A 114473-nucleotide genomic window follows, 5' to 3' on the forward strand; every position below is an offset into this window, starting at 1 on the left:
CGCTGGCCGGCTATCTGACCTCGCCGCGGGCGCAGACGGCCCCGATGGTGGTGCTCGGGCAGCCCGGCGCCGGCAAGTCGGTGCTCACCAAGGTGCTGGCCGCCGGGCTGGTCGAGGGCGACTTCCTGCCGATCAGGGTGCCGTTGCGCGACGTCGACACCGCGCTCGACCTGCAGCGCCACATCGAGGAGGCGGTGCGGGTCAACACCACCGAGACGATCACCTGGCCCCGGCTGGCCGAGGCGGCGGACGGGCGGCTGCCGGTGATCCTGCTGGACGGCTTCGACGAGTTGTTGCAGGCGACCGCGACCAGCCAGAGCGACTACCTGTACAAGGTCGCCGACTTCCAGCAGCGGGAGCGGGATCTGGGCCGGGCCGTCGCGGTGCTGGCCACGACACGGACCAGCGTCGCGGACCGGGCCACCGCGCCACCCGACACCTTGCTGCTCAGGCTGGAACCGTTCGACGACACCCGGATATCCAGCTGGCTTGCCGTCTGGCGGGAGACCAACGGGGCACGGCTGGCCGAGCGCGGACTGCGTACCCTGCCGGCCGAGGTCGCGCTCCGCTTTCCGGACCTGGCCGGGCAGCCCTTGCTGTTGCTGATGCTCGCCCTCTACGACGCCGACGAGAACGGGCTGCAGCACACCGGCGAACTCTCGCCGGGCGAACTCTACGAGCGCCTGCTCACCACCTTCGCCCGGCGCGAGGTGCGCAAGGCCGGCCCGCACCTCTCCGACGAGGAGTGCCAGCCCAAGGTCGAGCAGGAGTTACGCCGCCTCTCGGTGGTCGCGTTCGCCATGCTGAACCGCTCCGCGCAGTGGGTCACCGAGGCGGACCTGGAACGCGACCTCGAGGCGATCTTCGGTGCCGCGCCCGGCGCCGACGGCGGGATAAATCCCGCCACCCTGCTTCTGGGCCGGTTCTTCTTCGTGCACCGGGCCCAGGCCGTCCGGGGACGGCAGACCCTTCAGACGTACGAGTTCCTGCACGCCACCTTCGGCGAATACCTCGTCGCGCGCTTCACCTGGCAGATGCTCGAAGAAGCCGTGGCCCGGGCGTCCGTCACCGCGTCACCCGGCTGGAACACCGACGACGGCCTGCTCGCCCGGCTGCTCTCGTTCGCACCCCTGGTGGTCCGGGCACCGATCGTCCGCTTCCTCGGCCAGATGGCGGCCCGGCTCGCCGAGAAGGGCCACCAGGACGACTGGCCCGGGACGCTCGCCCGCATTTACCGCCGTAGCCAGCACCTGAACTGGGGCTTGCAGGCCGGCGAGTACCGGCCGGTGACCATGCGGATGCCGGCGCGCTATGCCGCCTACACCGCCAACCTGATCCTGCTCGCCGTGATCGTCTCCGGCGAGCTGCGCTTCGGCACGCTTGCCGAGCCGGGACCGGCCGATCCGGCCCGGCAGTGGCACGACCAGGCGCTGCTCTGGCACTCCCAGCTCACCGACGAGGGCTGGGAAGGCATGATCGAGGCGCTGGAGATCAGTCCCTGCTGGGAGCCGGACGGCGTACGCGATCTGTGGCTCGCGGTCGGCCGCCACGAGCTCGGACTCCATCCCCCGGACCCGCGGTGGGTGTTCGAGGTGCCCGAGGGCGAGGCCGACTTCGTCGTGGGCGGGCAGATGCCGGCCACCTTTCGCCGCGCCATCGAGTTCGACGGCGGTGCCCGGAGTTACGCGTTGCTGCATGCCGTCGAGCCGCTGCTGCAGTCGCCGCTCGCCAACGGTCTCTGGCTGTTCGGTACCCCGGCGGGGGAGCCACGGTCGGTCGCCCGGAACCTGCTGACCGCGTTGTTGTCGGACGCCACCTGGAGCAACGCCGACGTGACCCGGCAGGCCTATCTTCAGTGTGCCGCCCTCGCCAGCGATTCGGTGCTGCCCGACGATGAGGCCGACGCACTCTGGAGGCTGCTCTGCAACGCCCTCCAGATCAACACGCGGCTTCCCCTCGCGGTCGTGCTCGAGGTGGTGAGTCAGCTGGATGAATGGCTGAGTGCCTGGGGCACGCCTCCCACGGATCGGCTGGTGCCGCTCCTGCACGCCGCCGGTGTGGTCCTGCTCGGCCGGGCACACACGGATCCGGACTCCGCCCAGCTGTTGGCGCGGATCTGCCGGCGACTGGTCAAGTCCGCTTCCGGGGAGCTGAGGGGCGCGGACAAATTCACCCGGACGGCGGTGGCCGCGATTGTCGCCGAGGTCGAGACACGCGGTGAGGCCGGTGGAATTTCGCTGTAGAAATTCTGTAGTAGTGGGACATGTGCGCGGCGACTAATGTCCGGTCCATGGGCGAAGATCGATCCGGCGGGCCGCCAGCCGAGCCGGCCGCGGTGCATTACGACGAGGAGGAGCGGCCGGCTCGTGAGCTTCCCGGCCGGGTCGGAGCGTTCGTCTCGATCGTCGCGTTCGGTGTCGCCCTGCTGGTGCTCTGGCAGGTGTTCCGGCCGCTCGCCCAGGGCAGCCAGTACTACCTGATCATCTTCTTGGCGGGGACACTGCCGCTGGTCTTTCTCGCGTACCGATCGGGGTTCGGTAACGGCCGGGAGCTGCCCGGCGTGAGCGACTGGGTGCTGGCCGCCGGGGCGCTGCTGGTCTGCCTCTATCCGCTGAACCCGTTCGACGGCGGCTACAACGCGTTCCTCGACCGGCAGGGTCTGCTGGAACCGATCGACGTGATCTTCGGCGCGGTGCTGCTGGTGCTGGTGATCGAGGCGTGCCGGCGGACCACCGGGTGGGCGCTGCCGATCGTCTGCCTGCTCTTCCTGGCGTACGGCTACTACGGCGGCCTGCTGCCTCAGCACCTGCCGGTGGCGCACGCCGGACTGGACTTCGCCCAGATCGTCGACGCCCTCTACAACTCGGGGAGCGGCTTCTACGGGACGCCGCTGGACGTCGCTGCCACGTACATCGTGCTGTTCACCATCTATGGCGCCGTGCTGGACCTGTCCGGCGGAAGCCGGTTCTTCGTCGATCTCTCGGTCGCCGCCTTCCGCAAGTCGCGCAGCGCGGCGGGACGCACCGCGGTGGCCGCGGGCTTCCTGCTGGGCACGGTCTCCGGATCCGGTACGGCCACCGCGGTCAGCGTCGGCGCGGTCACCTGGCCGATGCTGCGCAAGGCCGGCTACCCCCGGGAGCAGGCCGGCGGGATGCTGGCCGCGGCCGGTGTCGGCGCCATCCTCTCGCCGCCGACCCTGGGCGCGGCCGCGTTCATCGTCGCCGAGTACCTGAACGTCTCCTACCTGACCGTTCTCGGCTGGGCGATGATCCCGACCGTTCTCTACTACCTGGGCATCCTGCTCGCGGTGGAGATCGACGTGCGAAGGTTCGGGGTACGCGCGATCGACGCCCCGCAGACCAGCGCGTGGCGGCTGCTGGCCCGGTTCGGCTACCACTTCTCGTCGCTCGTGGTGATCGTCGTGCTCCTCGCGCTCGGCGAGACCGCCACCCGCGCGGTGGTCTACGCGACCATCCTGGCCGGCGCGCTGTCCTTCCTGGACCGCCGGCACTGGATGACCCCGCGACGGATCTTTGTGGCACTATCCGCGGGCGTACGCGGAGTCCTGCCGGTCGTCGCGGTCTGCGCCGCCGCCGGCATCATCACCGCGACCACCACCAAGACCGGCCTCGGCGCGCAACTCGCCTCGCTGCTGGTCAACGGCGCGCAGGCGATCACCGACAACCCGACCGCGGTGCTGGCGCTGACCGTGGTGCTGGCGGCGTTCGCGCTGGCCCTGCTCGGCCTGGCGGTGCCGGTCACCGCCAGCTTCATCATCGGCTGGGTGATCATCGGGCCGGCGCTGCTCACCCTCGGCGTCCCGGCGCCGGCCGCGGCGATGTTCGTCTTCTACTACTCGGTGCTCTCCGAGGTCACCCCGCCCACCGCCCTGGCGGCGGTGGGCGCGAGCGCGATCACCGGCGGCCGGGCGATCCCGACCATGTGGCAGGCGTTGAAGTACGCGCTTCCGGCCTTCCTCGCCCCGATCGCGTTCGTCCTGACCGACAACGGCGAGTACCTGCTCGCCCGCGGGCCGGTGACCGGCATCCTCTGGACCACCGCGGCGGCGGCCCTGGCCGTGGTCGGCCTGGCGATCGCGACCGGTGGCTGGGTGCCGGGCGTCGGTCCGGCCGGCCCGGTGAGCCGGGTCCTCGCCGGTGCGGCCGGGCTGCTGCTGCTCTACCTGGAGCCGGTCGCGATCGCCGCCGGTATCGCCGCGCTGATCGTGGCCGCTCTCGTCGCGGCCGTCCAGCGCGGCCGCGGCGCGGACGAGCCCGCCGCGCCCGAAGTGCCGGACGCCGTACCGAAACCCGAGTCGTCCCCCCACGGATGAGTTCGTAGCGCACCACTCGTTCCCCGGAGGAGAACATGAGACGCATAGTGAGCACCGCACTGGTCGGCGCGCTCGCGGTGACGACCGCGGCGTGCGGCGGCCGGCAGGACAGCGCCGCCAGCGACACCGGCGGCGACGTCACCTGCGAGGTCGAGCAGGCGACCCGGATCGGCATCGCGACCGGGAACGCCACCGGCGTCTACTTCGCGCTCGGTAACGCGTACGCCGAGCAGATCAACGCGGCCGGCGGCAACGTCCAGGCGACGGCCGCCGAGACCGGCGCCTCGGTGCAGAACATCCAGCAGCTGGTCGCCGGCACGTACGACGTCGCCTTCTCGCTGGCCGACACGGCGGCGAACGCGATCAACGGCACCGGCAGCTTCACCGAGAAGCAGCCGATCGCCGCGCTGGCCCGCATTCACACCAACTACACCCAGGTGATCGTCCGCAAGGCGTCCGGCATCAAGGACGTCGCCGGGATGAAGGGCAAGCGGGTCTCCACCGGCTCGCCCAAGTCGGGCACCGAGGTGATCGCCAACCGCATCCTGACCGCGGCCGGGCTGAAGCCGGAGACCGACGTCCAGGCGCAGAAGCTGGACCTCACCAAGACCGTCGACGGGATGAAGGACGGCACGATCGACGCGCTGTTCTGGTCCGGCGGCCTGCCCACGCCGGGTATCACCGACCTGCTCACCACGGCGAAGGACCAGGTCGAGTTCCTCGACATCACCCCGCTGCTGCCGGAGATGCAGAAGATCAACGAGGTCTATCAGGAGGGCAGCATCCCGGCCGCCGCGTACGGCACGGCCGCCGACGTGAAGACCATCGTGGTGCCGAACTTCCTGCTGGTCCGCGAGGACCTGGACCCGAACGTGGCGTGCGTGCTCACCAAGACGCTCTTCGACCGCAAGGCCCAGCTGGAACAGGCCAACGCGGCGGCCAAGGAGATCAACGTGCAGACCGCACGCCAGACCGCCCCGGTGCCGGTGCAGCGGGGCGCCACGAAGGCCCTGGACGACCTGGGCGCACCACAGTAGAGCAGCGGAGATCCGCCGCCGCCCGGCTGAACCGGGCGGCGGCACCCGCGGTACACCCTGACAACAGCACAGCAGGGGAGACCGGGATGACCGCCGTGACCCACCCACAGGTAATCACCGTCCGCCGCTCCGCCCTGGCCGCACGCGCCTCGATCGGGGTGTTCCTTCTCCTCAACCTCGTCGCCATCCAGCTGATGTTCCAGATCGCCGGCCCGCCGGCGCACAACCTGTTCGGTTCCATCGGCCGTCTCCTCGGCCTCCACCTGGCCTTCGCGATGGTCGTCCAGATCCTGCTGATCGCCCGCCTGCCGGTGCTGGACCGGGCGTTCGGCATGGACCGGCTCACCGGCTGGCACCGGTGGGTCGGCTTCACCATCTTCTGGCTCGCGATCCTGCACCCCTCGTTCGTGATCGTTGGCTTCGCCGTCTACGACAAGGTGTCGGTCCTCCGGACCGCGCTGACCCTGTCGAAGCAGCTGCCGGTGATCCTCGGCCTGATCGCGGTCGGCCTGATCGTGCTGGTCGTGGCCCTCTCCGTCCGGATCGCGCGGCGCCGCCTGTCCTACGAGACCTGGCACGCGGTCCACCTGCTGCTCTACGTCGTGGTCACGCTCGGCGTGATACACCAGCTCTACGAGGGCACCGCCTTCAGGATCAACATCTGGACCGAGGTGTACTGGTGGGGGCTGTGGGCGTTCGCCCTCGGTGCCCTGCTGACCGGCCGGCTGATCGTCCCGCTGATCCGCAACGCCCGGCACCGGCTGCGGGTCGCCGCGGTCGTCCCGGAGTCCGGCGACGTGGTGTCGGTGCACGTCACCGGCCGTGACCTGGACCGGTTGCCGGCCCGGGCCGGCCAGTTCTTCCTGTGGCGCTTCCCCGGGCACAACCGGTGGTGGCAGGTGAACCCGTTCTCCCTGTCCGCGGCGCCGAACGGCCGTTCGCTGCGGCTCACCGCCAAGGGCATCGGTACGACCAGCGCCGGGCTACGGGACCTGCCGATCGGCGCCCGCGTCTTCGCCGAGGGCCCGTACGGCGCGTTCACCCTGGCCCGGCGTACCCGGACGGCCACCCTGCTGATCGCCGGCGGGATCGGCATCACGCCGATCCGCTCGCTGCTCGAGGACCCGGAGATCGGCGGCGACGTGGTAGTCCTCTACCGGGTCCGCTCCACGGCCGAGGCGGTGCTGCTCGGTGAGCTGCGCAACCTGGCCCGCGTCCGCGGCGCCCGGCTGCACGTGATCACCGGGAAGACCGGCCCGGGAAACCAGCCGTTCCGCCCGGACAGCCTCCAGTCGCTGGTCCCGGACATCACCGACCGCGACGTGTACGTGTGCGGTCCGGCGGCGCTGACCGGCGCTGTCCTGAAGAGCCTCCGCGAGCTGCGGGTCCCGTCCCGCCAGGTGCACTTCGAGGCGTTCCGGCTGGCGGCCTAGACGTCGCGGACCTCGAGGACCCGGGTGGTGGGTGCGGCGTCGCCGATCTCGGCCCGCAGCGCCAGCCGTTCCGGGTCCACCATGAACGAGTCCAGACCGGACCGGGCGGCGAAGCGGATCACGTGCACCTCCGTGCCGCCGTCCTCGCGCAGCCGGCGTTCGAGTGTCCCGCCGTGCCGGCCGAGCAGCGCCAGCACGGCGTCCTCGTACCGCCGGCCGGTTTCGGCGTGCCCGCCGGCCATCTCCACCACCGCGACCAGAAGCAGTCCGTCGTTCGTCACGGCAGGCAGTATGGCGCACCGGTCAGCGGCGGGCCGCCAGCAGGCGGTGTTCGCCGGCGCCGAGCACGGTGTCGCTGAGCTTGCCGAGCAGGGCCAGCAGGATGATCGCCAGCAACATCACATCGGTACGCCCGGTGTTCTAGCTGTCGATCAGCAGGAAGCCCAGTCCCATCGACGAGGCGATCAGCTCCGCCGCGACCAGGAAGAGCCAGCCCTGCGCGAGGCCCAGCCGGAGTCCGGAGAGGATCGACGGGGTGGCGGCCGGGAACAGGACGGTGCCGAGCAGCGGGAGCCCGGATCGCCCGTACGCGCGGCCGACCTCGATCAGGTGCGGATCGATGTGCGCGAGGGCCGCCGACACCGTCGTGTAGACCGGGAAGAACGCACCGATCGCTACCAGCACGATTTTCGGTGTCTCGCCGATGCCGAGCCAGAGCAGCAGCAGGGGCACCCAGGCCAGCGACGGTACGGCCCGGATCGCCTGCACGGTCGGTGACAGCATCGCGCTCGCCGTACGGGAGAGGCCGACCAGCCCGCCGAGGGCCAGCCCGAGCACCGAGCCGGCGGCGAAGCCGATCAGCACGCGCTGCGTACTGATCGCCAGGTGGTGCCAGAGCTCCCCGCGGCGCAGCAGCTCACCCAGCGCGGTGACCACCTCGCTGGGCGGCGGCAGCTGCGCCGCCGAGTAGATCCCGGCCGACGCGGTCAGCTGCCACACCGCGAGAAGCAGCAGGGGCAGGACGACGCCGGCCGTACGGCGGTGGAGCAGGGTCACGAAGCGCTCGCGTACTTCGGCTCGAAGATCGAGTCGAGCGCGGTCCGGGCGGCCTCCTCGGTCTTGACGTTGGCGTCCGCGACCAGCACCGGCAGGATCTTCTCGAAGACCGTCTTCTGCGCGGCGCCGGGCACCGGGTCGATATCGAGGCGGGTCCGCTCGGTCAGCACCTTGGTCGCCACCGCCTCGGAGATCTTCGCCTCCTTGGCGTACAGCGTCACCGCCTGGTCCGGGTTGTCCTTGATCCACTGACGTGCCTTCTCGTATGCGTTCACCACGGCCTGCGCCAGCTCCGGATGCTCGCTCAGGAACGTCTCCCGGGCGTTGAGCACGCCGTACGAGTTGAAGCCCACGTTGCGGTAGATCAGCTTCGAGCCGGCCTCCAGTTCGGACGTCGCCATCAGCGGGTCGAGCCCGGCCCACGCGTCCACGTCACCGCGTTCGAGGGCGGTCCTGCCGTCGGCGTGCTGAAGGTTGGTGACGGTCACGTCGTCCGGCTTCAGTCCCGCCTCGGCCAGGGTCTGGAGCAGGAAGAAGTACGGGTCGGTGCCCTTGGTGGCGGCCACCTTCTTGCCCTTCAACCCGGCCACCGAGGTGATCGCCGAGCCCTTCGGCACCACGATCGCCGCCCACTCCGGCTGGCTGAACACGTTGATCGTCTTGATCGGCGCCCCGTTGGCGCGGGCCACCAGTGCCGCCACCCCGGCGGTCGAGCCGACGTCGATCGCCTCGGCCCGCAGCGCCTCGTTCGCCTTGTTGCTGCCGGCCGAGAGCTGCCAGGACACCGTGACGCCGTTGGCGCCCAGCTCGGTCTCCAGCCACTTCTGGTCGCGCAGCACCAGGCTGGCCGGGTTGTAGTACGCGTAGTCCAGCCGCAGCGTGACGGCGTCGCCACCGCCGCCCTTCTCGGCCGGCGCGTCCTCGCCCTGCACGCATCCGGCCAGCACGACGGTGGCGGCGGCCGCCGCGAGCACGGCCCGCATGATCCTCATATCGGGGTGTTTCCTTCCGGATCTCAGGTGGGGATGGGGGCGTGGGTGCGCACCCCGAGTTCAGCCAGGAGCGACACCCGCAGGGCGGCCAGGCCGGCGTCGCCACGGTCGCGCGGCCGCGGGCCCGGGACGTCGCGAACGAGCTGGACGCCGGCCGGCGTACCGCCGAGCAGCACCACCCGGTCGGCCAGGTGCAGCGCCTCGTCCACGTCGTGGGTCACCAGCAGCACCGTCGTACCGGCCTCCCGCTGTACCTCGGCGAGCAGGTCCTGCATGCGCAGCCGGGTCAGCGCGTCGAGTGCCGCGAACGGTTCGTCCAGCAGCAGCACGCCGGGCCGGCGGGCGAGGGCCCGGGCCAGGGCGGCGCGCTGGGCCATGCCACCGGAGACCTGCCGGGGCCGGTGCCGGGCGAAGTCGGCCAGGCCGACCACGGAGAGCCAGTGCCGCACCTCGTCGCGGGCCGTTTCACCGGTGGTCCCGCGGGGCAGCCCGTACGCGACGTTGCGCTCGATGGTCCGCCAGGGGAGCAGGCGCGGTTCCTGGAACACGACGGCACAGCGGGGTTCGATGCCGCGCACCTCGCGGCCGTCGACGCGTACCGAACCCGCGGTCGGGGTGTCCAGGCCGCCGGCCAGGCGCAGCAGCGTCGACTTGCCGCAGCCGGAGGGGCCGAGCAGGGCCACCACCTCGCCGGCGGCGACCTCCAGGTCGACGCCGGCCAGCACCTCGCGCCGGCGGCCGTTCGCGGTGAACGCCTTGCCGACGCCGGACAGTCGCAGGGGTACGGCGCTCATGGCGCGCAGCCTACCCATTATTCCTACATGTTCACTAGAGTGAGCATGCTTACTGGAGTCGATCTCGCCCGGATGGCCGGCGATCCGACAAACCCGTGGTCTCCGGCCGGCTTCCCGGGTGATGATCAACGGTATGAGCGGCAGGATGCGGGCGATCGCGCAGGAAACGGTCTCCATCGTGGAGCGCGGCGGTTACGGCCAGGTCCGCTTCGCCGGCGAGGTGGCGGCGGCCGTGGCCGGCACCCGGCTGCATCTGCCCGATGACGACCTGCCGGAACCCGCCGAGGTGGCCGGTGCACCGGTCGTCGAGGTCACCGGCGAGTCCACGCTCGCGGCCGCCCGGCGCCTCGGCGACGGCGCGGCCGCTCTCAACTTCGCGTCCGCGCGGAACCCGGGCGGTGGCTTCCTGAACGGGGCGCAGGCCCAGGAGGAGAGCCTCGCTCGCAGCTCCGCGCTCTATCCGTGCCTGCGGGCGGCGGGCGAGTTCTACGCGTACCACCGGGCGGATCGCGGGCTGCTCTACACCGACCGGGTCATCTACTCGCCGCGGGTGCCGGTGTTCCGGGACGATCGCGGGGCACTGCTGACGGAGGCGTACCCGGTCTCGTTCTTGACCTCGGCCGCGCCCAACCGCGCGATGATCGTGCGAGACCAGCCGGATCTGTTGCCTCAGGTGTCCGGGGTGCTCGCCCGCAGGGCGGCCCGGATCCTTCGGGTCGCGGCCGCGCACGGGCATCGTGACCTGGTGCTCGGCGCGTGGGGTTGCGGGGTCTTCGGCAACGACCCGGCCGAGGTCGCGCGGGTCTTCGCGGACGCGCTCCGGGACAGCCCGTGGTTCGAACGGGTGGTGTTCGCGATCGTCGACCGGCGCGACGGGACTCGCGAAGCGTTCCGCGCATGCTTCGCCGTTCCCTGAGCGAAGCGGCTCGGTAGGCTGATCGGAGACCTCACCGGCGGGGAGCCCTCATGACGACCAACGAGGACGTGCTGATCCGCCTCGGTCGCTGGGCGCTGGGAAAGGTCTGGTTCGGGGCCGTGCTCTCCGGCGGCTACGCGCTGGGCCGGCACTTCGACTGGCCGCGGGCGTTCCTCACGGCCGCCGCCGTTCTCGGGGCGGTGGGGCTGGCCCTGGCCTCGTCGTTCCTGCCGATCTGGACCAGGCAGCGGCCGAGCGGCATCCCGGTCGCCGACGTCGGCCTGCGCGTGATGGTGTGGGCCGGTCTGACCGGCTCGGTGGTGGCCCTGCTGATCGGGATGCCGGCGGTCGGCATGGTCGCGGCCGCGCTGCTGCTCCACACGGCCGCGCGTACCTTCGGCGACCCCTTCCTGCCGGTCCTGCGCCGGTTGCGGATCACCCCGCCGGTGCGGTACGTACCGGCCGGTCCGGGACGCCGCCGGGAGTCGGGCCCGGCGCCGTCGCGCCGGGCCGCCTGACCCGAGGTCAGTCCGCCTGGGAGCGGCGCCACTCCTGGACGGCGTCCCGCATCTTGTCGAAGATCGCTACCGGCGGGCCGGCGATCATGTTGACCACCGGGTTTTCGCCGGTCCCCGGATGCGGCTTGGTGGGCGAGACCGCCTCGGCCGCGCGCACCGCGCCGGCCATCCGGACCAGCCGCGCCGGGTCGGTCCTGGTACGCAGCAGCGGGAACTCCTCCTGCTCCTCGTGCAGCGCGTGGCTGAGCACGGCGGCCTCGAACGCGGTGAACCGGTCGTCGAACCCGGGCGCGCCGGTGCCCAGGTCGTAGAGCTCGGCGAGGGCCCGCTTGGCCTCGTTCTCCTCGGCCAGCCGGGAGTCGACGACCGCGTCGCCGGCGTCGTCGCGGGCGGCCGGGTGCACCACCTGCTCCTCGGCGCTCTCGTGCACGGCGAGCAGCCGTACGAGCTCCTGGAACGCCTGTTCCCGGGTCTCGCCCGTGGACTGCCGCACCCGCGTGAAAAGGGCCTTGATCTGCTGGTGCTGGGCAAGCAGCAGCTCGATCACATCCTGTTCCTGAACCGTCGTCATGCGTTCGCGTCTACCCGCCGGCGTCCGTTGCTAACGTCCCGCGAGCAAGTGGTGCGCCTGCACACCAATAACTCTGGCCTCACTCCCTCAGCAGGCACGTCATCCGTGCCGACGGGAGTAGTACGGGTGACGGTCGGCGGGGGCCGCGCAGGGTGTCGGAGGAGACACGACATGAGGCCGTGGGCCGATCTCAGCGTCAACGTCAAGATTTTGATCGCGATCTGCGTGGCCGCCGCCGTCGCGCTGCTGATCGGGATCCTGGGCCTTCGTTCCCTGAGCGACGCCAGCAACGCCGCACAGCAGATCTACCGGAGCAACGTGCTGGGAGTCGCCGCGCTGGGCGCCGTGCAGAACGGGATGACCCAGACCCAGCTCGACCTGTCGAACCACGCCCTCAACCGGGGCGCCACGGCGAAACGGGAGTACGCGGACCAGTACGCCGCCGACGTGGAAGCCGTCGACGCGGCCTGGGCCGACTACGACATCACCGGCCCGGTCCCGGAGAAGGCCATGGTCGAAGACGTGAAGGCCGACTGGCAGGCCCTCGTGAAGAGCGCGAACGAGCAGCTGCTCCCGGCCTCGGCACGTAACGACCTGGCGACCTGGACGGCGGTCCGCAACGGCGAGATGGCGTCGCTGGTCACCGAGATCACCGAACACGTCGCCGAGATGAAGCAGATCGAGCAGGCCGCGGCCGCGCAGGCCGCCGAGGACGCCAGATCCGGGTACGAGAGCAACCGCATCCAGTCGATCCTGCTGCTCGTCGGCGGCATCCTGGCGGCCCTGGCCCTCGGCGTCTTCGTGGCCCGCGGCATCGTACGTTCGCTCATCCGGGTCACCGTCGTCTGTGAAGGACTGGCCGACGGCGACCTGACCCGCGACACCGGACTCACCTCCCACGACGAGCCGGGCCGGATGGGACGGGCCCTGGACGCGGCGATCACCCGGCTGCGCGACACGATCAACACCATCGGCGGGTCCGCCGCCACCCTGGCCGGCGCCTCCGAGGAACTCTCCGCGGTCAGCGCCCAGCTGCAGACCGGCGCCGCCGACGTCGCGGACAAGGCCGGCTCGGCCAGCTCCGCCAGCGAAGAGGTCAACACCGGCGTCCAGTCCATCGCGGCCGGCGCCGAGCAGATGAGCGCCTCGATCGCCGAGATCGCCACGAACGCCTCCGACGCCGCCCGGGTCGCCCAGGAGGGCATGTCCGTCGCCGAGCGCACCAACAACCAGGTGGCCGAACTGGGCGCGGCCAGCGCCGAGATCGGCGACGTGGTCCGGCTGATCACCAGCATCGCCGAGCAGACCAACCTGCTCGCCCTCAACGCCACCATCGAGGCGGCCCGGGCCGGCGAACTCGGCAAGGGCTTCGCCGTGGTCGCCGGCGAGGTCAAGGAACTGGCCCAGCAGACCGCCAAGGCCACCGAGGAGATCACCGACCGGATCGGTGCCATCCAGGTGTCCAGCGACTCCGCGGCCGCGGCGATCGGCGAGATCACCCAGGTCATCCAGCGGATCGGCGACTACACCACGACGATCGCCTCGGCGGTGGAGGAGCAGACCGCGACCACCGGGGAGATGAGCCGCTCGGTCGCCGACGCGGCCACCAGCAGCGGCGAGGTCGCGCGTACCGTCTCCGGGGTCGCCGAGGTCGCGGCCGCGACCGCCGACGGCGCCCGGGCCACCCAGCAGGCCGCCGTCGACCTCACCCGGCTGGCCGGCGACCTGACGAACCTCGTCGGCGGATTCCGGAGCGTGTGATGATCGCCAGCTCGCCGTACGGCCTCAGCCGCCCCACCATGGACGACGCCCGCGCCGCCGTCCTGCGCGTGCACGCCGGTGACGGCCGCCGGATCTGGGACCAGCTCCTGCACGCCGCCGGGCTCACCGGACGCGAGACCGACGACTCCGCCCTGGACCGGCTGCTCACGCAGATGAGCACATCGGACGCCACCACCCGGCTCTGCGCGCTCGCCCTGCGGATCCGGGTCACCTCGCACACGCACCTCGCCGCCGCCGCGCAGAGCATCACCAGGAGCTGACGTGAACACCGAACTGTTCGACCGGCTCGGCGAACCCGCCCGGATGCGCGAACTCGCCGGATACGACCTGCTCAACCCGGACCTGCGGACCAGCCTCGACGCGGTCGCCCAGCGCAGCGCCACCCTGCTGGAAGCACCGGTGTCGCTGGTGTCGGTGATCCTCGAGAGCGCGCAGTTCATCCTCGGCTCGCACGGCGTCTCCGGCTGGGTGGCGGCGGCACAGGGCACCCCGGCCGAGTGGGCCATGTGCACCTACACGGTGCTGGCCGGCGAACCGTACTGCATCACCGACGGCCGCTCCGACCCGAGGCACTCCGGCAACCCGTTCCTGCAGCTGACCGGGCTGGTCAGCTATCTGGGCGTACCACTGCTCGGCGCGGGCGGGCACATCCTGGGCGCGCACTGCGTGATCGACGCCCGGCCGCGCATCTTCACCGATGTGGACCTGGCCGTGATCACCGACGGCGCGGAGAAGGTGATGCGGTTGCTGCACGCGTACCGGACCGGCTAGCCCTCCCGGGGCGCCGCGTACCAGCGCCACTCCCGCTGGCGCGGGCGGCCGGGCAGCTCGGCGCGGCCGGTGGCCCAGAGCAGAGCCGCCCACCCGTCGAGCGGTGCCTGCGGGAAGATCCGCCAGAGCACCCGGTCGCAGAGATCGTCCGGAGGGTTCCACGGCAGGCCGAGACCGGCGGCGACGTCGTGCGTGTGCGCGAGCACCTCGACGACACCCATCGCGGCGAAGCCCTCCGGATCGGCGACGCCCATCGGATGGAAGGCGCGCGCCTGGCGCGGCGCGACCTGCACCTGGGCGGCCAGCAGGCCGCCGGAGGCGTCCAGCACATCGAGCAGGCCCGCGACACCGGCATCGGGTTGCGCATAGACGGTCAGCGCCGGGCCGTCCGGGCGCCGGCGATAACCGAAGGGGACGTACGCCTTCAGCGCCGGACGCCGTGCCGCGACCTGCCCCGCGTATGCGAAGAGGTCGTCCGCGATGTGCTCCACCGTCTCCCAGACCGTCCAGGTCAGATCGCCGGCCGGCACCTGCCAGTCCCGGTCGGCGGCGGGCTCGAGGGCGGTGATCGCCAGATCGGTCGCCAGGCGTACGTCGGCTGAGGTGACCGGTCCGGGATTCGTCATGCGGGTACCGTAACGGGCCCTTTCCGCGGACGCACCGGAAAAATGTCATAGGCAGGCGGCATCATCGCGGCATGGGAGAACCAGCTACGCCGATCCGCCGCCGGCTCGAGCTCACGGTCGCCGAGGCGCGCCTGCGGTTTCAGCAACTCGTCCGGGTGACCGGGGTCACCGGCCAGGTGACGATCGTGGTTGATGGTGGGCGGCCGATCGCGGCCATCGTGCCGCCGGGCGATGTGCTCGGCGCCGGGCCGGCGCCGCCGGCTCAGCCACTGCCTCAGCCGCCGGCTCAGCCACTGCCTCAGCCACCGGCTCAGCCGCCGGCTTTGCCGCGCGCGGCGCCGGTGGCCGTGCCGGTCGCTGGGGAGAAGGCCGCGGCTGGTTGGCTGCGCCGGATCGAGCAGGTGCGGGAGGACGTCCGGCGGCAGCACGCCGGCCGGATCCGGGAGCTGTCCCAAGCCTTGGATGAGGCCTGGCGCCTGCTCGACGACATGCGCCCGCCGGGCACCGATCGCGCCGTGGACACCCTGCGTGCCGCCCACTCCGACCTGCGCCGCGTCCGATGATCAATCACTACTGGGCCTATCGGGACGGAGGTAAGATCGGCTAATGGGTGGACAGCTCGATCTGTTCGTGCCGGGGGTGGTGTACCTCGACGTCGTCTTCACCGGCCTCCGTGAGCTGCCCGAGCCCGGCACCGAGGTGCAGGCGTCCGGGATGGGTTCCTGCCCCGGCGGCGTGGCCAATCTGGCGGTGGCGGCCAGCCGGCTGGGCCTGCACACCGGCCTCGGGACCGCGCTCAGCTCCGACGCCTACGGCGAGTTCTGTCACCAGGTGCTGAGCCGTCAGGAGGGGATCGACCTCTCCGCGTCGACCCGGATCGACGACTGGCACTCCCCGGTGACCGTCTCGCTCGCCTCCGACCGGGACCGCAGCATGATCACCCACGGCCACCCGCTCCCGACCGACGCCGACGGCCTGGTCAACGGCCTGCCCGCGGCCCGCAGCGCGGCGGTGAGCCTGGCCGGCACCGGCATCGGGTGGGTGCACCGGGCCAGGGCCGCCGGCACGATGGTCTTCGCGGACGTCGGCTGGGACGAGACCGACCAGTGGTCCTGCGACGTACTGACCACCCTCAGCGACTGCCACGCCTTCCTGCCCAACGCGGTCGAGGCGATGCGGTACACGCGTACCGACTCGCCCCGGCAGGCCCTGGACAAGCTCTCCGGCCTGGTCCCGGTCGTCGTGGTGACCTGCGGTGCGGACGGCGCCCTGGCGATCGACTCGGGCACCGGCGAGGTCGTGGCCGTGCCCGGCGTACCGGTGGCGGCACTCGACCCCACCGGCGCCGGCGACGTCTTCACCGCCGGCTTCATCACCGGGACGCTGGGCGGCTGGCCACTCGCCGACCGGGTGGCCTTCGCCAACCTGGTCGCCTCCCTCTCCGTCCAGCACTTCGGCGGCTCCCTCTCCGCCCCGGGCTGGGGCGACATCGCCGACTGGTGGCAGACGGTCCGCTGCTCGGCCACCCGCGGCCATGCCGAATCGGCCGGGGCCGTGCTGGCCCGCCGATTCGGCTTCCTGGACGAGGTGATCCCGCCCGGCCGCCGGACGGCGGTCCATCGCGCGACCGCGACGATTGCCCGCCTCTCCGACGTCCAGGTTTGAGCATGCCCCTCAGCCCCGGGCCGCCAGGGCCGGCGCGGTCTGGGTCGGTGGCCGCGCGGCCCTGGGGCCGGCAGGGGCCGCCCGGCCCGGATCGGCAGGGCGACGCGATCCGGATCGGCCGAGGGCCGCCCGGCCTGGGCCGGGAGGGCCCGCCCGGCCTGGATCGGGAGGGGTGGGACGGTCTTGGGTCGGGAGTGGCCGCAGGGCCCTCGGCCCGGAGGGGGCGCGCGGCCCGGATCGGGAGGGGCGGCACGGTCTTGGCCGGGAATGGCCGCACGGCATTCGGCCGGGAGCGGCCATGCGGCCTGGATCGGGAGTGGCGGGACGGTCTCGGGCCAGGGGCGGCCGCAGGCCTGGACTGGGAAGGGCGGCACGGTGGGCCGCCCGGCCCTCGGCCGGGAGGGGCTGCGCGGCCTGGATCGCAAGGGGCCGCAGGCCCTCGGCCGGGAGGGTGGCACGGTCCTTAGCAGGGAGTGACCGCACGGCCTTCGGCCGGAAGGCCGATGAGACGACGAGAGCGGAGATGCGATGCGGCTGACGATTCTGGGCGGCGGCGGTTTCCGGGTGCCGCTGGTCTACCGGGCGCTGCTGGCCGGTAACCAGCGGACCGGCATCACCGAGGTCATGCTCTACGACGCCGACCGCGGACGTCTCGACGCGATCGCCCGGGTGCTCGCCGCCCAGGCCCGCGCCGTGCCCGGCGCCCCAGCGGTGATCACCAGCACCGACCTGGACACCGCCGTCACCGGCGCGTCGTTCGTGTTCTGCGCGATCCGGGTCGGCGGCCTGCGCGGCCGGGTCATCGACGAGAGGGTCGCCCTCGACGCGGGCGTGCTCGGCCAGGAGACGGTAGGTGCCGGCGGCATCTCATACGGTCTGCGGACCGTCCCGGTGGCTCTCCACATCGCCGAACACATCGCCCGGCTGGCGCCCGCCGCCTGGACGATCAACTTCACCAACCCGGCCGGCCTGGTCACCGAGGCCATGGCCACCCGGCTCGGCGACCGGGTGATCGGCATCTGCGATTCCCCCGCCGGCCTGGTCGACCGGGCGGTGCGGGCGGTCGGCGCCGACCCGGCCACCGTCCATGTCGACTACGCGGGGCTCAACCATCTGGGTTGGCTCTACGGCATCCATCCCGTCCCGCCCACCAGCCCACCCGGCGGCGGGCACCCTACCGGGGGCGTGGATCAGCCCGGCGGCATGCGCCTGCCTGGTGGCGTAGATGAGCCCGGCGGCATGCGCCTGCCTGATGGCGTAGATGAGCCTGGCGGCGCGGATCAGCTTGGCGGCATGCGGTCGCCTGGTGGCGTGGATCATTCGCGCGGTGCGGGCCAGTCTGGCGGCGTGCGACCGTCCGGTGACATGCCACCCATGGGCGCGGCCGGCGGCCGCCCAGCCGACGGCGGTTTGCTTGCGGGCCTGCTTGCTGACAAGGCGCTCGTGGACAGCATCGAGGAGGGCCGCCTCTTCGGGGCCGACCGGCTGCGCGAGCTCGGCGCCATCCCCAACGAGTATCTGCACTATTACTACGACCCCGCCGGCACGCTCGCCGCGATCCGAGACGCACCGCAGACCCGTGGCGCTTTCCTGCTTGAGCAGCAGCAACGCTGCTACGCGCGGATCGCTTCACCGGATCGCGATCCGCTGGACGCCTGGCTGGAGGCCTGGCGGGAGCGGGAGGCGACCTACATGGCGGAGAACCGGGAACTGGCCGGCGCCGGCGAGCGCGAGCACGACGAGTCCCGCCCGGCCGGCTACGAGGGCGTAGCACTCGCCGTCATGCGCGCCCTCGCCCACGACGAGCCGGTCACTCTCATTCTCAACGTCCGCAACCGGGGCTGCCTCGGTGTGCTGGACGACGAAGCGGTCGTCGAGGTGCCGTGCACGGTGGACGCGCGCGGAGCCCTGCCGCACCGCGTGGCGCCGCTGCCCGCGCACGGTGTGGAGCTCGTTCAGGCGGTCAAGGGCGTTGAGCGGGGCGTCCTGGAGGCGGTGGCCGCCGGGTCCCGGGCCACGGCTGTCCGGGCGATGGCCGCGCACCCGCTGGTCGGTTCGGAACCGGTCGCCCGTCGTCTGATCGACGCCTACCGCGACGAGTTCCGCGAACTCGCATACCTCCGCTGAGGTATCGCCGAGACTGTCAGACGGTATCGCCGAAACTGTCAGACCAGGATGGCAGTCTGTTTTCGGCGGACAGTGCGGCGGCGGACGGAGTGCTTGATGTATGGGTATCTCGGCTCGATGAAGGCCAAGGCAGGGCATCGGGATGAGGTCGTCTCGATCCTGCTCAGCGCCTCGGACGGGCTGCCGTCGGCCGGTTGCAGTCTCTACGTCGTGGGCGTCTCGGAGACCGACGACCAGACGATCTGGGTCAGCGAGGTGTGGGACAGCAAGGAGCATCACGACGCGTCGCTCCAGCTGCCGGAGACCAGGGCCGCCATCAGCAAGGCGATGCCGATGCTGACCGGCGAGTTCGAGAGCCACGAGTATGCGGTCGCCGGCGGCCTGGGCGTCCCACCCATGCCAGCCTGACGCGGCCTGCGCGCCGGCATGCGGCGCACCATGCCGGCGTGACGAGACTTCGGGCGACCGAGCTGGGAACCGCCGCGGCCTGGGCCTCGCCCATCAGACAGGTGGCAGCGCCTAAGCCCTAAGCCGCTGGCGGCTGTGTGGCGGGCGCGGCAGCACGGAAGCCTTAGGCCGCTGGTGGCTGTGTGGCGTGCGGCAGCGCCGCAGCCTTTGGCCCGCTGGCGGCTGTGGCGGGCAGCAACGCCGAAGCCTCAGCAGCCGGTGGCTGTCTGGCAGTTGCCCAAACGCCTACCAGAGCGACGCCCCACCACCGACGAAGAAAGGCGAGCGAGACCACCACCCGTGAACCGGCGGTGACCCACGCTCGCCTTCTCGTCGCGAGACCTAAGTCTGCAGAGGCCTCAAACCGAGGAGACCCAGTCTTCGGAGCCCTCAGACCACAGCAACCTCAGACCCCAGCCGGCTGCTCGGCCGGGTGGCGCGGCGGGATCGAGTAGTCGATCTCCTTGGCCGCCTTGCGGTTCGGCAGCGCCAGCCGGAAGACCTTCGCCCAGGCCGAGGCCACCTGGACCACCATCGGCCCGGTGACGTAGTTCAGCTCGTACTTCTCGAACAACGCCCGCACCTTCGGCGCGATCTCCGCGTAGCGGCTGGCCGGCAGGTCGGGGAAGAGGTGGTGCTCGATCTGGTGCGAGAGGTTGCCGGTCATGATGTGCATCAGCTTGCTGCCGGAGATGTTCGCCGAGCCGAGCATCTGCCGCAGGTACCACTCGCCGCGGGTCTCGCCGGTGATCGAGGTCCGTTCGAAGGTCTCGACGCCGTTCGGGAAGTGGCCGCACATGATCACCGAGTGGCTCCACAGATTGCGGACCAGGCTGGCGACGGCGTTCGCGGCCAGGGTGCCCAGGAACGCGCCGAACGGGTTGCCCATCAGGAAGCCGACCGGGATGGCGAGGGCCGGGTGGACGACGTAGTCCTTCAGCACCTGGCGGCGGATCTTGCGGCCGACGGCGCGCAGGTTCTCGCGGAAGGCGGGGTTGCTGCGCCGCTTCTTGGTCTTGAGGTTGCGGCCCAGCTCCAGGTCGTACGCGGCGATGCCGTACTCGAAGAAGCAGGCGTTGATGAAGTTGTAGAGCGGCTGCCCGAGGTGCGCCGGCACCCACTTCTGCTGCTCGTCGACGCGCATGATGCCGTACCCGAGGTCGTTGTCACGCCCGACCACGTTGGTGTACTTGTGGTGCAGCTCGTTGTGCGAGTGCTTCCACTGCTCGGCGGGGGACGCCGAGTCCCACTCCCACGTCGTCGAGTGGATCTTCGGGTCGCGCATGAAGTCGTACTGGCCGTGCAGGATGTTGTGGCCGATCTCCATGTTCTCGAGGATCTTGGAGATCGACAGGCCGGCGGTGCCGAGGATCCAGGCCGGCGGGAAGAGCGAGAAGAGCAGCAGCGCGCGGCTGCCGAGTTCGATGCGGCGCTGCACCGCGATCATCCGGCGGATGTAGTTGGCGTCCTTCTCACCGCGAACGGCGAGCACCTCGTCCCGGATCGCGTCGAGTTCACGCCCGATCTGCTCGATGTCCTCGGGGCTGAGGTGGGCGATCGGGTTGACTTCCTTGCGCTGAAGCGTCGTCACGAAATTTCCCTCACAAAAACTAGGCGTCGAACCGGCACGGCCCGGCGGCGGCCGAGATGCAGGTCTGGATCAGGACGTTGGCGCCGTCCACCTCGGTGACGGTGGTGAGCGTGCCGTCGCGCAGGTCGCGGACGATCCCCTCGCGCATCGGCAGCACGCACTTGAAGCAGATGCCCATCCGGCAGCCGGACTTCATCAGCTGGCCGGCGGCCTCGCCGGCCTCGAGGATCGACGTGCCGGCGGGTGCGTCGGCGACCGTCCCGGTGCGTTCGAAGGCGACCGTGCCACCGTCACCCGCGACCAGCACGGTGGGGCGGAACCGTTCCACGTGCAGCCGGTCGGCGGCGCCCGCGTCGGTCCAGTGCGAGCCCAGGTCGTCGAGCATCTCGCCCGGGCCGCACGCCCAGGTGTCCCGCTCGAACAGGTCGGGCACCAGCGAGGCCAGCTCGGCGGGCTTGAGGCGCCCGTCGGCCCGGGTGTGCCGTTCGATCAGGCGGATCCGCCCGGACGAGGCGAGCGCACGGAGCTCGGCGCCGAAGACCACGTCGTCGGCGGTCCGCGCGGAGTGCACCACGACCACGTCGGGCATCTGGTGCAGGGCGCTGCGCAGCATGCCCATGACCGGGGTGATGCCGCTTCCGGCGGTCACGAACAGAGCCTTCGCCGGGGGAGTGGACGGCAGCACGAAGTCGCCGGTGGGCAGGTCGAGGTTGACGATCATGCCGCGCTTGGCGTGCCGGAGCAGGTGGCCGCTCACCACGCCGTCCTGGACCGCGTTGACGGTCACGGTGAACCGCCCGTCCTTGCGGCCGGCGGCGCTCGACACGGAGTAGGCCCGCCACAGCCGTGTGCCGTTGACGTCCACGCCGAGCCGGATGTACTGACCTGGCCGGTGTTGCTCCCAGTTGCGTCCGGGGCGCAGTTCCAGGGTGACCGCGTTCGCGGTCTCCCGGTGTACCGCCTCGATCCGGGCGCGCAGGACGGTCGGGTTGCGCAGGGGCGCGATGACGTCGAGGTAGTCGGCCGGCACCACCGGCGTCGTGATCAACTCGACGACGCGCCAGGCGCCGTTGCGCAATTTCTGAGTAACTGGCACATCACCAAGCCTGCTACCTGGAGCGGGCGAAAGCATGACCATGGGAAGTGAAACGCAAGCGTGATAATTGTTCGGTGGGTACAACACTCGGGCGGCAAACGTTGAACTGGCGGGAGAAGGTGCACCTATGAAACAACCGCTGCGGGACGTCCGGTCCTATCGCCTCCCCGCGGAAGTGATCGATCCGCTCCGGCAGGGGCTGCCCGAGGTGGCCGTGCAGACCATCGCGGCGATCACGATGGAGGTGCCCGCCTACGCGGAGGCCTTCGCCGGCGAACTCGGCCACAAGATCGAGAAGGCGGTGCAGGCCGCTCTCGGCACGTTCCTCAACCTGGTGTCCCGCCCGGGAGCCGACCCCGGCACTCCGCTGGCGGCGGCGCTCGAGGCGGCGTACGCGCTGGGCCGGGGTGAGGCCCGCTCGGGCCGCAGCCTGGACGCGCTGCTCGCCGCCTACCGGGTCGGCGCCCGTGTCTCGTGGCGTGAGCTGGCCGCGATCAGTGTCGGCATCGGGCAGCCGGCCGCCACCATCGCGGACTTCGCCGAGCTGGTGTTCGCCTACATCGACGAGCTCTCCGCGGCGAGCGTTGCCGGGCACGCCGACGAGCTCGCCGCCTCCGGCCGGATCCGGCTGCGGCACCTCCAGGAGCTGGCGCAGGCGCTGGTCGCGGGCGAGCCGCCGCTCGTGGTGCAGGCCGCCGCGGAGCAGGCCGAGTGGACGCCGCCGCAGACCCTCACCGCGATCATGCTGCCGGAACGCTCCGCCCGCTGGGTGATCGACCTGCTCGATCCGCGCACCCTCCAGCTCGCCGAAGCGGTGCCGGACCTGCCCGGCATGACCGTGCTGCTGGTACCCGACCCGCAGGGCGCGTCCCGCCCGCATCTGACCCGGCTGCTGTCCGGCCACAGCGCGATCATCGGCCCGGCCCGCCCCTGGCCGGAGGCGAAGGGCTCGCTCGACCGCGTGATCCGGGTGCACCAACTCCACCCGCCCGCCGCCGGTGCGGTGGTCGACACCGAGGACCACCTGGCCGGGGTCGTGGTCACCGCCGACCCGGGTGCCCTCGCCGATCTGCGCGCCCGCGCCCTCGCCCCGCTCGCCGGCGAACGCGGCGCCGCCGCCGCCAAACTCGTCGAGACGCTCCGCAGCTGGCTGCTGCATCACGGCCGCCGCGAGGACGTCGCCGCCGAACTCTTCGTCCATCCGCAGACGGTCCGCTACCGGATGGCCCGCCTCCGTGAGCTCTACGGCGACAAACTGCGCGATCCGCAGTGGGTGCTCGCTCTGACCATCGCCCTCGCGCTCCCAGAATCCTGAAAACCCCTTCCCGGTACGCGCGACACCTCCCGCCGAACCCACACCGCCCCGCCGCTCCCGCGCGGCCACCTGCCCACTCACCGCCCCAGCGCGACCGCCGGGCCCATGCAGCCGGTCGCGCTCACCCCGAAGCCCCCCGCCGCCGATAGACCAAAGTCGCGGACGGCCGACTTCGGTCGTCTGGTCCGGTTCGCCGGTGGGGCATAGCGTCGGCGGTGTGCGCAACCAACCCGTCGTGCTGACGTACACCGGATTTGATCGGGCGCTCGTGACCGCCGGACCGGCCGTGCTGGGCCTCGTGCTCGCCGCGGTCCTGCCGATGGTCGCGCGATGGGCGCTGGACCTGGACATCCCGCTGCCGTTCCGGCCGGTCTGGGTGGTGGCCGGTTCGATCGACCGGTGGTGGGAGCTGGCCGTGCAGGCGGCCATCCTCGCCGGGCTGGGCGCCGTGGTGACGATGGAGATCCTGCGCCGCACGGCCAGCGTCACGGTCGGCTCCGACGAGGTGAGCCTGGAGCTCGCGGACGACCGCCGTACCCTGCCTCGCGCCGACATCGAGGCGATCTATCGGGACGGTGACGCGCTGGTGGTGCTGGACCGGGAGTCGCGGCAGGCGTTCCGCGGTGAGGCCCGGGCCGGCGCGGCGGTGCTGGAGCGGGCCTTCCGCGAGTTCGGCTACCCGTGGCGGGACGCCGACCCGTTCGCCGAGCTGTACCACCGGTGGGTGCCGGACACCGGCTTGCTGCCGGTGGCGGCGGACGCGGTCCTGTCGGCGCGCGCCGTGGCGCTGCGCAAGAAGGCCGGCAAGGAGGCCGGCGAGCTGCGGGACACGCTTCAGAAGCTGGGGTACGCCGTCCGCGACGACGGCGACAAGCAGTTCTGGCGCCCGCTGGTCCGCTCGTGACGACTCCGCCGCGCCAGGACCGGCTGGTGCGTCTGCGGGCCTGGGTGCGGTACCGGGCGGTGGACGTCCTCGCCATCCTGATCTCCTGGTTCGTCGCGCTGGTCCTGGTCGGCGAGGCCGAGAACATCGGCCGGATCAGCAGCGGCGAGGTCCTGCCGCTGCTGACACTGGGCTGGGTGACGTCGCTGGCGATCTGGTGGCGGCGCAGCCACCCGGTGGCCACGGCGATCGTCATCGCGCCGACCGGGCTGTTCACCGACACGTCCGCCTACGCCGGGCTGGTCATCGTCTACACCCTGATCACGTTGCGCCGGGGCCGGATCGTCGCGCTCGTGCTGCTCCTGCACCTGCTCATCGGGTTCGGCTATTCGCTGCGGCGGCCCGACCCGGGTGTCCCACCCCTTGTCGAGCTGTTGCTGAGCGGCGCCCTGATCGCGGCGACCGTGGCGATCGGGGTGGCGGTGCGGTCCCGGCGCGAGCTGGTCGAGTCGCTGCGCGAGCGTGCGGCCCGCGCCGAGGAGGCGGCCGGCCTGCGCGCCGACCGGCTGCGCGCGCTGGAGCGGGAACGGATCGCCCGCGAGATGCACGACGCCCTCGCCCATCGGATCTCCATGGTCAGCCTGCACGCCGGGGCGCTACAGGTCCGCCCCGACCTGTCGCCGGAGGAGGTGGCGAAGGCGGCGGTGACGATCCGGGACAGCGCTCACCACGCTCTGGAGGACCTGCGGGAGATCCTCGGGGTGCTGCGCGCCGGCGAGGGCGACGGCCTGCGGCCGCAACCCGGGCTGGACGATCTGAACGATCTGGTCGCCGAGGCACAGACCGCGGGGGTACGGGTGGAAGCGCAGAACCTCCTCAACGGCACACCGGTCAGTCCCTCCCTCGGCCGGACCGTGTTCCGTCTCGTGCAGGAGGGGCTGACCAACGCCGGAAAGCACGCGCCGGGCGTACCCGTGCACCTGCTGTTGGAAAGAACCGCCAAGGGTGAGCTGCATGTCGAGGTCTCCAACGCGTTGCCGGGCACGCCGGCGGCGCTGGTGCCGGGTGCCGGCGCCGGTCTGGTCGGCCTGGCCGAGCGGGTGGATTTGCTCGGCGGGCGGCTGAGGCACGGCGTGCGGGCCGACCCGCGTACCGGGCTCGGTTTTCATCTGGAAGCGTGGTTGCCGTGGCCGAGCTGATCCGGGTGCTGATCGCTGACGACGACCCCCTGGTGCGGGTGGGTCTGTCCATGGTTCTGGGCGCGGGCCCGGACCTGCAGCTGGTGGGTGAGGCGGGCGACGGCGCCGAGGCGGTCGAGGCGGCCCGGCGGCTGCGCCCGGACGTGGTGCTGATGGACATCCGGATGCCGCGGATGGACGGCCTGGCTGCCACCGAGGAGCTGCGGCGCGACGGGCCGAACCCGGCGATCGTGGTGCTGACCACGTTCGACACCGACGAGCACCTGCTCGGTGCGCTGCGGCTGGGCGCCAACGGCTTCCTGCTGAAGGACATCGCGCCGACCGAGATCCTGGACGCGGTACGGCGTGCGGCGGCCGGCGAGTCGATCCTGGCACCGTCGGTCGTGCCCCGTTTGATCGGGTACGCGGTGGGCCGCAAGGACGACGACGGCCCGAACGACCGGGTGACACGTGCCCATGCGGCGCTGGACCGGCTCACCGAGCGGGAGCGGGAGGTGGCCGACGCGGTGGCGACCGGCCGTTCCAACGCGGAGATCGGCCGGGCGTTGCACATGAGCGTGCCGACCGTGAAGGCGTACGTGTCCCGGCTCCTCGACAAGCTCGGCTGCGCGAATCGGGTGCAGGTGGCGATCCTGGTCCACGAAGCTTTACAACGCCCGTGAGGGTCGTTACATCCAGTGGTACCGAACGCTCGGGGCGACTAGCGTTGTGCCCGCTGCAAAACCCATCTGTTGAGTAGGTTTTGCGACGTACGTCACAACGGCTGACCAGGGTGTTTCACGTGATCGAAATAAGCGGTCTCCGCAAGACGTACCGCTCGAAAGCCGGTGACGTCGTCGCGGTCGACGGGGTGGACCTCACCGTTGGCGAGGGCGAGGTCTTCGGCGTGCTGGGCCGCAGCGGCGCCGGCAAGAGCACGCTGCTGCGCTGCGTCAACATGCTGGAGCGCCCGGACGCCGGCACGGTCAGCGTGGACGGCGTCGAGCTGACCGGGCTGCGCCGCAAGCGGCTGCGCCTGGCCCGGCACACCATCGGGATGATCCACCAGCACTTCGCGCTGCTGTCCTCGCGGACCGTCGCGGGCAACGTGGCGTTCGCGCTGGAGGTCACCGGGGTGCCGCGGGCCGAGCGGCGGACCCGGGTGGCGGAGCTGCTCGACCTGGTCGGGCTCACCGAGCGCGCGGAGGCGTACCCCGCTCAGCTCTCCGGCGGCCAGAAACAGCGGGTGGGCATCGCCCGCGCGCTCGCCGCGCGGCCGAAGGTGCTGCTCTCCGACGAGGCCACCTCGGCGCTGGACCCGGAGACCACCGAGTCGATCCTGCGGCTGCTGCTCGACCTGAACCGCCGGCTCGGCCTCACGATCCTGCTGATCACCCACGAGATGACCGTGGTGAAGCGGATCTGCACCTCGGCCGCGGTGATGCGCGACGGCCGGTTCGTCGAGTCCGGCCGGGTCGCCGACCTGCTGCGCCAGCCCGGGTCCGAGCTGGCCCGCGACCTCTTCCCGTTCGAGGCGCCGGAGTCGGTGCCGGGCGCGACCGTGGTCGACGTGACGGTCAGCGGCGAGGACGCGGACACGCCGATCATCGCCGAGCTGGCCAGGCGCTTCGACACCGACGTACGCATCCTCGGCGGCACCGTGGAAACGCTCGCCGCCACCCGGGCCGGTCGGTGGCGGCTCGCCCTGCCCGGCGGCCCGGAGGAGAACCGGGACGCCCTGGAGTACCTGCGCACCCTCGGCGCCCGGGTGGGGGTGGCATCGTGACCTGGTCCGAGGTTCTCGACCTGCTCAACGTCGGCTTCCAGGAGACCGCCTGGATGGTCGCCGTCTCCACGCTGCTCACCGCGGTCGGCGGCCTGCTCGTCGGGGTGCTGCTCGTGCTCACCGACAAGGCCGGCATGCTGCCCGCGCCCCCGGTCAACGCGGTCCTCGGGCTGATCGTCAACATCGGCCGCTCGCTGCCGTTCATCATCCTGCTGGTGGCGGTCATCCCGTTCACGCGCCTGCTGGTCGGCACCACCATCGGCACCGACGCGGCGATCGTTCCGCTGACCATCGGCGCCATCCCGTTCTTCGCCCGGATCGTCGAGTCCGCCCTGCGTGAGGTGCCGCCGGACGTGGTCGCCGCCGCCACCGCGATGGGCGCCACCCGTCGTCAGATCGTCGGCAAGGTGCTGCTGCGCGAGGCGATGCCGGCCCTGGTCGCCGGCCTGACCATCACCGTGATCGCGCTGGTCGGCTACTCGGCGATGGCCGGCGTGGTCGGCGGCGGCGGCCTCGGCGACCTGGCCATCCGCTACGGCTACCAGCGCTTCGAGACCGAGGTCATGATCGCCACGGTGGTGGCGCTGGTGGTCTTCGTCCAGCTCGTCCAGATGCTCGGCGACCTCCTGGTCCGCCGGCTCTCCCACCGCTGACCTCCCTGCCCCCGCCCATCCGCTGCCGTCTCTCCGTTTTCCTGTTATTCCCATAGAAATTGAAAGGATCGCCTGATCATGCGCCGCCGCTCCATCGCCGCCGTCCTGGCAGCCGCCACCCTCGCCCTGGGGCTGGGCGCCTGCGGCTCCTCCGACGACGAGTCCGGTTCGTCCTCCGCCTCGGACACCCTCAAGGTCGGGGTCAGCCCCGTTCCGCACGCCGAGATCCTCAAGTACGTCGCCGACAACCTCGCCGCGGCCGAGGGCCTCAAGCTCGAGATCGTCGAGTTCAACGACTACATCCAGCCGAACGTCGCCCTCCAGGAGAAGCAGCTCGACGCGAACTACTTCCAGCACATCCCGTACCTGGAGGAGGAGGTCGCGTCGAAGGGCTACAAGTTCACCGCGCTCAAGCCGGTGCACATCGAGCCGCTCGGCGTCTACTCCAAGAAGGTCAAGACGCTCGCCGAGGTGCCCGCCGGCGGGGTGGTCGGCATCCCGAACGACCCGTCCAACTCCGGCCGCGCCCTGAACCTGCTCGCCAAGAACGGGCTGATCACGCTCAAGGACGGCGTCGGCGTCAAGGCCACCGAGAAGGACATCACCGCCAACCCGAAGAACCTGGAGTTCAAGGCGCTCGAGGCGGCCCAGCTGCCGCGCAGCCTGGAGGACACCGCGATCTCGGTGATCAACGGCAACTACGCGATCGAGACCGGGCTCAAGCCGGCGACCGACTCGCTGGTGCTGGAGAGCGGCGACGACAACCCGTACGCGAACCTGGTCGTCGTCCGCACCGGCGACGAGGCCGACGCCCGGGTGACCAAGCTGGAGAAGCTGCTGCACTCGGCCGAGGTCAAGAAGTTCATCACGGACAAGTACCAGGGCTCGGTGCTCGCCGCTTTCTGATCACATTGCCTGATCACCTTGCCGAAGGGGTGCGTCCGATGGGACGCACCCCTTCGCTTTCGCCTCGCGCCAAGCTCGGGCCCAGGCAGGTGGCTGCCGGTTAGAGCGCCTTGGCCGTGGCGGCGGCCAGGCTGAGCGAGGAGCAGGCGCCCTGGTCGGCCCAGACGTCGGCGGCGCCGGGCGTCTCGCCCTGCGTCCACCACTTGGCCCGCCAGATGCGGCCGTTGTGCGAGACCGTGTTGCCGCCGACGTAGACCGCGCTCGCGCTCCACGCCGCGGACGAGCAGCCGGTCGGCGGCGGCGGGTTGCCGCCACCGCCACCGCTGCCGCCGATGTTGACGTCGATGCAGGAGTAGAAGGCGTTGGCCGTGTCGGAGATGGTCCAGACGGCGAGGATCTTCTGCCGGCCGGAGAAGCCGCCCAGGTTGATCGTGTGCGAGAGCGTGGCCGGCGGCTGCTGGTTGTTGCCGCTGAACGAGCCGACCCGGGTGCCGCCGATGAAGTACTCCCATCCGGTGGTGGCGTGCCGGGCAGTGTTGATCCAGGTCAGCGTGAGCGAGGTGCCGACGTTGGTGGCCGGCCAGTTCCGGCTGTCGTCGTTGAGCTCGGCGAACTGGGCGTTGTTCCCGTGGCAGTTACGCAGGCCCTTGGGGCCCTCCACGCTCTGCGGCTCGTACTTGATCTGCCCACAGGCGACCGTGCCGCGCGCGCAGTGCGCCTGCCGGCTGGGCGGGTTGGAGACGTAACCGTGTGCCGCGGCGGGTGAGGCCACCAGGAGCGAGCCGGCGGCACCGACGAGAGCGACCGCTAAGACGGCGATCAACTTGCGCATGTGTCACTCCTCAAAACGATGAACATCGATCGACGGGTGTGACAGGAATATAAAGCAAGGTTTCCTAACAGAAAAGGGCCGTGCTGATATGTGCTGATTCGTACTCGACCGAAGAAGATCGTCGCGCATCTATTGACAAGCGTTGTTAACAAATCGCACTGTGTGAGAGAGCGCTCTCTGCACTCCCTGACAGCGGAATCGAGGTTCCCTCGTGCGTAACGTCCTGCGCGCCCTCGCCGCACTGGCCATGGCCATACCGGTCACGGCCGCGGTATCCCCACCAGCAGCCCAAGCCATCGGCCCGGCCGTGCTGCCGGTGACCGTCAGCAACAGCACCGGCCGTGGCGAAGCCGTGTACCTGTACGTGATCGGTGTCCAGCTCTCCTCCGGCCGGCTCGGCTACGTCAACCAGGCCGGCACGTTCACCCCCTGGACCGGCGGGGCGCTTCCACCGGCGCCCGCGCCCGACGTGTCCATCCCCGGCGCCGGCAACGGCGGCAGCACCCTGATCAACTTCCCGCGTGGCTTCTCCGGCCGGGTCTACATGTCGATGGGGGAGAAGCTGAAGTTCTTCCTCACCCCGGACGGCCTGGTCCAGCCCGCCCCGTGGGCCGCCGGCGACCCGAACGCCAACATCCTGTTCGACTGGAGCGAGTTCACCTACAACGACGCCGGGCTGTGGCTGAACAGCTCGCAGGTCGACATGTTCGCCATCCCGCACGCGGTCACGGTCACCGGCGCGAGCGGCCAGACCAAGCGGACCGGCGACGTCGTCGCCAACGGCCGGGACAACGTCATCAACACGTTGCGTAACACCGCCGGCTGGCAGAACACGGTCCGTACCCGTTCCGACGGCTCGGTCCTGCGGGTGCTCGCCCCGGGCAAGGCGGCCGGCGCCGGTCTGATGAGCGCCACCTACCTCGACCCGTACATCGCGTCGGCGTGGAACGCCTACACCACCAAGACGCTGACCGTGGTGCCGTTCGGCGACCAGCCCAACACCCGGTACTTCGGCCGGACCTCGGGCAACGTCATGAACTTCACCAACGCGGCCGGCACCCGGGTGGCGTCGTTCAACCGCCCGTCGTCGGCCAGCGTGTGGGGCTGTGACGGCGACCTGCCGGCGCCCAACGATCAGGTGGTCGGCCCGATCTCGCGTACCCTCTGCGCCGCACTCAACCGCGGCACGCTCGGCACCATCGACACCCAGCCGAGCACCAACGCGAACGACTTCTACAAGAGCAACCCGACGAACGTGTACGCCAAGGTGATCCACCAGAACATGGCCGACGGCAAGGCGTACGCGTTCGCCTTCGACGACGTCGGCGCGTTCGAGTCGCTGGTCCACGACGGCGACCCGCGCTCGGCCGGCATCATCCTGTCCCCGTTCACCGGCGGCGGCGGGCCGACCAACCCGGGCACCGGCGCGACCTCGCTGATCAGCAACCTGAACAACAAGTGCATCGACGTGCCGAACGCCAACTTCGCCGACGGCGTCCAGCTGCAGATGTGGACCTGCAACAACACCAGCGCCCAGAAGTTCACCTTCACCGGCGGGGCGCTGCAGAGCCAGAACAACAAGTGCGTGGACGTCGCGTGGGGCTCCACCGCCAACGGCGCGATCATCCAGCTGGCGACGTGCAGCGGCAACCCGGCGCAGCAGTTCGTCCACCAGAGCAACGGGACGCTGCGCAACCCGCAGTCCGGCCGTTGCATCGACATCGAGGCCTGGAACGCGAACGACGGGGCGAAGCTCCTCCAGTGGGACTGCCACGGCGGCGCCAACCAGACGTTCCGCCGCGGCTGAGACACCCACGAAAGATCATGCCCGCCGTGGGCGTCCACGGCGGGCATGATCGGCGCATACTCAGCGCATGAACGAGGAACGGGAGCGCGAGGAGAACTTCAAGACTCTGCCGCCGCGGATCCTGCCGGACGACCACGTGGAACTGGTGGAGACCCGGCAGGGCGAGTCACGGCCCTACTCGGCGCCGAGCGAGGCGCAGCAGGCCGCGCTCTACAGCGCGGGCGGCTGATCCGCTTTGAGAATAGGCGCACGCCCTCCGCGGGATGCGGAGGGCGCGCGAGGTGGGCCGGTCAGGCCTCGAGGACCGAGCTGACGGTCTCGGTGGGGAGGCCGAGGGCCGAACCGACCAGGTCGTTGGTGAGTGCGCCGGCGTGCGTGTTCAGGCCGAGGGCGAGCGCCGGGTCGGCCCGCAGCGCCTCGCGCCAGCCGAGGTCGGCGAGGCGCAGCACGTACGGCAGGGTGGCGTTGGTCAGGGCGTACGTCGAGGTGTTCGGCACCGCGCCGGGCATGTTGGCGACGCAGTAGAAGACCGACTCGTGCACCTGGTAGACCGGGTTCTGGTGGGTGGTCGGCCGCGAGTCCTCGAAACAGCCGCCCTGGTCGATGGCGATGTCGACCAGCACCGAGCCGGGCTTCATCCGCTTGACCAGGTCGTTGCTGACCAGCGTGGGCGCCTTGGCGCCGGGCACGAGGACCGCGCCGATCACCATGTCGGCCTCGATGACCGACTGCTCGATGGTGTACGCGTTCGACACCAGGGTCTTGATCCGCCCGCCGAACTGCGCGTCGATCTGCCGCAGCCGGGGCAGGCTCAGGTCGAGGACGGTCACGTCGGCGCCTAGGCCCAGCGCGATGGTCGCCGCGTTGACGCCGGAGACGCCACCGCCGATGACGGTGATCTTGGCGGGCGCCACGCCGGGGACGCCGCCGGGCAGGACGCCGCGGCCGCCGCTGTTGCGCATCAGGCTGTATGCGCCGACCTGCGGGGCGAGCCGTCCGGCGACCTCGGACATCGGGGCGAGCAGCGGCAGGGAGCCGTCGGTGAGCTGCACGGTCTCGTACGCGATCGCGGTGGTCCCGCTGTCGAGCAGCGCCTTGGTGCCCTCGGCGTCGGCGGCGAGGTGCAGGTAGGTGAAGAGGACCTGGCCGGCGCGGAGCCGGTGGTACTCCTCGGCGATCGGCTCCTTCACCTTGAGGACCATGTCGGCCGCGTCCCACACCGAGTCGGCGTCGGGTGCGATCCGGGCGCCGGCCGCGATGTAGTCCTCGTCGGTGATCGCGGAGCCCGCCCCGGCCCCGGCCTGTACGACGACTTCGTGGCCGTGGCGTACCGCTTCGACCACGCCGGCCGGGGTGGTGGCCACCCGGTACTCGTGGTTCTTTACTTCTTTCGGCACACCGATGCGCATGGGACCTTTCCTTTCGACTCCAGACCTCGTTGTCTGCTGGCGATAGGGTGGAACGATGTGCAGCAGGCAGGCAATACGAGCGAATGAGATTCTGTTCGCAACGTCAGGGGAGCAGATCATTCGATCCGGGTCCCCGCGATGAGCGATCTTCCGAAGGATGTTCGAGGCCTCGACGAGATCGACCTGGAACTGCTGAGCCTGCTGCGCGCCGACGGCCGGATGCCGAACAACGCTCTCGCCGACCGGGTCGGCATCGCCCCGTCCACCTGCCTGACCCGGGTGCGCCGGCTGCGCGAGATCGGCGCGATCCGCGGTTTCCACGCCGACGTCGACCCGGCCTGGATCGGCCGGCCGATCCAGGCGATGATCGCGGTGCGGATCCGCTCCGACGCCCGGGAAGGGATCGGCAAGTTCGCCGAGTCCCTGGCCGGGATCCCCGCGGTCCGCGACGTCTACTTCGTCTCCGGCTCCTACGACTTCCTGCTGCACGTGGCCGCCGCCGACGTCGACGACCTGCGCTCGGTGATCACCGAACGGCTCAGCGGCACCCGCCTGATCGCCGGCACCGAGACGTACCTGATCTTCGAGCACCGGAGGGGCAATTGAGAGCAGTGGCGACGCTGGCCGCGCTGCTCCTGCTGGCCGGCTGCTCCGACGACGACCGGGCGGGCTTCGGCCATCTGGACATGGACGACCTGCGGCACTCCTCTCTCAGCGCCGATTTCGGCGGGCCCGCTCAGTCGCTGAAAGCCGAGCTGACCGTGCGGCCGAACGGTTGTGTCCACGTCGTCGTCGACGGCGTCGAGCGGCATCCGTTCTGGCCGGACGGCACCGAGGTCTCCTCGGAGGAGGGTGTCGAACTTCCCGGCGGCCTGACCCTGGCCATCGGGGACGAGTTCACCGCCTCCGGCGTCGTCGCCGTCGCCGGTAGCCCGGCGCCGGCGAGCACCGATCCGCCCGGCAAGGCCGAGTCGCTGCTGGCTTTCTGCGAGGTCGAGGCCGCCCCGGTCGCGTTCCCGGACGCCGCGACCTTCGTTCCATGATCACCATTGCACGCCCTGCGGAGGTCCGATAGGGAGGGTGACATGAGGAAACTTCTGACGGCCGTGTTGAGCACGGCGGTGCTCGGGACCGCCTTCGCGGCGGCGCCGGCGAGCGCGGGCGGTAGGGACCACGACGTCCGGTTCGCCACATACAACCTGTCGCTGAACCGGCCGGCGCAGGGGCTGCTCCGGGAGCACCTGGCGAACCCGGACGTCGACGACGTGTACCGGCGGCAGGCGCGCAACGTGGCCGAGGTGATCCAGCGGGCGGCTCCGGACGTCGTGCTGCTCAACGAGTTCGACTACGACCCGGAGGCCGTGCGGCTGTTCGCGGAGAACTTCCTCGCGGTGTCGCAGAACGGGGCGAAGGCGCAGCGGTACCTCTACCGGTACGTGGCGCCGTCCAACACCGGCATCTCCTCCGGCTTCGACCTGAACAACAACGGCGTCATCGACACCACGCCGGGCGACCAGGCGTACGGCGATGATTCTTTCGGTTTCGGTCTCTTCCCCGGCCAGTACGGCATGGTCGTGTACTCGAAGTACCCGATCGACCCGCGTGGGGTCCGTACGTTCCAGAACTTCAAGTGGAAGGACATGCCGGGCAACCTGATCCCGGCGGACTTCTACTCGGCCGAGGAGCAGGCCGTCCTGCGCCTGTCGTCGAAGAGCCACTGGGACGTGCCCGTCAAGGTCGGCCGCAAGACCGTGCATTTCCTGGTCTCGCACCCGACGCCGCCGACCTTCGACGGCCCGGAGGACCGCAACGGGAGGCGTAACCACGACGAGATCCGGTTCTGGGCCGACTACGTGACGCCCGGCAAATCGTCCTATGTCTACGACGACCGGGGACGTCGCGGCGGCCTGAAGAAGGGGCAGCTCTTCGTGATCGCCGGCGACCAGAACGCCGACCCGGCCGACGGCGACTCCTACGACGACGCGATCCATCAGCTGACCGGGCACCCGCTGATCAACACCCGCACGACGCCGGCCAGCGCCGGAGCGGCGGAGGCCGCGACGCTGCAGGGCGGCGCGAACCTGACCCACACCGGCGACCCGCGGTTCGACACCGCGGACTTCTCGGACACCGCGCCGGGCAACCTGCGCGCCGACTACGTGCTGCCCCGGGTGAACATCAAGGTGACCGGCTCCGGTGTCTTCTGGCCGGTGCGCTCCGACCCGCTGTCGCGCCTCACCGGCGTCTACGACCCGGCCTGGGCGGCGGTCAACGGCTTCCCCACCTCCGACCACCGCCTCGTCTGGGCCGATCTGGCGATGCGATAAACCAAAATCCCTTCGGGGTACGCGTGACCGGCCGTCCCGCCGGATCGACCCAGTCCCGCCGTCCGGGCGCCGGCCAGGCGCCGCGCACGGCCCCAACGCGACCGCCGGGAAGTGGAGCGTTCTAGAGGACCTTCGCGGTCAGGGTCTTGTCCGGCCCAACGTGGGCGCTGTCTGGCGGCCGTCGAGACAGCATTGAGCGTGGGCCAAGCAAGATCTAGCCGGCCAGCCGGTCGCTGATCACGTGCGCGGCGAACAGGTGGAAGCCCACCACCAGCGGAATCGTCGCGGGCACGGTCAGCGCCAGGAAGAACGCCAGCACACCGGCCAGGGCCGGTGCGAGGGCCGTCCAGGGCCTGGCGGTCGCCGACTGCCAGGCCCAGCCGGCGGCGTCGCGCAGCGGCCGGGACGGATCCCGGCCGATGGCGACCACGGCCAGCGTGGCGAACCCGCCGAGGAAGGCCGCCACCGCGGCGGTCGCGGTGAACAGCACCGGACCGCCGGGCACCCAGCCGCGGCTGATCGCCACCAGGTCGACCAGCAGCGCCATGGCGACCAGCAGAACCGGGAGGCCGGGCAGGATCGTCCGCCGGTACAGGCGCAGCAGTGGCCGTACCGGCGGCAGCCCGCCCGTGGTGTAGCGGTGCCGGACCGCCGCCGAACCCGCCGCCAGCGCCGCCGGCGCGGTCAGCACCGGCAGCGCTGCGACGGTCACCAGGAAGCCGATCAGCGCCAGATCGGTGCCCAGGGCAAGCCGTTCCCGCCAGTCGGGGCGCGCCGCCGGCGCGTCCTCGGCCGGCCAGTCCGGCATGCCCGGCTCGGTCACGGCCGCACTCATCCCTTCAGGCCCGTCGTGTTGATGCCCTCGACCAGCATCCGCTGGAAGGCGACGAAGAAGAGGAACACCGGCAGCAGCGACAGCACCGACATGGCGAACATCGGACCCACCGCGGACTGGCCGGACGAGTCGATGAACAGGGTCAGCGCCACCGGAGCGGTGTACTTCTCCAGATCGGACAGATAGACCAGCTGACGGAAGAAGTCGTTCCAGGTCCAGATGAACGAGAAGATCGCCGTCGAGACCAGGGCCGGGCGGGAGAGCGGCAGGATGACGTGCCGGAAGACACCGTACGGCGTGCAGCCGTCGATCTTCGCGGCGTCGTCCAGCTCGCGCGGCACACCCCGCATGAACTGGACCATCAGGAAGACGAAGAACGCCTCGGTGGCCAGCAGCTGCGGGACGATCAGCGGCGCGTACGGCCAGTCGCCGCCCACCCAGCCGAACGTCTTGAACATCACGAACTGCGGCACGATCAGCACGTGCCCGGGCAGCAGCAGCGTCCCGATCATGATGGCGAACCAGAAGCCGCGCAGCCGGAACCGCAGGCGGGCGAAGGCGTACGCCGCCAGCAGGCAGGAGATGCAGTTCGCCACCACGGTGAGGCCCGCGACCATCGCGCTGTTCACGAAGAACCGCCCGAAGTTGACGTCGAAGTGGCCCCAGCCGTCGGCGTAGTTGCCCGGAGTGAACTCGCGCGGGAACACCGACATGTTGTTGAGCACCTCGTCGGGCGCCTTGAACGAACTGCCGAGCATCCACACCAGCGGGTAGAGCACGATCACCGAGAGCAGGACCAGCGCGATCGGTCGCGACAGGCGCTGGAGGACCATCAGTCTTCTCCGTCCGAGTAGTGCACCCAGAACTTGCCGGTGCGGAAGATGACCGCGGTGACCAGGCCGATCGAGAGCAGGAAGACCCAGGCCATGGCCGAGGCGTAGCCCATCTGGTACTCGTTCCAGCCCTTGATGTAGAGGTGCAGCGTGTACATCAGGGTCGAGTCGACCGGGCCGCCGGTGCCGTTGCTCAGCACGAAGGCCGAGGTGAAGCCCTGGAAGCCGTTGATCGTCTCGAGGACCAGGTTGAAGAAGATCACCGGGGACAGGATCGGCAGGGTCACCGCGAAGAACTTGCGGACCGCGCCGGCGCCGTCCACCGACGCCGCCTCGTACAGCTCGTTCGGTACCTGCTTGAGGCCGGCCAGGAAGATCACCATCGGTGCGCCGAACTGCCAGACGGCCAGCAGGATCAGCGTGCCGAGCGCGAAGTCCGGGTCGTTCACCCAGGCCTTGCCCTCGATCCCGAACCAGGCGAGGAACGAGTTGAAGGCGCCGTCACGGTTGAACATGTTGACCCAGACGATCGCCAGGGCCACGCTGCCACCCAGCAGCGACGGCAGGTAGAACAGGCCCCGGAAGATGCCGGCACCCCGGAACGACCGGTTGAGCAGCAGCGCGACACCGAGGGCGGCGGCCAGCTTCAGCGGGGTGGCCACCAGCGCGAACGTGACGGTGACCCGGACCGCGTGCCAGAAGGACGGGTCCTCGGTGAACATCGTGCGGTAGTTGTCCAGCCCCACCCACTCGGTCGACTCCCAGTCGCTGAGCACGTCGTAGTTGGTGAAGCTGAGGTAGAGCGACATGAGCATCGGGACCGCCGTGATGGCGAGCAGCCCGAGCAGCCAGGGGGAGAGGAAGACGTAACCGGCGATGCCGTCGGTCTTCGGCCGGGCGGGCCGGCCCCGCCGCTGGTGGGCGGCGGGACCGGCGGGCGGCCGGGCCGGCGTCTGCCGGGCCGTGGTTGTTGCCACTGGACTCACCGGCTGATCGCGGCCTGGCTGGCGGCGAAGAACTGCTCGGCGGCCGCGGCGGGGGTGGCGCGGCCGTACTGAGCCTCCTCCGCGGCCTTGATCAGCTCGGAGCGCACCGTGCTGTGGCCCTTCGGCGGGACCGTCGGCGCCGGGCCGAAGTTCTTGGCCAGCTCACCGACGACCTCGATGGTCTGCTTCATCGACGGGTTCTCGGTGGACGCGGCGACCTGCGAACGGATGTCCAGGTTGGACGGCAGACCCCGGTCGGTCCCGAGGATCTTGCCGACCTCCGGGTCGTTGGCCAGGAAGTTGAGCACGTCCACCGCGGTGTCCTTGTGCTCGGTGCCGCGGTAGACCGAGAAGTACATCGAGGAGCGCGGCCACTGCTTGGTCGCGTCACCCGGGTACGCGATCACGCCGAGCTGGTCCTTGGTGTTCTTCTGCAGCTCGGGCATCTGGTTCGCCCACACCCAGGAGGTGAGCGCCTTACCGGTCACCACCAGCTGCTTGGTGACGTCGGTCTGGTTGCCCTCGTGGATCACGTCGGCGGTCGGCGTGGCCTTGCCGTCGCGGGCACCCTTCCACAGCTCGAACCACTTCTGCACGTCTTCCTTGGTGAAGCCGAGCTGGTTGCCGTTGTACAGCTCCTTGCCCTGCTGGCGCAGCCAGACCCAGAACGCTTTGTAGTCCGCGCTCGGATCCTGGGTACCGGCCACCTTGGTCTTCACCGCCGCGTCCTTCGCCCAGGCGATGTGCTCCTCCCAGCTCTGCCCGGTGGTGGGCAGCGGGACCTTCGCGGCCTCCAGCTTGGTCTTGTTGTAGACCAGGCCCTGGGTGTTCTCGCCGAACGAGAGGCCGGCGAGCTTGCCGTCGACGGTGCCGTACTCGATCAGGCCCTTGGGGAACTTGGTGGTGTCGAGCTTGCCGGACTGCTGGTACGAGGCGAGGTCGAGCGTGACGTTGCGGGTCGCGTACTCCGCCAGGTAGTTGTCGTCGATCTGGAAGATGTCCGGCGCGTCGTCGCCGGCGGTGAGCGTCGCCAGCTTGTCGAAGTAGCCCTGGTTGGCCTGCCAGGTCTTCTTGAACGTGACGTTGGGGTGCTTCGCGGTGTAGAGGTCGAGCGCCTTCTCGGTCAGCTCGGCGCGGGCCTCGCCTCCCCACCAGAAGAAGCTCAGTTCGACCTTGCCGTCGGCGGCGGGCTCGTCGTCGCCACCGCAGGCGCCGAGGGCCAGGGGAAGGGCCAGCATGCCGGCGACGAGGCCACTCAACAAGCGGCGTCGGGTGGGGCGGTGGTGGGAATCGGCGAAGGACATGGGTGCGGTCATGCTTGTCGTCACTCCTTGACGGTTGCGGCTACCTCAGCGGTGGTCGCGGCGGCCGGGGTGAGAGGCCCGGGGCCGGTGGAGTTGCGAATGATCAAGTCGGTCCGGAGGGTGACCTGTCCGGTGGCGCCGTCGTCGCCCTGCTGGAGCAACATGTCGACGGCGGCGCGTCCGGCGGCTGCGGTCGGGTTCGCCACGGTGGTGAGCTTCGGGCGGATCAGGCCGCTGTAGGCGATGTCGTCGATGCCGACGACGCTGATCTGCCCGGGCACCGCGATGTCGCGATCCTGCAGTGCCTGGAGCAGACCGATCGCCATCAGGTCGTTGTAGGCCAGCACCGCGGTGGCGCCGGTGGCGAGAACCGCCTCGGCGGCCGCGGCGCCGGCCTCCTCGACCGGCTGGTGCGGACCGAGGACGGTCAGCTCCGCACCGGCCGCGCGGGCGGTGGCCCCGGCGGCCCGGCGGATCTCCCGGTTGGTCCACGAGCCACGTGGCCCGGCCAGGTAGACCAGGTTGTCGTGGCCCAGGTCGAGCAGGTGCCGGACAGCCTGCCGTGCGCCGTGCCCGACATCCATGACCACCGCCGGAAGGCCGGTGATCATGCGGTTGATGACGACCAGCGGCACCTCACGGCGCAGCTGCTCTATCTGGTCGTCGCTCATCCGGGGACTGCACAGCAGGATCCCGTCGACCTGCTTGGCCAGGGCCTGGACCAGTTCGGCCTCGACGATCGGGTCCTCGTCGGTGTCGGCGACGAAGACGTGGTAGTCGCGCCGCCGGGCGTGGGTCTCGGCCGCCTTGATCAGAGGCGGGAAGAACGGGTTCGCGATATCGGCCACGATCAGGCCGATGTTGTGGGTACGTCCGGTGATCAGTGCCCGGGCCGCCCGGTTCGGGCGGTAACCGAGCTGCTCCGCGGTGGCCAGCACCCGGGAGCGGGTCTCGGGGTTGACCAGATGCGGTGCGGAAAAGGTGCGCGACACCGTGGAGATGTGCACGCCGGACGCCCGTGCGACGTCCCGGATCGTCACGGCCACGATGCCTCCTTGGAACGGTGATGTGACCCGGATCTCTCCGGTGGAAGCCATTAATGCAAACGGTTGCTGGCGTGTCAACGCCCTTCGATGTCGATCTTGTGGCGTGAGCGTAAACCAATCCACATAAAACTAGACATATATGGGCCGTCCATTGACTTGGGTCTCCCTCTGATCCCTAATCTGTTGCAAACGTTTGCCGAATGGAGGCGACGGAATGTCGTTGTCACCCCGCCGCCGGTATGCCCTCGTGGGCGCCGGCGCACGGGCCGGTCTCTTTCTCCGGGCACTCACCACCGACCACGCCGACGTGGCCGAACTGGTTGCCCTGGCCGATACGAACCCGGCCAGACCGGCTGTCCACAATGCCCGGCTCGAGGCGCTCGGTGCCGCGCCCGTCCCGGTCTACGACGCCGCGGACTTCACCGAGATGCTCAAGCGGGAGCAGGTGGACGTCGCCCTGGTCACGACCGTGGACCGGTATCACGACCACTACGTCGCGGCCGCGCTGGACGCGGGCTGCGACGCCATCACCGAAAAGCCGATGACCGTGGACGTGGCCGGCTGCCGGCGCATCCTGGACGCCCAGCGGCGTACCGGGCGCGACGTGCGGGTCACCTTCAACTACCGCTACAACCCGCTGCACGAGGCGGTGAAGCGGATCCTGGCCAGTGGTGAGATCGGCGAGCTCGGGTCGGTGCACTTCGAGTGGCTGCTCGACGTCCGGCACGGCGCCGACTACTTCCGCCGGTGGCACCGCGACAAGGCCAACTCCGGCGGCCTGCTGGTGCACAAGGCGAGTCACCACTTCGACCTGGTGAACTGGTGGCTCGACGACGAGCCGGAGCGGGTGTACGCGGCCGGCCGGCTCTTCTTCTACGGCGATCAGGGACGGCGGCACGGGTACGCCCGCGACTACGCGAGGGCGCACGGCGCCGCCACCGCCGAGGGCGACCCGTTCGCGTTGCGCCTCGCCGACGAGCCCGGCCTGCGCGAGCTCTACCTGGACGCGGAGAGCCACGACGGCTACCACCGGGACCAGAACGTCTTCGCCGGCGGGGTGTCCATCGAGGACGACATGGCGGTGCTGGTCCGCTACGCCGGTGGCCCGTCGATGAGCTACCACCTCACCGCGTACGCGCCGTGGGAGGGCTATCGGGTGATGTTCAACGGCAGCCGGGGCCGCCTCGAGCTGGAGGTGGTGGAGAGCGACCACGTCGCGCCCGCCGCGGCCGCCGGGGTCAAGGGCGAGCCGGGCGCGGAGTCCACCGCCGAGCGGGGATTCAAGCGCCTGCTGGTCCGGCCGTACTGGGCGCCGCCCCGGGAGGTGCGGGTGGAGGGGCTCAGCCGTGGCGGCCACGGCGGCGCCGACGTGCGGATGCTCGCCGATCTCATCCGTCCCGGCGATAACGTCGACCCACTGGGGCGTACGGCGGGAGCGGTCGACGGAGCCCGTGCCCTGCTGACCGGTCTGGCCGGCAACGAGTCCCTGGTCACCGGCGAGGCCGTACGCGTCAAAGACCTTCTTGATCTTTCCCCGAACCGCTAGGAGACCTTGGTGCCCGAAGAAGATCATCTCTTCCCCGCCGAGAACACCCAGCGCCAGATCGCCCGTGAGCTCTACCGGCACGCCCGCGACCTGCCGCTGATCAGCCCGCACGGCCACGTCGCACCGGCGCTGCTCGCCGACGACGAGCCGTTTCCCGACCCGGCCCGGCTCTTCGTGGTGCCCGACCACTACGTGACCCGGATGCTCGCCAGCCAGGGCATCCCGCCGGCCCGGCTCGGCGTGCCGAGCATCGACGGGACCGAGGTGGAGTCCGACGGCCGGACGATCTGGCGGCTGCTCGCCGCCAACTGGCACCTGTTCCGCGGCACGCCGTCGCGGCTGTGGACCGAGAAGGTCTTCGCCGAGGTGTTCGGCATCGACCAGCCGCTGAACGCGAAGACCGCCGACGAGATCTACGACGAGCTCGCCGACCGTCTGGCCGAGCCGGACTTCCGGCCACGCGCCCTGTTCACCCGGTTCAACATCGAGGTCCTGGCCACCACCGAGAGCCCGATCGACGACCTCTCCGCGCACGCCAAGCTCGCCGCCGACGGCTGGGGCGGCCCGGGCGGCCGGGTGATCACCACGTTCCGCCCGGACAACCTGGTCGACATGGACTGGGCCGGCTGGCGCGAGCGGGTCGCCACCCTGGGCGAACTGACCGGGCAGGACGTCGGCACGTTCCCCGGCTTCCTGTCCGCGCTGCGGGCCCGGCGCGAGGCGTTCATCGAGGCCGGTGCGACCAGTTCGGATCACGGCCACCCGACCGCGGCCACCGTGGTGCTGGACGACGCCGACGCGGCCGTGCTCTACCGCAAGGCACTCGGCGGCGGCACCGACGAGTGCGACGCCGAGGTGTTCCGGGCGCACATGCTCGTCGAGTTCGCCCGGATGTCGCTCGACGACGGCCTGGTCATGCAGCTGCACCCGGGCTCGGTGCGCAACCACAACCAGGCCCTGCACGCCAGGCACGGCCGCGACGTGGGCGGTGACATCCCCTCAGCCACCGAATACGTCCGCGCCCTGCGACCGCTGCTCGACCGGTACGGCGACGACCCGCGGCTGCGCGTCGTGCTCTACACCCTGGACGAGACCACGTTCACCCGGGAGCTCGCACCGCTGGCCGGCGGCTACGCCTCGCTCTACCTGGGCGCGCCGTGGTGGTTCCTGGACAGTCCGGAGGGGCTGCGCCGGTTCCGGGAGACGGTCACCGAGACGGCCGGTTTCTACAACACGTCCGGCTTCGTCGACGACACCCGGGCGTTCTGCTCCATCCCGGCCCGGCACGACGTGGCCCGCCGCGTCGACGCCGGTTTCCTGGCCCGGTTGGTCGCCGAGGGCCGGCTGCCGCTCGACGAGGCCGCCGAGACCATCGCCGACCTCGCGTACCACCTGCCGAAGAAGGTGTTCCGGTTGGACGGAGAGCAGCGGTGAGCGTCCGGATCACCGGGGTCGAGGTGCACGACGTGCGCTTCCCGACCGCGGCCGCCGGCGACGGATCGGATGCGATCAACCGGGGTGACTACTCGGCCACCTACGTCGAGCTGACCACCGACGCCGGGGTGACCGGCAGCGGGCTCACCTTCACCAACGGCCGCGGCAACGAGATCACCTGCGCCGCGGTCCGGGCCCTGGCACACCATGTCGCCGGCCGCACGGTCGAGGAGATCGAGGCCGATCAGGCCGGCTTCTCCCGGTCGATCACCGCCGACGTGCAGCTGCGCTGGCTGGGCCCGGAGAAGGGCGTCATCCACATGGCGGCCGGCGCGCTGATCAACGCGGTCTGGGACCTGCGGGCCCGGCTCGCCGGCAAGCCGATGTGGCGCTATCTGGCCGAGCTCCCGGCCGGCGAGATCGTCGCTTCGATCGACTTCCGGCACATCACCGACGCGCTCACCCCGGGCGAGGCCCGGGATCTGCTGGAGAAGAACGCGATCGGGTACGACGACCGCCTCGCCGAGCTGGAGCGGAACGGCTTCCCGGCGTACACGACCAGCGTCGGCTGGCTCGGCTACCCGGACGCCAAGGTGCGGGAGCTGACCCGGCGGGCGGTCGCCGACGGCTGGACCGCGGTCAAGATGAAGGTCGGCGGGCCGATCGAGGACGACGTACGGCGCGCCCGGATCATCCGCGACGAACTGCCCCCCGGTGCGCTGCTGATGATGGACGCGAACCAGGTGTGGGACGTCGACGAGGCGATCGAGGCGATGCGGCGGCTGGCGCCGTTCGACCCGTACTGGATCGAGGAGCCGACCCACGCCGACGACGTGCTGGGGCACGCCCGCGTCGCCCGCGCGGTGAACCCGGTCCGGGTCGCCACCGGCGAGGTCGCCGCCAACCGGGTGATCTTCAAGCAGATGCTCCAGGCCGGCGCTCTCCAGGTCTGCCAGGTGGACGCGTGCCGGGTCGGCGGCGTCAACGAGGTGCTCGCCATCCTGCTGCTCGCCGCCAAGTTCGGCGTGCCGGTCTGCCCGCACGCCGGCGGGGTCGGCCTCTGCGAGTACGTCCAGCACCTGGCGATCTTCGATTACCTGCGGGCCGGCCGGTCGCTGGACGGCCGCATGATCGAGTACGTCGACCACCTGCACGAGCACTTCACCGATCCGGTGACGGTCGTCGACGGCCGCTACCGGCTGCCGGTGAAACCCGGCTACAGCGTCGAGATGAAGCCCGGCTCGATCGCCGGATTCCGGTTCCCGGACGGGCCGGCATGGCGGTGACTCATCGGGTGGCTCTGATCGGTGCCGGCGGCCACGGGCTCTGGCACCGGCGCACGCTCCAGCGGCTCTCCGACCAGGGACGGATCGAGGTGGTGGGGCTCTGCGACCGGCAGCCGGTCGAGCCGCATCCGGACGCGCCGCTGACCGGCGTCGCGTTCTACACCGATCACACCGAACTGCTCCGGACGGCCCGGCCCGAGGTCGTCATCATCTGTACGCCGCCGCACACCCATCTGCGGATCGCCCTCGACGTCCTCGGTTCCGGTGCGGACCTGCTGCTGGAGAAGCCGCCGGTCATGTCGTCGGCGGAGCACGACAGCCTGGCGGAGGCCGTCGCCGCGACCGGCCGGCTCGTACAGGTCGGCTTCCAGGCCCTCGGGTCGGCGGCGCTCGCCGAGCTCCGCGCGGCCGCACCGGCCGGGCCGATCGGCGTGTCCGGGGCATGGTGGCGGCCGGACAGCTACTACCTGCGGGCACCGTGGGCCGGGCGGCGGGCCGTCGCCGGCCGGCCGGTCCTCGACGGCGCACTGGTCAACCCGTTCGCGCACGCGTTGATGCAGTCGCTGGTCATCGCGGACGGTTTCCAGCCGGCGCTGATGGAGCTGGAGCGTTACCGGTCACGCGCGATCGAGACCGACGACACCACGTTCCTGCGGCTGACCGGCGAGGACGGGCAGCGGATCACCGCCGCCGTCACCCTCGCGTCGGAGGTCTTCATCCGCGGGGAGATCCAGGTGGGCGAGGCCGTCCTCGAGTACCCGACCGACCGGCTGCGACTGCCGGGGGAGGCCGAGGCCCGTGAGGTGCCGGGCCGGGTGGGACTGCTGGAGAACCTGCTCGACCATCGGCGCGACTCCGGCGTACCCCTGATCGCTCCGCTGGAACGGACCCGGACCTTCACCGCGGTGGCCGAGGCCATCGTGGCCGCGCCGCCCCCGGCGGCGATCCCGCAGAACCTGCTGCGGCCACACCCGGACGGCGACGGCTACGTCGTGGCCGGCATCGATGAGCTCGTCCAGCGGGTGGCCTCCACCGGCCGCCTGCCGTCCGAGATCGGCACCGCCTGGGCGGAACAGCCGCACCGGGTGCCTCTGAGAAAGAAAGGAGTAACCCATGCGCAAGCTCAGCATCGCTGAACTCGAACCACATCATCGCGGCCCGCAGTTCACCAGCCCGCTGCCCGGCCACGTCGTTGAGAAGGGCGGCTTCCGGATCTACCCGGAACCGAACTTCCGCACCCACGACGAACCGGGACGGCACGTGCACACCGTGCCGGAGCTCTTCGTGATCGTGCAGGGGAGCGGGGCCATCGAGATCGAGGGCGCCGAGGTGGACAAGTTCACCGCCGGCGAGGCCGTGCTCTTCGAACCCGGTGAGGACCACCACCTGATCAGCCGGGGAACCGACCCGCTGGTCTTCGTCTGGCTGCACCTCGCACCGGAACCGGCTGAGTAGGCCGTTATGCGAACCGCTCTCGCCGCGACCGCCGGCCTCGTCCTCGCCGCCGGCATCGCCATCATTCCCGCCACCGCCTCCGCGGCGGTTCCCGCCGCGGCCCGTCAGGTGCTCCCCGCGAACGACGGGTGGGCGGCGGCCACCACCGGAACCACCGGCGGCGCCGCGGCCGACGACGCGCACGTCTTCGTCGTCCGCAACCGGGCCGAACTGGCCGCCGCGCTCGCCGGCGGCACCGATCCCACCCCGCGGATCGTCCTGGTCGCGGGCACCATCCGGGCCAACACCGACGACCAGAACCAGCCGCTGACGTGTGCTGATTACGCCGACCCGGCCTACAGCCTGGATCAGTACCTGGCGACCTACGAACCGGCCGTGTGGGGTCGTGCCGCCCGGCCCAGCGGTCCGCTCGAGGAGGCCCGGGTCCGGTCGGCGCGCAACCAGGCGGCCCGGATCAACCTGCGGGTGGGCGCGAACACCACGATCTTCGGCCTGCCGAACGCCCGGTTGGTCGGAGCGAACCTGCTGATCCAGAACGTGGACAACGTGATCGTGCGGAACCTGCGCCTGGAGGACGCCGCCGACTGCTTCCCGGCCTGGGACCCGACCGACGGCTCGGCCGGCAACTGGAACTCGGCGTACGACCTGGTCACGGTGACCGGGTCGACGCACGTGTGGGCCGACCACAACACCTTCAGCGACGGCAACAACGTCGACGCGAGCCAGCCGCTGTACTTCGGGCGGCCGTACCAGGTGCACGACGGGGCGCTCGACGTCATCCGCGCCTCCGACCTGGTCACCATCTCGTACAACGTGTTCCAGGAGCACGACAAGACGATGCTGATCGGCTCGTCGAACACGGTCGGCGCGGATGTCGGCAAGCTGCGGGTCACCGTGCACCACAACAAGTTCGCGAACGTCGGGCAGCGGGTGCCGCGGGTCCGGTTCGGCCAGGTGGACGTCTACAACAACTACTACTACCTGACCGATGAGGACGCGTACTCGTACTCGTGGGGCGTCGGGGTCTACTCGGCGATCTACGCGGAGAACAACTTCCTGCTGCGCAGCGCGGACCTCGCCCTGGACGACTTCGTCTACGACTGGGGCGGCACCGCGATGACCGAGATCGGCACGCTGACCCGGGTCGGCACCGGGCCGGTCGAGCCGGTCAGCCTGCTCGGTGAGTACAACGCCACGCACGACCCGGACCTGGGCACCGACGCCGGCTGGACGCCGGTGCTGCGGCCCGGATCGGTCACCCCGGCCGCGCAGGTGCCGGCGGTCGTGAACGCTCAGGCCGGCGCCGGAAAGGTGTAGCCGAAAGCGGCCCACTCCGGCAGCCGGGGTGGGCCGCCGCAATTTTGTGAGAATTGCTCGCCGAACGTCGTCGATCTCTGTATATCGAACCGTTGTAAACGTGCTTCTGCTGCTCCGACGTGGCTTTCCGGCCCCTTGTGAATCGAGGGGTCGTGCCGGGTTGAATGCGCTGTGTACGGTGCGGAACGGCCTGCCGGAAACTCTGAATGATAGGTGCCGGATCTGTGACCGTGAGTCCCCTGCGCCCCGGTGATCCCCAGCGAATCGGCACTTATCGTCTCCTCGGCCGCCTCGGTGAGGGTGGGATGGGCTCGGTCTTTCTCGGACAGAGCGAGATCGGCCGCCGCGTCGCGGTGAAGGTCGTCCGGCCCGAGCTGTCGTCCGACCCGGAGTTCCGGGCCCGCTTCCGCGGCGAGGTGGAGCGGGCCCGGCAGGTGCCGCCGTTCTGCACCGCCGAGGTCCTCGACGCGGACGCGGACGCCGACCACCCGTACCTGGTGGTCGAGCTGGTCGACGGGCCGAGCCTGGCCGAGGTCGTCGGGGAACGCGGCCCGCTGACCGGCGGCAGCCTGCACAACGTGGCGATCGGCGTGGCCACGGCACTGGTCGCGATCCACGACGCCGGCGTCGTGCACCGCGACCTCAAGCCGGCCAACGTGCTCTTCGACCTCGCCGCCCCGAAGGTCATCGACTTCGGGATCGCCAAGGGGGTCGGCAGCGTCGACCAGCACACCGAACCCGGCCAGGTGGTGGGCACGATCGCCTACATGGGACCGGAGCGGTTCGACGTGGCGACCTCGCGGAGCGTGGGGCCGGCCACCGACATCTTCGCCTGGGGCGCGATCGTCATGTACGCCGCCACCGGCCGGACCCCGTACAGCTGGGACGACATGATCGGCGCCGCGGCCGGCCTGCGGCTGCCCGAGCCGGACCTGGCCGGACTGCCGCATCCGCTGCGCGAGCTGGTCCGGATCGCCCTGCGAGCCGACCCGGCGGCCCGGCCCACCGCGCACGAACTCCTGGACCGCCTCCTGCGTGCCGGCGCCGCGGGCAATCCGCAGGTGCGGGCAGGACTGGCCGGCCGGCCCGAACTCCGCCGGGCGGCCGCCGCGGTACGTCACACGGTCCGGATGGTCATCCCGCAGCGAGCCGGCGGCCCGTCTCCGGAATGCCGGGCTCCGGGGCGCCGGGCTCCCGGCCGCCGGGCCCGGAATCGCCCGGCCGGCACCGGTGTGCTGGCAGCCTTGGTCGCGCTCGGCACCAGCATCAGCCTCTTCGCCGCGCTGCCGGCGGGGGATCGCCCGACCGGGCCGCGGCCCGCGCCACCGGTCAGCAGCCTGTCCCTGGGCGACCGCGGCGAACGGGCCTCCGGACCCGCCAGCCGGGACGAGCAGCGCCCGACGTGCGCCCTCGCCGGTCCGCTGGAGCTACGGCCCGAACTGCCCGCGGTGGCCGCCTGCCCGCCGGCCACCGTCGAGGGCGGCTGGTCGGTCGGCGCACGGTTCGCTCTGGCCGCCCGGGAGGCGTGCGCGCTGATCCGGGTGCGGTCGGATGCGGGTGCCTACCGGGTCACCGTCTGCGACGACCGCGCCCTGCTGGAGGCCGAGACCGGCCGGCTGGTGCGGATGCTCGCCTTCCAGTCGCTGCGGGCGCCCGCGGACCCGGCCGCGTGGCGTGACCTGACGGTGCGGGCCGACGGGAGGGACCTCGAGGTGACCCTCGACGGGCGGCGGGTGCTCACCGCGCCGGTCGCGATCGCACCGGTTCGCGGAGCGGTGGTGCTCGGCATGACGGCCGGCGCCGGGACGGTTGCCGGGCAGACCGTGGTGACCTTCGCCGAGGTCGCGGTCGAGCCGGTCTGAACCGGCCACAATGGTTTGCTGACCTGCGGACATGCGCAGGCGAGCGCACGGATAGCGCTGATCGCTAACGGACAGGTTTCTTAAGAGGACAGCCCCTCGAGTCTTAAGTTTGGCTTTATTTCGATCCGCTGTGGGAGCGTTCCCGTACGGACCGGGTGAGAACGCGGTTCGAAAGGAAGGCACGCAGATGAAGCGCTACCGGAGCTACCGGAACAACGGGGGAACGAACATGCGGCGCTGGCGGGTGGCCGGCGTGGCGGGCGTCGCGGTGGCCCTGGTGGGTGTGGGACTCGGCGTCGCGGCCGCGGCCGACGAGGCGGTGCCCACGGTGAACTGCCCGACCGTCGCCGACAAGCTGCCGGCCGTCCCGGCCTCCGCGCAGGCCGAGGTCACCAGCAACCTGGCCCAGCTGAACAAGCAGATCCAGGAGGCGAACGCCCGGATCGCGAGCTCGGTCGGCCAGGGCGGGCCGAACTTCATCAACAACGCGATCCTCGGGCCGCTGAAGGACAAGCGGTTCGCGGCGATCAACCGGATGGAGACGGCGATCGGGCGGGCCGCGGCCAAGCCGGATCTGAACGCCGAAGGTCTCGCGCCCTGCTCGCTGAACGAGAACGGCGGCGGCGAGGCGGCACCGGAGCCGACCGTGGCACCCACCAACGGCGGCGGCAACGCCGGCGGCGGGAACAATGGCGGTGGTAACGACGGCGGGGACGCGCTGCCGACCGTGAACTGCCCGACCGTGGCGGACAAGCTGCCGGCCGTACCGGCGTCCGCGCAGGCCGAGATCCAGCGCAACCTGGCCCTGCTGAACACGCAGATCCAGGAGGCGAACACCCGGATCCGCAACACCGTGGGCCAGGGCGGGCCGAACTTCATCAACAACGCGATCCTGGGGCCGCTGAAGGACAAGCGGTTCGCGGCGATCAACCGGATGGAGACGGCGATCGGGCGGGCCGCGGCCAAGCCGGATCTGAACGCCGAAGGTCTCGCGCCCTGCTCGCTGAACGAGAACGGCGGCGGCGAGGCGGCACCCGAGCCGACCGCGGTCGCCACCGCGAACCCGGACGACGTCGCGGCGAACCTGCCGACCGTCAACTGCCCGCAGGTGAACATCACCGTGGCGATCCCTGCCTCCGCGCAGGCCGAGATCGACCGCAACCTGGCTCTGCTCCAGACCCAGATCCAGGAGGCGAACAACCGGATCCGCAACACGGTCGGCCAGGGCGGCCCGAACTTCATCCAGAACGCGATCCTCGGCCCGCTGGAGGGCAAGCGGTTCGCCGCGATCAACCGGATGGAGACGGCGATCGGCCGGGCCGCGGCCAAGCCGAACCTCAACGCCGAAGGCCTCGCGCCCTGCTCGCTCAACCAGTGAGAGCGCGCGCTGCCCGGCGCCGGGTCCCCCCGAACCCGCCGGCGCCGGGCAGCGTGTGAACCGTACGAATCTCGAAATCGGCCCGGCCGTCCCACGGCCGGGCCGATTCGTGTGCGCCGCCACCCGGTGGGCTATCGGATAGTGCTATCCGATAGCCTCCGGGCTCGCTTTGTGGCACGCGCGCCTCCACGGCGACGTAACAGAGGCGTGGTAGAAAACCCGCCAGCACGAGTCGCCGTCGAGAGGGAGCCGCTGTGCCGTTCGCCCGCACCGTGACAGGTGCCGTCAGGTCCGGCGCCAGCGTGGTGGTCTATCTGCCGGTGAGTCTGCGCTCCCGGCTCCGCGCCCACGCCGCCGCGACCGGGCGGTCGCACACCCAGCTCGTCTTCGACGCGCTCAATGCCACCCACGACCGGTTCGCCGACCTGGTCACGGCGCACGGCCCGGCGGCGGCGGTCGCCGACGGGATCTTCGTGGCGCAGCGTACGGGTCGCCGGCAGCACTCCGAGGATCAGGTGCAGGTGTCGATCCGGCCGAATCCCGCGAACCTCGCCGTCATCGACGACCTCGCCGCCCGGCACACCACCGGCAACCGCTCCGCGTTGATCGCGACCGCGCTCGACGAGTTCCTCCCCGCCGTGTCGAAAGGCGTACCCGCGTGAAGCAGCTCAATGAACTGATCGCGGACTTCTGGCAGGACTACGCCGCCCTGCTGCTGCTCGGCGCCGGCCTGGTCGGCGTGTTCTCGCTCCTCGGGCTGGGCATCTGGGCCAGACGGTCGAAGAAGCCGCTGCGCCCGATCGCCCTGGCCGTCAGCATGAACCTGGCCTTGCTGCTCAACGCCGAGGGCATGTGGGTGATCGCGATCGACCAGCTGAAACTGCCGAAGATCTTCGCGGTCCTGGTCTTCGCGGTCTTCGAGATCTGCTTCCTGACCGCGACGTCGCTGGCCGCCGAGCAGTACCGGCGTACCACGGTCTACGGCCCGGACGGCAAGATCGTCACTCCTGGTCACCCCGGGTCGATGCTCTACATCGCCGCCCTGATCGCGGCGCTCTCCGGCATCATCGTGGCCAGCAACGCCGTCACCGGCACCGAGAAGCTGCTGCGGCTCGCCGTACCGTGCGTGATCTTCTTGATGTGGTGGGCGGCGCTCACCGCCGCCGGGCAGCGGGTGCGGCGCGGCCGCTTCGCCTACAGCCCGCGCCGGCTCGCCGAGCGCTGGGGATGGCTCATCCCGGACGACGACCCCGATCTGGTACGGATGGCCGCCGACCGCCAGGTGCGCCGGATGATCGTCAACCACCACCGGGTCAGCAGCGGTCGCTGGCCCAGGGCCTGGTGGCGGTCCCGGTTGCTGAAGGACGCTCGCACCGCCGGCGAGCCGGTGGTTCATGACGTGGTCGAGCAGCTTGCCCGCATCCAGCGCGTCATGGACCTGCTGATCCCGGGCGGCGCGCCGGGCGCCGGCCAGGCGCCTGCGCTGCTTGCGGCCGCCGATCCGCTCGTCCCGCCCGCTGCGGCCCTCTCCGCCCCGGCGGTGCCGGCCTTCTCCCCGGTCGCGTCGGCCCCGGTCGCGGCTGAGCCCGCTTCGGTCTCCGCCGTGCCCGCCTCGGTTCCGGTCGCGTCGGTTCCGGTCGCGGCCGTGCCCGCTTCGGTCTCCGCCGTGCCCGCGTCGGTCCCGGCCACGTCCGCGTCGGTTCCGGCCGGGCCCGCGTCGGTTCCGGCAGCGTCCGCCTCGGTCCCCGTCACGTCCGCGTCGGTTCCGGCCGGGCCCGCGTCGGTTCCGGCAGCGTCCGCCTCGGTCCCCGTCACGTCCGCGTCGGTTCCGGCCGGGCCCGCGTCGGTTCCGGCAGCGTCCGCCTCGGTCCCCGCCGCGCCGGCCTCGGTTCCAGCCGCGTCCGCTGCGGCGGGCCCGGCGTCGGCCGGCCTGAGCGCGCCGGACCGGAGCGCCCCCGCGGTGCAGCCCGTCCAGTTCGTGCAGCCGGTGGAGACCGATCCCGTGCCGCTGGACGCGGTGCCCGAGGTGCCCACACCGCGCCGGTCACCCGAGGAGGAGGTCCAGCCCACGGCGGTGGTGCCGGTCTCGCCGGCCCCGGCGATCCCGGCCTGGGCCTCCACGCCCACCGGTTCCCGCCCGGCGGTCAGCATCCCCGGGTCGCCCTGGTGGCGGCTGGCCGTGCAGAACCTGAGCCGCCACCTGGCCACCGAGACGAGCCCCGAGGAACTGCTGGAGATGAGCTATCTCCAGGTCACCGAGCTCGCCCGGACCCTGGCGCCGCGGGTGCCCGAGCTCGGTGACGGTGTCGTCCGCGCCTTCGTCATCGACTACGTGCGGGAGCTCAGCGGCGAGCACGGTGAGGCGGCGTACCCGTGGCGTGATCTTCTCCCGCAGCCGGCCGTCGCTCCGAAGGGCTCGCCCGCGTGGCTGGCCGGCCTGGAGGCGCTGCGCGGCGCCCTGGAGGAGGAGCTCGGGCAGGGCGAGTTCCCGCGTGATCCGCGCGAGCTCGCGGAGCTGCTCGCCCCCAGCGCGCCCCGCCTCGACGACCTGACGATCCGCGGGTTCGTCACCGACTACTTGCAGGCGCTCGGTGGCCAGTCCGGACCGGGAGCGGCCGAGGAGTGGCAGCACCTGCTGCCCCGCCCGCAGGGTGGCCGGGGCGCCAGCGACGAGGAGATCCTCGAGGTCTACGGCCGGCAGCTGGACGAGATCCTGCGTGCCACCGGCCGGCTGAGCCGGTACCGCGTGCAGTCCCTCACCGGCGTGAAGAGCCGGGTCCAGGCCGACCGGATCAAGGCCACCGTGGAGGAGCGGGTCGCCGCGCCGGCGTGACGTCAGGACCGGTACGCGTGCCCGTAGTGGTGCGGGTGCCGCCGCGCCACTCCTCATCGGTTGCCAGCACGCGGTAGATCCTGCCCGGTCAGGCCCCGGCGATCCAGACGTCGCGGTTGCTGATCACGGTCAGGTCGTCGCGCCCGGCCAGGCCGCCGTGCAGCAGGCCGTCCAGAGTGGCCTGGTCCCCGGCCGAGAGCCGGTCGGCGAGCGAGTGCCGGAAGCGGCGCAGCGTGGCCTCCGCGTAGCGCACGGCCTCGTGCGGCAGGGGCGCCACCCGCTCGACGGTGAGGACGTGCTGGTCGTGGACGGTGAAACCGGCGGCCTTGAGACGGGCCGTCCAATCCGAGCCGATGTGCGGCAGGTGCTCGGCACGGGCCTCGGCGTGCGCGGCGTGCAGGCGGTCCTCCAGGCCGTCGCCGAAGCCCGCGGGCAGGAAGTTCGGCATGCGCTCCATCTCCACCAGCACCAGCAGGCCGCCCGGGCGCAGGGCGGCCCGGACGTCACGCAGCACCCGGTCCGGGTCGGTCATGTGGTGCATCGAGGACGACGCCCACACCAGGTCGGCGGGACCCAGGCCGGGCCAGCCGGCGTCGAGGTCGGCCCGCACCGGCCGGATCCGCCCGGCCAGGCCGTGCCGGCCGGCGGCGGCGGCGAGGTGCCGCTGCAGATCCTCCGAGGTGTCGACCGCGGTCACCGTCGCCTCCGGGAAACGCCGCAGCAGGGCGAACGACCCCGTGCCGGTCCCGCTGCCGACGTCGATGATGTCCCGCACCACAGTCGTGGCCAGCTCGGCGATGCGGGCGGTGAGTGCGTCGATCTCCGCACTGGCGACCTCGGCGTCCAGGTCGAGCATCTCCGTCATGTCGTGGTCGCCGTCGTGTCCGTGGCCGTGCCCGGGGTGGTGGTGAGGTGCGTGTTCGGATGCCATGCGTCCGACTGTACGAGCATCTTGCGGCAAGCGCATACAATCTTGCGTATGACGCAAGACGCTGAGATGGACGCTCTCGTCCGGGCCCGGATCCGCGGGCTGCGGCTGGCGAAGGGCTGGTCGCTCGACGACCTGGCGGCCCGCTGCTACCTGAGCCCGTCCACGCTGAGCCGGATCGAGACCGGCCACCGCCGCATCGGGCTGGACCAGCTGACCGCGATCGCTCGCGCCCTCGGCGCCAGCCTCGACTCCCTGGTCGAGACCGCCGGCGAGGAGGTGGTGATCAAGCCGCACCATCAGCCGGAGCGGGGGATCACCACCTGGGTGCTCGACCACGAGCCCGGCGGCAAGGGCATGACGGTCGCACGGATGCGGATCACCCGGCCGGCGTCCCGGGACCCCGAGGCGATGGGTGTGCACCCCGGCCGCGACTGGTTCACCGTCCTGTCCGGCCGGATCGAGCTGCTGCTCGGCGAGCGGACCATCATCGTCGAGGCCGGCCAGGCAGCCGCCTTCTCCACGATGACCCCGCACGCCTTCGGCGCCCTGGGCGGCCCGGCCGAGGTGATCACCATCCTCGACCACGACGGCGAGCGGACCCACCTCACCGCGTGACTGGTGGCGCGCAGCTCTCCCGCCAGACGATGGTGGCCTCGGCAGGCTCGGCCCGCGGCCCGGGATCGTCGCCCAGCGCGAGCGCCATGGCGCGCTCGCCCATCTCCACGAGCGGAAGCCGGACGGTGGTCAGCGAGGGTGTGACGTCGCGGGCGATCGGCATGTCGTCGAAGCCGGTGACCGAGATGTCGTCGGGGACGCGCACGCCGCGCTCGCGCAGGGCGGCGAGGGCGCCGACGGCCATCGAGTCGTTCAGGGCGACCAGGGCGGTGATGCCCGGCTCGGCTTCGATCAACGAGGCGGCGGCCGCGGCGCCGCCGTCGCGGGTGAAGTCGGTGTAGAGGACGCGCGACGCCGGTAGCTCGACGCCGAGTTCGCCGGCGGCCCGGCAGAAGCCGGTGAGGCGGTCGGTGGTGGTGGTCAGCCCGCGCGGGCCGGCGATCACCGCGACCCGGCGGTGGCCGAGGCCGAGCAGGCGCAGGCCGAGGGCGTACGCGCCGTCCTCGTTCGCGGGCAGCACCGCACTGCCCACCAGGCGGTGCCGGCCGATCACCGCGACCCGGCCGCCGGCCTGCTGGTACGCCCCCAGCTCGGCGTTGAGCCGCTCGGTGAACGCGTCGTCGTGGTAGCCGGAGCCGGCCAGGATCAGCGCGTGCACCTGCTGGGCCCGCAGCAGCGCGACGTACGCCAGCTCGCGCTCCGGCTCCCGGTAGCTGTTGCAGATCACCAGGAGCCGGTCGTGCGCGCCCGCCTGGCGTTGCAGCCCGCGGGTGATCTCGGCGAAGTACGGGTCGGAGACGTCGTGCACGATCACCCCGACCGCCGACTTGCGGGGCCGGGCGACGTGCTGGGCGTGTGCGTTCGGCACGTAGTGCAGCTGCGCGACAGCGGCCAGGACCCGCTCGCGCAGGTCGTCGTTGACCCGTTTGGAACTGTCGTTGATCACGCGGGAGACGGTTGCCGGGGAGACCCCGGCGAGCCGGGCCACATCTGCGAGGGTGACCGCCATCGGCACAGTCTAGTGAAGATCGGCTCCGAGCAGGGTGACGGTGTCGACGACCCGGTTGGCGAAGCCCCACTCGTTGTCGTACCAGGCCACGGCCTTGACCAACCGGCCCTGCGCGGTGGTCAGCAGCGAGTCGAAGATCGACGATGCCGGGTTGCCGGTGATGTCGGTGGAGACCAGTGGATCGGTGGAGAACTCCAGGATGCCGCGCAGCGGTCCGGCCGCGGCGGCCTCGAACGCGCTGTTCACCTCCTCGGCCGTGACCTCGCGCTCGACCAGCGCGTTCAGCTCCACCAGGGAGCCGACCGGGACCGGGACGCGTACCGAGTAGCCGCGCAGCCGGCCGTCCAGGCGGGGCAGCACGGCGCCGATCGCGGTGGCCGCGCCGGTGGTGGTGGGCGCGATGTTGAGCGCGGCGGCGCGAGCGCGCCGCAGGTCCCGGTGCGGGCCGTCCTGAAGGTTCTGCTCCTGGGTGTACGCGTGAATCGTCGTCATCGATCCCGCCTCGATCCCGGCCAGGTCGTCGAGGACCGAGGCCACCGGCGCCAGCCCGTTCGTGGTGCAGGACGCGTTGGAGACCACGTCGTGCCGGGCCGGGTCGTAGTCGCCGTGGTTCAGCCCGTACGCGATGGTGATGTCCGCACCCTTCGACGGCGCGCTGACCAGCACCTTGCGGGCACCGGCGGCGAGGTGTGCCCGGGCGTCCGCGGCGGCGGTGAACCGGCCGGTGGCCTCCAGCGCCACGTCCACGCCGATGTCCTTCCAGCGCAGCTTCGCCGGGTCCCGCTCGGCCGACACCTCGATCCGGTGGCCGTCCACGAGCAGGTGGCCGTCGTGCGCCTCGACCCGCCGCCCGAACCGGCCCAGCGTGCTGTCGTAGCGCAGCAGGTGTGCCAGAGTCCGCGGGTCGGCCAGGTCGTTCACGGCGACGATCTCGACGTCGGCGCCGCGGTCCAGGGCCGCCCGGAAGACGTTGCGCCCGATGCGGCCGAATCCGTTGATTGCTACCCGTGTCGTCATGAATCTCACTTTGCTGTGCCGGCCGCCGGCCCGGCAGGTGGTGCGGCGCCAGTCCGCGCAAGGTTTCCGCCACCGAAGGTCCGGCGGTACTCGCTGGGCGAGGTGCCGAGGATCCGCTGGAAGTGCATCCGCAGGTTGGCGCCGGTGCCGACACCGACCCGGGTGGCCACCTGGTCCACCCCGAGAGTGGTGCTCTCCAGCAGTTCCCGGGCCAGGTCGACGCGGGCGCGCAGGATCCACTGCATCGGCGTGTACCCGGTGTCCTCGACGAACCGCCGCCCGAACGTACGGGCCGAGACGCGGGCGTGCCGGGCCAGCATCTCCACGGTGAGCGGCTCCTCCAGGTGCCGCATGGCCCACTCCCGGGTGGCCGCGAACACCTCGCCGAGCGGCTCCGGGATCGTCCGGGGCACGTACTGCGACTGCCCGCCGCTGCGGTACGGGGCCGCGACCATCACCCGCGCCACCGCGTTCGACGCCTGCACCCCGTGGTCGGTGCGGACCAGGTGCAGGCAGATGTCGATGCCGGCGGCCACCCCGGCCGAGGTCAGCACCTGTCCCTCGTCGACGAACAGCACACCACCGTCGACCCGCACCTTCGGGTACTCCCGGGCCAGCACCGGTGCCAGCAGCCAGTGCGTGGTGGCCCGCAGCCCGTCCAGCAGGCCCGCCGCGGCCAGGGCGAACGCCCCGCCGCAGATGGAGACCATGCGCGCGCCCCGGAACGCGGCGTCCCGCAGAGCGTCGAGGATCCGCGGGTCCAGCGGGCCCGCCGGGTTCTGGAAGCCCGGGACGATGACGGTGTCCGCCTCGGCCAGTGCCTCGATGCCGGCCTCGACCACGAAACCCAGTCCGTCGCGCCCGGCCACCGGGCCCGCCTCCAGCGAGCAGGGCCGCAACTCGTAGCCCAGGCCGTGGCGGGGTGCGAAGACCTGTGCCGGGATGCCGACGTCGAGGGGAGCGGCGCCGGGCAGCACCAGTACCGCGATCTTGTGTCCGTCCACGACATCGACTCTGCCCGGTCTCCGGCGGGCACGGAACTGGCGGCCGGGACGTTGTCCGCAAGGATTCGGCCAAGTGTCGGCGGGGACAGGGGCGACCGGCCGGAACCGGGCGGACTACTCTTCTCGCGGGTGCGTGTGGCCACGCGGAAAGGACGGCCGGCGATGAGGGAGGACCGGAGCCGCTCGACAGGGCGGCCGACGCTGGAGGAGGTCGCGGCCCGGGCCGGGGTCGGCCGCGGGACGGTGTCCCGCGTCGTCAACGGGTCGGCGCAGGTCAGCCCCAAGGCGCGGCAGGCGGTTCAGGACGCGATCGACGCCCTGGGCTACGTGCCGAACCGTGCCGCGCGGGCGCTCGTCACGCAGCGAACCGATTCGATCGCCCTGGTCGTCTTCGAGTCGGGGGAGCGGTTCTTCGCCGAGCCGTTCTTCGGCCGCATCGTCCAGTCGGTCTCGTCCGTGCTGGTGGCGCGGAACCTGCAGATGGTTCTGATGATCGCCCAGGCCCCGGAGGAGCGGCGCCAGCTGGAGGGCTACCTGACCCGCCAGCACGTCGACGGTGCCCTGCTGCTCTCGCTGCACGGTGACGATCCGCTGCCCGCCCAGCTGGAGGAGCGTGGCGTCCCGACCGTGCGGGTGGGCCGCCCGGTGCACCCGGAGCCGGTCAGCTACGTCGACGCGGACAACCGCGGCGGCGCCCGGGCCGCCGTCTCCTACCTGCGCGACCAGGGCCGCCGGTGCATCGCGACGATCACCGGCCCGCTGGACATGGCCGCGGGTATCGCGCGGTACGACGGATACCGCGACGTGGTCGGCGAGGGCCCGGCCGCCCGCGGTGACTTCGGCGAGCTGAGCGGCGCCACCGCGATGGAGTGGCTGCTCACCCAGCACCCGCAGATCGACGCGGTGTTCGCCGCCTCGGACATGATGGCGGCCGGCGCGCTGCGCGTGCTGCGCCGCGCGGGCCGGCGGGTGCCGCAGGACGTGGCCGTCATCGGCTTCGACGACTCCGGCATCGCCCGGCACACCGATCCGCCGCTGACCAGCGTCTACCAGCCGATCGAGCAGATGGGCCAGGAGATGGTGCGGCTGCTGCTCGCCAAGCTCGACGGAGACGAGCCGGTCGAGCACGAGACCGTCCTGCCGACCCGGCTGATCCTGCGCGGCTCGGCCTGATCGTCCGGCCGTCTGAGCGTCAGGCCCCGCTGACGTCCCGCAGGTCTTCCAGGCGGGACTGGAGCACCGACGCCTGGGCCTCGGTCAGCGCACCCTCGCCGAGCCGCTGCCGTACCTTGCTGCTGAGCTGATCCACCTGGTCGCTCACGTCCACGTCGCTGACGTCGATCTGGCGCAGCAGGTTCATCAGGTCCAGGGCGACGTCCGGGCGGATCTCGCCGCGTTCCTCGCCGCGCTCCACGGCCGCGCGGACCCGGCCGAGCGCGGCGTCCACTGTGAGTGTGGCGGTGGGCGTGGCCTCGGTGGTGATCGCCGGCGGCGGCTGCGGCGCCGCGGTGGTCGCCGACGGCGCGGCCGACGGGGTCCCGACCGGCGGCTGGGCGGTCTCCTCGTCACCGCCGTCCGGCCCGCCGACCGTGTTGATCAGGAGAACGAAGGCGGCGACGACCAGGGCCAGGCCGGCGACCGCGCCGAGGCGGCCCGCTGTCCGGTTGCGCCGGCCCGTCGCCGGGATGACCCGGGCCAGGCCGGTCGGGGGTGGCTCGGGCAGCGGGATGGTGCTGCGGGCCGGCGTGGACGGGATCAGGCGGGCCAGCGCCTTGCGGGCGTCGGCGGCCGAGGGCCGGCGGTACGGGTCGTCGTCGAGGCACCGGTAGATCAGGTCGCGCAGCCCGGCCGGCAGCCCGTCGGGAAGCCGGGACGGGCCGGTCGCCTGTGCCGCGGCCAGCTCCTCCCAGGTGTCCACACAGTACGGCGGCTCACCGGCGACCATCTCGAACAGCAGCACGCCCAGTCCGTACAGGTCGGTGGCGGGTTCGGCGGGCTTGCCGTCGAGCCGTTCCGGTGCCGCGTACGCCGGGGTGCCGAACGTGGCGCCGGTGTCGTCGTCGTCGGGCTCGCCGGCGGCCGCGCTGATCCCGAAGTCGAGCAGCTTGACGCCGTCCGGGCAGAGCATGACGTTGCCCGGCTTGATGTCGCGGTGCACGACCCCGGCCGCGTGCGCGGCGGCGAGTGCGGCGGCGACGGCGGTGCCGATCGAGACCGCCTCGCCCCACGGCATCGGCCCCTCGACCAGGCGGGCCGCCACGGTCTCGCCGCTGAGCAGCTCCATCACCACGAACGGCGCGACCGAGCCGTCCGGGCGGACCGCCTCGCGGTAGTCGTGCACCGCGGCGATGCCGGGATGCGACAGGCGGGCCGCGAGGCGGGCCTCCCGCCAGGCCAGATGCGCGGCCCGGGTGTCGCCGGCGGGCAGCTTGACCGCCACCGGGCGGTCCAGCAACTCGTCCACGGCTCGCCAGACCTGCGCCATGCCGCCGGTTTCGAGCAGCGTGACGAGGCGGTACCGCGAAGCCAGAAGGACGCCCGAAGCCGGCCAAACATCGTGCATGCGAGGACATTCACGCAAGTCAGCCGGGCATGTCAACTCCTGCGCGCGCGGCGGGCGTCGCATCTCACCGTGAGGGCAGGCGGAACCCGCCGGTGAGCGGCACTATTCGTGAAAAGTCGGCAACCCATTCGCAACCCGGGACACAACCGTCTCGAACCCGCGAATCACCAAGATGGGAACTCCCCCGAGGTTTGAGGAGTTCCGAATGCGCATGCGCCGTACCGCCGTCGCGGTCGCCATGATCGTGGCCGTCACCGTCCCCGCAGTCAGCACCGGCGTGGCCGCGTCCGCCAAGCCGGGCTCGTCGGCCTCCGCCGTGAAGAAGGCACCGGCCAAGAAGGCTCCCGCCAAGAAGGCACCGGCCAAGACCCCGGCCAAGACCCCGGCCAAGAAGCCGTCCCCGTCGCCGACGAAGAGCTCGGGCAAGAAGGTCAAGGTCGCGTTCGCCGCCAACGGTACGGTCACCGCCGTCGACGCGGCCAAGGGCACGATCAAGGTCGCCGTGACCGCCGGCACCAAGGACGTGAAGGGCAAGACGGTGACGATCACCGTGCCGTCGAGTGTCCGGATCCTGCTGAACGGCAAGAGCGTCAAGGTGGGCGGGCTGAGCGCCGGCAACCGGGTCACGGTGACCGGCACCCGGATCGACAGCGCCTACACCGCCGCCAAGGTCCAGGCCACCGGCAAGACCGCCAAGCCCTCGCCCAGCCCGTCGGTGACGCCGACCAGTTCCCCGTCGGCCGCGCCCACCCAGTCGCCCTCGCCGTCCCCGTCCTCGTCGGCGCCGGCCGCCGAGCCGACGGTCGAGCCGACCACCGACCCCACCGCGGAGCCCGACCCCACCGCGGAGCCCGACCCCGCCGCGGAGCCGGCGCCCATCGAGGAGCCCGGGGCGTAAGTCCTCCAGGCCGACCGGCCCGCCCACCGCCATGACGAGCGGGCGGGCCGGTCGCCGTGCTCAGTCCACGGTCGGCGGCAGCGTGCGTGCGGCCTCACGCAGTTCGGCGGCCGCCTCGGTGTACGGATTGAAGGTGTACGCCCGCGCCGGAGTCCCCGGCACCGTGAAGTACGCGGTGGCGAGCCGGGCCGGGTCCGTGGCGATCTCGCCGCGGGCCACCGTGTCGTTGCCGTCGTCCCAGCCCCACGGCGCGTTCGCCGAGTTCACCCCGCACGACCAGGTGCCGGTGCCGCAGCCGCCGCTGGCGTCCCCGGCGAAGGTGCCGAGGGCGGCGAACAGGTTGCTGTTCTCGCGCTGCGCCCACAGGCCGCCGGCGGCGAAGACGTCGACCAGCCGGTACCGCACGTCCCGGTCGTTCGCCCCGGACGGCGACTCGGCCACCGTCGACGGGTAGTAGACGATGCCGTCGCCGTTGATCGTGTACTGCGGGTACGCCTTCAGCCCGTGCCCCTTCGCCTCCTGCGCGGTGACCGGGTGCTGGAACGAGTCGTGCGGCGACGGCTGGAGCCGCAGCGTGCCGTCCACCGTCTCGGAGCCGCCGGTCCAGGTGCTGCCGGCCGGCGTGTACGAGTAGAAGTCGCTGTGCGCCACCGTCACCGCCGCCCGCAGCGCCCCGTGGTCCGACCCGTCCCGCTCGACCACGAGCAGTACGCCCTCGCCGTCGTTCTCGTGCTCGGTCTCGAAGAACGGGTGGTCCACCCAGTCCCGCGGGTGGAAGAAGAAGTACGTCAGGTACCAGTGGGTCGCGGTCTCGGCCACCGAGTAGTAGGCGTGCGCGGCGGTCTCGCGTCCGGCGTTGTCCCAGTTGTCCCGGCCGTTCAGATTGCCGTCGAAGTCGTAGCTGGTGATCATGTCCGCCTTGCCGGCGAGCGCGTGCGTGCCGGTGGCGTCCACGTCCTGGTAGTGGATCGGTGCCCAGCGCAGCGCCAGCTCCGCCCGGCTCACCGCCGCCTCCGCCGGTGCCGCCGCGACCGTCGCGATCAGCACTCCGGCCGCCGCGGCCGTCGTCCAGCGTCCGGTACCCGAGACCCTCTGGAACATCGATGCCCCTCTCGCCGCAGATATAAGAGCATCAATATATTGGCGCACAGTGACGAGTGGGCGAAGATCAAATGGCGGTTACGCGAGGGCTGGAAAAGCTAAGCCCGCGTCCGGAACGGCCGATCGCTGGCAGGTACAGGCAGCGACGGAAGGACGAGTATGCCCGCAGCGGTCGCCGACGCCGCCCGCCAGGTTCCGCTGTGGCGAGACCCGGTGCTGGTCGCGCTCACCGTGACCGGCGTGCTGCTGGCCGGCGGGTACGCCTCGAACCTCGGCGGCCCGCACCCGCTGCTCGTGGTGACCTGGCTGTTCATGCCGGTCTGCGACCTCCTGCTGTTCTGGATGGCCCGGCAGGTTCAGCGCACCCCGGGCCTGTCACCGGAGGCCCGCCGGTTCTGGCGTACGGTCTCCGCCGGCGGGCTGCTCTTCGCGGCCGGCGATCTCGTGCAGTGTGCGACGGTGCTCGCCGATCCGTCCGTGGACCGGCTCGTCTTCCACCCGGTGCAGACGATCGCCGGACTTATCGGCGTGTTCCTGATCTGCGGCGTGGCGCTCGCGCACCCGACCGGGACCTGGACCAGCGGCCGGCGCGCCCGGTTCGCTCTGGACGCCGCCATCGTGAACACCGCCGCCGCGGCGGTCGCCTGGTGCCTGATGACCCGTCCGGGCCTGGCGTCGGCGGGTACCGCCGCCGTCGCCACCGCGGTGGTCGGCTGCGGCGTGATGTTCTGCGCGGTGCTGCTCTCCGTGAAGCTGCTGCTCAGCGGCAACAGCCCGGCCTGCGCCGCGGCCGCCGTCCCGATCACCGGTGCGACTTTGATCCAGGCCATGGGCACCGCGCTCGTGCCCAGCTCCAGCGCCGGGGACATCGGCACCCAGTTGATGCTCGTACTCCTCCCGTGCCTGGTGCTGCTCTACGGGCCGCGGATCCAGCTGCTGCGGGGCGTGCCGGGCACGTCCGGCGTGGCGGCGAACGGCCGGCCGGTTCCGAGCCGGCGGTACAGCGTCCTCCCGTACGCCGCAACGGTTGTCTGCGGGGCCACCCTGGTGGCCGCACTGGCCGCCGGAGGTCTTGGCCCGCCCGCCTGGGGCGCTCTGGCCGCACTGCTGGTGAACGTCGCCCTGGTGGTGGCCCGGCAGGTGCTCGCGCTCGCCGAGAACAATCGCCTGCTGGACCGCCTCGACCAGCGTGAGCGGCGCGTCGAGTCGCTGCTCCGGCACGCCTCCGAGATCACCTCGATCACCGGGTCGGACGGCCGGTTCCTCTACATCAGCCCGGCCGTCGAGAAGGTACTCGGCATCCCGGCGGCCCGGGCGCTGGGGCGCTCGTCGCTGGAGATCCTGCACCACGACGACAAGGCCCGGCTCGGCGCCCAGCTGGCGGTCCTCTACTCCACGCCGGGTGCGGAACTCACCTTCCAGGGCCGGTACCGGCGGGCCGACGGCACGTGGCGCTGGCTGGAGGTGGTCTCCGTGAACCTGACGCACGAGCCCGGCATCGGTGGCGTGGTCTGCAACTCGCGGGACGTCACCGAGGAGCGGGAGCTGCACGAGCGGCTGAGCTTCCAGGCCGGCCACGACGACCTCACCGGCCTGGCCAACCGGCGCCGGTTCACCGCCGCGATGCTGGCGACCGACGGCGAGGCGGCGGTTCTGCTGATCGACCTGAACGGCTTCAAGCAGATCAACGACACGTACGGCCACGGCGTCGGCGACGCGGTGCTGCGGCACGTCGCCGGTCGCCTGCGCGAGTGCGCCGGCCCGGACGACGTGCCCGCCCGGCTGGGCGGTGACGAGTTCGCGGTGCTGCTCGGCGACCGGGACCCGGACGCGGCCGAGCGGCTCGCGACCCGGATCCGGGCGGCCCTCGCCGAGCCGGCCGAGGTCGCCGGGCGGCGGCTCACGGTGGGCGCGAGCATCGGCGCCGCCCGCGGGCCGGCCACCGATCCGGATCAGCTGCTGCACGCGGCCGACCTGCGGATGTACGACGAGAAGCAGCGCTCGCGAGCGGTGACGTCATGACCGCGCCCTGGCGGTACGTCGTGACCACCGCGACGATCGTGGTCCTCGGCGTGCTCTGGTACGCGTGCTGGTTCCTCACCGGCGCCGGCCCGGTCGCGGCCGGCTTCCTGTTCATGCCGCTCGTGATGGCCGTCGGCGGGCTCGCCATCCGCGCGATGCGCCGGGCCGTTCCGCTGGCCCCGGCGGGCCGCCGGTTCTGGCTCCCCGTCGAGATCTGCTGCTACCTGTTCGCGGCCGGCTTCACCCTGCTCGCCGTGGAGGCGTTCCGGGTCGGCCCGGAGCTGCCGGCGATGCCACCGGCCGGTGCCGTGCTGATCGGCTCCGGGGTGGTCCTCGCCATGTGGGGCGTCGCGTCCGTGCCGCTCGGCGTGACCAGCCGGTACGAGCGCGGCAAGCAGTGGCTGGACCGCACCATCGCGCTGCTGGGATGCGCCACCGTGCTCTGGCACTTCGGGGTGTCGCCGATGGTCACCGCGCCCGACCCGTGGTCCACCTCGGCCCTGGCCATCCTGCTGCTCGCCTGTGCGTTCGCGGCCGGCTCCATCACCAAGGTCTCGTACATCGCCGGTGGGCCGGTCGACCGTACGGCGATGCGCCTGGTCGCCTCGACCGGCCTGACCGCGGCCGGGGTGGCGGTGCTCTCGGTCATCGGCGGCTACCAGGGCGCGGTGCCCGCGCAGGCGCTCTGCATGCCGCTGTCCGGGCTGCTGATCGCGCTCGGCGCCCGGCGGCAGCAGTCGGCCGGTGGCACGGTGCAGCGGCCGGGCAACGTCTGGCTTCCCTACCTCGCCGTGCTCGCGGTCGACGTACCGGTCGCCCACGCGCTGTTCGAGCCCTCCTACTGGGCCCCCGGCGTCTGGGAGGGCCGGCTCGTCGTGCTGGCGGCGGTCACCGTCACCGCGCTGGTGGCGGTGCGGCAGTACGTCGTGTTCCGCGAGAACGCCCGCCTGTTGCGCGAGAAGCACACCTCCGAGGCCCTGCTCCGGCACGAGGCCACCCACGACCCGCTGACCGGGCTCGCCAACCGGGCCCTGTTCCGGCTGTGGCTGGACGCCGCCCTGGTCGCCGAGAGTGCCACCGTGCTCCTGGTCGACCTGGACGACTTCAAGACCGTCAACGACTCGCTCGGCCACGACGTCGGCGACGCGCTGCTGGCCGGGTTCGCCGGCGCGCTGTGCGAGGCGGCCGGTGCCGACGGCATGGTCGCCCGGCTCGCCGGTGACGAGTTCGCGGTGCTGATCACCGACCCGGACCGGGGCGCCGGCGTGGCCGAGCGGGTGATGGCCGCGACCGGCCTGCCGCTCAGCGCGCACCGGCTGCTCGTGCACGTCAGCGCCGGGCTGGCCACGGCGCCGCCCGGTACCGCCGCCAGCCAGCTGCTGCGCGACGCGGACGCCGCCATGCACCAGGCCAAACAGCGTGGCAAGGCGAACTGGGTGCGCTACGCCAGCGGGATGGAGCTGCCCGCGCAGGCACACGCCCGGCTCGGCGGGGACCTGCGCCGGGCGCTCGACCAGGGTGAGCTGCGGGTGGTCTACCAGCCGATCGTCGGCCTGGCCGACGGCCGGGTCCTCGGGGTCGAGGCGCTGGTCCGCTGGGCCCACCCGGAGCGCGGCATGGTGTCACCGGCCGACTTCATCCCGGCCGCCGAGCGTACCGGCCTGATCGTGCCGCTGGGCCGCTTCGTGCTCCGGGAGGCCTGCCGGCAGGCCGCCGCCTGGCTGGCCGAGTTCGGGCCGGAGGTGCTCCAGAAGGTGGCGCCGAACGTCTCGGTGCGCCAGCTGCACGACCCCGACTTCGTGGCCGACGTCCGCGCCGCCCTCGCCGACCACGGCCTCGGCCCGGACCGGCTGGTGCTGGAGCTCACCGAGTCCGCGGTGCTGCGCGGCCAGCAGGTGCTGCGGGTACTGCACGAGCTGCACGACATGGGCGTACGGCTGGCGCTGGACGACTTCGGCACCGGCGAGTCGTCGCTGAGCCTGCTGCGCAGCTTCCCGGCCTCGATCGTCAAGCTGGACAAGTCGTTCGTCGACGGCATCGAGTTCGACGAGCCGGGCACCGCGGCGGCCGACGCCCGGCAGGCGGTGGCCCGCGCGGTCGTGCAGCTCGCGGGCGCGCTCGGCCTGGACACGGTCGCCGAGGGGATCGAGAACCAGGAGCAGGCGGACCGGCTGCTCAGGCTCGGCTACACCGTCGGGCAGGGCTACCACCTGGGCCGCCCGGTCAGCGCGGAGGAGATCACCGCGCTGTTCGCCGCGCAGCGCGCCGCTGCCGCGGCCTGAGCAGCAACCGGTCAGGACGCCGGTTAGGGTACGGCGATGGACACGGTGGACGACGGCACCGGTACGGCGCGCTCGCTCGCGGCGTGGCTGGACCGGCTCACCTTCGCCGACCTGACCGCCGACCAGGCGACCGCGCGGATCGTCGACGCGGTCGCGGACTGGGGTGCCGCCCAGGGCTGGCGGGTCTACCGGCGGGCGCCCAGCGTCTTCCCGCTGCCGCCACCGCTGCGCGGCAACTCGGTGCTGGACGTGGCCTGCGCCCGCCCCGGCGCGGCGCCGATCGCGATCGAGGTGGACCGGCTGGACCGGCAGCGTACGGTCGACAAGCTGCTCGCCGAGGCGGCGGCCGGCCGGGTCGCCATCTGGGTGCGCTGGGGCACCGGCCCGTTCCTCCCGCCGCCGCTGCCGGTGCACCTGGTCACCCGGGAGGCCGCCCGGCAGTCCGGGCGGTGGCGCACGGTCGCCGACCGTCCGCCTCCGGAGCACTCCAGTACTGTCGTGTCCACCGCCGAGGTGGAGGAACTGCCGTGGGAGAGCGAGACATGACTGAGAGTCCGTACCGCCTGGCCTGGCGCGTCACCGAGCCGCTGCACGCGATGGTGTACTTCGTGCCCGAGGCCGCCGAGCGGTACGCCGGGTGCGGTCTCGACGCGAGGGCGGGCTATTTCGCGTCCCGTGGCGCCGCCTTCGGCCCGGTCGGCCCGGCGGTCGTGACGGCCACCTTCTACAACTTCAACCCGGCCCTCGTCGCCCGGGTGCTGCCGGCGGCGTGGGAGAAGACCACCCCGGCCGCGATGGTGGCGGCCCGGCTCGACGCCGCGGACGCCGCTCTGACCCGGGGCCTCGGCGCCGAGGTCCTGGCCGGTCCGGAGGTGGCCGAGGCGGCGGAGCTGGCGCGTACCGCGGCCCTCGCGGCGACGCAGTGGCCGCAGGGGCGGCCGCTCTTCGCCGCGCACGCCGAGCTGACCTGGCCGGAGCAGCCGCACCTGGTGCTCTTCCACGCGCAGATGCTGCTGCGCGAGTTCCGCGGCGACGGGCACGTGGCGGCGTTGCTGGCGGCGGGCGTGTCCGGCTTGGAGGCGGTCGTGCTGCACGTGGCCAGCGGCGAGATCGACGAGCGGTTCCTGCGACCCTCCCGGGGCTGGAGCCGCGAGGCGTGGGCGGCCGCGACCGAGGACCTGCGGGCGCGCGGGCTGCTCGCCGAGGACGGGCTCACCGACGCCGGGCGGGGGTTGCGGGCCGACCTCGAGGCGACCACCGACCGGCTGGCCGAGCCCGCGTACCGGGCGCTGGGTGAGGAGGGCTGCCTGCGGCTGGCGTCGCTCACCCGGCCGCTGAGCCGGACCGTGGTCAAGGGTGGCCTGCTCGACCCGCGGCAGTTGATGAAAATCGGTCGTGAGTAGCACCATAAGATCTCGTTCGCGGATTCCTTTGCCGGACCGTAATCGGTCGGTCACGCTTGGTTGGTGACACAACTGCGGAGACACCCGGCGTCCTGGTGGGCGCAGTTCCAAGAGGCCTCCGACCGGTTCGACACCGCGTACCTGACCGAGGGTCTGAGCGACCTGATCACCGCCAAGATCTCGTCGCCGTTGCTGCGGCGCGAGGCGGAGATCGCGGCGGACATCGTGGTGCGGCACCTGGGCAAGCCGAACAGTGAAGAGCTGGCCGAGCGGGCCGTCAAGGGCGTCGAACGCCTGGTCGCCACGGTGGAGCGGCTGGGTGAGCGCTCCGGCGAGGCGTTCGAGCTCCGCGAGGTGCACGCGCTCTGCCACCTCCTCGAAGGCCGCTACGGTGAGGCGGCCAACGAGGCCGAGGAGTTCGTCAAGACCCACTCGATCCTGCGGATCTTCGTCGGCGCGCTCCGGCTGGAGCGGTTCGACGGTGACGTGGCGGTGAAGATGCTCGCCGCCGGGCAGCCGCCGGCCGCCGCCCTGGCCTCCGGGAAGGTGATCGGAAAGTACAGCTGGTGGCCCAGCTGGCTGCTGAAGATCGTCACTGAGCGTGCGCTCGCCGGTGAGCTCGACGAGGAGACGGTCGCGGCGCTGGACCGCTGCGCGTACGCCGAGCTGAGCCCGGCCCAGTCGCGCATCGCCCGCCGCCTGCTCGCCGGAGAGGACGCGCTCGTCGACGCCTCCGCGGTCCGCCTGGAGGGTCTCGGCGAGAAGGACGCGGCGGAGAAGCTGCGCAAGGGCGACCTGAACGCGGTCGCCCTCGCCGCCCGCCTCATGCCTCTTTAAACGCCGCCCTCCTCCAGCGTCACGGTGGCCGGCTGGAAGGACGAGCCGGTCACGTCGACGCCGGCGGCCTTGGCCTGCTCGATCGCCTGGTTGATGTAGTCATTCGTGTAGGCCAGCCCCTCCGGGGCCTTGGTCAGCACGGTGTCGCCGGTCTGGTTCTTCGTGGTCTGCGAGAGGTCGACGGTCTGCTTCCAGGCCGCCTCGTCGATCACGCCGATCCCGGCGCCCGCGGCCGGCCAGATCAGCTTGTTGACCTCGTTCATCTGCCAGAGCTGGTGACTCTTGCCGAGCTTCGAGCCCTTGGCGACGACCAGGTCACGGCACTTCTCGGCGTTGTCCCGGCAGAACGCCCAGCCCTTGATCGTGGCGGTCAGGAACTTCACCGTCTGCTGCTGGTAGGCCGGGTCGCTGAGCTTCTCGGTGTTCGCCCAGACCGCGTCCTGCAGCATCGACGACCCCTCGTTCTTCCAGTCGATGATCGAGAAGTCGTCGGCGGTGTACAGCTTGCCGGTCGCCGGGTTCTTCGCCTCCAGGAGCTGGGCGTACTCGTTATAGCTCATCGCCTGGGCGGCGTCGATCTCCTTCTTCAGCAGCGCCTGCATGTCGAACTGCTGCTGCACCAGGGTGACGTCCTTGCCCGGGTCGATCCCGGCCTTGGTCATCCCGGCGAACAGCTCGAACTCGTTGCCGAAGCCCCAGTTGCCGACCTTCTTGCCTTTCAGATCGGCGGCCGAGCTGATGCCGCTGTCCTTCCAGGCCACCTGGTACGTGCCGGAACGGGCGAAGATCTGGCCGACGTCGGTGATCCCGGCCCCCTGCTCACGGGAGGCGAGCGCCTTCGGCACCCAGGCCACCGCGTAGTCGGCCTTGCCCTGGGCGAGCACGGTCTGCGGGACGATGTCGACGCCGCCTTCGAGCAACTCGACGTCGAGCCCCTGCTCTTTGTAGAAGCCCTGGTCGACCGCGGCGATGTAGCCGCCGAACTGGGCCTGGTAGAACCACTGCAACTGGAGCTTGATCTTGGTGGTAGCGCCGCTGCCGCCCGGCGCGGGGGTCGAGGGCTGGTCGGCGGTGCCGCACGCGGCAAGCAGCAGAACAGACACGAGGAAAAGACGTCGCATAGGGCACCCCTAGTCGATCAGGCGAGTTTCCAAGGCATGGCCAGGCGTTCGAGCAGGAGCGTGACCAGGTAGAAGGTGAGTCCGAGGAGGCAGGCGCCGGCCACGAAGGCCCAGGCACGGGGGTACGCGGTGAACGCGGCGGCCGAAGTGATCCGGGCGCCGAGCCCGTCCTGCAGTCCGCCGAAGTACTCGGCGACCACCGCGGCGATCACGGCCAGCGACGACGCCTGTCGCAGGCCGGTGAAGAGATGGGGGAGCGCGCCGGGCAGGCGGACCTTGCGGGCGAAGGTCCAGCCGCCGGCCGCGTACGAGTGCATCAGCTCCTGGTGGACCGGGCTCACCTCGCGCAGCCCGCGCAGCGTGTTCAGGAAGACCGGGAAGAAGACGACGATCGCGGTGACGATCCGGCGCGGGACGCTGCTGGTCGACTCGAACATGTTGTTGAGGATCGGGGCGAGCGCGATGATCGGCAGGGCGCCGACCACCGCGGCGAACGGGATGGAGACCTCGCCGAGCGTCCGGAAGCGGCTGGCCGCGAGGGCGGCCAGGATCGCGGCCACGCTGCCGGCGATCAGGCCGACCAGGGCGTTCGCGCCGCTGGCCAGGGCGGCGTCCCAGACGTTGCCGCGCTGCGCGACCAGCTCGCGCCAGATCGCGGTCGGGGCGGGCAGGATGAACGGGGCTACCCGGCCGAGCGTGACGGTCAGCTCCCAGAGGACCAGCGCGAGGACCCCGGCGACGATCGGCGGCACGACGCGTCTCATCCGCGCAGTGCCTTCCGTACCTCGGTGATCTTGTCGAAGTAGACCGGCGACTGCCGGCCGGCCTCGTCGCGGGACGGCAGCCTCACCTCGATCGACGCGGTGATCCGGCCGGGCCGGGCGGACATCACCACCACCCGGTCGGACAGGAAGACCGCCTCGGAGATCGAGTGGGTGACGAAGACCGTGCTGGTCCTGGTCTTGGCGCAGATGGCCAGCAGCTCGGACTGGAGCCGTTCCCGGGTCATCTCGTCGAGTGCGCCGAACGGTTCGTCCATCAGCAGCAGCGGGGGCTGCACGGCGAGGGCCCGGGCGATCGCGACGCGCTGCTGCATGCCGCCGGAGAGCTGGCCCGGGTAGTGCCCGGCGAAGTCGGCGAGCCCGACCAGTTCCAGCATCTGTTCGGCCTTGGCCTTGCGTTCGGCCCGGCCGATGCCGCGCAGTTCCAGGGGCAGTTCGACGTTGCGGCGCACGGTCCGCCACTCGAAGAGGCCGGACTGCTGGAAGGCGATGCCGTATTCCTGCTCGCGGCGGGCCTGCGCGGCGGGCCGGTCGGCCACGGTGACCGTGCCGGTGCTCGGCTCGATCAGGTCGGCGATCAGGCGCAGCAGGGTGCTCTTGCCGCACCCGGACGGCCCGATCAGCGACACGAACTCGCCGTCGTCCACGGTCAGGTCCACCTCGGCGAGCGCGGTCACCTCGTCGGACCGGCCCTGGTTGAAGACCTTCGTGACGTTGTCGACGACCACCGCGGTCATAGAGTCACCACCTCCACGTGACGCCGGTGCCGCATCAGGGGCACTTCGAGGAGCGTTACCGCGGCGGCGACGAGCAGGCCGAGCAGCGCCGCGCCGAGCATGGCCGTGTACACCTTGGCGGGATCCGAGGTGGCCTCCCGCGAGTACTCGATGATCAGACGGCCGATGCCGCCGCGCGTACCGGTGGAGATCTCGCCGACCACCGCGCCCACCACCGCCGCCGCGCCGGCCAGGCGCAGCGCGGGGAAGAGATACGGCAGCGCCGCGGGGAAGCGCAGCTTCACCAGCGTGCGCCACCAGCCGGCGGCGTAGCTGCGCATCAGCTCGACGCCGGCCGAGGCCGGCGATTGCAGCCCGCGCAGCATGCCCACGGCGACCGGGAAGAAGGCCAGGTAGGCGGCGATCACCGAGACCGTCGCCCAGGCCGGCATGATCGTGCCGCCCCAGCCGGCGATCAGCGGCGCGAGCGCCACCAGGGGCACGGTCTGAGAGAGGATGACGTACGGCAGAAGCCCGCGCTCGACGATCCGGAAGCGCTGCATCGCCACCGCGAGCACGAGTCCCACCACCGCACCGGCGACGAACCCGACCGCGGTGATGCCGAGCGTGAACAGACAGGCTTCCAGGACGACCTGCCACACCGGCCGGCCCCCGGTCAGCTCGGGCGCGCCGAGCCGCTCGGCGATCGTCCAGAGGTGCGGCATGGAGAGGTCGTCGGCGCGCGGGAGCACCCGCACGCCGAACACGACCGTCCCCTCGGGGTTCCCGACCGCCTTGTAGCCCTCCCAGACCAGCGCGGCCGCGAGCAGTCCGGCGAGAACCGCGAGGAACCTCCTCATGTAAACGCCGGGATGATGTGCTCGCCGTACGCGGCGAGGGTTTCCTCCTTGGCGTCGTGCTGCAGGTAGACGGCGAACTGGTCGACCCCGAGGGCCTTCAGCTCCTGCAGCCGCTTGACGTGGTTCTCCACCGGGCCGAGCACGCAGAACCGGTCGACGATCTCGTCCGGCACGAACGTGGTGTGCGTGTTGCCGGCCCGCCCGTGCTCCGAGTAGTCGTAACCCTCGCGGGCCTTGATGTAGTCGGTCAGCGCCTGCGGGACCGCGCCGTCGCCGCCGTAGCGGGCCACGATGTCGGCCACGTGGTTGCCGACCATCCCGCCGAACCAGCGGGTCTGGTCCCGCTGGTGTTCCAGGTCGTCGCCGACGTACGCCGGCGCGGCCACACAGAACTTGATCGCGTCCGGGTCCCTTTTCTTCCTGGCAGCGGCCGCGCGGACGGCGCCGATCATCCACTCGGCGATGTCCGGGTCGGCCAGCTGCAGGATGTAGCCGTCGCCGACCTCCCCGGTCAGGGCGAGCGCCTTCGGGCCGTAGGCGGCGACCCAGACCTCCAGGCGACTGTCCGGTGCCCAGGCGAACTGGATCTCGTTTCTGCGTACCGTCACTTTCTCGCCGTTGCCCAGCCCTTTGATCACCTGGACGCTCTCGCGCAGCTGGCCCAGGGTCTGTGGGGTGAGGCCGAGGACGCGCAGCGCCGAGTCGCCCCGGCCGATCCCGCAGATGGTCCGGTTGCCGTACATCTCGTTGAGGGTGGCGAAGAGTGACGCGGTGACCGTCCAGTCCCGGGTGCCGGGGTTGGTCACCATCGGGCCGACGACGATCCGCTCGGTCGCGCCGAGGATGGCCGAGTAGACGACGAACGGCTCCTGCCAGAGCACGTGCGAGTCGAACGTCCAGAAATGACTGAAGCCGGCGGCCTCGGCCTTCTTCGCCCAATCGACCACCGCCATGGCTGGTGGGTCGTTCTGGAGCACAACACCTATGTCCATGTCAACTCCGGTTTGTCATGGGTTTTCCGCCGCGGAGTAGGCGCAGCCCCCTTAGAGCAGGTAGTCGCTGAGGCCGCGCTTGAGGTACCGGCCGCGGCCGGCCCGCCCGGTGTACTCGCCGGCCGACGCGATCACCTCGCCGCGGGACAGGACGGTGTCGACCTTGCCGTCGATCTCCCAGCCCTCCCAGGCGGAGTGGTCCATGTTCATGTGGTGGGTCTCGACGCTGATCCGGGTGCGCCCGTTCGGGTCGTAGAGCACGATGTCGGCGTCCGAGCCGGGCGCGATGATGCCCTTCTTCGGATAGAGGCCGAACATCCGGGCCGGGGTGGTGGCGATGGTCTCCACCCAGCGGCTCAGCGACAGCTTCTTGTCGACCACGCCCTGGTAGAGCAGGTCCACCCGGTGTTCGACGCTGCCGATCCCGTTCGGGATCTTGGAGAAGTCGCCGAGGCCGAGCTCCTTCTGGTCCTTGAAGCAGAACGGGCAGTGGTCGGTCGACACCACCGACAGGTCGTTGGTGCGCAGGCCCTGCCACAGGTCGGCCCGGTGGCTCTCGTGCTTGCTGCGCAGCGGTGTCGAGCAGACCCACTTGGCGCCCTCGAATCCGGGCGCGCCGAGCTGGTCCTCCAGGGTCAGGTAGAGGTACTGCGGGCAGGTCTCGGCGAACACGTTGCGGCCCATGTCGCGGGCCGCTTTGACCTGCTCGAGAGCCTTCGACGCGGACAGGTGCACGATGTAGAGCGGGCAGTCGGCGGCCACGCTCGCCAGCCAGATGGCACGGCTCGTCGCCTCCGCCTCGAGCTCCTGCGGGCGGGTCAGGCCGTGGTGGATAGGGTCCGTCTCGCCGCGTTCCAGGGCCTGCTTGACCAGCACGTCGATGGCCGGGCCGTTCTCCGCGTGCATCATGATCATGGCGCCGTTGTCGCGGGCCTTCTGCATGGCGCGCAGGATCTGGCCGTCGTCGGAGTAGAACACCCCGGGGTACGCCATGAACAGCTTGAAACTGCTGATCCCCTCGTTGGCGACCAGGTGGTCCATCGCCTTGAGGGAGTCGTCGTCGACCCCGCCGAGGATCATGTGGAAGGCGTAGTCGATGTGGCAGTTGCCCTCGGCCTTGCCGTGCCAGGCGGCGAGACCGTCCTGCACCACCTCGCCGTACCGCTGCACGGCGAAGTCGACAATGGTGGTGGTCCCGCCGATCGCGGCGGCCTTGGTGCCGGTGTCGAAGGTGTCGCTGGCGTGGGTGCCGCCGAACGGCAGCTCCATGTGGGTGTGCGCGTCGACCGCGCCCGGGATCACGTACTTCCCGGTGGCGTCGATGGTGTGGTCGATGGAAGGTGCCTGGCCCGGCGCGTAGATGGCGGCGATCGTCTCGCCGTCGATCAGGACATCGGCCTCGATGGCGCCGGTCGGTCCGACGACCGTCCCACCCTTGATCAGCATGCTCATGGTGCTACCAGCCCGTCGTAGCTGTCCGGGCGGCGGTCGCGGTAGAACTGCCACCGGTTGCGGACCGTCTCGAGCAGGCTCAGGTCCAGGTCACGGACGATCAGCTCGGAGTTGTGGGTGTCCGCCACGTCGCCGACGAACTTGCCCTCCGGGTCGACGAAGTACGTCTGCCCGTAGAAGTCGTTGTCGCCGAGCGGCTCCACGCCGACCCGGTTGATCGCGCCGATGAAGTACTCGTTCGCCACCGCGCTGGCCGGCTGTTCCAGCTGCCAGAGGTACGCCGAGAGCCCCCGGCTGGTGGCGGACGGGTTGAAGACGATCTGGGCGCCGTTCAGGCCGAGCGCCCGCCAGCCCTCCGGGAAGTGCCGGTCGTAGCAGATGTAGACGCCGACCTTGCCGACCGCGGTGTCGAACACCGGGTAGCCGAGGTTGCCGGGCCGGAAGTAGAACTTCTCCCAGAAGCCCTTGACCTGCGGAATGTGGTTCTTGCGGTACTTGCCGAGGTAGCTGCCGTCGGCGTCGACCACCGCGGCGGTGTTGTAGAGGACGCCGGGCTGCTCCTGCTCGTACATCGGCAGGACCATCACCATGCCGAGCTCGGCCGCCAGGGCCTGGAAGCGCTCGGTGGTCGGGCCCGGGATGGACTCGGCGTATTCGTAGTAGGCCGCGTCCTGCACCTGGCAGAAGTACGGGCCGTAGAACAGCTCCTGGAAGCAGATCACCTTCGCGCCCTGGGCGGCGGCGTCACGGGCATAGACCTCGTGCGCCTTGATCATGGATTCCTTGTCGCCCGTCCAGGTTGTCTGGACGAGGGCGGCGCGGACGACTCCGGTCGTCATCGGGGCCCCTCTCGGTTGGTTTCCCACGCGCAGTACGCCAGCAAAAAGCGCCTGTGATCGTGTGTCTACTCCCTGTGATAGGTCCTGCGCCAGGGGTTGCTTGTCAGCGCCGGATGCCGTAGGACACTAACGACACACATTGAAGCGAACAATTGCTGTTACGTAACCGTTTGTTTCGGAGAGGTAATTTGCTCACCCTGATCACCGGGGCGGTCCAGGACCGCAGCGCCCGGGGCATCGCCGCGGCCGTGAGCCGTCTGATCACCGCCGGCCGGCTGCCGGCGGGTGGCCGGCTGCCCACCGTGCGCACGGTGGCGAGCGAGCTCGGGGTCAGCCCCACCACGGTCAGCGAGGCGTGGCGGAGCCTGATCCACGCCGGGGCGATCCAGACCCGCGGGCGCTCCGGGACTTTCGTGGCGGGCCCCCTGCCGCCCCGCGAGCGGCTCCGCTACACGCAGCTCGGCGGGATGCGCGTGGCTCTGCCCCGGGACCTGTCGACCGGCGTGCCGGACCCGGCGCTGCTGCCCGACCTGAGCGAGTCGCTGCGCCGCGTCGGCGACGGCCGGTGGGCGGGTTCGTACCTGGACGCGCCGGTGCTGCCGGAGCTGGAGGGGGTGCTGCGGGACCGGTGGCCGTACCCGCCGGAGCGGCTGACCGTGGTGGACGGCGCGATGGACGCCCTGGACCGGATCGCCGGCGCCGGGCTGCGGTTCGGCGACCACGTGCTGGTGGAGAACCCGGCGTTCGCGCCCCTGCTGGACCTGCTCCAGGCGGTCGGCGCCACCGTGATCGGGGTGCCGATGGACTCCTCCGGCCTGGTGCCGGAGGCGCTGCGGCAGATGCTGCGCGACTACCGGCCGGTCGCTCTCTTCCTCCAGCCCCGGGCACACAACCCGACCGGCGTCAGCATGAGCGCCGCCCGTGCCGGAGTGCTCGCCGAGATCCTTCGGGAGGCGCCGAACCTGCTGGTCGTCGAGGACGACCACGCCGGCGACATCGCCTCGGCGCCGCCGGTCAGCGTCGGGACGCACCTGCCGGACCGGACCGTGCACGTGGCCAGCTTCTCCAAGAGTCACGGGCCGGACCTGCGGCTGGCCGCGATCGGCGGACCGGCGCACGTGGTGGACGCGGTCGCCGACCGGCGGCTGCTCGGTCCCGGCTGGTCCAGCCGGCTGCTTCAGGGCGTACTGCTGGACCTGCTCACCGATGCCGGCGCGATCGCCCAGGTGGCCGCCGCCCGGGCCGCCTACGCGGCCCGCCGGGCCGCCCTGCTCACCGCGCTGCGGGCACGCGGGATCACGGCCGTCGCGGCCGACGGGATCAACCTCTGGATGACCGTCCCCGACCAGCAGCACGCCCTGGTCGCGCTGGCCGCGCACGGTGTCGCGGCCGCGCCCGGCGCGCCGTTCTGCGTCACCCCGCTCCCCGGCGACCACCTCCGGATCACCGCCGGGCTGGTCACCGGCGGCTACGACGAACTGGCCGGCGTGCTCGCGTCGGCGGCGTTCCACACCAGCCGCGGCAGCGGCCGGCGCGGCCTCGGGCACCCCCACGGCTGGCGCTGAACATCCATCCTCAGGAGGGAACAGGCGATGAGTCTTCTCGACCGGCACCGCGCGGTGATGCCCGGCTGGATGCCCGTCTACTACGGCGACGACGCGCTGGAGATCGTCTCCGGCTCCGGCCGCCGGGTCACCGACGCGCGAGGCCGGTCCTACCTGGACTTCTTCGGCGGCGTGCTGACCAACATGATCGGATATGACATCGCCGAGGTCAGCGACGCGGTGCGCCGGCAGATCGACACCGGCGTGGCGCACACCTCCACGCTCTACCTGATCCGGCAGCAGATCGAACTGGCCGAGAAGATCGCCCGGGTCTCCGGTATCCCGGACGCCCGGGTGTTCTTCACCAACTCCGGCAGCGAGGCGAACGAGTCCGCGCTGCTCTTCGCGTGCAACGTGCGCCGCTCCAACCAGATCCTGGCGATCAAGAACGGCTACCACGGCCGGACCTTCGCCACCATGGCGATCACCGGGCACCGTAGCTGGTCGTCCAGCTCGCTCACCCCGCTCACGGTCAACTGGCTGTCCTCGGCCGACCGGCTGCGCGGCCGGATGGCCGGGCTCTCCGACGGCGACCTGCTCGACGCGGCCGTCGACGACCTGCGTGAGGTGCTGGCCACGGTCACCGCAGGCGACGTGGCGGCGCTGATCGCCGAGCCGATCCAGGGTGTCGGCGGGTTCGTGCACGGGCCGGACGGCCTGCTCGGCGCCTATCGCAAGGTCCTCGCCGAGCACGGGATCCTGCTCATCGCCGACGAGGTGCAGACCGGCTGGGGGCGTACCGGCGAGCACTTCTGGGGCTACCAGGCGCACGGCGTGACACCCGACCTGATCACCTTCGCCAAGGGCATCGGCAACGGCTTCGCGCTCGGCGGCGTGGTGGGCCGGGCCGAGGTGATGAACGCGGTGCCGGCGATCAGTTTCTCCACCTTCGGTGGCAACCCGGTGAGCGCGGCCGCCGGCAACGCGGTCCTCGACTACGTCCTCGACCACGACCTGCAGGGCAACGCGAAGCGCGTCGGCGAGATCTTGCTGGGCGGCCTGCGCTCGCTTCCGGCCACGATCCTTGCCGAGGTACGCGGACGCGGGCTCATGATCGGCCTCGAGTTCGTCCGCCCCGGCACCACCGAACCCGACCCGGCCACCACGGTGCGCGTCTTCGACCTGTGCCGGGAGGGCGGCCTGCTGGTCGGCAAGGGCGGCCTGTACGGCAACGTGCTCCGCCTCGGCCCCGCCCTCACGCTGACCGAGGAGGAGGCCCGCGAGGGACTCGCCATCCTGACCGACTCCATCGCCACCGCCGACGCCGAGGCACGCGTCGCTTAGGGTTCCACTGTGGAAGAGCCGTCCCTCAGCGCCACCGAACGGCTGGTCTGGGACGCTTTCCCGGAGGGCCGCACGGTCGACCTGGCCGCGACACAGGACCGGGTCGTCCGCGCGGAGGTGCTCCGGCGTCTCCTGCTCGGCGGCAACCCCTCCGACGGCGGCGCCCTGCCCGCGCTCCGTCTCGTCGGCGCCCGGGTCACCGGCACGCTGGAACTGGTCTACGCCGACGTGGGCGCCCTGGTGAGCCTGACGGCGTGCCGTTTCGAGCACCGGATCGACCTCTACGGGTCCCGGTTGCAGGGGCTGCGGCTGCGCAGATGCGAGCTGCCGGGGGTCAACGTCGGCAACGGCGAGATCACCGGCGGGATGACCCTGGAGGACTCGGTGGTGACCGGGCGGGTCGACATGGTCGGCACCCGGCTGCACGGTGTGCTCGTGCTCGACGGCGCCCGGCTCAGCGGACCGTCCCGCACTCTCGACGGCTCGCACCTGTCCGCCGCGAGCAGCATCCTGGCCCGCAACGGCTTCGTCAGTGACGGCCCGATCTGGCTGGGCGGCGCGACCGTGGCGGGGTCCCTGCGATGGTCCGGCGCGACGGTGCGCAACCCCGGTGGGTGTGCCGTGGACGCCCCGGGCATCAAGGTGGGCGGCGTCGTCGACCTGACCGGCGGCTTCACCGCCGAAGGGTCCATCCGGATGAGCAACGCGGAGGTCGGTGGCCTGCTCTCGGTGCAGGGCGCCGAGCTCACCGGTGACGGCGACGGCTGCCTCGACCTGCGCAACCTGGTCGCCAACGAGGTCACGCTGCGGCCCCGGACACCGTTCGGCGGCCGGATCGACCTCAGCTACGCCCGGATCGGGCTGCTGCGCGACGACGCCGGCACGTGGCCCGCGGAGATCGTCCTCGACGGCCTGGTCTACCAGGCGATCGGCGGGCCGGCCCAGGCGGAGGAGCGGCTGCGCTGGCTGCGCCGCGACCCGCAGGGCTACCGCCCGCAGGCGTACAGCCAGCTGGCCGCCATGTACCAGGCGGCCGGGCGGGACGACGACGCCCGCACGGTGCGGTACGCCGCCGAGCGGCACCGGCACCGGAACCGGATGGGACGGGTCTGGGCGGCTTTGCAGGACTGGACGGTGGGGTACGGGTACAAGCCGGTCCGCGCCGCGTTGTGGCTGGTGCCGCTCCTGGTGGCGGGCACCGTCATCTTCAGCTGGGTGCCGCCGAGAGCCGCGGAGGCGCCGAAGGCCCCGGAGTTCCACGCGTCCGCCTACACAGCGGACCTGCTGCTGCCCGTGGTGGATCTGGGGCAGCAGTCGGCGTATCTGGCGCGCGGGTGGACGGCCTGGGTCGCGTACGGGCTGATCGCCGCCGGGCTGCTCTTCGTCAGCACGGCGGCCGCGGCGATCGCCCGCCGGCTGCAACGCGGCTGAACCGCGAGCGCCGCATCAGCCCGGCGGTCGCGCCGGGGCCGCGAGCCGGCTCCTTGATCGCGTGGCACCGGCGGGACGGTTTCGGTGTGGCGGGACGGCCGCTGACGCGTACCTCGGCTGGGTTTTGTCGTTGGGTCGCGAACTTTCGCTGGATCTGAAGAAACTTGACTTCACTGTGGACGAAACAGCTCGGTAACGTCCTGACTCATGTAGATGCATCTATATGAGGGGGGACCGCAATGTCGCAGTCACTGAGTCGCCGCCGGCTCCTCGGCGCCGCCGCCGCGGCCGGAGCCGCCGGCACGCTGGCCGTCCCGGGGGTGGCGGCAGCAGGTGGGGGAGGCTCCGTCCACCGGGTGCCGCGCGATCAGATCAGCGTCCAGCTCTACACCCTGCGTAACCAGCTCACCATCGACCTGGAGGGCAGCCTCGCCGAGCTCGCCGAGATCGGCTACACCCGGGTCGAGCACGCCGGATTCGTCGGCCGGACCCCGGCGCAGTTCCGCGCCGCGCTCGACGCCGCCGGCCTGCGCGCCACCTCCGGCCACGTCGGCATCCCGCAGCCGTTCGACGCCGCCACCTGGCAGCGGGCGCTGGAGGACGCCGCCATCGTCGGCAACAAGTTCATCGTCCACCCGTACTTCGGGGCCGGCCCGAACGGGCCGATCCGGGACGCGGCGGTCTACCGTGCCTTCGCCCAGGACCTGAACCGGGCCGGCGAGCTGGCCCGGCGGGCCGGGCTGAGCTTCGGCTACCACAACCACCAGAACGAGTTCTTCCGCCAGTCCGGCACCGACGTGACCGGATTCGACATCCTCACCGGGGAGACCGACCCGCGCCTGGTGCACATCGAGCTGGACCTGTTCTGGGCGTTCCGTGGCGCCGCCGACCCGGTCGACCTGATCCGCCGGCACCGCGGCCGGATCAGGCAGGTGCACGTCAAGGACCTGAACGCGGCCGGCAGCTTCGCCGATCCGGGCGCCGGGCTCATCGACTTCGGCCGGATCTTCGAGCGCTCGCGCGAGGCCGGGCTGGTCGAGTACATCGTGGAGCGCGACGACGCGGGCAGCCCGCCGCGCACCCCGGCGGACGCCCTCGTCACGGCGAAGATCGGCTACGACTACCTGGCCGGATTGCGGTTCTGATGTTCCGCGGCCGGGTGCTGATCAGCGTCGTCGGCGTGGCCGTGCTGGCCGTGCCGACCGCGGCCGTGGCCCACCCGGGCCACGAGCTGCCGCCCTCCTCCGACTTCCAGAAGGTCACCCTCAACGACTTCCCCGGTGAGCCGATGGCGCTCGCCGTGCTGCCGGACCGGCGGGTGCTGCACACCGCCCGGACCGGGCAGGTACGCATCCACGAGCCGTCCACCGGCCGCAACGTCCTGGCTGCGACGATCCCCGTCTACCAGCACGACGAGGAGGGTGTGCAGGGCATCGCCATCGACGCGGACTTCAGCCGCAACAAGTGGGTCTACATCTACTACTCGCCGCCGCTGGACACGCCGACCGACGATCCGGCTACCCCGACCGTCAACGAGGGCAACGCGCCCAACGAGGGCACCGCCGCCGACTGGGCCCGGTTCCGGGGCGTGCTGCGGCTGTCCCGGTTCAAGCTGGTGGGCAACACTCTGCGGCTGAACACCGAGCAGCGGATCCTCGACGTGCCCACCGACCGCGGGCAGTGCTGCCACGTGGGCGGGAAGATCGACTTCGACCGGGACGGCAACCTGCTGCTCTCCACCGGCGACGACAGCAACCCGTTCATGTCCAACGGGTTCGCGCCGATCGACGAGCGGCCGGAGCGCAACCCGGTCTTCGACGCGCAGCGCACCTCCGCCAACACCAACGACCTGCGCGGCAAGCTGCTGCGCATCAAGGTCGGCCGGGACGGCGGCTACACCGTCCCGCGCGGCAACCTGTTCCGCCCGGGCACGCCGAAGACCCGCCCCGAGATCTACGCGATGGGGCTGCGCAACCCGTTCCGGTTCACCGTCGATCCGGACACCAACGTGGTCTATCTGGCCGACTACTCACCGGACGCGCGGAACGCCAACCCGGCGCGCGGCCCGGCCGGGCACGGGCGGTGGATGGCGATCGACAAACCGGCGAACTACGGCTGGCCGTACTGCGTGACGCCGGACATGCCGTACGTGGACTACGACTTCGCCACCGGGGTGTCGGGCGCGCCGTTCAACTGCGCCGCGCCGGTCAACGAGTCACCCCGCAACACCGGGCTGCGCGACCTGCCGCCGGTGGAGCGCGCCGAGATCATCTACAGCTACGCGGCTCACCCGGACTTCGGCACCGGTGGCATCGGCCCGATGGGTGGCCCGGCGTACGACTACTCCCGGTGGTCGAGGTCGCCGTTCAAGTGGCCGGAGACCTTCGACGGGCTGCCGCTGTTCGCCGAGTGGACCCGTGACTTCGTCAAGGCGTTCCACCTGGACCAGCGCAACCAGGTCACCCAGATCGACCCGGTGCTGCCGGAGATCGTCTTCGACAACCCGATGGACCTGGAGTTCGGCCCGGACGGCGCGCTCTACGTCCTGGAGTACGGCGACGGGTACTTCAGCGAGAACCCGGACGCCCAGCTCGCCCGGATCGACTACGTCCGCGGCAACCGCACCCCGATCGTGAAGGCGGCCGCCACGCCGACCTCCGGCCAGGCGCCGCTCACCGTGACGTTCTCCAGCGCCGGCACGGTGGACCCGGACGGCGACCCGCTCCGGTACGCGTGGGACTTCGACGCCGACGGCCGGGTGGACTCGCGGGAGCCGAACCCGACGTACACGTTCACGGCGAACGGCAACTACCGGCCGACCCTGAAGGTCACCGACAGCACCGGCCGGTCCGCGTCGGCCGAGGTGATCCTGCCGGTCGGCACCCTCGCCCCGGTCGTCACGTTCGTGACCCCGGTCGAGGACCAGCCGTTCGAGTTCGGTGACACGGTGACCTACGAGGTGCAGGTCACCGACGACGCACCGATCAACTGTGCGGCGGTGACCGTGTCGTACATCCTCGGGCACGACGAACACGGGCATCCGCAGTCGACGTCGCAGGGCTGCACCGGCTCGATCACCACCTTCGTCGACGGCGGGCACGCCGGCGCCGACAACCTCACGGCGGTGTTCTTCGCGTCGTACACCGACACCGGCACGCCGCCGCAGACCGGCACCGACCAGGTGGTTCTCACTCCGGAGGAGTGAGCGAGGTCAGGACCTGTTCGCCACCCCGGCCGCACCGCGCAGCCAGGTGGCGAACAGGTCCGTGTCGATGTCAGCGGGCGTGGCGAGCTTGACCGAGGCCATCCGGCGGGCGCCCGGGGCGAGCCGGCCGGACGTGTCGCCGAGATCCTGCCCGTGCCAGAAGCCGAACGTCACGTAGTTCTTGTACGCCTTCAACAGGCAGGCCGGCTCACCGCCGAGGAACCAGACCGGGTGGCCGTGGTACATCCGGCTGGTGCTCTCCGGCAGGGCCGCGTCGATCAGCTCGCGGGTCTTTTCCGCGGTCTCCCGCAGCGGGGCGGGCAGGGCGGCGAGGTAATCAGTGATCGTCATGTGTCTCATGGTGGTCCGCGCCGGTGACCCGACCAAGATCCGATCACGCTACGATCGTTGACCTGGAGTCAACGATGGGAAGCCGGGATGCTCGAACGCTACGAGCTGGAGACGTTCTTGACTCTCGCTCGTGAGCTGCACTTCGGGCGTACCGCCTCGGTCCTGCGGATCTCCACCGGGCGGGTCAGCCATGTCGTCAAAGGGCTGGAACGCCGGGTCGGCGCGCCGTTGTTCGAGCGCACCAGCCGGGTCGTCCGGCTGACCCCGATCGGCCGCCGCCTCGCCGACGACCTCGCGCCGCTGGTGGCCGGGATCGAGGACGCGGTACGCCGGGCCGCGGAGTCGGGCCGTGGTGTGACCGGCCGGCTACGGGTGGCGTTCCTGGGGGAGTGGACCGCGCCGCTGCTGCTGAAGGCCGCCGCCCGATTCGGCTCGCTGCATCCCGACTGCGCGGTCGACGTGGTCGAGGTCCAACTGTCCAACTCGCGGGCGAGCCTGGCCGACGGCAGCATCGACATGCTGTTCGCCGCGTACCCGTTCGACGGGATGGCCTGCGGCCCGGTGCTGCTGACCGAGGACCGCGTGCTCGCCGTCGCCGCCGATCATTCCCTCGCGGGTGAACAGTCGGTGTCGCTGGAGGTGCTGGGTGAACACCCGGTGATCCAGTACCCGGCGGTCACCTCGGACGCGTTCAAGCGCGACCGCACCCCGGACCGCACGCCGTCCGGCCGGCCGGTGCCGAAGGGCCCCGCCGGCAACAGCTTCTCGGAGATGCTCACACTCGTCGCGATGGGCCGCGGCGTGCTGCCGGTCGGAGCCCACTCCCGGGCGTATTACCCGAGGCCGGACGTGGTCTACGTGCCGATCAGCGACGCGCCGCCGATCCGGCGTGGGCTGGTCTGGCGGGAGGCCGCGACCACCGAGCGGATCCGCGAGTTCGTCAGGGCCGCGACTGCTGTCGCGGAGCCCGGACTGCCCGAACGGACCTAAAGAACTGTTCATCCGTACGGAGTTGACGCACGCGTTGAGTAGTGATTCGTTCACGCGGCGGTGAAGTTTGGAAAACAGCAGGTTAACGGGGGCCGAATCTTGTACATGTGCCGTTCCTGCTATGGCCGCCGGTGGCATGGCTCCGTCACGATCACGGCGTGACTGAAACATCCGTGATCTTGGCGCTGGTGGTCCTTACGGCCCTGGCCTTCGATTTCACCAACGGGTTCCACGACACCGCGAACGCGATGGCCACCTCCATCGCCACCAAGGCGCTACGGCCCAAAACCGCCGTCGCTCTCTCCGGGATACTGAACCTGGTCGGCGCCTTCCTCTCCGTCGAGGTCGCGCTGACCGTCACCAACGCCGTCGTCAAGATCCAGGACAAGACCGGTGCGCCCAAGGCCGAACTGCTCGCCGACGGCGGCAACGGCCTGATGATGATCATCCTGGCCGGCCTGGTCGGCGGGATCATCTGGAACCTGCTCACCTGGCTGTTCGGCCTGCCGTCCAGCTCGTCACACGCCCTCTTCGGCGGCCTCGTCGGCGCATGCGTCGCCGGCCTCGGCTGGGCCGGGGTCAACTGGAACGGCGACGGTTCGAAGCTCGACGGTGTGGTCGGCAAGGTGCTGCTGCCCGCCGTGCTCTCCCCGGTCATCGCCGCCCTGGTCGCCGCCGTCGGCACCTGGATCATCTTCAAGATCACTGCCGGGATCGCGGCCCGCTTCACCGACAAGGGCTTCCGCTGGGGCCAGATCGGCAGCGCCTCGCTGGTCTCCCTCGCCCACGGCACCAACGACGCGCAGAAGACCATGGGTGTCATCACGCTCGCCCTGATCGCCAGCGGTCACTGGAGCGATCTGGAAAACATCCCGCTCTGGGTCAAGGTCTCCGCGGCCGTCGCCATCGCGCTCGGCACCTACCTGGGCGGCTGGCGGATCATCCGTACGCTCGGCAAGGGCCTCACCGACATCAACCCGCCGCAGGGCACCGCCGCGCAGTCCGGCGCCGCCGCGGTCATCCTCGCCTCCAGCCACCTCGGCTTCGCGCTCTCCACCACCCACGTCGCCACCGGCTCGGTCCTCGGCTCCGGCCTGGGCCGCCCCGGCGCCACGGTCCGCTGGGCGGTCGCCGGCCGCATGGTCGCCGCCTGGATGATCACCCTGCCCGCGGCCGGCCTGATCGGCGCGGTCACCTGGTGGGTCGGCGACGCGGTCGGCGGCATGGCCGGCGCGCTCGTCGTCTTCGCCCTGCTCGTCCTCGCGTCCGGCGCGATGTGGCTGCGGTCCCGCTCCGGCCGGATCGACCACGAGAACGTCAACGACGACTGGGACGGCTCGCCCGACCTCGCCGCCGTCCCCACCCCCGTTCCCGCCGTCGCGGCCAACTGAGAGGGTTCGCGCCATGCACAATTTCGGTTTCGCGCTCTCCGGCGCGTGGCAGGTGCTGCTCGCCGGCCTGGCCCTCGGAGCCGGCCTGCCGATCCTGTTCGCCCTCGGCATCCGCTCCCTCGCCTGGGGCGCCGGCGAAGCCTCGGTCAACCCGAGCGGAGTAACGGCTCCGGGCCCCCGCCGCCCTCTCGGCACGGCGACCGGCTACCTGCTCTTCGCGGTGGTCGTTCTCGGTGTGGTCCTCGGCATCACGTTCATCGTGGCTGGTGGGTTCGGGTACAAGATGAGCTTCGAGCACATCTACCCGACGTTCATCGCCAAGTAGCAACCGACGTAAGGCCCCGGCGTTTGTGGCGCCGGGGCCTTGCGTTTTCCTTCGTGGCGCCGGCTCAGTGCCTGGCCGGCTTGGCGTCCGGCCGGCTTAGCCGGCCGGTGTGCGCTCAGCCGGGATGCGGCTGCGGAGCCGCCGCCTTCGCTGGCCGCCTTCGCCGGCCGCCTTCCGCCGGGCCGGGATCAGACCAGGGTGCGAGCCAGCACGCCGATGTCCGGGTTGTCGGTGAAGAGGCCGTCGATGCCGGTACGCAGGAACGTCACCTGCTCGTCGATCGCCTTGCCGTACGCGGTGGGGTCGGTGCCCACCCGCAGCTCAGCCGGCAGGAACTGGTTCTCCGCCCGGAACGTGTACGGGATGACCTTGAGCCCGGCCGCGTGCGCGTCGGCGACCAGGCTGGTCGGGGCGCCCAGTGTGCCGTCCGCCTTCCGCGGGATGACCTGGCTCTTCTCCGGGCCGATACCGTCCACGAACTGCGACAGCTCCTTGAGCCCGGCCGGCGTCAGGTAGTCGGCGTAGCTGCGCGGGTCGTTGAACGGGTTACCGGCGGCGCTGCTCAGGAAGACCAGCGGCACCTCGAGGCGGTGCTCGTCGGCGAGAACCCGCAGGTTGGCCGCCTCGAAGGACTGCACGAACACCTTCGCGCCGCGCCGGTCCAGGCCGTTGCGCCGCAGCGTACGGACGAGCGGCTTCTCCAGCTCCAGCCCGAGCCGCTGGAAGTAGGTCGGGTGCTTGGTCTCCGGGAACACGCCCAGGTCCCGGCCCAGCTCCCTGGAGAGCCGCTTGCGCAGGTCCAGGACCTCCTGGAAGGTCGGCACCTCGAACAGCCCGTCGTAGAGGGTGTTCTGCTGGCGGACGGCGGGGATCCGCTCGGTGGCACGCAGCGTCTTCAGCTCGGCGAGCGTGAAGTCGTGCGTGAACCACCCGGTGACGCTGACCCCGTCGAGCGTCACGGTCCGCTGGCGACCGGCGAACTCCGGCCGCGACGCCACATTGGTAGTGCCCCCGATCTCGGGTTCGTGCCGGCACACCAGCACGCCGTCCTTGGTGATCACCAGGTCCGGCTCCAGGTAGTCGGCACCCATCCGGGCGGCCAGCTCGTACGACGCGAGGGTGTGCTCCGGCCGGTAGCCGGACGCGCCCCGGTGCCCCACCACCAGCGGCTTCTTGTCCGGCCGCCCACCGCCGGCCCACGCGGGCGCGGAAGTGACCCCGGCCAGCACCGGCGTGGCGGCGGCGACCGCGCCCAAGCGCAGCACCTGACGGCGATCTGCCACGTTGTCCTCCACCGAAATTCAGGTCCGGCGCTGATCGCCGGATTTCCGATGGCAGTCGACGTTACCGATCCGTCGGAGACCGGACGAGCACATGACGGCCCGGCGAACGCAGCACTAATGGTCAATCCCGGACATCCAATGACGGCACGCGGGACCAGGCCGAAACGCCGCCTGCGCCGCTCTCGGCCGGCTGGTGGCGGCGCCGGAATCAGGGCGACGTTCCGGTCCGCGTTGCTGTCGGCGGGTTGCTGGCGGCGGGTTGCTGGCGGCGGGATCAGGCCGAAGCTCCGCCCGAGCCAAACGGGGCTGGCGGCGGTCAGCCAAGGGCGAGGGTGCTGTGCAGGCGTTTCGCCTCGCGGACCAGGCGGGAACCGCCCACCCGCCCGGCCACCTCGGCCAGGCCGCCGATCTCGTCACCGCGCCTGCCCAGGGCGTCGGCCACGCGGGTCGCCAGCTCCAGCAGGTCCGGCAGGCCGCGGGGAGCGACCGGCAGCAGCAGCGGCAGCGCGGTGCGGAGCAACTGCCAGACCGCCGCGGACGCGCCGGCGGCGTGGACGTCGGCGAGGGCGGCCGCCACCCGGTTCAATTTCACCGTGCCGTCGCCGCAGAGGTCGCCCAGTTCGGTGCCGATCGCGGCGGCGAGCGACCCGCTGCCGGACGTGACGGCCAGGAACGTGTCGACGGCCGCGGCCCGGCCGGCCGGATGCCTGGCGCCGAGCCCGTAGGCCAGCGCGAGCGTCGTCGCCGGCCCGGCCGGACCGGCGCAGTCGGCGAGCAGGGGCAGCGCCGTCTCCTCCCGGCTGTCCTGGTCGGCCAGCGCGGCGATCTCGGGCAGCGCCCACGCTGCCACGGCCTCGCGGTCCTGCGGCAGGACCATCGCGAGCACGTCCGGACGGTAGTAGTGGAAGGCCTCGTAGTCCTCCCGCGGCGTCGGCCGCCGGTCGATGGTGAACACCGACTTGCCCAGCAACGGCAGCGACCCGCCGGCCCGCGGCGGCGCCAGATCGGCGACGACGCGCCGGTGCACCCGCGGCCCGGAGTCGAACACGCTCCAGGTGTCGTGCGGGTCGTCATCGGCCAGCTGCACGAAACGGGTCGCGGTCGGATCAGGCCGCCCGCCCTCGCCGAGCCATTCGGCGAGCCGCTTCCCCTCCGGCGAGGTGAGCGCGGCGGCCCGGGCGAGGACCGCGACATCATCGGTACGGGCGACCCGCAGCAGCGCCTGCTCGAAGTCGAACGGCCACGGATCCCGGCCCTCGTCCTCCAGCCGGGCGAGGCGGTCGGTCAGCACACCGGCGTCGAGGCTGCCGGAGACGTGGGTGGGCGTCGCCAGCAGCACCGGCACCGGACTGCCGGTGAGCCAGGTGGCCAGCTCGGCGAGGCGTGCGGTCAGCACGTCCGGTGGCACGTTGAACGGCTCGAGGCTGCGCCCGCCGTCGTTGCGGTGACGCCCGATCGCCGCGTTGACCGCCATGCCGAGCAACCGGATGTCGTCCCACGCGTCGTCGTAACCACAGCGTTCGAGCACGGGCCCGAGAACCTTGGAGAGACCGTCCGGGTCGCCGGCGGCGTGCAGCGTCACCAGGCCGGCCATCGCCCGCTCCCAGCCCACCGCCGACTTCTCCACGGCGAGCGCGGTCAACTCCTCGGCAAGCTCAGCCGCGGTGCCGATCGGCGGCGGCATCTCAGCGACCCACATCCACGGGCCAGGCCGCGGCTCAGCTTCCGCTCCGTCGCCTTGCGGCTCCGAGCCGCCAGGCTGCGTCCGAGCGCTCTGCGGCTCCGGCCGGCCAGGCCGCGTCCCAGCACTCCGCAGCCCCGGCCCATCTTGCGGCCCGGCGCTCCCCACACCATGCCCAGATGCTGTCAAGGCCCCCCGAGAAGCCGACGCGGCAAACAATCCGGCCGCCCGATCACGCAGAACACCAGGCAGCTCGCCAGCCGCCACAGCCAGCCCAGCCGCGTCCTGCGGCGCCAGGCGCCGCAGATGAACGCCGATCAAGCCAAGGGCCCGCTCCTGCACATCCATAGCCGGATGACCAAACGCGACCGCCACCACCGCAAGGATCTCCGCGGCCCGCTCCGGCTCCCGGCGAACCACCCGGTCCAGCCAGCTGAGCTGGGCCTTGACCAGCGTCTTCTCGCTGCGGAGCAGGACCGCCGAGGAGAGCTCCACCAGCTTCTCCACCCCAAGCAGCCCAGCGTCGTCGACAGCGCGGAGGGCCCGCTGGGCAAGGCCGGCGATCGGAGACGGCGCGTCCGGGAGCAGACGGGCGTAATCCGCGACGAACGCCGTCATCTCCAAGGCGGTGGGCGCCAGCTCGTCGTGCAGCCGGGCGAACGGGCGCAGGAAAACCGGGCGGTCGGGCCGGGCCAGGCGGTCGACCGTGGCATCCAGGACGGTCTTGCGGACCAACCGGCCCTCGGCGACCAGTGCAGCGATCGCGGACGGAAAGGAAGCGCCGGGAAGCTCGCCGCCGACGCCGTCGATCTCGAACACCGCCGGCAGCAGCAGATCGAGCCAGGGCGAGCCGCGGAAGCTGACGGCGCCGTCCTGGACCGATCGCAGCCAGGCCCGCACGACGGCCCCGGTGACCGGCGGCTCGGCATCGCCCTCGATCAGCAGCGCCTCGACGAACCGCCAGTCATCGGGCCACGTGTCGCGCTCCGGCAGGCGCCGGGCCAGACGGACGCCGAGCTCGCCGATCCAGGTGAGCCGCCGTGCCCGGGCGATCTCCAGGAAGCACCCGGGCCGGATCAGGTGCCACTCGCGCATGCCGCGGCGGGTGAGCAGTGCGGCGGCCCGGGCGGCCGTGGGCATGCAGGCGACAACGGCGAGCGCGAGGCAGCCGGCCGAGCCGAACGCGTCAGCATCCGCCCGCACGCGGGCCTCGACCTGAGCGGCGAAGGCCAGTCGCTCCTCCGCGGTGGCGTCGAGGAGGAGCCTGGTCAGCCCGGCGCTGTCGGTGCGGCGGAGCGGCTCGGCGAGCCCGGCCCACGTGAGAGACATGCGAACACCCTAGGACCAGGGTGTGAGAGCACCTCAGAGCCGCAGATGCGACCAGTCCAGCAGGCCTTCCCCGAGGTCCCGGATGGTGGCCAGCAGGCCGAGCCGGGCGGCCCGCAGCACCGGGTCGTCGGCCATCACGAAGACCTCGTCGAAGAACCGCCCGACGGGCGCCACCAACGGCTGCGTCCGGGCCACGAACGACGACAGGTCCGAGAAGCCGGTGTCGGCGGGAATGGCGGCGTGCAACGCGAGCTCGGCCGGCTCCTTCAGGACAGCGGCGTCGTAACCGGCGGGCGTGCCGGCCGGGACGATCCGCCGGGCCCGCTGGATCGCCGACGCCACCGCACGGAAGCCGGGATCGTCGACGGCGGTGGCCAGCGAGGCCAGCAGCGAGTCCACCACGGCCGGCCGTGCGTGATGCGGCAGCACGGCCCGCACCCGGTCCACCGGCTGCCCCTCCTCGACCAGCACCTGCTCCAACCGCTTGGCCAGGAACTCCGAGCAGGCCTGGAGAACCTCGGCCGGGACCGGCACCGGCTGCGTGGCGAGGGCGAGCGCCTCGGAGAGGTCCAGGCCGGCAAGGGCGGGCGTGGCCCGGTGCACGGCGATCAGGCCCAGGAACGCCCGCCGCACCGCGAACGGGTCGCTCGACCCGGTCGGCAGCCCGACGGTCGCGGCCAGCCCGGCCACCAGGTCGAGCCGGTCGGCGAGCGACAGCAGTGCCCCGGCCACCGAACGCGGCAGGTCGTCACCGGTGTTGCGCGGCAGCTCCGCCTCGTACACCGCCTGTGCCACCGGCCGGTCCTCGCCGGCGTGCAGCGCGTAGTCGCGGGCCATCACCCCGGCCAGGCTGGTCATCTCGGTGACCAGCTGCGACCCGAGGTCGAACTTGACCAGGGCGGCGGCCCGGTCCAGCACCGGCGACTCCAGGCCGAGCCGGGCGGCCAGGGAACGCGCGAGCGCGGCGATCCGGTCGGCCCGGTCGGCCATCGAGCCCAGCTTGTCGGTGAACGTCAGCCGGGCCAGCCGGGCCCGCATGTCCGCCAGCGGAGTCGACAGGTCGGCGCGGTAGAAGAACGCCGCGTCCTCGTACCGGGCGCGCAGCACGGCCTCGTTGCCGGCCCGGACCAGCTCGACGTCGACCGGGCCGTTCGCCACGGTCACGAACATCGGCAGCAGGCCGCCGTCGGCGTCCCGCACCGGCAGATACCGCTGGTGCTTGCGCATCACCGTGGTGAGTACGGCGTCCGGCAGCGTCAGGTACGCCTCGTCGAACGTCCCGAGCAGCGGCAACGGCTGTTCCACCAGGTCGGTGATCTGGTCGATCAGGGCCGCCTCGCCGGTCACGTCGATCCGGCCGTCCGGGTAGACGAGATCCTGGGCGCCGATGACGATCAGTTCCCGGCGGTCCTCGTGGTCGGCGACGATCCCATTGACCCCGAGCGTCTCCACGAACGTCTCGGCGGACTCGATCGCCACGACCGGCTGCGCGGCCGTCCGCAGCAGACGGGTCTCGCGATCGGCGGCCAGGGTGGACACGGTCACCGGCACCACGTCGTCGCCCCAGAGTGCCGTGAGCCAGCGGATCGGCCGGCTGAAGGCCAGCTTCGGATCGTTCCACCGCATGTTCTTGGCCGCGCGCAGCCCGGTGACGACCTGCGCGAGCACGGCGGCGAGCACGTCGGGTGCCGCGCGGCCGGCTTCGTGCGTCTTCAACACCACATGGGGTACGCCGTTCAGCTCCTCGGTCGACACCTCGCCGAGGGTGGCACCCTGTCCGCGGACGAACCCTTCGAGCGCCTTCGTAGGCGTGCCGTCCGCACCGTACGCGGCCTGGGTTTTAGGTCCTTTGACCGTGCGCACGTGGTCGTCCTCGCGCGCCGCGACCGCCGGGACCACGGCGATGAGCCGGCGTGGGGTGCCAAAGATCCGCGGCGCGCCGTGCGCCAGCCGGGTGGCCGCCAGGCCCTCGGTGACCAGCCGGAGCATCTGCTGCCGGGCCGAGCGCAGCTCGGCCGGCGGAAGCTCCTCGGTGCCGATCTCGAAGACCAGCGTGCGTTCGTCGTCGGAGGTCTGCGCCGCGGCGGCCGGCCGGGCGTGGTCCAGTGCGGAAACGACACCGAGAGGATGATCAAGCTCGGTCCGGCGGCCCACCCAGAGCTTGGCGACCTCACCGGCGAGCCGGCGCATCCGGCCGAACTCGGCGGCCCGCTCGGCGGTCGACACCGCGCCCCGGGCGTCCAGCACGTTGAACGCCTGCGAGCTTTTCAACACGTAGCTGTGCGCCGGCACCGGCAGCCCGGCGTCGATCATCCGCTGCGCCTCGCCCGCGTAGAGCTCCAGGAGCCGCCTGTTCGCCTCGATGTCGGCGTCGTCCAGGTAGTACCGCGACATCTCGTACTCGGCCTGCCCGAACACCTCGCCGTAGCTCACGCCCGGCGCGTACTCGATCTCCTTGAAGTGGGTCTTCTCCTGGAGCGCCATGATGATCCGCTCGATGCCGTACGTGATCTCCACGCTGACCGGATCGAGGTTCAGCCCGCCCGCCTGCTGGAAGTAGGTGAACTGGGTGATCTCCAGCCCGTCCAGCCAGACCTCCCAGCCCAGGCCCCACGCCCCGAGCGCGGGGGAGGCCCAGTTGTCCTCCACGAACCGCACGTCGTGCGCGGCCACGTCGATGCCGAGCGCCTCGAGACTGCCCAGGTAGAGCTCCTGCGGGTTGCCCGGGTCGGGCTTGAGGATGACCTGGAGCTGGGTGTGCGTCTGCAACCGGTTCGGGTTCTCGCCGTAGCGGGAGTCGTCCGGCCGCACCGACGGCTCGACATAGACCACCTTCCACGGCTCCGGGCCGAGCACCCGCAGGAACGTCGCCGGGTTGAGCGTGCCCGCACCGACCTCGGTGTTCATCGGCTGGACGACCAGGGCACCCTGATCCGTCCAATACGTCGTCAACCGGGCGAGCGCGTCCTGCATGGTGAGCATGGGACCGAAGTCTAGGTGTGCCGTCTCGGGGGTACGAACGCATTCATGCTTGCCGGAGATCTTTACGCCTTTCAGGACCTGTTGACCGCCGAGGAGTCGGACACCGTCCAGCGGGTCCGCGACTTCCTCGCCGCCGAGGTCACGCCGATCGCGAACGAGTACTGGACCCGGGCCGAGTTCCCCACCCACCTGATCAAGCGGTTCGCCGGGCTGGGCCTGGCCGGCGTGGAGCGGTCGTCGCTGCTCAACGGGTGGCTGGCCCTGGAGATGGGACACGCCGACGCCTCCCTGGCCACCTTCTACGGCGTGCATGCCGGGCTCGCGATGGGCAGCATCCAGACCTGCGGCTCACCCGAGCAGCGGGAACGCTGGCTGCCCGCGATGCACGACTTCGACAAGATCGGCGCGTTCGCGCTGACCGAGCCCACCGGCGGCTCCGACGTGGCGGCCGGCCTGCGCACCACCGCCCGCCGCGACGGCGACCACTGGATCCTCAACGGCAGCAAGCGCTGGATCGGCAACGCCACCTTCGCCGACCTGATCATCGTGTGGGCGCGTGACGAGGCCGACAACCAGGTCAAGGGCTTCGTGGTGCCCGGTGACGCCCCCGGCTTCACCGCCACCAAGATCGAGAACAAGATCGCCCTGCGTATCGTCCAGAACGCCGACATCTCGCTGGTCGACGTGCGGGTGCCGGAGGCGGACCGGCTGCAGTCGGCCAACACGTTCAAGGACACCGCGAAGGTGCTGCGGCAAACCCGCGCCGGCGTAGCCTGGCAGGCCGTCGGCGTCATGCTCGCCGCCTACGAGATCGCCCTGCGCTACGCCGGCGAGCGCGAGCAGTTCGGCCGGCCCATCGCCAAGTTCCAGCTGGTCCAGGACCTGCTGGTGCGCATGGTCGGCAACGTGACGGCCTCGCTCGGCATGTGCGTGCGGCTGGCCCAGCTCCAGGACACCGGCGTCTACCGGGACGAACACTCCGCCTTGGCGAAGGCCTACTGCACCACCCGCATGCGCGAGGTGGTCGGCTGGGCCCGCGAACTCCTCGCCGGCAACGGCATCGTCCTCGACTACGACATCGGCCGCTTCGTAGCCGACGCCGAGGCCCTCTATTCCTACGAGGGCACGCGCGAGATCAACTCGCTCATCGTAGGCAGGGCGGTGACCGGCCACAGCGCCTTCGTCTAACCCTCATCCGGTACGCGCACGGGCCGTAGGGCCGCGGTTGCCCGCGTTCGTCGCCGTAACCGTCAGGTGATGCTGTTTTCCCGGCGGTCGCGTTCGGGGCGGTGAAGGGAAGCCAGGCTTGCGCCGGGGAGAGCGGGGACGGGTCGGCTTCGGCGGGACGACCGGTTGCGCGTACCTCGAAGAAGCAGGATGGAACCTAGAGGTAGCGTTTTTGGTCGTGTCGCTGGATGGCGGTGAAGGCCAGGTCGCAGCTGGTGTCCTTGCCGGCCGGGCTGCTCCAGCGCAGGTGGAAGTGCCCGCCGGTGGCCGGCGGGGTGAGCTCGAACTCGGTCGGGCCGACGCCGTCGGGGAAGTCGCGCCAGCCGCGGTCGCCCGGCTTGCGGGCGTTCGCCGGGTCGGCGGTGAAGCCGAGGCTGCCGCCGGACTTCGGCTGGGCGCAGGTGCGCTTGAAGGTGACGCGGATCGGGGCGGGGCCGGCCGACTGCGCCGGGCCGGTGGCCAGGCAGGTCGGGTGGCACTGGAGGCGGGTGCCGGACCAGCTGTACACCAGCCGGTCGGTCGAGCTGGTGGTGTAGACGGCGAGGAAGTCGCTGCCGGAGGCCGGGCCGCGGAGCTTGTTGCCGCGGTAGACCGCCTGGTAGTCGCCGGAGGCGCGGGCGGTGAGCGTGGTGCGGAACCGGCCGGAACTCGTGGCGGCGATCGAGCTGAGCCGGACGTAGGGGTCGTTCTCCGACTTGCGGAAGTACAGGTCGACGGGGCCGGCGTTGCCTCTGTTACCGAAGCCGGCGCGGCCGGCGAGGACGATCCGGCTGCCCTGCCGCACCTCGTCCGGAGCGACCGCGAAGGTCATCGTCACGGGCGTGTCCGCGGCCCGTGCCGGTGCCGCGCCGGACAGCCCGGCCAGCAGCGCGGCAGTCGCCGCGAACAGGTGTGCTCCGCGCATCTCGGGGCCCTTCCGGATCGGTGATCGCGGGCCCGACGCTACCAGCATTTGGACCGCTTGATCCCGATTCATCCCTAGCTGCGGCGCGTCAGGCGCCGGTCAGGCGTACGCCGCCACCCCCACGCTTCGCCAGATACATCGAGGCGTCGGCGTCGCGCATCAGGGCGCCGAACTCGGTGGCGTGCTCCGGGAACAGGGCCACGCCGATGCTCGCCCCGATCCGGACCTCCTGCCCCTCGATGTCGAACGGTTCGCGCAACCGCTCGCAGATCCGCTCGCCGGCGTGGACCGCCGAGGTCTCGTCCGGGTCGCCGGTGAGCAGCACCGAGAACTCGTCGCCGCCGAGCCGGGCCACCAGGTCGGGCCGGCGCACCGTGTTCTCCAGGCGCTTCGCCACGAGCTGGAGCAGGACGTCGCCGGCGTGGTGCCCGACGGTGTCGTTGACCTGCTTGAAGCCGTTCAGGTCGAGCAGCAGCAGGGCGACCCGGGTGCCGGTGGCGGCGGCGATCTCGACCGCCTGCTCGGCCCGGTCCAGCAGGTGCTTGCGGTTGGGCAGCCCGGTGAGCGAGTCGTGGAACGCCTGGTGGGTCAGCTCCTCGACGTGCACCTGGGCGGCCTCCCGCATCCGGGCGCTGTCCATGATCAGCGCACCTTCGACGGCGAGCTGCTGCGCGAGGATCCGGTCGCGGGCGCTCCACTCGCGGGTTCCGGCGGAGTCGCCGCACATCACCATGCCGACCGGCCCGTTCCCGGACATCAGCGGCATCGCGATGAACGACCGCGTGCCGATCGTCTGCACGAAACCGCCGGCCCGCAGCTTCGCGGTCGCCGCGTCGCCGATCATCACCGGCTCGCCGGACTCGGCCGAGGCCCGCCACACCGGCGAGTCGGCGGCCGGCTTGCCGAGCAGGTTGTCGGCCAGGGTCTGGCGCAGCTCCGGCGGGAAGCCGACGCCGTGCACGTACCGGATCCGGCCGTCGTGGTCGATCAGGTGCAGCGCGGCGTGCTCGGTACGGAACGCGGTCGCGCAGGACCGCGCCAGCAGCTCGGCGGCCGTCTCCACGCTGCCCGCGGACATGCCCTGTTCGAACAGCTCCTGGATGGTGGCGCTGCTGTGCGCGACGAACTGCCGCTGCTTCTCCGCGGCCAGTCCCTGCAGGGTGGTGGCGAAGTGCAGCGACATCGTCGAGATGGTGTCCAGCCGCAGCCCGGTCAGGTCGCCGCCGGTCAGCAGCAGTACGCCCACCGTCTGCCCGCCGATCCGCAGCCGGATCGCCATCTGCTCGCCGTTGACCACCGGCTTGCCGCCGGCCGGGGCGCGGAACACCTTGCCGGCCACCAGCTGGTCCCGCCGGCCGGGTTCACCGAACCGGGCCGTGGCGGTCATCATGCCGGTCTCCGAGTCCAGCTCGAAGACGGTGGCGGCGGTCAGCCCGGCGATCTCCCGCAGGCGCGGCGTGGTCAGGTCCAGGACGTGCTGCACCGAGGGGGTGTCCTTGGTCATGAACGCCACCAGTTCGGCCAGCAGCAGTGCCTGCCGGTCCGGGGTCATGTCCGCCTCGCCGGACCCCTCCGCCACGGGTCCGGCTGTGTGCACTTCGCTGCCCACGCTCATGGTCCTAGTGGTCGGCACCGGGCCCGGCGGGTTGAGCGCCGGGCGGGCCGCAGGCGGGGGCAAAACGGGTGCGTCCGGGTTAGGGCCTGAATCATCCGTGCCAGGGCTCGGTTGCCGTGAACTGCCAGTTGCTCAGGTGTTTCCGGATCATTGCGCTGGGAGCGCTCCCATGCAATGCTGTCCACATCGGCCAACGATCCCCACCGATGTGTTGGCCGCCGTTCCCTCGGCGCGCTCCCGCGCCACCCCCGTCTCGAGGAGCCCTCTATGAGACCCATCCCCACCCGTGCACGCGCTCTGGCGGCCGCCGCCGCGGTGAGCGTCGTGGCCGGCGGCGGCGCCATCGCCATGGCCGGTAGTGCGAGTGCCGCGGCCGGTTGTCGCGTCAACTACACCGTTAACCAGTGGAACACCGGTTTCACCGGCAACGTCACCGTCACGAACCTCGGCGACCCGATCAGCGGTGGCTGGCGCCTGACCTGGACGTGGCCCGGCAACCAGACGATCAGCCAGGGCTGGAGCGCGACGATCAGCCAGTCCGGGCAGAACGTCACCGCCACCAACCCGTCGTGGGCGGCCTCGCTCCCCAACGGTGGCACGGCGAACTTCGGCTTCAACGGCAACTACTCGGGCACCAACACCGCGCCCGCGTCGTTCTCGCTGAACGGCACGGTCTGCACCGGCGACGTCCCGACCGGTTCCCCGTCGAACCCGCCCTCCAGCTCCCCGTCGAGCTCACCCTCCAGCTCGCCGTCGACGTCCCCGTCGAACCCCACCAACCCGGGTACCAAGGTCGACAACCCGTACGCCGGTGCGCGCGGCTACGTCAACCCGGAGTGGAAGGCCAAGGCCGAGTCGGTCTCCGGCGGCAGCCGGGTGTCCAACACCCCGACCGCGGTCTGGATCGACCGGATCGCCGCGATCAACGGCACCACGGGCAGCAGCTCGAACGGCTCGATGGGCGTCCGGGACCACCTGGACGAGGCCCTCGAGCAGGGTGCCGGCTACATCCAGTTCGTGATCTACAACCTGCCCGGCCGGGACTGCGCCGCGCTCGCCTCCAACGGTGAGCTCAAGCCGGACGAGCTGCCCCGTTACAAGACCGAGTACATCGACCCGATCGCCGCGATCCAGGGCGACGCGAAGTACCGGAGCCTGCGGATCATCAACGTCGTCGAGATCGATTCGCTGCCGAACCTGGTCACCAACACCTCCGGCCAGCCGGGCGGCACGGCGACCTGCGACACGATGAAGGCGAACGGCGGCTACGTGCAGGGCATCGGCTACGCCCTGCAGAAGCTCGGCGCGCTCGGCAACGTCTACAACTACGTGGACGCCGCTCACCACGGCTGGATCGGCTGGGACTCGAACTTCGGCCCGACCGCGGACATCATGCTCGAGGCCGCCCGGGCCTCCGGCAACGTGCGCAACGTGCACGGCTTCATCACCAACACCGCGAACTACTCGGCGCTGCGTGAGCCGTTCGTCCAGCCGACCACCACGGTCGGTGGCCAGAGCGTCCGCCAGTCCAAGTGGGTCGACTGGAACATGTACACCGATGAGCTCACCTTCGCTCAGGCGTTCCGGAACAAGCTGGTCTCGATCGGCTTCGACTCCGGCATCGGCATGCTGATCGACACCTCGCGCAACGGCTGGGGCGGCTCGGCCCGTCCGACCGCGGCGAGCACGTCGACAAACGTCGACACGTACGTCAACGAGTCCCGCATCGACCGCCGGATCCACGCCGGCAACTGGTGCAACCAGTCCGGTGCCGGTCTGGGTGAGCGTCCGACCGCGGCTCCGGCCTCGGGTATCGACGCCTACGTCTGGGTGAAGCCGCCGGGTGAGTCGGACGGCTCCAGCAAGCTCATCCCGAACAACGAGGGCAAGGGCTTCGACCAGATGTGCGACCCGGCCTACACCGGTAACGCCCGTAACGGCAACAGCCTGTCCGGCGCGCTGCCCGACGCCCCGATCTCCGGCGCCTGGTTCCCCGCGCAGTTCCAGCAGCTGATGCAGAACGCCTACCCGGCGCTCTGATCCGCGGCTAGCTCCTTCCGGCAACCGGCCGGCGCCCCCGTGGCGCCGGCCGGTTGTGTGTTGCCCCACGGCTATTGCAATACGAGTGCATTGTGACCTACCGTTACCGCATGGCGAAGGTATGGGGTCTCATCCGATTCGTGGTGGTCTACGAGCTGCGGCTCTGGGCGGCGCTGTTCCGCTGGATCCTGCGCCGGCCGATCCCGGTGGAGCCGGGCACGTCACGCTTCGAGTACGTGGGTGCCGTGAAGATGATCCTCGGCGTCTTCCTCGGCGTCTCCGCCCTGGAGATCCCGATCCTGCACCTGATGATCCCGTGGGACGGCGTACGGGTCGCCCTGCTCGCCGTCGGTGTGTACGGCCTGATCTGGATGGTCGGCCTGCTCGCCACCATGCGGGTGTATCCGCACCTGGTCGGCCCGTCCGGCCTGCGGATCCGTAACAGCATTACGCTCGACCTGCCGCTGGCCTGGGACGAGATCGAGTCGATCGAGGTGCGCCGCCGCTCGATGCCGCCGGGCGGGCAGACCCAGGTGGAGGACGGCGTGCTCTCCCTCGGGATGGCCAGTCAGACCAGCATCGACGTACGCCTGACCGCCCCGCGCGTCGTGCCGGTCCGCAAGACGCTCGGGGAGCCGGTCAGCGTGATCCGCTTCCATGCGGACGACCCGGAGGGCCTGGTGGCGGCCGCCGGCGCGCTGGTTCAGCCCCTGGCGGCGAAGAACCGGTAGACCGCCCGGTACGGCACCGCGGTGGTGGCCGTCCCGGTGCACGGCCCGGCGGGCGCGATCCCGCCGACCGTGTCGATCCGCTGGATGTAGGTGACCTGGCCGAACACTCCGTCACCGCGGGTCGTCTTCGCGGTGATCCGCAGTTGCGGGATGCTGTCCGGGTGGTCCGAGGGCGCGCGGAGCACTCCCTCCGGGTTGCCCTCCACCAGCGAGCCGTCCTGGTCCGACTGCCAGCTCGGGCCCCGGAAGTGCAGAGCGGTCACCTTCTTCACCGGGTGCAGCGTGACGCCGGTCAGCGAGGCGGCCGGCTCGATCAGCGTCCAGGTGCCGTTCTGGCACCCGTAGACCTGGACGCCGCGGGCCTTGAAGACCGAGTGCAGAGCGTTGCCCGGCGGCGGCGCGAGGGCGTCCGGGACCTTCGGCGATCCGCCGAGGAAGCTGTCCGCCTGTGTGGTGGCCGGGCGGGACTCGGCCGGCGGCCGCTCGGTGCCGGCGAACGAGACGCCGGCCGGTACCGCGACCGCGACGAGCGCGAGGGCGCCGATGGCACCCGGGATCGACAACCTGGTCACTGAGTCCTCCCCGTGGACGGTGACGCGGAGCTTCACCGTAGAGGCGTACCGGCCGGGGGAGGGTCGTCGAGTCGGGAATTCACCCGGAGGATGTGCGGTTACCGGGGCGCTCCGGGCATCGTGTAGAAGCCGGTCGGCAGCGCCTCGGCCCGGCGGCGGGCCTCTTTCGCCCGGGAACGGATCCGCAGCAGCAGGAGCACGCCGAGGAAGACGAAGACGCCGCCCACGATGAGCCCGGGCCCGAGCAGGGTGGACTCCTGGGAGACGAGGGCGGACGGCTCGGCGTCCTCGGACTCCTGGGCGGCGGGCGGCCGGTTGTCCTCCGGCGCGGGCGCCGCCTCCGCGGACGGGGCCGGCTCGGCCTCCCGTTCGCCGCCCTCCACCCGGGCGGCGGCTCCGCCCGCGCTGAGCAGCTCGTCGCGTACGTCGAGCGCCTGCACCTCGAACTGCACCGCGCCCGCGTCCGGTCCCTCGAACTCGATCTGCCAGCGCCCGGTGACGGTCCGGCCACGGCAGAGCACGCCCGGGTCCAGGGACTCGTCGACGATCCGGGTGGTGTCACCCTCGGCCGTGGTCTCCACCGGGAAGCCCGGCTCCTCCTCGACCCGGGTCACCCGCATCTGGCCGGGGCTGAACTCGGAGTGCACCAGCAGCGCCCAGCGGACCTTCCGGCACTGCCGGTTCTGCGAGGTGACGACCGCGGTCACCGTCTTGGCGGCCGATCCCACGGTGAACTCGCCGGGTGCGTCGACCCGGACGCTGAAGCCCGGCTTGTCGGCTGCCGCCGGTGTCTCCCACCCCGCATTCACCAGGGTGCCGGCGAGCACCGCACCGGTCAGTGCCGCGATCCGGTGACGCATGGCGATCCCCCTCTCTGGGCACGCCCGTCGATTCGCCTGCACTACTTAGTTCGCCCGCGGGGGCAGAATGGTTCACCCGGTGCTCCGCGTCACTCCCCGGTGCGGATTAAATCTTCCTTAGCCGCGCACACCCTCCGCTGTTGTCGCAGGTCAGCACGCATGTGCGGAAAGTAGTAACACGGCTACGCAAAAAGTTTCGACGGTGTTCATCCGAAACCGTGCCCGCCACGTAATCCCGGGAGGACACGGACCGGGGCAGGCAGGGGAAAGCACGGCCACGGATCGGGTCCAGGAAGAGCTTGAGCGCGGGGTGTTCCCCACGGACACCGGCGTCCCACCGCCCACCGGGACGTGACCGCACCAAGGAACGAGGAGTCAATGGCCCGGTCGAAGAACAACCAGCGAGCCGCCGCCCCGCGGGTGGCCGTCGATGTCGCATCCACCGGTACGCGTTCGGCGTCGAAAACCGAGGTGGTACTGCTCGTCATCAGCGTCCTGGCCGCGGTATGGGCGGTCGCGATGATGACCAAGCCCGGCCGAGTCGGGTACTACTACTTCTTCAGCTACGTCGAGTTCTACATGGGCGTCATCAGCCTGGTGTCGCTCTCGATCACCATCATGGTCGGCCTGGTGGCCACCGATCGGCTGGTGCTCAGCATCCGCCAGCGCGTCCTGCTGCAGTCCGGTCACCGCACCATCGGCTTGATGGCGGTCAGCGCCCTGTTCGTGCACGTCTGGACGAAGTACGCCGAGGAGCACATCCGGCTCATCGACGTCTTCGTGCCGTTCATGCTGCCCGGGTTCAACCGGGTCTACGTCGGCCTCGGCACCGTCGCCGGCTGGGTGATGGTGCTGGTCATGTGGACCGGCATCGCCCGCTCCCGGTTCATCGGCCGGGGCAAGCCCTGGATGTGGCGGGGCATCCACGCGATCTCGTACCTGATCTGGCCGATCGCCCTGGTGCACGGCCTCTCGGCCGGCCGTCCGGCGCCCACCTGGGTCACGGTCAGCTACGTCATCTGCGTGCTCGGCGTCCTGGTCGGTCTCGCCGTGCGGCTGTCGGTCAGCCTGAACCGCAAGAAGGACTTCTCCTCTCCGGCGGGCACCGGTACCGGCGCCGTCAAGCCGGTCGGGAAGATCGTGCCGACCGCGTCGCCGTCGCCCATGCGGCGTCCCGGCCGTCGCGGCGAGCCCGCGGTGGACCTGCTCGCCTCGGCCGGACCGGCCACCGAGACCTGGGTTCCGGCGGCGCCGCCGGCCCGCCCGGTCAGCCCGGCACCGGCCCCGCCGCGCCCGCCGGTCCAGGCCATGCCCCAGGACGACGACTTCCCCGCGCCCCGCGGACGTCGCCAGCCCGAGCTGGAGGCTCCGCCCGCGCCGCGTCCGCGTCGTGCCGTCGAGGACGACGACCGGTACGACACCTCCACCCGGGCCATGTCCCGGCAGGACATCGAGGACTACCGGTACGACGACGAGCCCGCACCGCGCACCCGGGGAGCCCGCTCGCAGGAGATCTACGACGCCGGACCGCGGCGCGGCCGCCGGTTCGACGACGACGACGAGCCGGCACCGCGCGACCGCCGGGCGTTCGAGGACACCGGCACCCGGATGCGCCGTGACGACCTGGAGTCCACCGGCACGCGGATGCGCCGTGATGACCTGGAGACGACCGGCACGCGGATGCGCCGTGATGACCTGGAGACGACCGGCACGCGGATGCGCCGTGATGACCTGGAGTCCACCGGCACGCGGATGCGCCGTGATGACCTGGAGACGACCGGCACCCGGATGCGCCGGTACGCCGACGACGAGCCGCCGCCCCCGCGTGCCCGCCGCCGGGAGCCCGAGCCCGGGTACGACGGCTACGAGGACGTCCCCCGCCAGCGTGGCGCCCGCTACGAGGAGCCGTACGAGGAGCCGCAGCGCCGTGCCGACGGCCGGCACAGCAGCCGCAGCCAGTTCGTCGACCTCGCCGCCGACCAGTGGGGCGGCGACCCCGGCTACGACGACGGCCCGACCATGGTCGACACCGCGCCCCCGAGGTCCCGCCGGGCCACCCCGCCGGAGGACGAGGGCCGCGGCCGCCGTAGCCGCCGTGCGGTGGAAGAGGACGAGGCGTACTTCTCGCAGTTGCGTGGTGACGCGCGTTGAGTACCGCACAGGTTCCACCGGTCACGGCGATCGGCACGCCACGCATCACCGCGGGCTTCGACGAGTACGGCCGTCTCGACCTGATCGCCCACCAGGAGGTGCACGGCGGGTTCGCCGCGCTCACCTCGGGCGAACTGGTCGGGCTGGCCGACCGGATCGAGCTGCGCGGCCGTGGCGGCGCGGGCTTCCCGTTCGCCCGCAAGGTGCGCGCGGTCATCGACTCCTGCCGCCGGCAGGAGCTGCCCCCGGTCATCGTGGTCAACGCCACCGAGGGTGAGCCGCCGTCCTGGAAGGACAAGGCGGTGCTGACCCGCGGCCCGCACCTGATCCTGGACGGCGCCGCCCTGGCGGCCGCCGCCCTGGACGCCGAGGAGATCGTCATCGGCATCGCCGACGACGGCGTCGGCCAGAGCTCGATCACCGCCGCGCTGGCCGAGCGGAAGATGCCCTGCCCGACGCGGATCGTCACGGTGCCGCACCGGTTCATCTCCGGTGAGGGCGGCGCGCTGGTCCGCGGCATCAACGGCGAGGCGCACATCCCGCCCGGCCGCAAGGTGCGGTCCAGCGACAACGGCGTGATGGGCCTGCCCACCCTGCTCTCCAACGCCGAGACGTTCTCGCAGCTGGCGATCGCGGCCAGGCTCGGGCCGTGGGAGTACAACTCGGTCGGCATCCCCGAGGAGCCCGGCACGGTCATGCTGACCATCGGCGGCTCGGCCACCGCGCCCGCGGTGGTGGAGGCACCGAGCGGCACCCCGCTCATGGAGGTGCTCGAGATGTGCGGGGCCGACCTCGGCCCGGGCCTGCTGGTCGGTGGCTACCACGGCAAGTGGATCAGTGCCGAGGCCGCCCAGAACGTCACCATCTCCCGCAAGGGGTTCGCCAAGGTCGGCGGCACGCTCGGCGCCGGAATACTGATCCCGATCGGCTCCAAGACCTGCCCGCTCGGCGAGGTCGCCCAGGTCGTGCAGTACCTGGCCGGCGAGTCGGCCGGCCAGTGCGGCCCCTGCCGGCTGGGTCTGCCCGACCTGGCCCGCGCGGTCACCCTGGTGTCGCTCGGCGGCAGCGCGCTGGAGAACGTGCGCCAGGCGGCCGGCATGGTCAAGGGCCGGGGCGCGTGCAGCCACCCGGACGGCACGTCCCGCTTCGCGCTGTCCGCGATGGAGGTCTTCCACCGGGACGTGGAGGCGCACGCCAACGGCGAGGGCTGCGGCAAGCAGGTGCGCGGCATCCTGCCGCTGCCGTACACCGCCGAGAAGGGTGCCCGCAAGCTGGCCCTGGACTGGTCCCGGTGCGACGGGCACGGGCTCTGCTCCGCGGTGGCGCCGGAGATCATCCGGCTGGACCAGAACGGCTTCCCGGCGTTCCCGCAGACGCCGCTGCCGCCGTGGCTGGAGAACGGCGCCCGCAAGGCGGTCAACGTCTGCCCGGCGCTGGCCCTGCGCCTGACCGAACCGACGACGGCGAAGTGAGCTGACGATGAAAAGGCGCGCGGTGCTGCTGGCGGCCGGGCTCGCCCTGACGGGCTGCACCCAGCCCGCGGAGAAGGCCGCGCCGGCGCAACCGGCCGCGCAAGTGGTGAGCGCGTCGCCGGCGGCGCCGGCGAAACCGGTGACGCCGAAGTCGCTGAAGTTCAGCGGGACCACGCTGGAGGGGGCCGCGTTCGACGCGGCCTCGCTGGCCGGCAAGCCGGCCCTGCTCTGGTTCTGGGCGCCCTGGTGCGCCACCTGCGCCAGCGAGGCCCAGTCGATCGCCGACGTCCAGGAGGAGTACGGCGACCGGCTGGGCATCCTCGGCATCGCCGGGATGGGCACGAAGAAGGCGATGAACGAGTTCGTCAGTGACTTCCAGTTGCAGGCCGTGCCGCATCTGAACGACCCGGCCGGCAAGATCTGGCAGCGGTTCGGGATCGCACAGCAGAGCTGGTACGTGCTGATCGACCCGGACGGGAAGATCCTCCACACCGGCTACCTGGACGATCTGCAGCTCACCGAGAAGGTGCGCGCGGTCACCGCGTGAGGGCGATCGGCGCCTTGGCCCGCAGCACGTTGAGGAACTCGCGCATCCAGTACGGGTGGTCCGGCCAGGCACGGCCGGTCACCAGCACGCCATCGACCTGGGCGGCACTGTCCGCGAAGGCGGCGCCCGCGCCGCGCACATCAGGAGCACAAGCGGGGTACGCGCTGACGGTGCGCCCGTTCAGCACGCCCGCCGCCGCGAGGACGAGAGGCCCGTGGCAGAGCGCCGCCACCGGTTTGTCCGCCTCGAAGAAGTGCCGCACGAGCCGCAGGCACTCCTCGTTCGTGCGGATGTACTCGGGTGCGCGCCCGCCGGGCAGGACCAGTGCCGCGTACTCCGACGGGTCGACGTCGGCGAACGCCTTGTCCGCGGGCCAGGTGTGTCCCGGCTTCTCGGTGTACGTGTCGAAGCCGTCCACGAAGTCGTGCACCACGAACTGGAGCTTCTTCGCGGACGGCGCCGCGATGTCCACCTCGTACCCCTCCTCCAGCAACCGCTGGTACGGGTACATCACCTCCAGGTCCTCGGCCGCGTCACCGGTGAGGAGCAGGATCCTGGTCATCGTCGCCTCCAGCACGCCGTTGTGGGATTCCACTGCTCATCGTGTCCGGATGGCTACGCGCGGTCAAACTAAACCGGCGCCGGCGGTCCCGGGGCGGGGACCACCGGCGCCGGCCGGGGGAGCAAGGTCACATGGTGGTCGGCGGCGGGGTGGCCGCGGACCAGGCCGGCTTCTCGGCCGGCATCAGCAGCCACAGCAGCGGGTAGATCAGGATCTGGCTGCCCGGGACGACGAAGAGGATCAGGACGAACAGCAGGCGGGCGCTCCACGGGTCGACCCCGAAGCGGCGGCCCAGGCCCGCGCACACACCGGCCAACATCCGGCCGTCCTGAGGGCGGACCAGGCCCTGGCGGGCCATCGCGTCGTGCACGGCGTTCATGGTTGTCTCGCTTTCACTGATCTCGGCTTTTCGCGGTGAAGAACCGGTGACTCAACAGTGACGCGTGGTCACCGTCGTAACCATGGGGCGACGCCCGGATCCAACCCGGAGATCCACCTCGGGGATGTCCGGGAGGGCACCTGTCGCAGGTGGCCGATTTCTGGTTACCATTCGGGGCTCCGCCGGTGATCATGATCAACCCGCGCGGGGTCTGTTCGGGCAGAGACAGCGCCCGATACAGTGCCAGGCGGTGAAGAGTGTGGCCGGCCGACGGGGCGGTCCGGGGGAGCACGAACATGGTCGATGGCACACTGCCGGGTGAGCGGACGCAGCCACTGCGCTCGCGGGACCCGCGCGCCCTCGGCGTCTACGAGCTGGTCGGGCGCCTCGGTGAGGGCGGCATGGGCACCGTCTATCTGGCCCGTGCGGCGAACGGCGTGCTGGTCGCGGTCAAGATGGTGCGCGCCGACCTGGCTCATGACGACGAGTTCCGCCGCCGGTTCCGCAGCGAGGTGAACCGGGCCCGTCAGGTGCCGCCGTTCTGCACCGCCGAGGTCCTCGACGCCGACCCGGACCACGAGTCGCCGTACCTCGTGGTCGAGTACGTGGACGGTCCCACCCTGGCCGAGGTGGTGGAGCAGCGCGGCCCGCTGACCAAGGCGAACCTGCACGGAGTGGCGATCGGGGTGGCCACCGCGCTCACCGCGATCCACGGCGCCGGGGTCATTCACCGCGATCTGAAACCGCGCAACGTGCTGCTGGCGCCGGGCAGCCCCAAGGTGATCGACTTCGGGATCGCCCGGGCCATGGAGGCGACCAGCGCGAACACGCGTACCGATCAGATGGTCGGCACGGTGTCCTACATGGCGCCGGAGCGCTTCAGCTCCGATCCGGACACCCCGGTGACCCCGGCCGCCGACATCTTCGCCTGGGGCAGCGTGGTGGCGTACGCGGGGACCGGCAACACCCCGTTCCACGCCGACTCGCCGCCGGCCACCGCGGCCCGCATCCTCACCCAGCCGCCCCGGCTGGACGGTCTCAGCGGGCCGCTGCGCGACCTGGTGGCGCACGCCCTGGAGAAGGACCCGGCCAACCGGCCCAGCTCCCGCGAGCTGCTCGACCTGCTGATCTCCGGCAACGAGCGGCCGGCGGCCACCGCCGCGGCCTTCGCCGACCAGCCGGCTCTGCGCGCGGCGGCGACCGAGGCGCAGGCGGTGACCGGGGTCTCCGGCCCGCCCACCGCCGGGACGATGACGGTACCCACCCTGGACATCCCGGCGGGGATGGTCGGCTACGACGAGAACTCGATCGTCACGGTGCCGATCTCGGCGCCCCCGGGAGAAACGCCGCCCGGCCCGCCGCCGCCCGAGCCGGCCCGCCGGTGGGCACTGCCCGCCGCTGTCGCGTTCCTGATCCTCGCGGTGGTGGCCGGCGCCGTCATGCTGGCCCTCTCGCTGCGGCACCCCGGCGGCGACCAGGCGACCCCAACGGTCACCGAATCGGCGCAGCCGGCGCCGTCCGCACCGGCCACCGCACCGGACATCACCGACGGGCTGACCCGGGAGTCGCTCTGGAAGGCGACCGCCCTGCCCAACGGGAAGGCGCACTGCGAGTTCGACAACGGGCTGGTGGCCACCCGGGAGGACAGCGACCCCTTCAAGTGCAAGGGTCCGCAGGACGAGATCCCGCCGGATCTGCGGGCCGAGGTCAATGTCCGCCTGCTCACGCCGGACAGTTGCGCGACGATCTGGTTCCGCAACGTCGCGTACCACGGCTATCAGCTGCGGGTCTGCGAGCGCAACATCTACCTGGGCGAGCACGGCTCCGGCGCCGCGATCCCGGTGCTGCGCACGATGCCGCTGGGCGACAATCCGATCGCGGTGGGCGCCGAGCACACCCGGATCGGCCTGGTGATCTCCGGGGACAAGGTGCAGGTGTCCCGGGACGGCATCGTGGTCGGCGACGCCGCGCTGACCGTGAAGGAGCTTCAGGCGGGCCGGCTGCTGCTCGGCGTGCACAGCGAGCGCGACGCGCCGCGGAACGCCCGGTACGAGGTGGCCTTCACCGACCTGAAGATCTGGTACCTCTGACGCGGAAGGCCCGGGCGAACGCCCGGGCCTTCGCTCACTGTCCGCTCAGTCGCGGGTCAGCCCCGCGCGGCGCAGCGCGTCGGCCATCGCGCTGTTGGCGATTGCGCCGCCCTGACCGCCCCGCTGACCGCCGCCCTGCTGCCGGGGCTGGCGCTGCCCACCCTGGCGCTGCTGACCGCCGCCCTGACGTTGCTGGCCACCCTGGCCGCCCTGACCGCCGCCCCGGCCACGGTCCTCGCGCGGCTGGCGCCCCTTGTTCGGCTCGTCGGACAGGCGCATGGTCAGCGAGATCCGCTTGCGGGCCTCGTCCACCTCCAGGACCCGGACCTTCACCACGTCACCGGACTTGACCACCTCGCGCGGATCCTGCACGAACTTGTCGGAGAGCGCCGACACGTGCACGAGACCGTCCTGGTGCACGCCGATGTCGACGAACGCCCCGAACGCCGCCACGTTCGTCACCTGGCCCTCCAGGATCATGCCCGGCTTCAGGTCGGCGATCTTCTCGACGCCCTCGGCGAAGGTGGCGGTGGTGAACGCCGGCCGCGGGTCGCGTCCCGGCTTCTCCAGTTCCTTGAGGATGTCGGTGATGGTCGGCAGGCCGACCGTGTCGGTGACGAACCGGTCCGGCCGGATCGCCTTCAGCAGCGGGCTGTTGCCGATCAGCGACCTGACGTCGGCGCCGGCGTCGGCCGCGATGGTCCGCACCACCGGGTACGACTCCGGGTGCACGCTGGAGAAGTCGAGCGGGTCCTCGCCGTCCCGGATCCGCAGGAAGCCGGCGCACTGCTCGAACGCCTTCGGCCCGAGCCGGGCCACCTTCTTGATCTCGTTGCGGTTCTTGAACCGGCCGTTCTGGTCGCGGTACAGCACGATGTTCTCGGCCAGCCCGGCGGTGATCCCGGAGACCCGGGTGAGCAGCGGCGCCGAGGCGGTGTTGATGTCCACGCCGACGCCGTTCACGCAGTCCTCGACCACGGCGTCCAGCGAGCGGGCCAGCTTCACCTCGGAGATGTCGTGCTGGTACTGGCCGACGCCGATCGAGCGCGGGTCGATCTTCACCAGCTCGGCGAGCGGGTCCTGGAGGCGGCGGGCGATGGAGACCGCGCCACGCAGCGAGACGTCCATCCCGGGCAGTTCCTGGGAGGCGTACGCCGAGGCGGAGTAGACCGACGCGCCGGCCTCGGAGACGACCGCCTTGGTCAGCTTGGCCTCCGGGTGCCGCTTGATCAGCTCGGCGGCCAGCTTGTCGGTCTCCCGGGACGCGGTGCCGTTGCCGATCGCGATCAGGTCGACGTTGTGCTTGGAGGCGAGCGCGGCGAGCCGGTGGATCGACTCGTCCCACTTGTTCTGCGGCACGTGCGGGTAGATCGTGTCGGTGGCGACCACCTTGCCGGTGGCGTCGACCACGGCCACCTTCACGCCGGTCCGGAAGCCCGGGTCCAGGCCCATCGTGGTCCGGGTGCCGGCCGGTGCGGCCAGGAGCAGGTCGCGCAGGTTGGCGGCGAAGACGCGTACCGCCTCGTCCTCGGCCGCCTCCCGGAGCCGCACCCGCAGGTCCGCGCCGAGGTGGATGAGAATCCGGGTCCGCCACGCCCAGCGGACCGTGTCGACCAGCCACCGGTCGCCCGGCCGGCCCTGGTCGCTGATGCCGTTGCGCCCGGCGATGCGGCCCTCGAAGTACCCCTCGTCCTCCTCGGGATGCGGCTCCATGGTGAGGTCGAGGATCTCCTCCTTCTCACCGCGCAGCATCGCCAGGATGCGGTGCGAGGGCAGCTTCGTGTACGGCTCGGCGAAGTCGAAGTAGTCGGCGAACTTGGCGCCGTCGTTCTGCTTGCCGTCGCGCACCTTGGCGACCAGCCGGCCCCGCGTCCACATCTGTTCGCGAAGCTCACCGATCAGGTCGGCGTCCTCGGCGAACCGCTCGATCAGGATGGCCCGGGCGCCGTCCAGCGCGGCGGCCGCGTCCGCCACGTTCTTCTCGGCGTCCACGAAGCCCTCAGCGGCCGTTCGCGGGTCTGCCGAGGGGTCACCCAGCAGTTGATCAGCCAGGGGCTCCAGGCCGGCCTCGCGGGCGATCTGCGCCTTGGTCCGCCGCTTCGGCTTGTACGGCAGGTAGATGTCCTCCAGCCGGGCCTTGGTGTCGGCCTCGAGGATCTGCCGCTCCAGAGCGTCGTCGAGCTTTCCCTGGGACCGGATCGACTCCAGCACCGCGGCCCGCCGGTCCTCCAGCTCCCGCAGGTAGCCCAGGCGCTCCTCGAGCGTACGCAGCTGGGCGTCGTCGAGCGTGCCGGTCACCTCCTTGCGGTAGCGGGCGATGAACGGCACCGTGGCCCCGCCGTCGAGCAGCTCGACCGCGGCCGTCACCTGCCCTTCCCGGACCCCGAGTTCGGAGGCAATGCGTTGATGGATCGCTGTCGTCACGACGTCGATTGTTACCGAGGCGGCTGTGCCTTGTCGCGCCGCCCCGCAGGGCGCACGACGGACGATCACCCGGCGGACGGTGCCGGCAGGGTCTTCAGATCACGCGGGGCACGATGTGATACGGCCCAGAGCGCGGCTTCGGTACGGGACGCGGCACCGGTCTTGCGCAGCAGGTTCGACACGTGCACGGTCACCGTCCGCACCGAGATGCCGAGCGCGGTGGCGATCTGCTTGTTCGACATCCCCTCGGCCAGGCAGCCGAGCACCTCCCGTTCCCGTGCGGTCAGGTCGGCGCGGCGGCCGAGCAGGGATTCCGGCCCGTCGGCGCCCTCCACGGCGAGCAGCTCGCTGAGCCGGTACGGGTTGCCCTCGGTGCGTTGCCAGACGGCCGCGACGAGATCCGGGCCGGGCGTCCGCTCGTACCGTTGCTCCAGAACCTCGGCCACCTCGGCCGGGCGCAGCGCGCCCAGATGGCGCCGCACCGTGCCCGGCCGGCCCGCCAGGCGGGCCAGCGTCCGTGCGGTGAGCCGCGGCGACACCGCGGCCTCCGGCGGCTGGCTGGTGACCAGCAGCAGCGCCGGAAGGTCCGCCGCGGCCAGCTCGGCGACCAGGTTCAGGCTGGCCGGGTCGAGTGCGTGGAGATCTTCCACCACGAGTACGGTCGGGCGGCCGCCCACCAGCTCGCGGACGGTCGACACCGCCAGCCGCAGCAACGCGTCCGGCGTGTACCGCTCGCGAGGGACGTCCGGATCCTGCTTGAGCCAGGCGAGAGCGCCCGCCGGTACCTCGATGTCGCGAATGTCACGACCGGCCAGGACGGCGGCGAGCCAGTCGTACGGCGCCGGCGAGTGCACCCGCGCCGCGCCGGCCAGCACCGGCATCGACTTCTCGGCGTGCCGCAGTGCGGTCACCAGGGTGCTCTTGCCGGTGCCCGGATCGCCCGTGACCAGCGCGGTCACCGGCCCGCCGCCGGAGCGCACCAGGGCGCAGGAGCGCCGCAGCTCGGCCAGCGCGGGGCCGCGACCCACCATCGTCACCGCCATCACCACCCAACACTACGTAGGAGGTACTAGAGACAACCGATTGGGCCTTTGGCACTCTTGTCACATGACGCTTGCTGTCCGGGCGGTCGCCGCCACTGATCAGGGCCTGGTCCGGTCCAACAACGAAGACGCCGTCTTCGTCGGTAATCGACTCTTCGTGGTGGCGGACGGCATGGGCGGCCTCCCGGCCGGCGAGCTGGCGAGCGACATCCTGGTGCAGACGCTCAGCGTGGTCGACACGGCGCCGGACAACGGCGAGCCCCTCCAGGATCTGATCAGCGCCCTGGAGACGGCCAACCAGCGGATCGAGGCGGCGGTCGCCGACGACGACGCCCGCGACGGCATGGGTACGACGGTGACCGCGCTGCTGCTCTCCGGGGACCGGCTGGCCGCTCTCAACGTCGGCGACTCCCGCTGCTACCTGCTGCGCGACGGCGAGTTCACCCAGCTCACCCGCGACGACACCTACGTTCAGGCGCTCGTCGACCAGGGCGTGCTCACCCCGGACGACGCCCGCCGCCACCCGCAGCGGGCCCTGGTCACGCAGGCCGTGCAGGGTGGCCCGTTCCGCCCGGCCGGCCGGATGATCCCGGCCCGGATCGGCGACCGGTACCTGCTGTGCAGTGACGGGCTCTCCGACTACGTCGAGGACGCGGTGATCGCGCAGACGCTGCGCGAGGTCGAGGACCGCAAGACGTGCGCCGCCGAACTGGTGCAGCGCACGCTCGACAACGGCGCTCCGGACAACGTCACGGTGATCGTCGCCGACGTCGTCGAGGCCTAGGTGGCGGCTCGCTGTTCCCGCAGCACGGTCTCGATCAGCTCGACCACCTGGCTGGAGTACTGATCACGGACGTGCGGCCAGAGGACCTGGAACTCCGGTGTCGCCACATCGAGTTCGACCACCCGGCGCCAGCCGTTCCAGACGTCCTCCTCGAGTAGCCGGGACCGGTATCCGGCGTAGGTCGACGCGTGCACGTCGATGCGGTTGAAGAGGAACAGCGAGCGCAGATTCTCGGTGTGCGATCCGATGGGAATGCCGCGCGTGCCGAGAAACCAGGCCAGCAGCCGCTCGTCGGAGACCAGGAACGGGACGTTGAACTCGGTGGCGTAGTGATCGAGGTTCCGGGCCACCTCCTGTTTCAACAGCGAGGAGGAGATCTGTACCTGTTTGGCGGTTTCGGCGGCCTGCATACCGGTCGCCCTGGCCTGCCGGTAGTTGAGTAGGAGGGCCACCGCGACCGCTGCCAGCGAGAACGTCTGCAATGCGTCGGACAGATCCACGCCAAGCCCTCCCCGAACCGGACCGGCGAGATCGCCGTATGTAGATGTTTTCATGTGCCGGTGCGGCGGTCGAGATCCACGGGACAGCGAGGGCATATCCTGTGCGCGTGCTGATCGCAACGGAGCGACTTGTCCTGCGGCGCTTCCGGGCGTCGGACGCTGCCGCCCTGGCGGCCTACCGGTCGGCCCCGGAGGTGGCGCGCTACCAGTCGTGGGACGCGCCGTTCCCGGCCGAGAAGGCGGTGGTCGCGGTCCGCAACTTCGCAGCCGGCACGCCCGACCGGCCGGGGCATTTCCAGTACGGGATCGAGCACGCCGCGGACCGGGTGCTGATCGGGGACGTCTACGTGCGCCTGCACGACAACCTGAAGCAGGCGGAGATCGGGTTCACGCTGGCCCCGGCGTACCAGAAACGGGGTTATGCGACCGAGGCCGTGCGGGCCGTGCTGGACCGCTTGTTCCGCCTACAGGGGCTGCACAAGGTGACCGGGGAGTGCGACGCGCGGAACAAGGCGTCGGCGGCCCTGATGGAGCGGCTGGGGTTCCAGCGGGAGGGCCTGCTGCGGCAGCAGACCTACATCAAGGGTGAGTGGACCGACGACCTGATCTACGGCCTCCTCGGCACCGAGTGGGGACGGGCCTGAGCCCGTCCCCGGCTCGATGGTCAGCCTTCGTGACGGAGCCAGACTGCCCCTAGCGGGGGGACCCGCAGTGAGACCGAGGCGTCGAAGCCGTGCCAGGGCAGGTTCTCCGCCTCGACGGCGCCCATGTTGCCGACGCCCGAGCCGCCGTACAGCTCGCTGTCCGTGTTGATCACCTCGGCCCAGCGGCCGGGACGGGGCAGGCCGATGCGGTAGCCCTCGTGCGGGACCGCGGCGAAGTTGACGATGCACGCCATGGTGTCGCCGTTCGGCGCGAACCGGACGAACGAGAACGTGTTGTGCTGTGAGTCCTCGCTGGTGATCCAGCGGAAGCCGGACGGGTTGGTGTCCTGCGTCCAGATCGCCGGAGTGTCCCGGTAGACCCGGTTCAGGTCGCCGACCAGGCGCTTGACGCCGGCGTGCTGCGGGTCGTCGAGCAGGTGCCAGTGCAGGCCGCCGCCCTCGTTCCACTCGAACTCGTCGCCCATCTCGGCGCCCATGAACAGCAGCTGCTTACCGGTGAACGCCCACATGAAACCGAGCAGGGCCCGGGTGTTGGCCAGCTTCTGCCAGAGGTCGCCGGGCATCTTGCCGGTCAGCGAGCCCTTGCCGTGGACCACCTCGTCGTGGCTGATCGGCAGGATGTAGTTCTCGCTCCACGCGTA

General features: G+C 71.4%; 102 protein-coding genes (2 of these 102 cut by a window edge). 60 read left to right on the forward strand and 42 right to left on the reverse strand.

What is annotated here, in order from left to right:
• From I4J89_RS15560 to I4J89_RS15575, 4 genes are all read left to right on the forward strand, one after another.
• A protein-coding gene (locus tag I4J89_RS15560; RefSeq protein ID WP_196414664.1) for an NACHT domain-containing protein crosses the window boundary here: on the forward strand, positions 1-2243 show its 3' portion. 958 nt of this gene lie to the left of the window's left edge; only the last 2243 of its 3201 coding nucleotides appear in the window; its start codon lies off the left edge, out of view; it ends in the stop codon at positions 2241-2243.
• A 47-nt stretch (positions 2244-2290) separates the two neighbouring features.
• Positions 2291-4333 (forward strand): TRAP transporter permease, encoded by a 2043-nt coding sequence (locus I4J89_RS15565; protein WP_196414665.1) that lies wholly within the window; start codon positions 2291-2293, stop codon positions 4331-4333.
• Between the two features lie 35 nt (positions 4334-4368).
• Positions 4369-5370: a TAXI family TRAP transporter solute-binding subunit gene (locus tag I4J89_RS15570; protein WP_196414666.1), complete on the forward strand. Its 1002-nt coding sequence runs from the start codon at positions 4369-4371 to the stop codon at positions 5368-5370.
• Positions 5371-5456: 86 nt separating this feature from the next.
• A complete protein-coding gene (locus tag I4J89_RS15575; RefSeq protein WP_196414667.1) occupies positions 5457-6803 on the forward strand; it encodes a ferredoxin reductase family protein in 1347 nt (448 codons plus the stop codon).
• On the opposite strand, the gene I4J89_RS15580 is transcribed toward I4J89_RS15575, so the two are convergent.
• The 4 genes from I4J89_RS15580 to I4J89_RS15595 all read right to left on the reverse strand — a co-directional run bounded on the left by I4J89_RS15580 (position 6800) and on the right by I4J89_RS15595 (position 9645).
• Positions 6800-7084, reverse strand: coding sequence for a hypothetical protein (locus I4J89_RS15580; protein ID WP_309238332.1), 285 nt, complete (start codon positions 7082-7084; stop codon positions 6800-6802). The two genes, I4J89_RS15575 and I4J89_RS15580, sit on opposite strands and share 4 nt — an antisense overlap.
• 139 nt (positions 7085-7223) lie before the next feature.
• A complete protein-coding gene (locus I4J89_RS15585; protein WP_309238333.1) occupies positions 7224-7859 on the reverse strand; it encodes an ABC transporter permease in 636 nt (211 codons plus the stop codon).
• The gene (locus tag I4J89_RS15590) at positions 7856-8851 is read right to left on the reverse strand and encodes an aliphatic sulfonate ABC transporter substrate-binding protein (protein ID WP_196414668.1); all 996 of its coding nucleotides are present in this window, start codon (positions 8849-8851) and stop codon (positions 7856-7858) included. The genes I4J89_RS15585 and I4J89_RS15590 overlap by 4 nt, the downstream gene beginning before the upstream one ends.
• Positions 8852-8874: 23 nt before the next feature.
• Entirely contained in the window at positions 8875-9645 is a 771-nt protein-coding gene (locus I4J89_RS15595) for an ABC transporter ATP-binding protein (protein WP_230858972.1), read from the reverse strand.
• Between the two features lie 133 nt (positions 9646-9778).
• Here I4J89_RS15595 and I4J89_RS15600 point away from each other — a divergent pair, with 133 nt between their 5' ends.
• Both I4J89_RS15600 and I4J89_RS15605 read left to right on the forward strand, forming a co-directional pair.
• Positions 9779-10561: a TIGR02452 family protein gene (locus I4J89_RS15600; RefSeq protein ID WP_196414670.1), complete on the forward strand. Its 783-nt coding sequence runs from the start codon at positions 9779-9781 to the stop codon at positions 10559-10561.
• Positions 10562-10611: 50 nt separating this feature from the next.
• The gene (locus tag I4J89_RS15605) at positions 10612-11079 is read left to right on the forward strand and encodes a hypothetical protein (protein WP_196414671.1); all 468 of its coding nucleotides are present in this window, start codon (positions 10612-10614) and stop codon (positions 11077-11079) included.
• A gap of 7 nt (positions 11080-11086) precedes the next feature.
• Here I4J89_RS15605 and I4J89_RS15610 read toward each other — a convergent pair whose 3' ends face one another.
• Positions 11087-11650, reverse strand: a complete 564-nt coding sequence (locus I4J89_RS15610) for a hemerythrin domain-containing protein (RefSeq protein ID WP_196414672.1) — start codon at positions 11648-11650, stop codon at positions 11087-11089.
• 171 nt (positions 11651-11821) lie between these two features.
• Here I4J89_RS15610 and I4J89_RS15615 point away from each other — a divergent pair, with 171 nt between their 5' ends.
• The 3 genes from I4J89_RS15615 to I4J89_RS15625 are packed head-to-tail and all read left to right on the forward strand — an operon-like array spanning position 11822 to position 14203.
• Entirely contained in the window at positions 11822-13411 is a 1590-nt protein-coding gene (locus tag I4J89_RS15615) for a methyl-accepting chemotaxis protein (protein WP_196414673.1), read from the forward strand.
• Entirely contained in the window at positions 13411-13692 is a 282-nt protein-coding gene (locus I4J89_RS15620) for a hypothetical protein (RefSeq protein ID WP_196414674.1), read from the forward strand. The genes I4J89_RS15615 and I4J89_RS15620 overlap by 1 nt, the downstream gene beginning before the upstream one ends.
• Before the next feature lies 1 nt (position 13693).
• Positions 13694-14203, forward strand: a complete 510-nt coding sequence (locus I4J89_RS15625; RefSeq protein ID WP_196414675.1) for a GAF domain-containing protein — start codon at positions 13694-13696, stop codon at positions 14201-14203.
• Here I4J89_RS15625 and I4J89_RS15630 read toward each other — a convergent pair.
• Positions 14200-14829 carry a maleylpyruvate isomerase N-terminal domain-containing protein gene (locus tag I4J89_RS15630; protein WP_196414676.1) on the reverse strand — a complete coding sequence of 210 codons (630 nt, stop codon included), beginning with the start codon at positions 14827-14829 and terminating at the stop codon, positions 14200-14202. The genes I4J89_RS15625 and I4J89_RS15630 overlap by 4 nt on opposite strands.
• Before the next feature lie 71 nt (positions 14830-14900).
• Here I4J89_RS15630 and I4J89_RS15635 point away from each other — a divergent pair, with 71 nt between their 5' ends.
• The 4 genes from I4J89_RS15635 (at position 14901) to I4J89_RS15655 (ending at position 19029) form a co-directional block, all read left to right on the forward strand.
• Complete coding sequence (locus tag I4J89_RS15635) at positions 14901-15392, forward strand: hypothetical protein (protein WP_196414677.1); 492 nt, start codon at positions 14901-14903, stop codon at positions 15390-15392.
• A 43-nt stretch (positions 15393-15435) separates the two neighbouring features.
• Positions 15436-16494, forward strand: a complete 1059-nt coding sequence (locus tag I4J89_RS15640; RefSeq protein WP_196414678.1) for a PfkB family carbohydrate kinase — start codon at positions 15436-15438, stop codon at positions 16492-16494.
• Between the two features lie 528 nt (positions 16495-17022).
• Positions 17023-18621: a family 4 glycosyl hydrolase gene (locus tag I4J89_RS49540; RefSeq protein ID WP_230858973.1), complete on the forward strand. Its 1599-nt coding sequence runs from the start codon at positions 17023-17025 to the stop codon at positions 18619-18621.
• 96 nt (positions 18622-18717) lie between these two features.
• A complete protein-coding gene (locus I4J89_RS15655) occupies positions 18718-19029 on the forward strand; it encodes a putative quinol monooxygenase (protein WP_230858974.1) in 312 nt (103 codons plus the stop codon).
• Between the two features lie 445 nt (positions 19030-19474).
• On the opposite strand, the gene I4J89_RS15660 is transcribed toward I4J89_RS15655, so the two are convergent.
• Together I4J89_RS15660 and I4J89_RS15665 are read right to left on the reverse strand one after the other, a co-directional pair.
• Entirely contained in the window at positions 19475-20659 is a 1185-nt protein-coding gene (locus tag I4J89_RS15660; protein ID WP_196414680.1) for a fatty acid desaturase family protein, read from the reverse strand.
• 19 nt (positions 20660-20678) lie between these two features.
• Positions 20679-21791: a ferredoxin reductase gene (locus tag I4J89_RS15665; protein ID WP_196414681.1), complete on the reverse strand. Its 1113-nt coding sequence runs from the start codon at positions 21789-21791 to the stop codon at positions 20679-20681.
• A 91-nt stretch (positions 21792-21882) separates the two neighbouring features.
• Between I4J89_RS15665 and I4J89_RS15670 the strand changes: the two genes are divergently transcribed.
• From I4J89_RS15670 to I4J89_RS15700, 7 genes are all read left to right on the forward strand, one after another.
• On the forward strand, positions 21883-23070 hold the full coding sequence (locus I4J89_RS15670; RefSeq protein ID WP_196414682.1) for a PucR family transcriptional regulator: 1188 nt from the start codon (positions 21883-21885) through the stop codon (positions 23068-23070).
• Between the two features lie 217 nt (positions 23071-23287).
• Positions 23288-23974 (forward strand): YqeB family protein, encoded by a 687-nt coding sequence (locus tag I4J89_RS15675; protein WP_196414683.1) that lies wholly within the window; start codon positions 23288-23290, stop codon positions 23972-23974.
• Entirely contained in the window at positions 23971-25152 is a 1182-nt protein-coding gene (locus I4J89_RS15680; protein ID WP_309238335.1) for a sensor histidine kinase, read from the forward strand. Before I4J89_RS15675 ends, I4J89_RS15680 begins: the two co-directional genes overlap by 4 nt.
• Positions 25140-25814 (forward strand): response regulator, encoded by a 675-nt coding sequence (locus tag I4J89_RS15685; protein WP_196414684.1) that lies wholly within the window; start codon positions 25140-25142, stop codon positions 25812-25814. The genes I4J89_RS15680 and I4J89_RS15685 overlap by 13 nt, the downstream gene beginning before the upstream one ends.
• 119 nt (positions 25815-25933) lie before the next feature.
• The gene (locus I4J89_RS15690) at positions 25934-26917 is read left to right on the forward strand and encodes a methionine ABC transporter ATP-binding protein (RefSeq protein WP_196414685.1); all 984 of its coding nucleotides are present in this window, start codon (positions 25934-25936) and stop codon (positions 26915-26917) included.
• Positions 26914-27570 (forward strand): methionine ABC transporter permease, encoded by a 657-nt coding sequence (locus I4J89_RS15695; protein ID WP_196414686.1) that lies wholly within the window; start codon positions 26914-26916, stop codon positions 27568-27570. Before I4J89_RS15690 ends, I4J89_RS15695 begins: the two co-directional genes overlap by 4 nt.
• 78 nt (positions 27571-27648) lie before the next feature.
• Positions 27649-28476 (forward strand): MetQ/NlpA family ABC transporter substrate-binding protein, encoded by an 828-nt coding sequence (locus tag I4J89_RS15700; protein WP_196414687.1) that lies wholly within the window; start codon positions 27649-27651, stop codon positions 28474-28476.
• Between the two features lie 100 nt (positions 28477-28576).
• Here the strand turns inward: I4J89_RS15700 and I4J89_RS15705 are convergent, their stop codons facing one another.
• Positions 28577-29308, reverse strand: coding sequence for a lytic polysaccharide monooxygenase (locus I4J89_RS15705; RefSeq protein ID WP_196414688.1), 732 nt, complete (start codon positions 29306-29308; stop codon positions 28577-28579).
• A gap of 247 nt (positions 29309-29555) precedes the next feature.
• Here I4J89_RS15705 and I4J89_RS15710 point away from each other — a divergent pair, with 247 nt between their 5' ends.
• Both I4J89_RS15710 and I4J89_RS15715 read left to right on the forward strand, forming a co-directional pair.
• Positions 29556-31115 (forward strand): beta-1,3-glucanase family protein, encoded by a 1560-nt coding sequence (locus I4J89_RS15710; RefSeq protein WP_196414789.1) that lies wholly within the window; start codon positions 29556-29558, stop codon positions 31113-31115.
• A 67-nt stretch (positions 31116-31182) separates the two neighbouring features.
• On the forward strand, positions 31183-31344 hold the full coding sequence (locus I4J89_RS15715) for a hypothetical protein (RefSeq protein ID WP_196414689.1): 162 nt from the start codon (positions 31183-31185) through the stop codon (positions 31342-31344).
• 61 nt (positions 31345-31405) lie between these two features.
• Here the strand turns inward: I4J89_RS15715 and ald are convergent, their stop codons facing one another.
• The gene (ald, locus tag I4J89_RS15720; protein ID WP_196414690.1) at positions 31406-32524 is read right to left on the reverse strand and encodes an alanine dehydrogenase; all 1119 of its coding nucleotides are present in this window, start codon (positions 32522-32524) and stop codon (positions 31406-31408) included.
• Between the two features lie 138 nt (positions 32525-32662).
• Between ald and I4J89_RS15725 the strand changes: the two genes are divergently transcribed.
• The 3 genes from I4J89_RS15725 to I4J89_RS15735 are packed head-to-tail and all read left to right on the forward strand — an operon-like array spanning position 32663 to position 34851.
• Positions 32663-33130: an Lrp/AsnC family transcriptional regulator gene (locus I4J89_RS15725; protein WP_196414691.1), complete on the forward strand. Its 468-nt coding sequence runs from the start codon at positions 32663-32665 to the stop codon at positions 33128-33130.
• Positions 33127-33567: a hypothetical protein gene (locus I4J89_RS15730; RefSeq protein WP_196414692.1), complete on the forward strand. Its 441-nt coding sequence runs from the start codon at positions 33127-33129 to the stop codon at positions 33565-33567. The genes I4J89_RS15725 and I4J89_RS15730 overlap by 4 nt, the downstream gene beginning before the upstream one ends.
• Positions 33568-33609: 42 nt before the next feature.
• Positions 33610-34851, forward strand: coding sequence for an endonuclease/exonuclease/phosphatase family protein (locus tag I4J89_RS15735; protein WP_196414693.1), 1242 nt, complete (start codon positions 33610-33612; stop codon positions 34849-34851).
• Positions 34852-35065: 214 nt separating this feature from the next.
• Here I4J89_RS15735 and I4J89_RS15740 read toward each other — a convergent pair whose 3' ends face one another.
• Genes I4J89_RS15740 through I4J89_RS15760 form a run of 5 tightly spaced genes read right to left on the reverse strand, consistent with a single transcriptional unit; the run spans position 35066 to position 39855 of the window.
• Positions 35066-35674 (reverse strand): hypothetical protein, encoded by a 609-nt coding sequence (locus tag I4J89_RS15740; protein WP_309238336.1) that lies wholly within the window; start codon positions 35672-35674, stop codon positions 35066-35068.
• A gap of 8 nt (positions 35675-35682) precedes the next feature.
• On the reverse strand, positions 35683-36519 hold the full coding sequence (locus I4J89_RS15745; RefSeq protein ID WP_196414694.1) for a carbohydrate ABC transporter permease: 837 nt from the start codon (positions 36517-36519) through the stop codon (positions 35683-35685).
• Positions 36519-37496 carry a carbohydrate ABC transporter permease gene (locus I4J89_RS15750; RefSeq protein ID WP_196414695.1) on the reverse strand — a complete coding sequence of 326 codons (978 nt, stop codon included), beginning with the start codon at positions 37494-37496 and terminating at the stop codon, positions 36519-36521. Before I4J89_RS15750 ends, I4J89_RS15745 begins: the two co-directional genes overlap by 1 nt.
• 5 nt (positions 37497-37501) lie before the next feature.
• Complete coding sequence (locus I4J89_RS15755; protein WP_230858976.1) at positions 37502-38821, reverse strand: ABC transporter substrate-binding protein; 1320 nt, start codon at positions 38819-38821, stop codon at positions 37502-37504.
• 8 nt (positions 38822-38829) lie between these two features.
• On the reverse strand, positions 38830-39855 hold the full coding sequence (locus I4J89_RS15760) for a LacI family DNA-binding transcriptional regulator (protein WP_196414696.1): 1026 nt from the start codon (positions 39853-39855) through the stop codon (positions 38830-38832).
• A gap of 214 nt (positions 39856-40069) precedes the next feature.
• On the opposite strand from I4J89_RS15760, the gene I4J89_RS15765 reads away from it, so the two are divergent.
• The 10 genes from I4J89_RS15765 (at position 40070) to I4J89_RS15810 (ending at position 52966) form a co-directional block, all read left to right on the forward strand.
• Positions 40070-41401 carry a Gfo/Idh/MocA family protein gene (locus tag I4J89_RS15765; RefSeq protein WP_196414697.1) on the forward strand — a complete coding sequence of 444 codons (1332 nt, stop codon included), beginning with the start codon at positions 40070-40072 and terminating at the stop codon, positions 41399-41401.
• A gap of 9 nt (positions 41402-41410) precedes the next feature.
• Entirely contained in the window at positions 41411-42835 is a 1425-nt protein-coding gene (uxaC, locus tag I4J89_RS15770) for a glucuronate isomerase (protein WP_373688133.1), read from the forward strand.
• A complete protein-coding gene (locus I4J89_RS15775) occupies positions 42832-44121 on the forward strand; it encodes an enolase C-terminal domain-like protein (protein WP_196414699.1) in 1290 nt (429 codons plus the stop codon). Before uxaC ends, I4J89_RS15775 begins: the two co-directional genes overlap by 4 nt.
• An 8-nt stretch (positions 44122-44129) precedes the next feature.
• Entirely contained in the window at positions 44130-45257 is a 1128-nt protein-coding gene (locus I4J89_RS15780) for a Gfo/Idh/MocA family protein (RefSeq protein ID WP_309238337.1), read from the forward strand.
• Entirely contained in the window at positions 45235-45576 is a 342-nt protein-coding gene (locus tag I4J89_RS15785) for a cupin domain-containing protein (protein WP_196414700.1), read from the forward strand. The genes I4J89_RS15780 and I4J89_RS15785 overlap by 23 nt, the downstream gene beginning before the upstream one ends.
• A gap of 6 nt (positions 45577-45582) precedes the next feature.
• Positions 45583-46893 carry a pectate lyase family protein gene (locus I4J89_RS15790; RefSeq protein ID WP_196414701.1) on the forward strand — a complete coding sequence of 437 codons (1311 nt, stop codon included), beginning with the start codon at positions 45583-45585 and terminating at the stop codon, positions 46891-46893.
• 224 nt (positions 46894-47117) lie between these two features.
• Complete coding sequence (locus I4J89_RS49545) at positions 47118-48755, forward strand: serine/threonine-protein kinase (protein WP_309238338.1); 1638 nt, start codon at positions 47118-47120, stop codon at positions 48753-48755.
• Between the two features lie 187 nt (positions 48756-48942).
• Positions 48943-50133 carry a hypothetical protein gene (locus I4J89_RS15800; protein ID WP_196414702.1) on the forward strand — a complete coding sequence of 397 codons (1191 nt, stop codon included), beginning with the start codon at positions 48943-48945 and terminating at the stop codon, positions 50131-50133.
• A gap of 254 nt (positions 50134-50387) precedes the next feature.
• The gene (locus I4J89_RS15805) at positions 50388-50795 is read left to right on the forward strand and encodes a hypothetical protein (protein ID WP_196414703.1); all 408 of its coding nucleotides are present in this window, start codon (positions 50388-50390) and stop codon (positions 50793-50795) included.
• Positions 50792-52966, forward strand: coding sequence for an MFS transporter (locus tag I4J89_RS15810; RefSeq protein WP_196414704.1), 2175 nt, complete (start codon positions 50792-50794; stop codon positions 52964-52966). Before I4J89_RS15805 ends, I4J89_RS15810 begins: the two co-directional genes overlap by 4 nt.
• A gap of 88 nt (positions 52967-53054) precedes the next feature.
• Here I4J89_RS15810 and I4J89_RS15815 read toward each other — a convergent pair whose 3' ends face one another.
• Positions 53055-53897: a class I SAM-dependent methyltransferase gene (locus tag I4J89_RS15815; RefSeq protein WP_196414705.1), complete on the reverse strand. Its 843-nt coding sequence runs from the start codon at positions 53895-53897 to the stop codon at positions 53055-53057.
• A gap of 48 nt (positions 53898-53945) precedes the next feature.
• Here I4J89_RS15815 and I4J89_RS15820 point away from each other — a divergent pair, with 48 nt between their 5' ends.
• Complete coding sequence (locus I4J89_RS15820) at positions 53946-54512, forward strand: helix-turn-helix domain-containing protein (protein WP_196414706.1); 567 nt, start codon at positions 53946-53948, stop codon at positions 54510-54512.
• Here the strand turns inward: I4J89_RS15820 and I4J89_RS15825 are convergent.
• The 3 genes from I4J89_RS15825 to I4J89_RS15835 are packed head-to-tail and all read right to left on the reverse strand — an operon-like array spanning position 54502 to position 57542.
• Complete coding sequence (locus I4J89_RS15825) at positions 54502-55521, reverse strand: LacI family DNA-binding transcriptional regulator (protein WP_196414707.1); 1020 nt, start codon at positions 55519-55521, stop codon at positions 54502-54504. The genes I4J89_RS15820 and I4J89_RS15825 overlap by 11 nt on opposite strands.
• A gap of 9 nt (positions 55522-55530) precedes the next feature.
• Positions 55531-56538, reverse strand: a complete 1008-nt coding sequence (gene gap / locus I4J89_RS15830; RefSeq protein WP_196414708.1) for a type I glyceraldehyde-3-phosphate dehydrogenase — start codon at positions 56536-56538, stop codon at positions 55531-55533.
• 5 nt (positions 56539-56543) lie between these two features.
• Positions 56544-57542 (reverse strand): GlxA family transcriptional regulator, encoded by a 999-nt coding sequence (locus tag I4J89_RS15835; protein ID WP_196414709.1) that lies wholly within the window; start codon positions 57540-57542, stop codon positions 56544-56546.
• Positions 57543-57704: 162 nt separating this feature from the next.
• On the opposite strand from I4J89_RS15835, the gene I4J89_RS15840 reads away from it, so the two are divergent.
• The gene (locus tag I4J89_RS15840; RefSeq protein ID WP_196414710.1) at positions 57705-58715 is read left to right on the forward strand and encodes a LacI family DNA-binding transcriptional regulator; all 1011 of its coding nucleotides are present in this window, start codon (positions 57705-57707) and stop codon (positions 58713-58715) included.
• A gap of 19 nt (positions 58716-58734) precedes the next feature.
• Here I4J89_RS15840 and I4J89_RS15845 read toward each other — a convergent pair whose 3' ends face one another.
• Positions 58735-60105 (reverse strand): serine/threonine-protein kinase, encoded by a 1371-nt coding sequence (locus I4J89_RS15845; RefSeq protein WP_196414711.1) that lies wholly within the window; start codon positions 60103-60105, stop codon positions 58735-58737.
• A gap of 205 nt (positions 60106-60310) precedes the next feature.
• Here I4J89_RS15845 and I4J89_RS15850 point away from each other — a divergent pair, with 205 nt between their 5' ends.
• Positions 60311-61003 (forward strand): hypothetical protein, encoded by a 693-nt coding sequence (locus tag I4J89_RS15850; protein ID WP_196414712.1) that lies wholly within the window; start codon positions 60311-60313, stop codon positions 61001-61003.
• Between the two features lie 60 nt (positions 61004-61063).
• On the opposite strand, the gene I4J89_RS15855 is transcribed toward I4J89_RS15850, so the two are convergent.
• Positions 61064-62104 (reverse strand): hypothetical protein, encoded by a 1041-nt coding sequence (locus I4J89_RS15855; protein WP_196414713.1) that lies wholly within the window; start codon positions 62102-62104, stop codon positions 61064-61066.
• 159 nt (positions 62105-62263) lie between these two features.
• Between I4J89_RS15855 and I4J89_RS15860 the strand changes: the two genes are divergently transcribed.
• The 5 genes from I4J89_RS15860 to I4J89_RS15880 all read left to right on the forward strand — a co-directional run bounded on the left by I4J89_RS15860 (position 62264) and on the right by I4J89_RS15880 (position 68648).
• The gene (locus I4J89_RS15860) at positions 62264-64126 is read left to right on the forward strand and encodes a sensor domain-containing diguanylate cyclase (RefSeq protein WP_196414714.1); all 1863 of its coding nucleotides are present in this window, start codon (positions 62264-62266) and stop codon (positions 64124-64126) included.
• Entirely contained in the window at positions 64123-66408 is a 2286-nt protein-coding gene (locus I4J89_RS15865; protein WP_196414715.1) for a putative bifunctional diguanylate cyclase/phosphodiesterase, read from the forward strand. Before I4J89_RS15860 ends, I4J89_RS15865 begins: the two co-directional genes overlap by 4 nt.
• 36 nt (positions 66409-66444) lie before the next feature.
• Entirely contained in the window at positions 66445-66954 is a 510-nt protein-coding gene (locus tag I4J89_RS15870) for a hypothetical protein (protein ID WP_196414716.1), read from the forward strand.
• Complete coding sequence (locus I4J89_RS15875; protein ID WP_196414717.1) at positions 66951-67811, forward strand: SCO6745 family protein; 861 nt, start codon at positions 66951-66953, stop codon at positions 67809-67811. The genes I4J89_RS15870 and I4J89_RS15875 overlap by 4 nt, the downstream gene beginning before the upstream one ends.
• Before the next feature lie 63 nt (positions 67812-67874).
• Complete coding sequence (locus I4J89_RS15880; protein WP_196414718.1) at positions 67875-68648, forward strand: hypothetical protein; 774 nt, start codon at positions 67875-67877, stop codon at positions 68646-68648.
• Here the strand turns inward: I4J89_RS15880 and I4J89_RS15885 are convergent.
• The 7 genes from I4J89_RS15885 to I4J89_RS15915 are packed head-to-tail and all read right to left on the reverse strand — an operon-like array spanning position 68645 to position 75410.
• Positions 68645-69751 carry an ABC transporter substrate-binding protein gene (locus I4J89_RS15885; RefSeq protein WP_309238339.1) on the reverse strand — a complete coding sequence of 369 codons (1107 nt, stop codon included), beginning with the start codon at positions 69749-69751 and terminating at the stop codon, positions 68645-68647. The genes I4J89_RS15880 and I4J89_RS15885 overlap by 4 nt on opposite strands.
• Positions 69752-69786: 35 nt before the next feature.
• Positions 69787-70533 carry an ABC transporter permease gene (locus I4J89_RS15890; protein WP_196414720.1) on the reverse strand — a complete coding sequence of 249 codons (747 nt, stop codon included), beginning with the start codon at positions 70531-70533 and terminating at the stop codon, positions 69787-69789.
• The gene (locus tag I4J89_RS15895) at positions 70530-71288 is read right to left on the reverse strand and encodes an ABC transporter ATP-binding protein (RefSeq protein ID WP_196414721.1); all 759 of its coding nucleotides are present in this window, start codon (positions 71286-71288) and stop codon (positions 70530-70532) included. The genes I4J89_RS15890 and I4J89_RS15895 overlap by 4 nt, the downstream gene beginning before the upstream one ends.
• The gene (locus I4J89_RS15900; protein WP_196414722.1) at positions 71285-72127 is read right to left on the reverse strand and encodes an ABC transporter permease; all 843 of its coding nucleotides are present in this window, start codon (positions 72125-72127) and stop codon (positions 71285-71287) included. Before I4J89_RS15900 ends, I4J89_RS15895 begins: the two co-directional genes overlap by 4 nt.
• The gene (locus I4J89_RS15905; protein ID WP_196414723.1) at positions 72124-73119 is read right to left on the reverse strand and encodes a TIGR03842 family LLM class F420-dependent oxidoreductase; all 996 of its coding nucleotides are present in this window, start codon (positions 73117-73119) and stop codon (positions 72124-72126) included. The genes I4J89_RS15900 and I4J89_RS15905 overlap by 4 nt, the downstream gene beginning before the upstream one ends.
• Before the next feature lie 51 nt (positions 73120-73170).
• The gene (hydA, locus tag I4J89_RS15910) at positions 73171-74571 is read right to left on the reverse strand and encodes a dihydropyrimidinase (RefSeq protein WP_196414724.1); all 1401 of its coding nucleotides are present in this window, start codon (positions 74569-74571) and stop codon (positions 73171-73173) included.
• Positions 74568-75410 carry a nitrilase-related carbon-nitrogen hydrolase gene (locus I4J89_RS15915; RefSeq protein WP_196414725.1) on the reverse strand — a complete coding sequence of 281 codons (843 nt, stop codon included), beginning with the start codon at positions 75408-75410 and terminating at the stop codon, positions 74568-74570. The genes hydA and I4J89_RS15915 overlap by 4 nt, the downstream gene beginning before the upstream one ends.
• Before the next feature lie 188 nt (positions 75411-75598).
• On the opposite strand from I4J89_RS15915, the gene I4J89_RS15920 reads away from it, so the two are divergent.
• The 5 genes from I4J89_RS15920 to I4J89_RS15940 all read left to right on the forward strand — a co-directional run bounded on the left by I4J89_RS15920 (position 75599) and on the right by I4J89_RS15940 (position 82934).
• Complete coding sequence (locus I4J89_RS15920) at positions 75599-76975, forward strand: aminotransferase-like domain-containing protein (RefSeq protein WP_196414726.1); 1377 nt, start codon at positions 75599-75601, stop codon at positions 76973-76975.
• A gap of 27 nt (positions 76976-77002) precedes the next feature.
• Complete coding sequence (locus I4J89_RS15925) at positions 77003-78298, forward strand: aspartate aminotransferase family protein (RefSeq protein ID WP_196414727.1); 1296 nt, start codon at positions 77003-77005, stop codon at positions 78296-78298.
• A 9-nt stretch (positions 78299-78307) separates the two neighbouring features.
• Positions 78308-79729: a tetratricopeptide repeat protein gene (locus tag I4J89_RS15930; protein WP_196414728.1), complete on the forward strand. Its 1422-nt coding sequence runs from the start codon at positions 78308-78310 to the stop codon at positions 79727-79729.
• Positions 79730-79968: 239 nt separating this feature from the next.
• Positions 79969-80874 carry a sugar phosphate isomerase/epimerase family protein gene (locus I4J89_RS15935; protein ID WP_196414729.1) on the forward strand — a complete coding sequence of 302 codons (906 nt, stop codon included), beginning with the start codon at positions 79969-79971 and terminating at the stop codon, positions 80872-80874.
• Positions 80874-82934, forward strand: coding sequence for a PQQ-dependent sugar dehydrogenase (locus I4J89_RS15940; RefSeq protein WP_196414730.1), 2061 nt, complete (start codon positions 80874-80876; stop codon positions 82932-82934). Before I4J89_RS15935 ends, I4J89_RS15940 begins: the two co-directional genes overlap by 1 nt.
• A gap of 6 nt (positions 82935-82940) precedes the next feature.
• Here I4J89_RS15940 and I4J89_RS15945 read toward each other — a convergent pair whose 3' ends face one another.
• Positions 82941-83285, reverse strand: coding sequence for a DUF1801 domain-containing protein (locus I4J89_RS15945; RefSeq protein ID WP_196414731.1), 345 nt, complete (start codon positions 83283-83285; stop codon positions 82941-82943).
• 87 nt (positions 83286-83372) lie between these two features.
• Here I4J89_RS15945 and I4J89_RS15950 point away from each other — a divergent pair, with 87 nt between their 5' ends.
• From I4J89_RS15950 to I4J89_RS15960, 3 genes are all read left to right on the forward strand, one after another.
• On the forward strand, positions 83373-84275 hold the full coding sequence (locus tag I4J89_RS15950) for a LysR family transcriptional regulator (protein WP_196414732.1): 903 nt from the start codon (positions 83373-83375) through the stop codon (positions 84273-84275).
• A gap of 158 nt (positions 84276-84433) precedes the next feature.
• The gene (locus tag I4J89_RS15955; RefSeq protein WP_196414733.1) at positions 84434-85666 is read left to right on the forward strand and encodes an inorganic phosphate transporter; all 1233 of its coding nucleotides are present in this window, start codon (positions 84434-84436) and stop codon (positions 85664-85666) included.
• A gap of 13 nt (positions 85667-85679) precedes the next feature.
• Positions 85680-85991, forward strand: a complete 312-nt coding sequence (locus I4J89_RS15960) for a hypothetical protein (protein WP_196414734.1) — start codon at positions 85680-85682, stop codon at positions 85989-85991.
• A gap of 188 nt (positions 85992-86179) precedes the next feature.
• Here the strand turns inward: I4J89_RS15960 and I4J89_RS15965 are convergent, their stop codons facing one another.
• From I4J89_RS15965 to I4J89_RS15975, 3 genes are all read right to left on the reverse strand, one after another.
• Positions 86180-87274 (reverse strand): glycerophosphodiester phosphodiesterase, encoded by a 1095-nt coding sequence (locus I4J89_RS15965; protein WP_196414735.1) that lies wholly within the window; start codon positions 87272-87274, stop codon positions 86180-86182.
• A 316-nt stretch (positions 87275-87590) separates the two neighbouring features.
• Positions 87591-90284, reverse strand: coding sequence for a DUF7824 domain-containing protein (locus I4J89_RS15970; protein WP_196414736.1), 2694 nt, complete (start codon positions 90282-90284; stop codon positions 87591-87593).
• 33 nt (positions 90285-90317) lie between these two features.
• The gene (locus tag I4J89_RS15975; protein WP_196414737.1) at positions 90318-93266 is read right to left on the reverse strand and encodes a glycine--tRNA ligase; all 2949 of its coding nucleotides are present in this window, start codon (positions 93264-93266) and stop codon (positions 90318-90320) included.
• A gap of 45 nt (positions 93267-93311) precedes the next feature.
• On the opposite strand from I4J89_RS15975, the gene I4J89_RS15980 reads away from it, so the two are divergent.
• Positions 93312-94454, forward strand: a complete 1143-nt coding sequence (locus I4J89_RS15980) for an acyl-CoA dehydrogenase family protein (RefSeq protein WP_196414738.1) — start codon at positions 93312-93314, stop codon at positions 94452-94454.
• A 196-nt stretch (positions 94455-94650) separates the two neighbouring features.
• On the opposite strand, the gene I4J89_RS15985 is transcribed toward I4J89_RS15980, so the two are convergent.
• Together I4J89_RS15985 and I4J89_RS15990 are read right to left on the reverse strand one after the other, a co-directional pair.
• On the reverse strand, positions 94651-95397 hold the full coding sequence (locus tag I4J89_RS15985) for a hypothetical protein (RefSeq protein ID WP_196414739.1): 747 nt from the start codon (positions 95395-95397) through the stop codon (positions 94651-94653).
• Between the two features lie 88 nt (positions 95398-95485).
• Positions 95486-97012: a diguanylate cyclase domain-containing protein gene (locus tag I4J89_RS15990; protein WP_196414740.1), complete on the reverse strand. Its 1527-nt coding sequence runs from the start codon at positions 97010-97012 to the stop codon at positions 95486-95488.
• Positions 97013-97279: 267 nt separating this feature from the next.
• On the opposite strand from I4J89_RS15990, the gene I4J89_RS15995 reads away from it, so the two are divergent.
• Together I4J89_RS15995 and I4J89_RS16000 are read left to right on the forward strand one after the other, a co-directional pair.
• On the forward strand, positions 97280-99052 hold the full coding sequence (locus I4J89_RS15995; protein ID WP_196414741.1) for a glycoside hydrolase family 6 protein: 1773 nt from the start codon (positions 97280-97282) through the stop codon (positions 99050-99052).
• A gap of 110 nt (positions 99053-99162) precedes the next feature.
• Positions 99163-99783 carry a hypothetical protein gene (locus tag I4J89_RS16000; protein ID WP_196414742.1) on the forward strand — a complete coding sequence of 207 codons (621 nt, stop codon included), beginning with the start codon at positions 99163-99165 and terminating at the stop codon, positions 99781-99783.
• On the opposite strand, the gene I4J89_RS16005 is transcribed toward I4J89_RS16000, so the two are convergent.
• Entirely contained in the window at positions 99756-100355 is a 600-nt protein-coding gene (locus I4J89_RS16005) for a DUF3455 domain-containing protein (protein WP_196414743.1), read from the reverse strand. The genes I4J89_RS16000 and I4J89_RS16005 overlap by 28 nt on opposite strands.
• A 98-nt stretch (positions 100356-100453) precedes the next feature.
• A complete protein-coding gene (locus I4J89_RS16010) occupies positions 100454-101215 on the reverse strand; it encodes a hypothetical protein (protein ID WP_196414744.1) in 762 nt (253 codons plus the stop codon).
• A gap of 378 nt (positions 101216-101593) precedes the next feature.
• Between I4J89_RS16010 and I4J89_RS16015 the strand changes: the two genes are divergently transcribed.
• Genes I4J89_RS16015 through I4J89_RS16025 form a run of 3 tightly spaced genes read left to right on the forward strand, consistent with a single transcriptional unit; the run spans position 101594 to position 105385 of the window.
• Entirely contained in the window at positions 101594-103366 is a 1773-nt protein-coding gene (locus I4J89_RS16015) for a translation initiation factor III (RefSeq protein WP_196414745.1), read from the forward strand.
• A complete protein-coding gene (locus I4J89_RS16020; protein WP_196414746.1) occupies positions 103363-104838 on the forward strand; it encodes an NADH-quinone oxidoreductase subunit NuoF family protein in 1476 nt (491 codons plus the stop codon). The genes I4J89_RS16015 and I4J89_RS16020 overlap by 4 nt, the downstream gene beginning before the upstream one ends.
• 7 nt (positions 104839-104845) lie before the next feature.
• Entirely contained in the window at positions 104846-105385 is a 540-nt protein-coding gene (locus I4J89_RS16025) for a redoxin domain-containing protein (protein WP_196414747.1), read from the forward strand.
• Here I4J89_RS16025 and I4J89_RS16030 read toward each other — a convergent pair.
• Both I4J89_RS16030 and I4J89_RS16035 read right to left on the reverse strand, forming a co-directional pair.
• On the reverse strand, positions 105375-105980 hold the full coding sequence (locus tag I4J89_RS16030) for a DJ-1/PfpI family protein (protein WP_309238341.1): 606 nt from the start codon (positions 105978-105980) through the stop codon (positions 105375-105377). The two genes, I4J89_RS16025 and I4J89_RS16030, sit on opposite strands and share 11 nt — an antisense overlap.
• Positions 105981-106074: 94 nt before the next feature.
• A complete protein-coding gene (locus tag I4J89_RS16035) occupies positions 106075-106326 on the reverse strand; it encodes a PspC domain-containing protein (protein WP_196414748.1) in 252 nt (83 codons plus the stop codon).
• Positions 106327-106622: 296 nt separating this feature from the next.
• Between I4J89_RS16035 and I4J89_RS16040 the strand changes: the two genes are divergently transcribed.
• Entirely contained in the window at positions 106623-108416 is a 1794-nt protein-coding gene (locus tag I4J89_RS16040) for a serine/threonine protein kinase (protein ID WP_196414749.1), read from the forward strand.
• A 45-nt stretch (positions 108417-108461) separates the two neighbouring features.
• Here the strand turns inward: I4J89_RS16040 and I4J89_RS16045 are convergent, their stop codons facing one another.
• Positions 108462-110840 (reverse strand): Tex family protein, encoded by a 2379-nt coding sequence (locus I4J89_RS16045; protein ID WP_196414750.1) that lies wholly within the window; start codon positions 110838-110840, stop codon positions 108462-108464.
• 65 nt (positions 110841-110905) lie between these two features.
• The gene (locus I4J89_RS16050; protein ID WP_196414794.1) at positions 110906-111883 is read right to left on the reverse strand and encodes a LuxR family transcriptional regulator; all 978 of its coding nucleotides are present in this window, start codon (positions 111881-111883) and stop codon (positions 110906-110908) included.
• A 64-nt stretch (positions 111884-111947) separates the two neighbouring features.
• On the opposite strand from I4J89_RS16050, the gene I4J89_RS16055 reads away from it, so the two are divergent.
• A complete protein-coding gene (locus I4J89_RS16055; RefSeq protein ID WP_196414751.1) occupies positions 111948-112667 on the forward strand; it encodes a PP2C family protein-serine/threonine phosphatase in 720 nt (239 codons plus the stop codon).
• Here I4J89_RS16055 and I4J89_RS16060 read toward each other — a convergent pair.
• On the reverse strand, positions 112664-113167 hold the full coding sequence (locus I4J89_RS16060) for a hypothetical protein (RefSeq protein ID WP_196414752.1): 504 nt from the start codon (positions 113165-113167) through the stop codon (positions 112664-112666). The genes I4J89_RS16055 and I4J89_RS16060 overlap by 4 nt on opposite strands.
• Positions 113168-113274: 107 nt before the next feature.
• Between I4J89_RS16060 and I4J89_RS16065 the strand changes: the two genes are divergently transcribed.
• Positions 113275-113811, forward strand: a complete 537-nt coding sequence (locus tag I4J89_RS16065) for a GNAT family N-acetyltransferase (RefSeq protein ID WP_309238342.1) — start codon at positions 113275-113277, stop codon at positions 113809-113811.
• A 20-nt stretch (positions 113812-113831) separates the two neighbouring features.
• Here I4J89_RS16065 and glgB read toward each other — a convergent pair whose 3' ends face one another.
• Positions 113832-114473 carry the 3' portion of a 1,4-alpha-glucan branching protein GlgB gene (gene glgB, locus I4J89_RS16070; protein WP_196414795.1) on the reverse strand. The gene runs 1464 nt beyond the window's last position, so only the last 642 of its 2106 coding nucleotides appear in the window; the start codon falls outside the window, past its right edge; it ends in the stop codon at positions 113832-113834.

Source organism: Actinoplanes aureus, assembly GCF_015704865.1.
GTDB classification, from domain to species: domain Bacteria; phylum Actinomycetota; class Actinomycetes; order Mycobacteriales; family Micromonosporaceae; genus Actinoplanes; species Actinoplanes aureus.

Coding starts and splice junctions, on each gene's coding strand:
- I4J89_RS15970 (WP_196414736.1), bottom strand. CDS start 90,284: ATGTCTCTCACGTGGGCCGGGCTCGCCGAGCCGCTCCGCCGCACCGAC.
- I4J89_RS16000 (WP_196414742.1), top strand. CDS start 99,163: ATGGCGAAGGTATGGGGTCTCATCCGATTCGTGGTGGTCTACGAGCTG.
- I4J89_RS15820 (WP_196414706.1), top strand. CDS start 53,946: ATGACGCAAGACGCTGAGATGGACGCTCTCGTCCGGGCCCGGATCCGC.
- I4J89_RS15990 (WP_196414740.1), bottom strand. CDS start 97,012: ATGAGCGTGGGCAGCGAAGTGCACACAGCCGGACCCGTGGCGGAGGGG.
- I4J89_RS15570 (WP_196414666.1), top strand. CDS start 4,369: ATGAGACGCATAGTGAGCACCGCACTGGTCGGCGCGCTCGCGGTGACG.
- I4J89_RS15610 (WP_196414672.1), bottom strand. CDS start 11,650: ATGACGACGGTTCAGGAACAGGATGTGATCGAGCTGCTGCTTGCCCAG.
- ald (WP_196414690.1), bottom strand. CDS start 32,524: ATGCGCATCGGTGTGCCGAAAGAAGTAAAGAACCACGAGTACCGGGTG.
- I4J89_RS15620 (WP_196414674.1), top strand. CDS start 13,411: ATGATCGCCAGCTCGCCGTACGGCCTCAGCCGCCCCACCATGGACGAC.
- I4J89_RS15960 (WP_196414734.1), top strand. CDS start 85,680: ATGCACAATTTCGGTTTCGCGCTCTCCGGCGCGTGGCAGGTGCTGCTC.
- I4J89_RS16015 (WP_196414745.1), top strand. CDS start 101,594: ATGGCCCGGTCGAAGAACAACCAGCGAGCCGCCGCCCCGCGGGTGGCC.
- I4J89_RS15670 (WP_196414682.1), top strand. CDS start 21,883: ATGAAACAACCGCTGCGGGACGTCCGGTCCTATCGCCTCCCCGCGGAA.
- I4J89_RS15635 (WP_196414677.1), top strand. CDS start 14,901: ATGGGAGAACCAGCTACGCCGATCCGCCGCCGGCTCGAGCTCACGGTC.
- I4J89_RS15800 (WP_196414702.1), top strand. CDS start 48,943: ATGAAGCGCTACCGGAGCTACCGGAACAACGGGGGAACGAACATGCGG.
- I4J89_RS49540 (WP_230858973.1), top strand. CDS start 17,023: ATGCGGCTGACGATTCTGGGCGGCGGCGGTTTCCGGGTGCCGCTGGTC.
- I4J89_RS15765 (WP_196414697.1), top strand. CDS start 40,070: ATGTCGTTGTCACCCCGCCGCCGGTATGCCCTCGTGGGCGCCGGCGCA.
- I4J89_RS15615 (WP_196414673.1), top strand. CDS start 11,822: ATGAGGCCGTGGGCCGATCTCAGCGTCAACGTCAAGATTTTGATCGCG.
- I4J89_RS15815 (WP_196414705.1), bottom strand. CDS start 53,897: ATGGCATCCGAACACGCACCTCACCACCACCCCGGGCACGGCCACGGA.
- I4J89_RS15565 (WP_196414665.1), top strand. CDS start 2,291: ATGGGCGAAGATCGATCCGGCGGGCCGCCAGCCGAGCCGGCCGCGGTG.
- hydA (WP_196414724.1), bottom strand. CDS start 74,571: ATGAGCATGCTGATCAAGGGTGGGACGGTCGTCGGACCGACCGGCGCC.
- I4J89_RS15940 (WP_196414730.1), top strand. CDS start 80,874: ATGTTCCGCGGCCGGGTGCTGATCAGCGTCGTCGGCGTGGCCGTGCTG.
- I4J89_RS15995 (WP_196414741.1), top strand. CDS start 97,280: ATGAGACCCATCCCCACCCGTGCACGCGCTCTGGCGGCCGCCGCCGCG.
- I4J89_RS16040 (WP_196414749.1), top strand. CDS start 106,623: ATGGTCGATGGCACACTGCCGGGTGAGCGGACGCAGCCACTGCGCTCG.
- I4J89_RS15705 (WP_196414688.1), bottom strand. CDS start 29,308: ATGCGCAAGTTGATCGCCGTCTTAGCGGTCGCTCTCGTCGGTGCCGCC.
- I4J89_RS15895 (WP_196414721.1), bottom strand. CDS start 71,288: ATGACCGCGGTGGTCGTCGACAACGTCACGAAGGTCTTCAACCAGGGC.
- I4J89_RS15595 (WP_230858972.1), bottom strand. CDS start 9,645: ATGAGCGCCGTACCCCTGCGACTGTCCGGCGTCGGCAAGGCGTTCACC.
- I4J89_RS15875 (WP_196414717.1), top strand. CDS start 66,951: ATGACTGAGAGTCCGTACCGCCTGGCCTGGCGCGTCACCGAGCCGCTG.
- I4J89_RS15905 (WP_196414723.1), bottom strand. CDS start 73,119: ATGGACATAGGTGTTGTGCTCCAGAACGACCCACCAGCCATGGCGGTG.
- I4J89_RS16035 (WP_196414748.1), bottom strand. CDS start 106,326: ATGAACGCCGTGCACGACGCGATGGCCCGCCAGGGCCTGGTCCGCCCT.
- I4J89_RS15790 (WP_196414701.1), top strand. CDS start 45,583: ATGCGAACCGCTCTCGCCGCGACCGCCGGCCTCGTCCTCGCCGCCGGC.
- I4J89_RS16050 (WP_196414794.1), bottom strand. CDS start 111,883: ATGGCGGTGACGATGGTGGGTCGCGGCCCCGCGCTGGCCGAGCTGCGG.
- I4J89_RS15725 (WP_196414691.1), top strand. CDS start 32,663: ATGAGCGATCTTCCGAAGGATGTTCGAGGCCTCGACGAGATCGACCTG.
- I4J89_RS15985 (WP_196414739.1), bottom strand. CDS start 95,397: ATGCGCGGAGCACACCTGTTCGCGGCGACTGCCGCGCTGCTGGCCGGG.
- I4J89_RS15575 (WP_196414667.1), top strand. CDS start 5,457: ATGACCGCCGTGACCCACCCACAGGTAATCACCGTCCGCCGCTCCGCC.
- I4J89_RS15715 (WP_196414689.1), top strand. CDS start 31,183: ATGAACGAGGAACGGGAGCGCGAGGAGAACTTCAAGACTCTGCCGCCG.
- I4J89_RS15600 (WP_196414670.1), top strand. CDS start 9,779: ATGAGCGGCAGGATGCGGGCGATCGCGCAGGAAACGGTCTCCATCGTG.
- I4J89_RS15640 (WP_196414678.1), top strand. CDS start 15,436: ATGGGTGGACAGCTCGATCTGTTCGTGCCGGGGGTGGTGTACCTCGAC.
- I4J89_RS15845 (WP_196414711.1), bottom strand. CDS start 60,105: ATGCACGATGTTTGGCCGGCTTCGGGCGTCCTTCTGGCTTCGCGGTAC.
- I4J89_RS15710 (WP_196414789.1), top strand. CDS start 29,556: ATGGCCATACCGGTCACGGCCGCGGTATCCCCACCAGCAGCCCAAGCC.
- I4J89_RS15870 (WP_196414716.1), top strand. CDS start 66,445: ATGGACACGGTGGACGACGGCACCGGTACGGCGCGCTCGCTCGCGGCG.
- I4J89_RS15840 (WP_196414710.1), top strand. CDS start 57,705: ATGAGGGAGGACCGGAGCCGCTCGACAGGGCGGCCGACGCTGGAGGAG.
- I4J89_RS15700 (WP_196414687.1), top strand. CDS start 27,649: ATGCGCCGCCGCTCCATCGCCGCCGTCCTGGCAGCCGCCACCCTCGCC.
- I4J89_RS15745 (WP_196414694.1), bottom strand. CDS start 36,519: ATGGTCCTCCAGCGCCTGTCGCGACCGATCGCGCTGGTCCTGCTCTCG.
- I4J89_RS15630 (WP_196414676.1), bottom strand. CDS start 14,829: ATGACGAATCCCGGACCGGTCACCTCAGCCGACGTACGCCTGGCGACC.
- I4J89_RS16025 (WP_196414747.1), top strand. CDS start 104,846: ATGAAAAGGCGCGCGGTGCTGCTGGCGGCCGGGCTCGCCCTGACGGGC.
- I4J89_RS15860 (WP_196414714.1), top strand. CDS start 62,264: ATGCCCGCAGCGGTCGCCGACGCCGCCCGCCAGGTTCCGCTGTGGCGA.
- I4J89_RS15590 (WP_196414668.1), bottom strand. CDS start 8,851: ATGAGGATCATGCGGGCCGTGCTCGCGGCGGCCGCCGCCACCGTCGTG.
- I4J89_RS15855 (WP_196414713.1), bottom strand. CDS start 62,104: ATGTTCCAGAGGGTCTCGGGTACCGGACGCTGGACGACGGCCGCGGCG.
- I4J89_RS15850 (WP_196414712.1), top strand. CDS start 60,311: ATGCGCATGCGCCGTACCGCCGTCGCGGTCGCCATGATCGTGGCCGTC.
- I4J89_RS15935 (WP_196414729.1), top strand. CDS start 79,969: ATGTCGCAGTCACTGAGTCGCCGCCGGCTCCTCGGCGCCGCCGCCGCG.
- I4J89_RS15975 (WP_196414737.1), bottom strand. CDS start 93,266: ATGCTCACCATGCAGGACGCGCTCGCCCGGTTGACGACGTATTGGACG.
- I4J89_RS15785 (WP_196414700.1), top strand. CDS start 45,235: ATGCGCAAGCTCAGCATCGCTGAACTCGAACCACATCATCGCGGCCCG.
- I4J89_RS15755 (WP_230858976.1), bottom strand. CDS start 38,821: ATGACCGCACCCATGTCCTTCGCCGATTCCCACCACCGCCCCACCCGA.
- I4J89_RS15950 (WP_196414732.1), top strand. CDS start 83,373: ATGCTCGAACGCTACGAGCTGGAGACGTTCTTGACTCTCGCTCGTGAG.
- I4J89_RS15925 (WP_196414727.1), top strand. CDS start 77,003: ATGAGTCTTCTCGACCGGCACCGCGCGGTGATGCCCGGCTGGATGCCC.
- I4J89_RS15865 (WP_196414715.1), top strand. CDS start 64,123: ATGACCGCGCCCTGGCGGTACGTCGTGACCACCGCGACGATCGTGGTC.
- I4J89_RS16010 (WP_196414744.1), bottom strand. CDS start 101,215: ATGCGTCACCGGATCGCGGCACTGACCGGTGCGGTGCTCGCCGGCACC.
- I4J89_RS15980 (WP_196414738.1), top strand. CDS start 93,312: ATGCTTGCCGGAGATCTTTACGCCTTTCAGGACCTGTTGACCGCCGAG.
- I4J89_RS15900 (WP_196414722.1), bottom strand. CDS start 72,127: ATGAGGAGGTTCCTCGCGGTTCTCGCCGGACTGCTCGCGGCCGCGCTG.
- I4J89_RS15890 (WP_196414720.1), bottom strand. CDS start 70,533: ATGAGACGCGTCGTGCCGCCGATCGTCGCCGGGGTCCTCGCGCTGGTC.
- I4J89_RS15655 (WP_230858974.1), top strand. CDS start 18,718: ATGTATGGGTATCTCGGCTCGATGAAGGCCAAGGCAGGGCATCGGGAT.
- gap (WP_196414708.1), bottom strand. CDS start 56,538: ATGACGACACGGGTAGCAATCAACGGATTCGGCCGCATCGGGCGCAAC.
- I4J89_RS15735 (WP_196414693.1), top strand. CDS start 33,610: ATGAGGAAACTTCTGACGGCCGTGTTGAGCACGGCGGTGCTCGGGACC.
- I4J89_RS15665 (WP_196414681.1), bottom strand. CDS start 21,791: ATGCTTTCGCCCGCTCCAGGTAGCAGGCTTGGTGATGTGCCAGTTACT.
- I4J89_RS16055 (WP_196414751.1), top strand. CDS start 111,948: ATGACGCTTGCTGTCCGGGCGGTCGCCGCCACTGATCAGGGCCTGGTC.
- I4J89_RS15825 (WP_196414707.1), bottom strand. CDS start 55,521: ATGGCGGTCACCCTCGCAGATGTGGCCCGGCTCGCCGGGGTCTCCCCG.
- I4J89_RS15605 (WP_196414671.1), top strand. CDS start 10,612: ATGACGACCAACGAGGACGTGCTGATCCGCCTCGGTCGCTGGGCGCTG.
- I4J89_RS15945 (WP_196414731.1), bottom strand. CDS start 83,285: ATGACGATCACTGATTACCTCGCCGCCCTGCCCGCCCCGCTGCGGGAG.
- I4J89_RS15915 (WP_196414725.1), bottom strand. CDS start 75,410: ATGACGACCGGAGTCGTCCGCGCCGCCCTCGTCCAGACAACCTGGACG.